The organism is Vulcanithermus mediatlanticus, from assembly GCF_055385885.1.
In genome coordinates this window covers 57,672-165,814 of sequence record NZ_AP042385.1, presented here as the reverse complement: position 1 = coordinate 165,814, position 108,143 = coordinate 57,672, and the positions used below count along the sequence as shown (strand labels likewise).

110 protein-coding genes, 1 tRNA gene and 1 riboswitch (2 of these 112 cut by a window edge) are annotated in these 108,143 nt (G+C 65.7%); of the genes, 50 read left to right on the top strand and 61 right to left on the bottom strand.

Going from position 1 to position 108,143, the window contains the following annotated elements; all coding sequences use genetic code 11:
* Positions 1–801, top strand: the 3' portion of a protein-coding gene (locus ACZ5BT_RS01700; RefSeq protein ID WP_464884911.1) for an ABC transporter permease. The gene continues 363 nt to the left of window position 1, outside the view; the window shows 801 of its 1,164 coding nt (coding positions 364–1,164); its start codon lies off the left edge, out of view; its stop codon occupies positions 799–801.
* A gap of 138 nt (positions 802–939) precedes the next feature.
* Here ACZ5BT_RS01700 and serS read toward each other — a convergent pair whose 3' ends face one another.
* The 3 genes from serS to ACZ5BT_RS01685 are packed head-to-tail and all read right to left on the bottom strand — an operon-like array spanning position 940 to position 3,260.
* On the bottom strand, positions 940–2,214 hold the full coding sequence (gene serS, locus ACZ5BT_RS01695; protein ID WP_464884910.1) for a serine--tRNA ligase: 1,275 nt from the start codon (positions 2,212–2,214) through the stop codon (positions 940–942).
* 9 nt (positions 2,215–2,223) lie between these two features.
* Complete coding sequence (gene gatC / locus ACZ5BT_RS01690; RefSeq protein ID WP_464884909.1) at positions 2,224–2,511, bottom strand: Asp-tRNA(Asn)/Glu-tRNA(Gln) amidotransferase subunit GatC; 288 nt, start codon at positions 2,509–2,511, stop codon at positions 2,224–2,226.
* Between the two features lie 5 nt (positions 2,512–2,516).
* Complete coding sequence (locus ACZ5BT_RS01685) at positions 2,517–3,260, bottom strand: DUF554 domain-containing protein (RefSeq protein WP_464884908.1); 744 nt, start codon at positions 3,258–3,260, stop codon at positions 2,517–2,519.
* A gap of 21 nt (positions 3,261–3,281) precedes the next feature.
* On the opposite strand from ACZ5BT_RS01685, the gene purH reads away from it, so the two are divergent.
* Positions 3,282–4,775: a bifunctional phosphoribosylaminoimidazolecarboxamide formyltransferase/IMP cyclohydrolase gene (gene purH / locus ACZ5BT_RS01680; protein ID WP_464884907.1), complete on the top strand. Its 1,494-nt coding sequence runs from the start codon at positions 3,282–3,284 to the stop codon at positions 4,773–4,775.
* Between the two features lie 10 nt (positions 4,776–4,785).
* Here purH and ACZ5BT_RS01675 read toward each other — a convergent pair whose 3' ends face one another.
* From ACZ5BT_RS01675 to ACZ5BT_RS01665, 3 genes are read right to left on the bottom strand one after another with little or no spacing between them, the layout of a single operon-like run.
* The gene (locus tag ACZ5BT_RS01675; protein ID WP_464884906.1) at positions 4,786–4,947 is read right to left on the bottom strand and encodes a hypothetical protein; all 162 of its coding nucleotides are present in this window, start codon (positions 4,945–4,947) and stop codon (positions 4,786–4,788) included.
* Between the two features lie 6 nt (positions 4,948–4,953).
* Positions 4,954–5,574, bottom strand: a complete 621-nt coding sequence (locus ACZ5BT_RS01670) for a uracil-DNA glycosylase (protein ID WP_464884905.1) — start codon at positions 5,572–5,574, stop codon at positions 4,954–4,956.
* Positions 5,575–5,582: 8 nt separating this feature from the next.
* Positions 5,583–5,951, bottom strand: coding sequence for a hypothetical protein (locus tag ACZ5BT_RS01665; RefSeq protein WP_464884904.1), 369 nt, complete (start codon positions 5,949–5,951; stop codon positions 5,583–5,585).
* A gap of 155 nt (positions 5,952–6,106) precedes the next feature.
* Between ACZ5BT_RS01665 and ACZ5BT_RS01660 the strand changes: the two genes are divergently transcribed.
* The 3 genes from ACZ5BT_RS01660 (at position 6,107) to rnhA (ending at position 9,425) form a co-directional block, all read left to right on the top strand.
* Entirely contained in the window at positions 6,107–7,294 is a 1,188-nt protein-coding gene (locus tag ACZ5BT_RS01660; protein WP_464884903.1) for a hypothetical protein, read from the top strand.
* Between the two features lie 9 nt (positions 7,295–7,303).
* On the top strand, positions 7,304–8,818 hold the full coding sequence (gene guaA / locus ACZ5BT_RS01655) for a glutamine-hydrolyzing GMP synthase (protein WP_464884902.1): 1,515 nt from the start codon (positions 7,304–7,306) through the stop codon (positions 8,816–8,818).
* 163 nt (positions 8,819–8,981) lie between these two features.
* Positions 8,982–9,425 (top strand): ribonuclease HI, encoded by a 444-nt coding sequence (gene rnhA / locus ACZ5BT_RS01650; RefSeq protein WP_464884901.1) that lies wholly within the window; start codon positions 8,982–8,984, stop codon positions 9,423–9,425.
* Between the two features lie 91 nt (positions 9,426–9,516).
* Here rnhA and ACZ5BT_RS01645 read toward each other — a convergent pair whose 3' ends face one another.
* Together ACZ5BT_RS01645 and ACZ5BT_RS01640 are read right to left on the bottom strand one after the other, a co-directional pair.
* A complete protein-coding gene (locus tag ACZ5BT_RS01645) occupies positions 9,517–10,089 on the bottom strand; it encodes a thioredoxin family protein (protein ID WP_464884900.1) in 573 nt (190 codons plus the stop codon).
* Positions 10,090–10,110: 21 nt separating this feature from the next.
* Positions 10,111–10,497, bottom strand: a complete 387-nt coding sequence (locus ACZ5BT_RS01640) for an inorganic diphosphatase (RefSeq protein WP_464884899.1) — start codon at positions 10,495–10,497, stop codon at positions 10,111–10,113.
* Between the two features lie 139 nt (positions 10,498–10,636).
* Between ACZ5BT_RS01640 and ACZ5BT_RS01635 the strand changes: the two genes are divergently transcribed.
* Together ACZ5BT_RS01635 and ACZ5BT_RS01630 are read left to right on the top strand one after the other, a co-directional pair.
* Complete coding sequence (locus ACZ5BT_RS01635; protein WP_464884898.1) at positions 10,637–12,298, top strand: acyl-CoA carboxylase subunit beta; 1,662 nt, start codon at positions 10,637–10,639, stop codon at positions 12,296–12,298.
* 9 nt (positions 12,299–12,307) lie between these two features.
* Positions 12,308–13,189: a hydroxymethylglutaryl-CoA lyase gene (locus ACZ5BT_RS01630; protein WP_464884897.1), complete on the top strand. Its 882-nt coding sequence runs from the start codon at positions 12,308–12,310 to the stop codon at positions 13,187–13,189.
* Here ACZ5BT_RS01630 and ACZ5BT_RS01625 read toward each other — a convergent pair.
* Genes ACZ5BT_RS01625 through ACZ5BT_RS01615 form a run of 3 tightly spaced genes read right to left on the bottom strand, consistent with a single transcriptional unit; the run spans position 13,170 to position 15,212 of the window.
* On the bottom strand, positions 13,170–13,883 hold the full coding sequence (locus ACZ5BT_RS01625) for a 2-phosphosulfolactate phosphatase (RefSeq protein ID WP_464884896.1): 714 nt from the start codon (positions 13,881–13,883) through the stop codon (positions 13,170–13,172). The genes ACZ5BT_RS01630 and ACZ5BT_RS01625 overlap by 20 nt on opposite strands.
* Positions 13,861–14,526: a ribulose-phosphate 3-epimerase gene (rpe, locus tag ACZ5BT_RS01620; protein WP_464884895.1), complete on the bottom strand. Its 666-nt coding sequence runs from the start codon at positions 14,524–14,526 to the stop codon at positions 13,861–13,863. Before rpe ends, ACZ5BT_RS01625 begins: the two co-directional genes overlap by 23 nt.
* Positions 14,523–15,212 carry a Crp/Fnr family transcriptional regulator gene (locus tag ACZ5BT_RS01615; RefSeq protein WP_464884894.1) on the bottom strand — a complete coding sequence of 230 codons (690 nt, stop codon included), beginning with the start codon at positions 15,210–15,212 and terminating at the stop codon, positions 14,523–14,525. The genes rpe and ACZ5BT_RS01615 overlap by 4 nt, the downstream gene beginning before the upstream one ends.
* Positions 15,213–15,250: 38 nt before the next feature.
* Here ACZ5BT_RS01615 and ACZ5BT_RS01610 point away from each other — a divergent pair, with 38 nt between their 5' ends.
* From ACZ5BT_RS01610 to ACZ5BT_RS01580, 7 genes are all read left to right on the top strand, one after another.
* The gene (locus ACZ5BT_RS01610) at positions 15,251–15,916 is read left to right on the top strand and encodes an ABC transporter ATP-binding protein (protein ID WP_464885741.1); all 666 of its coding nucleotides are present in this window, start codon (positions 15,251–15,253) and stop codon (positions 15,914–15,916) included.
* Positions 15,917–15,938: 22 nt separating this feature from the next.
* Positions 15,939–16,667 (top strand): phosphorylase family protein, encoded by a 729-nt coding sequence (locus ACZ5BT_RS01605; RefSeq protein WP_464884893.1) that lies wholly within the window; start codon positions 15,939–15,941, stop codon positions 16,665–16,667.
* Positions 16,657–17,460, top strand: coding sequence for an enoyl-CoA hydratase/isomerase family protein (locus tag ACZ5BT_RS01600; protein WP_464884892.1), 804 nt, complete (start codon positions 16,657–16,659; stop codon positions 17,458–17,460). Before ACZ5BT_RS01605 ends, ACZ5BT_RS01600 begins: the two co-directional genes overlap by 11 nt.
* Positions 17,461–18,339, top strand: a complete 879-nt coding sequence (locus ACZ5BT_RS01595) for a phosphohydrolase (protein WP_464884891.1) — start codon at positions 17,461–17,463, stop codon at positions 18,337–18,339.
* Positions 18,340–18,348: 9 nt separating this feature from the next.
* The gene (locus ACZ5BT_RS01590) at positions 18,349–19,011 is read left to right on the top strand and encodes a TerC family protein (protein ID WP_464884890.1); all 663 of its coding nucleotides are present in this window, start codon (positions 18,349–18,351) and stop codon (positions 19,009–19,011) included.
* A 73-nt stretch (positions 19,012–19,084) separates the two neighbouring features.
* Positions 19,085–19,723 (top strand): phosphoribosyltransferase, encoded by a 639-nt coding sequence (locus tag ACZ5BT_RS01585; RefSeq protein ID WP_464884889.1) that lies wholly within the window; start codon positions 19,085–19,087, stop codon positions 19,721–19,723.
* Entirely contained in the window at positions 19,713–20,078 is a 366-nt protein-coding gene (locus tag ACZ5BT_RS01580; RefSeq protein ID WP_464884888.1) for a cupin domain-containing protein, read from the top strand. Before ACZ5BT_RS01585 ends, ACZ5BT_RS01580 begins: the two co-directional genes overlap by 11 nt.
* Before the next feature lie 67 nt (positions 20,079–20,145).
* On the opposite strand, the gene ACZ5BT_RS01575 is transcribed toward ACZ5BT_RS01580, so the two are convergent.
* From ACZ5BT_RS01575 to ACZ5BT_RS01555, 5 genes are all read right to left on the bottom strand, one after another.
* Entirely contained in the window at positions 20,146–21,102 is a 957-nt protein-coding gene (locus ACZ5BT_RS01575) for an ABC transporter permease (RefSeq protein ID WP_464884887.1), read from the bottom strand.
* Complete coding sequence (locus ACZ5BT_RS01570) at positions 21,089–22,021, bottom strand: ABC transporter ATP-binding protein (RefSeq protein ID WP_464885740.1); 933 nt, start codon at positions 22,019–22,021, stop codon at positions 21,089–21,091. The genes ACZ5BT_RS01575 and ACZ5BT_RS01570 overlap by 14 nt, the downstream gene beginning before the upstream one ends.
* A complete protein-coding gene (locus tag ACZ5BT_RS01565; protein ID WP_464884886.1) occupies positions 22,021–23,175 on the bottom strand; it encodes a COG1470 family protein in 1,155 nt (384 codons plus the stop codon). The genes ACZ5BT_RS01570 and ACZ5BT_RS01565 overlap by 1 nt, the downstream gene beginning before the upstream one ends.
* A 147-nt stretch (positions 23,176–23,322) precedes the next feature.
* The gene (gene ilvD / locus ACZ5BT_RS01560; RefSeq protein ID WP_464884885.1) at positions 23,323–25,002 is read right to left on the bottom strand and encodes a dihydroxy-acid dehydratase; all 1,680 of its coding nucleotides are present in this window, start codon (positions 25,000–25,002) and stop codon (positions 23,323–23,325) included.
* 93 nt (positions 25,003–25,095) lie between these two features.
* Entirely contained in the window at positions 25,096–25,842 is a 747-nt protein-coding gene (locus ACZ5BT_RS01555) for an SDR family NAD(P)-dependent oxidoreductase (protein ID WP_464884884.1), read from the bottom strand.
* Between the two features lie 31 nt (positions 25,843–25,873).
* Between ACZ5BT_RS01555 and ACZ5BT_RS01550 the strand changes: the two genes are divergently transcribed.
* Positions 25,874–26,356 carry a hypothetical protein gene (locus ACZ5BT_RS01550; RefSeq protein WP_464884883.1) on the top strand — a complete coding sequence of 161 codons (483 nt, stop codon included), beginning with the start codon at positions 25,874–25,876 and terminating at the stop codon, positions 26,354–26,356.
* Here the strand turns inward: ACZ5BT_RS01550 and leuB are convergent.
* The 4 genes from leuB to leuC form a co-directional block, all read right to left on the bottom strand.
* Positions 26,328–27,365, bottom strand: a complete 1,038-nt coding sequence (gene leuB / locus ACZ5BT_RS01545) for a 3-isopropylmalate dehydrogenase (protein WP_464884882.1) — start codon at positions 27,363–27,365, stop codon at positions 26,328–26,330. The genes ACZ5BT_RS01550 and leuB overlap by 29 nt on opposite strands.
* A 129-nt stretch (positions 27,366–27,494) precedes the next feature.
* The gene (locus ACZ5BT_RS01540) at positions 27,495–27,962 is read right to left on the bottom strand and encodes a cytochrome P460 family protein (RefSeq protein ID WP_464884881.1); all 468 of its coding nucleotides are present in this window, start codon (positions 27,960–27,962) and stop codon (positions 27,495–27,497) included.
* Positions 27,963–28,014: 52 nt separating this feature from the next.
* Positions 28,015–28,623 (bottom strand): 3-isopropylmalate dehydratase small subunit, encoded by a 609-nt coding sequence (leuD, locus tag ACZ5BT_RS01535; protein ID WP_464884880.1) that lies wholly within the window; start codon positions 28,621–28,623, stop codon positions 28,015–28,017.
* Positions 28,616–30,037 carry a 3-isopropylmalate dehydratase large subunit gene (gene leuC, locus ACZ5BT_RS01530; protein ID WP_464884879.1) on the bottom strand — a complete coding sequence of 474 codons (1,422 nt, stop codon included), beginning with the start codon at positions 30,035–30,037 and terminating at the stop codon, positions 28,616–28,618. The genes leuD and leuC overlap by 8 nt, the downstream gene beginning before the upstream one ends.
* A gap of 177 nt (positions 30,038–30,214) precedes the next feature.
* Here leuC and ACZ5BT_RS01525 point away from each other — a divergent pair.
* Positions 30,215–30,291 (top strand) — tRNA-Pro (locus ACZ5BT_RS01525).
* A 274-nt stretch (positions 30,292–30,565) separates the two neighbouring features.
* Here the strand turns inward: ACZ5BT_RS01525 and sat are convergent.
* The 11 genes from sat to ACZ5BT_RS01470 form a co-directional block, all read right to left on the bottom strand.
* Complete coding sequence (sat, locus tag ACZ5BT_RS01520) at positions 30,566–31,732, bottom strand: sulfate adenylyltransferase (protein WP_464884878.1); 1,167 nt, start codon at positions 31,730–31,732, stop codon at positions 30,566–30,568.
* Complete coding sequence (gene cobA, locus ACZ5BT_RS01515) at positions 31,699–32,451, bottom strand: uroporphyrinogen-III C-methyltransferase (protein ID WP_464884877.1); 753 nt, start codon at positions 32,449–32,451, stop codon at positions 31,699–31,701. The genes sat and cobA overlap by 34 nt, the downstream gene beginning before the upstream one ends.
* Positions 32,444–33,208 carry a sulfite exporter TauE/SafE family protein gene (locus ACZ5BT_RS01510; protein WP_464884876.1) on the bottom strand — a complete coding sequence of 255 codons (765 nt, stop codon included), beginning with the start codon at positions 33,206–33,208 and terminating at the stop codon, positions 32,444–32,446. The genes cobA and ACZ5BT_RS01510 overlap by 8 nt, the downstream gene beginning before the upstream one ends.
* Positions 33,209–33,892, bottom strand: a complete 684-nt coding sequence (locus ACZ5BT_RS01505) for a phosphoadenylyl-sulfate reductase (protein ID WP_464884875.1) — start codon at positions 33,890–33,892, stop codon at positions 33,209–33,211. It lies immediately after the preceding gene.
* Positions 33,876–34,538, bottom strand: a complete 663-nt coding sequence (locus tag ACZ5BT_RS01500) for a precorrin-2 dehydrogenase/sirohydrochlorin ferrochelatase family protein (RefSeq protein WP_464884874.1) — start codon at positions 34,536–34,538, stop codon at positions 33,876–33,878. The genes ACZ5BT_RS01505 and ACZ5BT_RS01500 overlap by 17 nt, the downstream gene beginning before the upstream one ends.
* Positions 34,539–34,586: 48 nt before the next feature.
* Positions 34,587–36,329 (bottom strand): nitrite/sulfite reductase, encoded by a 1,743-nt coding sequence (locus tag ACZ5BT_RS01495; RefSeq protein WP_464884873.1) that lies wholly within the window; start codon positions 36,327–36,329, stop codon positions 34,587–34,589.
* A gap of 96 nt (positions 36,330–36,425) precedes the next feature.
* Positions 36,426–37,169: a sulfurtransferase gene (locus ACZ5BT_RS01490; RefSeq protein ID WP_464884872.1), complete on the bottom strand. Its 744-nt coding sequence runs from the start codon at positions 37,167–37,169 to the stop codon at positions 36,426–36,428.
* 94 nt (positions 37,170–37,263) lie between these two features.
* Positions 37,264–37,722 (bottom strand): phosphohydrolase, encoded by a 459-nt coding sequence (locus ACZ5BT_RS01485; protein ID WP_464884871.1) that lies wholly within the window; start codon positions 37,720–37,722, stop codon positions 37,264–37,266.
* A 34-nt stretch (positions 37,723–37,756) separates the two neighbouring features.
* Positions 37,757–38,428, bottom strand: coding sequence for a uracil-DNA glycosylase (locus ACZ5BT_RS01480; protein WP_464884870.1), 672 nt, complete (start codon positions 38,426–38,428; stop codon positions 37,757–37,759).
* Positions 38,421–38,975, bottom strand: a complete 555-nt coding sequence (locus ACZ5BT_RS01475; protein WP_464884869.1) for a carbonic anhydrase — start codon at positions 38,973–38,975, stop codon at positions 38,421–38,423. Before ACZ5BT_RS01475 ends, ACZ5BT_RS01480 begins: the two co-directional genes overlap by 8 nt.
* 18 nt (positions 38,976–38,993) lie before the next feature.
* Positions 38,994–40,559, bottom strand: coding sequence for an acyl-CoA carboxylase subunit beta (locus ACZ5BT_RS01470; RefSeq protein ID WP_464884868.1), 1,566 nt, complete (start codon positions 40,557–40,559; stop codon positions 38,994–38,996).
* Positions 40,560–40,610: 51 nt separating this feature from the next.
* Between ACZ5BT_RS01470 and ACZ5BT_RS01465 the strand changes: the two genes are divergently transcribed.
* Positions 40,611–42,554: a tetratricopeptide repeat protein gene (locus ACZ5BT_RS01465; protein WP_464884867.1), complete on the top strand. Its 1,944-nt coding sequence runs from the start codon at positions 40,611–40,613 to the stop codon at positions 42,552–42,554.
* A gap of 60 nt (positions 42,555–42,614) precedes the next feature.
* On the opposite strand, the gene ACZ5BT_RS01460 is transcribed toward ACZ5BT_RS01465, so the two are convergent.
* Genes ACZ5BT_RS01460 through ACZ5BT_RS01450 form a run of 3 tightly spaced genes read right to left on the bottom strand, consistent with a single transcriptional unit; the run spans position 42,615 to position 45,564 of the window.
* Positions 42,615–43,577 (bottom strand): electron transfer flavoprotein subunit alpha/FixB family protein, encoded by a 963-nt coding sequence (locus tag ACZ5BT_RS01460; RefSeq protein ID WP_464884866.1) that lies wholly within the window; start codon positions 43,575–43,577, stop codon positions 42,615–42,617.
* Between the two features lie 56 nt (positions 43,578–43,633).
* On the bottom strand, positions 43,634–44,395 hold the full coding sequence (locus ACZ5BT_RS01455; RefSeq protein ID WP_464884865.1) for an electron transfer flavoprotein subunit beta/FixA family protein: 762 nt from the start codon (positions 44,393–44,395) through the stop codon (positions 43,634–43,636).
* Positions 44,396–44,409: 14 nt separating this feature from the next.
* Entirely contained in the window at positions 44,410–45,564 is a 1,155-nt protein-coding gene (locus ACZ5BT_RS01450; RefSeq protein ID WP_464884864.1) for an acyl-CoA dehydrogenase family protein, read from the bottom strand.
* 188 nt (positions 45,565–45,752) lie between these two features.
* Positions 45,753–45,873: riboswitch (FMN riboswitch) on the top strand.
* Between the two features lie 32 nt (positions 45,874–45,905).
* Between ACZ5BT_RS01450 and ribD the strand changes: the two genes are divergently transcribed.
* The 4 genes from ribD to ribH all read left to right on the top strand — a co-directional run bounded on the left by ribD (position 45,906) and on the right by ribH (position 49,380).
* A complete protein-coding gene (ribD, locus tag ACZ5BT_RS01445; RefSeq protein WP_464885739.1) occupies positions 45,906–47,030 on the top strand; it encodes a bifunctional diaminohydroxyphosphoribosylaminopyrimidine deaminase/5-amino-6-(5-phosphoribosylamino)uracil reductase RibD in 1,125 nt (374 codons plus the stop codon).
* Entirely contained in the window at positions 47,031–47,618 is a 588-nt protein-coding gene (locus ACZ5BT_RS01440) for a riboflavin synthase (RefSeq protein ID WP_464884863.1), read from the top strand. It abuts the gene before it with no gap.
* Positions 47,615–48,808: a bifunctional 3,4-dihydroxy-2-butanone-4-phosphate synthase/GTP cyclohydrolase II gene (locus ACZ5BT_RS01435; RefSeq protein ID WP_464884862.1), complete on the top strand. Its 1,194-nt coding sequence runs from the start codon at positions 47,615–47,617 to the stop codon at positions 48,806–48,808. Before ACZ5BT_RS01440 ends, ACZ5BT_RS01435 begins: the two co-directional genes overlap by 4 nt.
* A 110-nt stretch (positions 48,809–48,918) precedes the next feature.
* The gene (gene ribH / locus ACZ5BT_RS01430; RefSeq protein WP_464884861.1) at positions 48,919–49,380 is read left to right on the top strand and encodes a 6,7-dimethyl-8-ribityllumazine synthase; all 462 of its coding nucleotides are present in this window, start codon (positions 48,919–48,921) and stop codon (positions 49,378–49,380) included.
* A gap of 96 nt (positions 49,381–49,476) precedes the next feature.
* On the opposite strand, the gene ACZ5BT_RS01425 is transcribed toward ribH, so the two are convergent.
* On the bottom strand, positions 49,477–49,920 hold the full coding sequence (locus ACZ5BT_RS01425; protein ID WP_464884860.1) for a universal stress protein: 444 nt from the start codon (positions 49,918–49,920) through the stop codon (positions 49,477–49,479).
* Between the two features lie 83 nt (positions 49,921–50,003).
* On the opposite strand from ACZ5BT_RS01425, the gene ACZ5BT_RS01420 reads away from it, so the two are divergent.
* From ACZ5BT_RS01420 to ACZ5BT_RS01400, 5 genes are read left to right on the top strand one after another with little or no spacing between them, the layout of a single operon-like run.
* Positions 50,004–51,227 (top strand): M16 family metallopeptidase, encoded by a 1,224-nt coding sequence (locus ACZ5BT_RS01420; protein WP_464885738.1) that lies wholly within the window; start codon positions 50,004–50,006, stop codon positions 51,225–51,227.
* Positions 51,224–52,447, top strand: a complete 1,224-nt coding sequence (locus ACZ5BT_RS01415) for a M16 family metallopeptidase (RefSeq protein WP_464884859.1) — start codon at positions 51,224–51,226, stop codon at positions 52,445–52,447. Before ACZ5BT_RS01420 ends, ACZ5BT_RS01415 begins: the two co-directional genes overlap by 4 nt.
* Positions 52,448–52,458: 11 nt before the next feature.
* On the top strand, positions 52,459–53,400 hold the full coding sequence (locus tag ACZ5BT_RS01410; protein ID WP_464884858.1) for a CAP domain-containing protein: 942 nt from the start codon (positions 52,459–52,461) through the stop codon (positions 53,398–53,400).
* A 19-nt stretch (positions 53,401–53,419) separates the two neighbouring features.
* Positions 53,420–55,036 (top strand): citramalate synthase, encoded by a 1,617-nt coding sequence (gene cimA, locus ACZ5BT_RS01405; protein ID WP_464884857.1) that lies wholly within the window; start codon positions 53,420–53,422, stop codon positions 55,034–55,036.
* Between the two features lie 37 nt (positions 55,037–55,073).
* A complete protein-coding gene (locus ACZ5BT_RS01400) occupies positions 55,074–55,949 on the top strand; it encodes a 3-hydroxyacyl-CoA dehydrogenase family protein (RefSeq protein ID WP_464884856.1) in 876 nt (291 codons plus the stop codon).
* A gap of 105 nt (positions 55,950–56,054) precedes the next feature.
* Here ACZ5BT_RS01400 and namA read toward each other — a convergent pair whose 3' ends face one another.
* On the bottom strand, positions 56,055–57,113 hold the full coding sequence (gene namA, locus ACZ5BT_RS01395) for an NADPH dehydrogenase NamA (RefSeq protein ID WP_464884855.1): 1,059 nt from the start codon (positions 57,111–57,113) through the stop codon (positions 56,055–56,057).
* Positions 57,114–57,188: 75 nt separating this feature from the next.
* On the opposite strand from namA, the gene trmFO reads away from it, so the two are divergent.
* From trmFO to ACZ5BT_RS01330, 13 genes are all read left to right on the top strand, one after another.
* Positions 57,189–58,541, top strand: a complete 1,353-nt coding sequence (trmFO, locus tag ACZ5BT_RS01390; protein ID WP_464884854.1) for a methylenetetrahydrofolate--tRNA-(uracil(54)-C(5))-methyltransferase (FADH(2)-oxidizing) TrmFO — start codon at positions 57,189–57,191, stop codon at positions 58,539–58,541.
* Positions 58,542–58,552: 11 nt separating this feature from the next.
* On the top strand, positions 58,553–59,095 hold the full coding sequence (gene hslV / locus ACZ5BT_RS01385; protein WP_464884853.1) for an ATP-dependent protease subunit HslV: 543 nt from the start codon (positions 58,553–58,555) through the stop codon (positions 59,093–59,095).
* Positions 59,092–60,345: an ATP-dependent protease ATPase subunit HslU gene (locus tag ACZ5BT_RS01380; RefSeq protein ID WP_464884852.1), complete on the top strand. Its 1,254-nt coding sequence runs from the start codon at positions 59,092–59,094 to the stop codon at positions 60,343–60,345. Before hslV ends, ACZ5BT_RS01380 begins: the two co-directional genes overlap by 4 nt.
* 8 nt (positions 60,346–60,353) lie before the next feature.
* Complete coding sequence (locus ACZ5BT_RS01375; protein ID WP_464884851.1) at positions 60,354–61,433, top strand: tetratricopeptide repeat protein; 1,080 nt, start codon at positions 60,354–60,356, stop codon at positions 61,431–61,433.
* A gap of 11 nt (positions 61,434–61,444) precedes the next feature.
* Complete coding sequence (locus ACZ5BT_RS01370; RefSeq protein ID WP_464884850.1) at positions 61,445–62,377, top strand: DNA double-strand break repair nuclease NurA; 933 nt, start codon at positions 61,445–61,447, stop codon at positions 62,375–62,377.
* 81 nt (positions 62,378–62,458) lie between these two features.
* On the top strand, positions 62,459–63,460 hold the full coding sequence (locus tag ACZ5BT_RS01365) for an ABC transporter substrate-binding protein (RefSeq protein WP_464884849.1): 1,002 nt from the start codon (positions 62,459–62,461) through the stop codon (positions 63,458–63,460).
* Positions 63,447–64,193, top strand: a complete 747-nt coding sequence (locus ACZ5BT_RS01360) for an ABC transporter ATP-binding protein (protein WP_464884848.1) — start codon at positions 63,447–63,449, stop codon at positions 64,191–64,193. The genes ACZ5BT_RS01365 and ACZ5BT_RS01360 overlap by 14 nt, the downstream gene beginning before the upstream one ends.
* On the top strand, positions 64,178–64,912 hold the full coding sequence (locus ACZ5BT_RS01355) for an ABC transporter permease (protein ID WP_464884847.1): 735 nt from the start codon (positions 64,178–64,180) through the stop codon (positions 64,910–64,912). Before ACZ5BT_RS01360 ends, ACZ5BT_RS01355 begins: the two co-directional genes overlap by 16 nt.
* A gap of 122 nt (positions 64,913–65,034) precedes the next feature.
* The gene (locus ACZ5BT_RS01350) at positions 65,035–66,033 is read left to right on the top strand and encodes a LacI family DNA-binding transcriptional regulator (protein WP_464884846.1); all 999 of its coding nucleotides are present in this window, start codon (positions 65,035–65,037) and stop codon (positions 66,031–66,033) included.
* 73 nt (positions 66,034–66,106) lie between these two features.
* Positions 66,107–67,333 (top strand): ABC transporter substrate-binding protein, encoded by a 1,227-nt coding sequence (locus ACZ5BT_RS01345; protein WP_464884845.1) that lies wholly within the window; start codon positions 66,107–66,109, stop codon positions 67,331–67,333.
* A gap of 52 nt (positions 67,334–67,385) precedes the next feature.
* A complete protein-coding gene (locus tag ACZ5BT_RS01340) occupies positions 67,386–68,480 on the top strand; it encodes a carbohydrate ABC transporter permease (RefSeq protein WP_464884844.1) in 1,095 nt (364 codons plus the stop codon).
* A 15-nt stretch (positions 68,481–68,495) separates the two neighbouring features.
* Complete coding sequence (locus ACZ5BT_RS01335) at positions 68,496–69,860, top strand: carbohydrate ABC transporter permease (RefSeq protein ID WP_464884843.1); 1,365 nt, start codon at positions 68,496–68,498, stop codon at positions 69,858–69,860.
* 11 nt (positions 69,861–69,871) lie between these two features.
* The gene (locus tag ACZ5BT_RS01330) at positions 69,872–71,779 is read left to right on the top strand and encodes an amylo-alpha-1,6-glucosidase (RefSeq protein ID WP_464884842.1); all 1,908 of its coding nucleotides are present in this window, start codon (positions 69,872–69,874) and stop codon (positions 71,777–71,779) included.
* Between the two features lie 77 nt (positions 71,780–71,856).
* Here the strand turns inward: ACZ5BT_RS01330 and ACZ5BT_RS01325 are convergent, their stop codons facing one another.
* Complete coding sequence (locus ACZ5BT_RS01325; RefSeq protein ID WP_464884841.1) at positions 71,857–72,501, bottom strand: hypothetical protein; 645 nt, start codon at positions 72,499–72,501, stop codon at positions 71,857–71,859.
* Positions 72,502–72,572: 71 nt separating this feature from the next.
* Here ACZ5BT_RS01325 and ACZ5BT_RS01320 point away from each other — a divergent pair, with 71 nt between their 5' ends.
* The 4 genes from ACZ5BT_RS01320 (at position 72,573) to murJ (ending at position 79,707) form a co-directional block, all read left to right on the top strand.
* A complete protein-coding gene (locus ACZ5BT_RS01320) occupies positions 72,573–74,297 on the top strand; it encodes an ATP-binding protein (protein ID WP_464884840.1) in 1,725 nt (574 codons plus the stop codon).
* Positions 74,298–74,315: 18 nt separating this feature from the next.
* The gene (locus ACZ5BT_RS01315) at positions 74,316–75,479 is read left to right on the top strand and encodes a metallophosphoesterase family protein (protein ID WP_464884839.1); all 1,164 of its coding nucleotides are present in this window, start codon (positions 74,316–74,318) and stop codon (positions 75,477–75,479) included.
* Positions 75,460–78,150: an AAA family ATPase gene (locus ACZ5BT_RS01310; protein WP_464884838.1), complete on the top strand. Its 2,691-nt coding sequence runs from the start codon at positions 75,460–75,462 to the stop codon at positions 78,148–78,150. Before ACZ5BT_RS01315 ends, ACZ5BT_RS01310 begins: the two co-directional genes overlap by 20 nt.
* Positions 78,151–78,234: 84 nt before the next feature.
* On the top strand, positions 78,235–79,707 hold the full coding sequence (gene murJ / locus ACZ5BT_RS01305; protein WP_464884837.1) for a murein biosynthesis integral membrane protein MurJ: 1,473 nt from the start codon (positions 78,235–78,237) through the stop codon (positions 79,705–79,707).
* Here murJ and aspS read toward each other — a convergent pair whose 3' ends face one another.
* The 5 genes from aspS to ACZ5BT_RS01280 all read right to left on the bottom strand — a co-directional run bounded on the left by aspS (position 79,708) and on the right by ACZ5BT_RS01280 (position 84,685).
* Positions 79,708–80,979: an aspartate--tRNA(Asn) ligase gene (gene aspS / locus ACZ5BT_RS01300; protein WP_464884836.1), complete on the bottom strand. Its 1,272-nt coding sequence runs from the start codon at positions 80,977–80,979 to the stop codon at positions 79,708–79,710.
* A gap of 192 nt (positions 80,980–81,171) precedes the next feature.
* Positions 81,172–81,462, bottom strand: a complete 291-nt coding sequence (locus tag ACZ5BT_RS01295) for a hypothetical protein (protein WP_464884835.1) — start codon at positions 81,460–81,462, stop codon at positions 81,172–81,174.
* The gene (locus ACZ5BT_RS01290) at positions 81,459–82,715 is read right to left on the bottom strand and encodes a phospholipase D-like domain-containing protein (RefSeq protein ID WP_464884834.1); all 1,257 of its coding nucleotides are present in this window, start codon (positions 82,713–82,715) and stop codon (positions 81,459–81,461) included. Before ACZ5BT_RS01290 ends, ACZ5BT_RS01295 begins: the two co-directional genes overlap by 4 nt.
* A gap of 3 nt (positions 82,716–82,718) precedes the next feature.
* The gene (gene thiI / locus ACZ5BT_RS01285; RefSeq protein ID WP_464884833.1) at positions 82,719–83,924 is read right to left on the bottom strand and encodes a tRNA uracil 4-sulfurtransferase ThiI; all 1,206 of its coding nucleotides are present in this window, start codon (positions 83,922–83,924) and stop codon (positions 82,719–82,721) included.
* Positions 83,921–84,685, bottom strand: coding sequence for a TatD family hydrolase (locus ACZ5BT_RS01280; RefSeq protein ID WP_464884832.1), 765 nt, complete (start codon positions 84,683–84,685; stop codon positions 83,921–83,923). The genes thiI and ACZ5BT_RS01280 overlap by 4 nt, the downstream gene beginning before the upstream one ends.
* Positions 84,686–84,802: 117 nt before the next feature.
* Between ACZ5BT_RS01280 and ACZ5BT_RS01275 the strand changes: the two genes are divergently transcribed.
* Positions 84,803–86,569, top strand: a complete 1,767-nt coding sequence (locus ACZ5BT_RS01275; protein ID WP_464884831.1) for a 2-oxoacid:acceptor oxidoreductase subunit alpha — start codon at positions 84,803–84,805, stop codon at positions 86,567–86,569.
* Positions 86,570–86,571: 2 nt separating this feature from the next.
* Positions 86,572–87,435 (top strand): 2-oxoacid:ferredoxin oxidoreductase subunit beta, encoded by an 864-nt coding sequence (locus tag ACZ5BT_RS01270; protein ID WP_464884830.1) that lies wholly within the window; start codon positions 86,572–86,574, stop codon positions 87,433–87,435.
* 142 nt (positions 87,436–87,577) lie between these two features.
* On the opposite strand, the gene ACZ5BT_RS01265 is transcribed toward ACZ5BT_RS01270, so the two are convergent.
* The 11 genes from ACZ5BT_RS01265 to sdaAB form a co-directional block, all read right to left on the bottom strand.
* Positions 87,578–88,126 (bottom strand): NUDIX domain-containing protein, encoded by a 549-nt coding sequence (locus tag ACZ5BT_RS01265; RefSeq protein ID WP_464884829.1) that lies wholly within the window; start codon positions 88,124–88,126, stop codon positions 87,578–87,580.
* 82 nt (positions 88,127–88,208) lie between these two features.
* On the bottom strand, positions 88,209–89,489 hold the full coding sequence (gene icd, locus ACZ5BT_RS01260; RefSeq protein WP_464884828.1) for an NADP-dependent isocitrate dehydrogenase: 1,281 nt from the start codon (positions 89,487–89,489) through the stop codon (positions 88,209–88,211).
* A gap of 43 nt (positions 89,490–89,532) precedes the next feature.
* Positions 89,533–90,093 (bottom strand): CPBP family intramembrane glutamic endopeptidase, encoded by a 561-nt coding sequence (locus tag ACZ5BT_RS01255; protein ID WP_464884827.1) that lies wholly within the window; start codon positions 90,091–90,093, stop codon positions 89,533–89,535.
* Positions 90,075–91,586: a hypothetical protein gene (locus tag ACZ5BT_RS01250; protein ID WP_464884826.1), complete on the bottom strand. Its 1,512-nt coding sequence runs from the start codon at positions 91,584–91,586 to the stop codon at positions 90,075–90,077. The genes ACZ5BT_RS01255 and ACZ5BT_RS01250 overlap by 19 nt, the downstream gene beginning before the upstream one ends.
* A 10-nt stretch (positions 91,587–91,596) precedes the next feature.
* The gene (locus ACZ5BT_RS01245; protein WP_464884825.1) at positions 91,597–92,469 is read right to left on the bottom strand and encodes a hypothetical protein; all 873 of its coding nucleotides are present in this window, start codon (positions 92,467–92,469) and stop codon (positions 91,597–91,599) included.
* Positions 92,466–93,149 (bottom strand): ABC transporter ATP-binding protein, encoded by a 684-nt coding sequence (locus ACZ5BT_RS01240; protein ID WP_464884824.1) that lies wholly within the window; start codon positions 93,147–93,149, stop codon positions 92,466–92,468. Before ACZ5BT_RS01240 ends, ACZ5BT_RS01245 begins: the two co-directional genes overlap by 4 nt.
* A gap of 11 nt (positions 93,150–93,160) precedes the next feature.
* The gene (locus ACZ5BT_RS01235; RefSeq protein WP_464884823.1) at positions 93,161–94,387 is read right to left on the bottom strand and encodes an ABC transporter permease; all 1,227 of its coding nucleotides are present in this window, start codon (positions 94,385–94,387) and stop codon (positions 93,161–93,163) included.
* On the bottom strand, positions 94,387–95,115 hold the full coding sequence (locus ACZ5BT_RS01230; RefSeq protein WP_464884822.1) for an outer membrane lipoprotein-sorting protein: 729 nt from the start codon (positions 95,113–95,115) through the stop codon (positions 94,387–94,389). Before ACZ5BT_RS01230 ends, ACZ5BT_RS01235 begins: the two co-directional genes overlap by 1 nt.
* Positions 95,116–95,119: 4 nt before the next feature.
* Entirely contained in the window at positions 95,120–96,343 is a 1,224-nt protein-coding gene (locus ACZ5BT_RS01225; protein WP_464884821.1) for an ABC transporter permease, read from the bottom strand.
* On the bottom strand, positions 96,325–96,783 hold the full coding sequence (locus ACZ5BT_RS01220; protein WP_464884820.1) for a GbsR/MarR family transcriptional regulator: 459 nt from the start codon (positions 96,781–96,783) through the stop codon (positions 96,325–96,327). Before ACZ5BT_RS01220 ends, ACZ5BT_RS01225 begins: the two co-directional genes overlap by 19 nt.
* 56 nt (positions 96,784–96,839) lie before the next feature.
* On the bottom strand, positions 96,840–97,496 hold the full coding sequence (sdaAB, locus tag ACZ5BT_RS01215) for an L-serine ammonia-lyase, iron-sulfur-dependent subunit beta (protein ID WP_464884819.1): 657 nt from the start codon (positions 97,494–97,496) through the stop codon (positions 96,840–96,842).
* Between the two features lie 51 nt (positions 97,497–97,547).
* Here sdaAB and ACZ5BT_RS01210 point away from each other — a divergent pair, with 51 nt between their 5' ends.
* The 3 genes from ACZ5BT_RS01210 to ACZ5BT_RS01200 are packed head-to-tail and all read left to right on the top strand — an operon-like array spanning position 97,548 to position 100,897.
* Entirely contained in the window at positions 97,548–99,431 is a 1,884-nt protein-coding gene (locus ACZ5BT_RS01210; protein ID WP_464884818.1) for a hypothetical protein, read from the top strand.
* A complete protein-coding gene (locus ACZ5BT_RS01205; RefSeq protein WP_464884817.1) occupies positions 99,428–100,288 on the top strand; it encodes a dihydrodipicolinate synthase family protein in 861 nt (286 codons plus the stop codon). Before ACZ5BT_RS01210 ends, ACZ5BT_RS01205 begins: the two co-directional genes overlap by 4 nt.
* Before the next feature lie 12 nt (positions 100,289–100,300).
* Positions 100,301–100,897 (top strand): class I SAM-dependent methyltransferase, encoded by a 597-nt coding sequence (locus ACZ5BT_RS01200; protein WP_464884816.1) that lies wholly within the window; start codon positions 100,301–100,303, stop codon positions 100,895–100,897.
* On the opposite strand, the gene cdd is transcribed toward ACZ5BT_RS01200, so the two are convergent.
* The 8 genes from cdd to ACZ5BT_RS01160 are packed head-to-tail and all read right to left on the bottom strand — an operon-like array spanning position 100,857 to position 107,011.
* On the bottom strand, positions 100,857–101,240 hold the full coding sequence (gene cdd, locus ACZ5BT_RS01195; protein ID WP_464884815.1) for a cytidine deaminase: 384 nt from the start codon (positions 101,238–101,240) through the stop codon (positions 100,857–100,859). The two genes, ACZ5BT_RS01200 and cdd, sit on opposite strands and share 41 nt — an antisense overlap.
* Complete coding sequence (locus tag ACZ5BT_RS01190) at positions 101,237–102,613, bottom strand: hemolysin family protein (RefSeq protein WP_464884814.1); 1,377 nt, start codon at positions 102,611–102,613, stop codon at positions 101,237–101,239. The genes cdd and ACZ5BT_RS01190 overlap by 4 nt, the downstream gene beginning before the upstream one ends.
* Entirely contained in the window at positions 102,610–103,011 is a 402-nt protein-coding gene (locus ACZ5BT_RS01185) for a diacylglycerol kinase (protein ID WP_464884813.1), read from the bottom strand. The genes ACZ5BT_RS01190 and ACZ5BT_RS01185 overlap by 4 nt, the downstream gene beginning before the upstream one ends.
* Positions 102,966–103,385, bottom strand: coding sequence for an rRNA maturation RNase YbeY (gene ybeY / locus ACZ5BT_RS01180; protein ID WP_464885737.1), 420 nt, complete (start codon positions 103,383–103,385; stop codon positions 102,966–102,968). Before ybeY ends, ACZ5BT_RS01185 begins: the two co-directional genes overlap by 46 nt.
* Positions 103,378–104,373 carry a PhoH family protein gene (locus tag ACZ5BT_RS01175; protein WP_464884812.1) on the bottom strand — a complete coding sequence of 332 codons (996 nt, stop codon included), beginning with the start codon at positions 104,371–104,373 and terminating at the stop codon, positions 103,378–103,380. Before ACZ5BT_RS01175 ends, ybeY begins: the two co-directional genes overlap by 8 nt.
* Positions 104,316–104,759 carry a hypothetical protein gene (locus tag ACZ5BT_RS01170; RefSeq protein ID WP_464884811.1) on the bottom strand — a complete coding sequence of 148 codons (444 nt, stop codon included), beginning with the start codon at positions 104,757–104,759 and terminating at the stop codon, positions 104,316–104,318. Before ACZ5BT_RS01170 ends, ACZ5BT_RS01175 begins: the two co-directional genes overlap by 58 nt.
* Complete coding sequence (floA, locus tag ACZ5BT_RS01165; RefSeq protein WP_464885736.1) at positions 104,756–105,727, bottom strand: flotillin-like protein FloA; 972 nt, start codon at positions 105,725–105,727, stop codon at positions 104,756–104,758. Before floA ends, ACZ5BT_RS01170 begins: the two co-directional genes overlap by 4 nt.
* Positions 105,728–105,736: 9 nt before the next feature.
* The gene (locus ACZ5BT_RS01160) at positions 105,737–107,011 is read right to left on the bottom strand and encodes an NfeD family protein (RefSeq protein WP_464884810.1); all 1,275 of its coding nucleotides are present in this window, start codon (positions 107,009–107,011) and stop codon (positions 105,737–105,739) included.
* Between the two features lie 38 nt (positions 107,012–107,049).
* Between ACZ5BT_RS01160 and ACZ5BT_RS01155 the strand changes: the two genes are divergently transcribed.
* Positions 107,050–107,844, top strand: coding sequence for a shikimate dehydrogenase (locus ACZ5BT_RS01155; protein WP_464884809.1), 795 nt, complete (start codon positions 107,050–107,052; stop codon positions 107,842–107,844).
* A gap of 10 nt (positions 107,845–107,854) precedes the next feature.
* On the top strand, positions 107,855–108,143 hold the beginning of the coding sequence (locus ACZ5BT_RS01150) for a hypothetical protein (RefSeq protein ID WP_464884808.1). The gene runs 395 nt beyond the window's last position; only the first 289 of its 684 coding nucleotides appear in the window; the start codon lies at positions 107,855–107,857; its stop codon lies beyond the right edge, outside the window.

Genomic DNA, 108,143 nt, shown 5'->3' with positions numbered 1-108,143 from the left:
GAGAAAGTGCGTCAGGTCCTCGAGGCCGTCAAACGAGAGGAGGTGGCGGGGACGCTGCGCCGGGCCGGGCTCGACCCCAGCGTTTTGGAACCCTTTTCCATTGCGGTCGAGGACGTCTCGCCGCCGAGCGCCAAGGGAGTCGGCTTTCTGGCCTTCTTGGTGCCGATGTTCCTGCTGATCTTCGTGATGAACGGCTCCCTGCCGGTGGTCCTCGACGTGACGGCTGGGGAGAAGGAAAAGGGGACCCTCGAGGCGCTCCTGGTCACCCCGGTGGGACTGCCCGCGGTGTTGTTCGGCAAGATGTTCGCCGCTTTGGTGGCGGCGGTGATGTCGACGGTGAGTGGGGTGGCGGGGCTGATTCTCGGCGCTCGCGTGGCCGCCGGTCTGGACTCCGAGGGGCTTCAGGCCGCGGGGTTTTCCCTCTCGCTGACCCCGGGCATGTTGCTCGCGCTCTTGGTGACCGGTGTGCTCTTTGCCGCTTTTGCCGTGAGCCTGCAGCTCATGTTCGGCATCTTCGCCCGCAGCTACAAAGAAGCCCAGGGTTACATGTCGGTGTTGTATCTCCTGTTGGTGCTGCCGGCGGCGATGCTCGGTTTCGTGTCCGGGTTCGTTGAGGTGGGGCCGGGGCTTTTGGCCGTCCCGGTGGTGGGGCCCTTCTTTTTCATCGACCAGGTGTTGCGGGCGAAGGCCGATTTTCTGGGTTACCTTGTGACCTGGGGTTCGTCGGCACTCTACGCGATGGTGGCGCTCTTTCTCGCCTACTTGAGCTTTCGCCGGGAAGAGGTGGTTTTCCGGAACTGAGCCCAAAAAAGCGCCCGCCTAAAATGGCGGGCGGAATTGCTTTCGGCAACCCGCCGTGGCGTTTGCCACGGCGGGCTCCGGAAACTGCGAGTGGCTGCCGATCGCCCGCGGGTATGTTCAAAAACGCGCAAAGCGCGATTAACGGGGAACGAGCCGATCTTTCCCCATGTATTCGGCCAAGGCCTCGGGCAGCCTGACCGTGCCGTCCGCTTGCTGGTGAATTTCGAGCAGCGCGGCGATGACCCGGGGAAAGGCCAGGCCGGAGCCGTTCAGGGTGTGGGGGTAAGCGGGTTTTTGACCCTTTTCCCGGTAGCGGAGCCGCATGCGCCGGGCCTGGTAATCCTCGAGGTTCGAGACTGAGCTCACCTCGAGCCACCTGTCCTGACCCGGCGCGTAGACCTCGAGGTCGTACTTCTTGGCCTGGGTAAAGCCCATGTCGCCGGTGCACATGAGGAGGCGGCGATAGGGGAGTTCGAGGGCTTCGAGGAGCGTTTCCGCCTCGGCGGTGAGGCGCTCAAGCCACTCGTACGACGTCTCGGGCTTGGTGATCACCACCATCTCCACCTTGTCAAATTGGTGGAGGCGGTTGAGCCCCCTGACGTCCTTGCCGTAGCTCCCGGCCTCGACGCGAAAGTTCGGGGTGTAAGCGGTGTAACGCTTTGGCAGTTCGTCAGCGCTCAGGATTTCTCCGGCGTGCAGGTTGGTCACCGGAACTTCCGAGGTGGGGATGAGGTAGTACCCGCCGGAAACCTCGTACATCAGACCCTCTTTGTCCGGAAGCTGGCCGGTGCCGAACGCGGCCTCGGGTCGCACGAGCAGGGGCGGCCGGACCTCGGTGAAGCCCCGGGCGACGTGGTGGTCGAGGAAGAAGTTCTCAAGCGCCCGGACGAGCCGCGCGCCGTCGCCGATGAACACCGGGAAGCCGGATCCCGAGATCTTGGCTCCGCGTTCGAAGTCGACGATGCCCAGCGTTTCGGCGATCTCCCAGTGGGGCCGGGGGGCAAAGGTGAAGTCTGGGGGCTGGCCCCAGGTTTTGACCACGACGTTGTCTTCAGGCCCCGTGCCTTCGGGAACCGAGGGGTGGGGTAGGTTCGGGATTTCCGCCAGCAGCGTTTCCACTCGCTCGCGCAGCGACCGGGCCTCGGCCTCGAGGACCTCGATTTTGACCTTGATGGCTTCGGCTTCGGCGATCAGGTCCCGGGCATCTTCCCCCCGCCGCTTGTGTTCCCCGATGGCGCGGGAGTACTTCTTTTGCTCGGCGCGCAGGGCCTCGAGGGTGGCCAGCCGTTCCCGGTAGGCGCGGTCGGTTTCTAAAAGTTCGTCGACCAGGGCCGCGGCCTCTGGCATCTGCTTTTTACGCGCGCCTTCCTTGACGCGTTCGGGGTCGTCTCGGATCAGCTTGAGATCAAGCATGACGCTCCTTTACTCGATGGACCGGGGAACTTTAAAGAACCCGTTGTCGCGTTGGGTGGCAACCGAAAGCGCACTTTCCGTTTCGAGCCCGGCTTCGGGCGCGTCGTCCCGGAGCCGGTTTACGAGCGCGATGGGGCGGACCATTTCCTCTTCGTCGTCCAGATCCAGGGCCCGGAGCGCCTCGAAGTGCTCGAGGATCTGCTCAAGGTCCCGCTGCATGCGCGCCCGTTCGCCATCGTCGAGGTGGATCCGGGCAAGGGCCTCGAGGTGTTGGAGGAGTTCTGGCGTCACCTTCATCGCCTTCAGCTTAACAAGCTGGCCAGGGCCCAGAGCCCGGGGGCGAGGAAGAGGCTGGGGAGGAAAGCGGCCACCCGGATCCGGGTGGCCTCGAGGAGGTTCAATCCGACCCCGATGACCATCAACCCGCCGACGCCGGTCGCCAGCAAGACTCTGGGATCGCTCGCGGGGTCGGGAAGCCAGGCGGCGAGCGCCCCGGCGAGCAGCGACAGTCCGAGTTGGTAGCCGAGAATCACCAGAACGCTTCCCCCGACCCCGAGGCCAAAACTCGCCGCCAGGGCGATCGAGGAGATGCCATCGAGGGCGGCTTTGACGAGCAGGAGCGAGGGGTCGCCCAGCAACCCGTTGTTCATGGCCCCGATCAGCGTCATGGGGCCGACGCAAAAGAGGATGCTGGCGCTCACGAACCCTTCGGTAAAGCTTCCCCCGCCCCGGACCTGGCGCCTGAGCCCTTCACCGAAGCGCTCGAGCCAGGACTCGATCCCCAGGGCTTCTCCAAGACCGCCACCGATGGCCATGGCCAAGAGCGCGAGGATGACCCCGTCGATCTTTCCGGCGCCGCCCTTCGACACGTTCTGGGCCATGAACACACCGATGACGATGGTGGTTAGACCGACGCCCTGCACCACGGTGCGCTGGATCTGGAGCGGGAGACGCCCCCGAAGCAGAACGCCCAGCGTCGTGCCGACCAAAACGGCCAGCGCGTTGATCCAGGTGCCGCTGGTCTTGGCCCAGAACGTGAGTTCCATGAACGCGATTATAATCACCCCGTGCGGGCGCTTATTTCGGTTTCTGACAAGCGGGGGCTGGCGTCTTTTGCCCGCTCCCTCGAGGGCATGGGGTTTGAGCTCGTGGCCAGCGGCAATACCGCCCGGGTGCTGCGGGAGGCGGGGGTGCGCGTTCGGGAGGTTTCGGAGCTGACCGGGTTCCCGGAGATCCTCTCGGGGCGCGTCAAGACCCTGCACCCCCGGGTGCACGCCGGGATCCTGGCTCGCCAAGACCAGCTCGGCGAGCTCCAGGCCATGGACCTCCCGGTTTTTGATTTGGTGGTGGTCAACCTCTATCCTTTCGAGGACGCACTCGCCAGGGATTTGCCCGAGGCCGAGGTCCTTGAGCAGATCGATATTGGGGGGCCGGCCCTCGTTCGGGCCGCGGCCAAGAACTACCCGCGGGTCTTGGTGGTCGTGGATCCCGATGACTATGACGAGGTGGTGGCGCGCTACCGGGATGGCCGGGTCGACCTCGACTTCCGGCGGCGCTTTGCCTGGAAAGCCTTCGCCCACACCGCCGCTTACGACGCGGCGATCGCCGAATGGCTGAACGCCAACGGCCCTTTCCCGGAGAGGAAGATCGTGGTCCTCGACCGGATCCGGCCGCTCCGTTACGGCGAAAACCCGCACCAGGAGGCCGCACTCTACCGGGTTCGTGGTGAAGGCGGGGGGTTGATCGAGGCGGAGGTGCTCCAGGGCAAGGCCATGAGCTACAACAACTACGCCGACGCCGAAGCGGCCTGGCGTTTGGTGCGCGAGTTCGATCAACCAGCCGCGGTCGCACTCAAACACCAGATGCCCTGCGGCGTCGGTGTCGGGGCCGATCTGGCCGAGGCCTACGCCCGGGCGTACGCCGCCGACCCGGTCAGCATTTTCGGGGGCATCGTTGCCTTCAACCGTCCGGTGGATGCCCGGGTGGCCAAAGCCATCGGCGGGCTTTTTTTGGAGGTCATCGTGGCGCCCGGGTACAGCGAGGAGGCCCTGGCCCGTTTCGCCAAGAAAAAGAACCTCAGGCTCATCCAGGTGCCCGAGGCCCAGCGTCTACCCCTCCACTTCCAGCGGATCACCGGCGGCATGCTCCTTCAGACCCCCGACGAGGGGATATGGAACGAGGTCCGGGTGGTCACCAAGCGAGCACCGAGCCCCGAGGAGACCGAAGCGCTTCGGCTCGCGATGGCCGTGGTCAAGCATGCTCGTTCCAACGCCATCGTCGTGGCCAAGGCCGGGCAGACGCTGGGGATTGGTCAGGGGCAGACCAGCCGCATCGAGGCCGCCCGCATCGCGCTCAACCAGGCGGGCGAAGGCGCGCGCGGGGCCGTGCTGGCCTCGGACGCCTTTTTCCCCTTCGACGACGTCGTCCGCCTTGCCGGGCAGTTTGGTATTTCGGCCATCGTACAGCCCGGGGGTTCGAAGCGGGATGCCGATTCCATCGCCGCTGCCGACGAACTGGGCATCGCGATGATCTTCACCGGGGTTCGCCACTTCAAGCACTGAGGTCCCGGGTTCACCGTCGCGTTTTCAAAAACATCAAGACGACCGCGGCCACGAGGGTGGCCGCGGTGAGGTTCGGGAGCAGGGTATAACCGCTGCGATTCGACCAGAGCGCCCAGGCCACGGCCACGTTGGCGGCCAGGAGTAGCGCGATCTTCAAGGAACGAGCGGCCATGGCAACCTAGAAGAGGGGATCCTGGGCCGCGGTTTTGATCGCCCGGTCGGGCTTAGGACCGAGCTGATCGAGGGTGGCTTTGACTTCGCGGATGTCGCGCCAGGTCAGCGCTTTGGGGGATCCGGGGGCGCGGGAAGGGTTTCGGAGCAGGTAGGCGGGGTGGAACATGGGGAAGACCTTGACCCCGTGCCACTCGAACCACTGACCCCGCACCTTGGTGATGGAGACCTTCTGGCCCAAAAAGTACTGGGTCGCCACCGAGCCCAGAGGGATGATGATTTGCGGGCGAACCAACTCCACCTCCCGGCTGAGCCACAGCGACGTGCACAGCTTCGCCTCGTCGGGGAGCGGAGCGCGGTTGTTCGGCGGGCGGCACTTGACGACGTTGGTGATGTACACGCTCTCGCGGGGGATTCCCGCGGCCTCGAGGATCCGGTCCAAAAGCTGCCCGGCCTTGCCAACGAAAGGCCGGCCCAAACGGTCTTCGTCGGCGCCGGGGCCCTCGCCGACGAACATCAGCCGCGCATCAGGGTGGCCTTCGCCAAAGACCACCTGCGTTCGCCCCTCAACCAGACGGCAGCCGGTGCAGAGAAGGGCCTGACGTTTGAGATCTTCGAGCGCGGACATCTCGTGACTCACTCGATGGGCTGGCGGGCTTTACGGGCTTCCCGGCGTATCTTGGGGTCGAGGCCGATCATGAGGAAGAAGTTTTCCAACGCGTTTTCCTTGCCCTTGATCTCCGGATACGCGTCCTCGGCGGTTCCGGTGACGAAGGGGAGCGAGCGGTAGAGCTCGAGGGCGAACGCCACCACCGCATCCGGCCCCTTGCCTTCGGCGACCTCGGCGAGTTGGGCGTAGACTTCCCGCCTCGCCTCGGCGTGTTTGCGAAAAACTTCTGGATTCGGGGTTTCTGGCGCGCGCAGAACGTCTTGTTTGGCAATCCGGCGGTAGTGCTTTAAGCCCCGGATGATCTCTTCGGTTGAGAGAGTGACTTTGTACTCCATACCCGCTCCTTTCCCTCCGCCCAGTCGAAAACACCGCCCCGGTCGGGCGGCATCGTCTCTAGAGGGCAGCAACAACCATCGTTAAAAGATTATACGTAGCGGCAAAATGAGGTGTCAACGAAGTTTTTTCTCAGCATGGCGCGTATAATCGAATCGTGCAACGCCAGGGACCCTATTTGGTGAAGGGTCGGTTGCGTCGCGAGGGCGCTATCGAGGTCCTCGAGGGCCTCGACCCGCTGACGGGCGGGGTCGTCGTCCTTTACCGCCCGTTGCAGACGGACCCTCCCGCCCTCGCCCTCGAGGGCGTTCTCTCTTATCGGGGGCGGGTTGGCGATGCCTGGGTGGTCGAGGTGCCTTTCGGGGCCGCCCCTGCGGTGCGCTACCGGGGAGAGGCCGACCTCGAGCGGCTCACGGCCTGGGCCCGGCGCTTGCTGGCCACACTCTCTGCTTTGGACGAGCAGGGTTTCGCACACGGCCATCTCTCCCTCGGCGACCTTTGGGTACGGGGTGAGATGATCTGGGTGAGTGGCGTTGCCGTTCCTTGGGACGAGAAGATCCCGGATGCGGCAGGGCTGGGCGCGGTTTTAAAGGAACTCGCGGGGGAGGCCTGGGCTGCCTGGCGGCTGGCGCCGATTTTTGAGGCACTGGCCGAGGGCCGTTTGAACTACAGCGGGGCCATGAATGCGCTGGCCGATCCCATGGCCTTCGAGGCCTTCTTAAAGGGCGAGCTCGAACCGCCCGAGCCAAAGCCCGACGATATCCTACCGAAGCCCCAACCGTCGGTTTCGGTTAAGCCCAAAGCGCCCCCTAATAAGGAGGAAACGGAAGCGCCCGAGCCCGCCGGGGTGGGAAAAGCCCAGACCCCGCCCCCGGCACCACCGGTTTCGACGGGCGAGGGCATCGTTCGCGTCCGCAAGAAGGACGGGAGCGCGCCGCCATTGCTCCCCGGCGAAGACCCACCGGAGGCGCTTCGGGTGGACCCTGGCGCCTCGCCTGAGCCTCGCCGGAGCAGCCGGCGGCGGCTTTTGGTCTGGCTGCTCGTTTTGGCCCTGCTCGCAGGCGGTGCGTTTTGGTACCAGTCCCGTCGCCCGGGCTTTTCCGGTCAGGTGGTTCGTTTCGTGGTCGAACCACCCGAGGCCCAAGCCGAGATCTACTTGCAGCTGGCCCCGGAGGGATCGAACCTGGCCCCGGGCTTTCTGGCCGAGGTGCCGGGCAGCGTGCGGTTCGACGAACAGGGGACCTACCGCCTCGAGGTGCGGGCCGAAGGATACAAACCCCAGAATTTTGACCTGGAGGTCCCGGTTTTGGGGGGATCGGTCGTGATTCGTCTCGGCGGCCAGTAAACTCCTGGTATGGCCGTCGTCGTTTTGGATTTTGGTTCCCAGTACACCCGGCTCATCGCCCGCCGCTTGCGCGAGCTCAGGGCTTACTCGGTGATCTTGCCGGGCTCAGCACCCCTGGACGAGATGAAAGCGCAAAGGCCGGAGGCCATCGTGCTCTCGGGTGGCCCCTCTTCGGTCTTCGATCCCGATGCCCCGAGACCTGACCCCGGCGTTTTCTCCCTTGGCGTACCCGTCCTCGGCATCTGCTACGGGATGCAGTACATGGCCCAGCACTTCGGGGGCGAGGTCAAACGCGCCGGTCGCGCTGAATACGGAAAGGCCAGCCTTCTTCGCTTCGAGGGGCCGCTGTTTTCCGGGCTTTCGGGAGAGGTCCAGGTCTGGATGAGCCACGCCGACGCCGTGCTCCGTTTGCCCGAGGGCTGGCGGGTCATCGCCGAGACCGATGAGAACCCGGTGGCCGCAATTCAGGACGGGGAGGGGAAGTTTTTCGGCGTACAGTTCCACCCCGAGGTGAGCCATACCCCCAAAGGCCTGGAGATTTTGGAAAACTTCCTCGCGCTGGCCGGCGTTTCCCGCGAGTGGACGCCGGGCTCGGTCCTCGAGGCCATGCTCACCGAGGTCCGCGAGCGAGTCGGGAAGGACCGCGTTCTGCTCGCGGTTTCAGGTGGGGTTGACTCTTCGACTTTGGCTTTGCTCCTCGCCCGGGCGGGCGTCGACCACCTCGCGGTGTTCGTGGATCACGGGCTGTTGCGCCTGGGTGAGCGCGACGAGGTCGAGCGTGCCCTTCGCCCCCTCGGTGTGCGACTCCGGGTGGTCGATGCCAGGGACCGCTTCCTCTCGGCGCTCAAGGGCGTCCTCGACCCCGAGGAAAAACGCCGCATCATCGGCCATACCTTCATCGAGGTTTTCAAAGCGGTTGCAGGCGAGGAGGGTCCGTTCCGCTTCCTGGCCCAGGGCACGCTCTATCCCGACGTGATCGAGAGCGCTGGTGGCTATGGCGCTGCCAAGATCAAGAGCCACCACAACGTCGGCGGCCTCCCCGAAGAACTCGGCTTCGAGCTGCTTGAGCCCTTCCGCTACCTCTTTAAGGACGAGGTTCGCGAGATTGCCCTGCTCCTTGGCCTCCCCGACACCATCCGTCTTCGTCATCCCTTTCCCGGTCCCGGGCTCGCGATCCGCGTCCTCGGCGAGGTTAGCGAGGAAAAGCTCGAGGTGCTGCGCCGGGCCGACGACCTCTTCGTCTCGCTTTTGAAGGACCATGGCCTCTACGACGAGGTGTGGCAGGCGCTGGCGGTGCTTTTGCCGGTGCGTTCGGTGGGGGTGACCGGTGACGAGCGGCGCTACGGCTACACCCTGGTGCTCCGGGCGGTGACCAGCGTCGACGGCATGACCGCCGACTGGGCCCGCCTGCCCCACGACTTTCTCGACGAGGTCGCCCGCCAGATCCCGCGCCGGGTCCCCCAGATCGGCCGGGTGGTCTACGACCTCACCTCGAAGCCGCCGGGGACGATCGAGTGGGAATGACAAAGTGCCTTAGGGCAAGCTGAGTTTGGTATGGGAAAAAGGCAAAATCCAGCGCGATTTTTGGCAACCATGAACTTGGCTTCTTTCGCGCTTGATTCGGGATGATGGAGATCTCTCCCGCGATGGGCTTTGGCAGCGATAGCGGGCGTCTTAGAATACGGCGGTGCGTTGCAGGGTTGAGGTCTTCACCGATGGCTCCGCCGACGGCCAAGGCCGGGGCGGTTGGGCGGCGCTGCTTCGTTATGGTGATCACGAGAAGCTGATCTCGGGCGCCGAGCCCAATACCACCAACAACCGCATGGAACTCACCGCCGCGGTCGAGGCACTCAGGGCCCTCAAGCGCCCCTGCGAGGTTCACCTCTACACCGACTCCCAGTACCTTAAAAAAGCCTTTACCGATGGCTGGCTGGAGAAGTGGCAAAGGAATGGCTGGAGGAGTGCGGCGAAAACCCCGGTGAAAAATCGAGACCTCTGGGAGGCGCTTTTAAAAGAAGTCCGGCGCCACCGGGTGGTGTGGCACTGGCAAAAGGGCCACGCCGGCCACCGGGAGAATGAGCTCGTCGACCGGGAAGCGAACCGGCGTCGGCGCGGCCTGAAGCGGGTTTAAGCACCTTGCCGGGGCTTGGCTGCGGCCCGGACCACGGAAAAGACCGACGCCGATCGCGTATCGGCAAGCTTCGAAACCGGCGGTGGTTTACCTAGCTGGCGTAATCCGGAGCGCGGCCCGGCTTCCACTTGATCGTGCACCCCACGCTGGGGTATTGGGGATCGGGCGGGGTCTCGCCGGCAAGGAGAGCGTTGAGGGCCCGGATCAAATCTTCGCCGGTGACGGGGGTCGGTTGCTTGGGGCGGGCGGCGTCGAACCGGCCACGGTAGTAGAGCTTGTGGTCCCGGTCAAAAAGGTAGATGTCCGGCGTGGTCACGGCCCGGTAGGCCTTGGCCACCTCCCCCTCGGCGTCGAAGATGTAGGGGAAGCGCATTCCAAGGCGCTCGGCTTGTTCGGCCAGCCGCTCGGGGGCATCGTCGGGGTGGGTCTCGGGGTCGTTGGCGCTGATCGCCACCACCGCCACCCCTTTTTCCAAATAGGCGTTCGCGACCTCGGTGAGCTTTTCCTCGACGTGCTTGACGTAAGGGCAGTGGTTGCACATGAAGATCACCAGCAACGGTTTGCCAGCAAAGTCGCCCTTTCGGACCCGTTGGTGGGTGCGGACGTCCTCGAGGTCAAAATCTGGCGCTGGCGTTCCCAGCGGAACTTCTGCGGTTTTGCGCATGGTTTGCCTCCAAAGGCGAGTTTACCTGATGTGGGCTGAAAGCCAGTTCAGAGCCTCTTCCTTCCCGACCACCTCGGGCTTCCGGGCGGCGGGGAACCAGGCCAGGGTTGCGGTGATCTCGGCTTTGTTGGGCCGGGTACCCGGTGGCGTGAGGATGAGCTTGTGGTCGCCGTCGGCCAGACGGATCATGCCCACGATTTCGGCCTCGAGCCGTTGCCCAGCGGGCCGGGGCAGGCCGAGTAAGACCGCGTCGACCTCCGAGCCATCCGAGGGGTTATGCGTGTTGGGAATGAAGCCGTAGTTGACCGGCGCCGGCGCGTCTTCGCGTTTTTGCACAAACATCTGGCCGTTCCACTCCCAGCGAACGCGCGTACCTTTGGGCCACTCGACGATCATCGTGACTTTCATGGTTATCCCCCGTGATCAGACCGGTTGACGTCCAAGAGGGCCACGGCTTAGGCCCCATGCCCCGGCGGTTCATTCTACGGCGTTACGGTTTTTCTCCGGCAGTCGGTTTTTCGGTAGACTGGAGGCCAAGGGAGCCGAGATGTTGCGCACACGTGTGAACGAGGCAGAACGGGCTTCGCCCACCTTCAATCAGAACAAGAGCGACTGGGTGGCGATGATTACGGCTTTTCGCGAGTCGCTTGAGCGGGTACGCCAGGGTGGCGGGGCCAAGGCCATCTCGCGCCAGCACGAAAAGGGCCGTCTCACCGCCAGGGAGCGCATCGCAATGCTGGTCGATCCCGGCACGCGCTTCGACGAGCTCATGACCCTGGCCGGCTATGGCATGTACGAGGACTGGGGCGGCGCGCCATCTGGGGGCGTGGTTGCTGGCGTGGGCCAGGTGGCGGGAAGGCCCTGGATGATCATTGCCAACGACGCCACCGTGAAGGCCGGCGCCTTCTTCCCGATTACCGCCAAGAAGGTGATCCGGGCCCAAACGATCGCGCTGGAAAACCGGATCCCGGTGATCTATCTGGTCGACTCGGCCGGGGTTTTCCTGCCCCTTCAGGACGAGGTGTTTCCCGACCAGGACGATTTCGGGCGCATTTTTTACCTGAACGCCCGCATGAGCGCCCTGGGCCTACCGCAAATCAGCGCCATCATGGGCAACTGCGTCGCCGGCGGCGCCTACCTGCCGGTCATGACCGACGTGCTCATCATGACCGAGGGGTCGGGTCTCTACCTGGCCGGTCCGGCGCTGGTGAAGGCGGCGATCGGTCAGGCGGTTTCTTCGGACGAGCTGGGCGGGGCCCGCATGCACGCCGAGGTTTCGGGCACGGTCGATTTCTACGAACCCGACGACGCGGCGGCCTTGAGGCGGGTTCGGGAAGTGGCAGCGCACTATGCCGAGGGTGACCTGGCGCCCTGGGCACGCCATCGCACCGAAGCCGAACCCCCCGCTTACGACGCGGAAGACCTCTACGGGCTTGTCAGCCCAGATGGCAGCCGCCCCTACGATGTCCGCGAGGTCATCGCACGCCTGGTGGACGGATCGCGTTTCCTCGAGTACCGCCCGGGTTGGGGGGAGACGATCGTCACCGGATATGCCCGCATCGGCGGCTACCCGGTGGCGATCGTGGCCAACCAGCGACTGATCATCAAAAAGCGCGAACGCATCGAAGTCGGCGGGGTGATCTACCCAGAGGCCGCCGACAAAGCGGCCCGGTTCATCCTCGAGGCCAACCAGATGTTCGTGCCCTTGCTTTTCCTCCAGGATGTGACCGGCTTCATGGTGGGGAAGGACGCCGAGCAGGCGGGGATCATTCGCCGGGGGGCCAAGCTGGTGAACGCGGTCTCCAACTCGGTGGTGCCGAAGATCACGGTGATCCTTGGCGGCTCTTTCGGGGCTGGCAACTACGCCATGGCGGGCAAGGCTTACGCCCCTCGCTTCATCTTCGCCTGGCCGAGCGCGAAATACGCGGTCATGGGCGGAGCACAGGCCGCCAAGACCCTGCTCGATATTCAAGTGCGGGCCCTCAAGGCCAAAGGGCACGAGGTGGATGCCCAGGGACTCGAGGACCTCTACGAGAAGGTGAAGCAAAGCTACGACGCCCAGCTCGACATTCGCTACGCAGCCGCCCGTTTGTGGATCGACGAGGTGATCTTTCCCCACGAGACCCGCGAGTGGCTCATCCGCAGTCTCTCGCTCGCCGCGCTGAACCCGGAACGGCCCGACTTTAAAATTGGCGTCTTTCAGGTCTAGGAGGGGTCGATGACGCTCGGTTTCCAGGGGTTGCCGGTTCGCTACGTTGAGTGCCCCCGCGACGCGTGGCAGGGTTTTTCTCGTTTCATCCCTACCGAGGAAAAGGTCGGTTTCGTGAGCGATCTGATTGAGGCGGGGTTTTCCCACCTCGACCTCACCAGCTTCGTTTCGCCACGCTGGGTGCCCCAGATGAAGGACGCGGCCGAGTTTCTCAAAGCCTTACCGCCGCCCCGGGGCAGGACCTACCTGGCGATCGTTGCCAACGAGAAAGGGTTCCTCCGGGCGCTCTCGGCCGCAAACCTGACCGCGGTGGGCTACCCCTTTTCCATCAGCGAGACCTTCCAGAAAAAGAACACCAACCGCACCATCAAGGCGTCGTGGCCCCTGGTTGAGGAGATGGTTCGTTCGGCGCAGGGGAAGCTCGACCTGGTGGTCTACCTTTCCATGGGGTTTGGCAACCCTTACGGCGATGCCTGGGACGAAGCGATGGTGGTGAGCTTCGTCGGGCGTCTTCGCGAGACCGGGGTACGGGAGATTGCGATCGCCGATACCTATGGGGTCGCGAGTCCAGAACGCATCTACCGCGTGCTCTCTCGGCTGGTCGAGGCCTTTGGCTCCGATGGCCTGGGCGCGCACCTCCACAGCCGGCCGGATCCCGGTGAAGTGAACGCCAAGGTCGATGCCGTCATCGACGCCGGCATCCGCTGGCTGGAAGGGGCGCTCGGCGGCGTCGGCGGGTGTCCTTTTGCCGGGGACGACCTGGTTGGAAACTTACCCACCGAGCTGGTCCTGCCCCATCTCGTGGACCGGGGGTTTGACCCGGGCGTGAGGCTTTCTGCCCTGCCCGATCTGAGCCAGCGGGCGCTGGCCCTCAAAGCGAGGTACGCCTGAAGACGAGGTAAGGGCCTTCCGATCCTGCGAGAAGGGGGACGGTTTGGCTCCGGTTGGTTTTGGCCGCCGCCGCCACATCCTGGCCGAGCCCGATGGCCTCGAGGGCCCGACCGGCCGCGGCAAGCCGGAGCGGATCGGCCGGGATTTCGAAGGCCTGGAAGATGAGACGCGCCGCCCTGGCGCCGTCGTCGGGCTCGCCCGAAAGGCGTGCGAACAGAGCGCCGGCAACGAAGGTGTCGTCGAGGCCGAAACGGCCTTCCTTACCCGACGCGAGCACCGCGATTTCGCTCCGGGCCGCGCTATGGGCCCAGCGGGCGGCGGCATCCAGGTTCCAAAGCGAGGCCAGCGCGAGCCGCCGGGCGGAGCGCGCGGCGAGCGAGGCGGCCCGGGTGCCGTTGGTGGTGCTCATGACCACACGCTTGCCCTTCACGTTGGCCCGGAGGGCCTCGAGGGGGCTGTTGCCGAGGTCGAATCCAGCTGGCTTTGCCCCGCGCGTCTCTCCGGCCACCACGAAGCCGTCCGCTTTGAGGGCCAGGGCCAGGTCGTGGTTGGGGGCGAACCACAGCTCGTTCGCGCCTGCCTCCAGGAAGGCCACCGCGGTGGTGGTGGCCCGGATAACGTCGACCACCAGCACCGTGTCGGCGAACTCGAGCCCCTCGTGGGGGATGGGTTCAAACCGGAGCACCGGCGGCACGGCGCAAAGCCTCCAGGTTTTCTTTGACGCTGGCCCGATCGTTATAGATGCTGGAAGCGGCGACCAGCACGTCGGCGCCGGCCTGGACCGCGGAGGCGGCATTCGCTGGCCCAATCCCCCCGTCGACGACGATCAGGGCCTCGGGGTTTTCGCTGTCGCGGGCCTGGCGGGCGGCCTCGAGCTTTTTGAGCGTCGCCGGAATGAAGCGCTGGCCAGCAAAGCCCGGGTTCACGCTCATGATGAGCACCTGGTCGAGTTCTCCCCAAAGCGGATCAAGGAGGGCCACGGGGGTGCCGGGGTTGATGGCGATGCCGGCCTTGGCGTTTTGGGTGCGAATCTCCTGCAGCAGGCGGTGGGGATGGAGCGTGGCCTCGAGGTGGAAGGTTACCCGGTCGGCCCCGGCTTCGATGAATCGCGATGCGAGTTTCTCCGGCTCGACGATCATCAGGTGGACGTCGAGGGGGAGCTTGGTGCTCCGACGCAGGGCCTCGACCACGACCAGCCCCAGGCTGAGGTTGGGGACGAAACGGCCATCCATGACATCGACGTGGATCCAATCGGCTCCTGCAGCCTCAGCTTCGGCGACCGCCTGGCCCAAATTCGCAAAGTCCGCGGAGAGGATTGAGGGTGCGATGCGAATCATCTCAGGCCGTAGAGTACTTCTTCAAGCAGGAGCGCGTCGCGGATGATCACCTCGCCGTTTTGGGTTTCGATGGCACCCATGTCCCGCAGCGCGTGCAAGACCCGGGTCGCGGTTTCCCGGCTCGTCCCCGCGAGGTTCGCAACCTCGTGGTGGGCCACCGGGATCGCCCAGCCCCGGTCGGTCGTCTGGCCGTGCTGGTGGCGCTGGAGCTTGAGCAGCGCGTAGGCGATGCGGCTTTTCGATTCCTCAAAGGAGAGGATGACCACTTCGTCGTTCATTTCCCGCAACCGGGCGGCGATGATCCGGGCCAGGTTGTGGGCCAGGCGCGGGAAACGGCGGATGAGCTGCAGATAGAGGTCGCGGTAGAGCGCATGGACCACGGTCGGCGCGACCGCCAGCGCGGTGGCGCTCCGCGGCCGGTCCTCGACCAGGCTCATCTCGCCGAAAACGTCACCGGCGTGGACGTAGGCGAGGACCTTGGCTTTGCCACCAAAGCTTTGGCGGAAGATTTTAATTTTCCCGCTTTCGACGATGTAGAGGGCTTCTCCCATCTCCCCGCTCTCGAAGACTAGGCTCCCAGCAGGATAGCGGCGGGGTTGGAGGGCTTGCCGGATGGTTTCCACGGCCTCTGTGTTCATTCCGTCGAAGAGCGGCGACCGCTGCAAGATTGTGGTATCCGCCAGCATTGGCCTCAGTTTATCGGATGGCCCGCGGCCTGGGTAGGATGGGGGGCGTGGTGCTCCGCGCCGAGGATCTCGGCTTCGCCTACCCCGGGGTGCCCCTTTTCGCCGGGGTGGATTTGCAGCTTTTCGCGGGGGAGGCCAAAGTGCTGCTCGGTCCCTCGGGGAGCGGAAAGACCACGCTCATCCATTTGCTGGCCGGCATCGAGCGTCCGCAAAGGGGGCGGATCTTCTGGGGCGAGGTGGAGATCACGGCTTTGCCGGAAGAGAAGCTGGCCAGGCTTCGTCGGGGGTTTTTGGGGCTGGTCTTCCAGCGTCACCACCTGCTTCCCGAGCTCACGGTCGCCGAAAACGTCGCATTACCGGGGCTCATTGCCGGACGGGTGGACTGGGGGCGGGTGAGGACGTTGCTTTTGCGGGTCGGGCTTTCCGGGGCCGCCGATCGGCGCCCATCGCAGCTTTCCGGAGGCGAGCGGCAGCGGGTTGCGGTGGCGCGGGCGCTCTATTCCCGCCCGTCCCTGATCCTGGCCGACGAGCCCACGGGGGCGCTGGATGCAGACAACAGCCGCAAGGTTCTCGCGCTCTTGCTGGAGCTGGCGGCGGAGGAGGGGGCGGCGCTCTTCGTTGCGACCCACGACGCCCACCTGGTCCGCGGCCTCCCGGCGTTCGCCTTGCAGTCGGGGCGGCTGGTCCCGGTTGGGTGGGCGTAACTTTGGGAGTATCCTTGGGGATGTGAGTCCGATCCATTTGCACGCCCAAAAAGGAGACGTCGCGCCGTTCGTTTTGCTCCCCGGAGACCCCTACCGGGCGGCGTATGTGGCTTCGCGTTATCTCGAGGACGTCCGGCAGTACAACGAGCACCGTGGTTTATGGGGGTACACCGGTCGTTACCGTGGCGTGCCGGTGTCGGTTCAGGCGAGCGGGATGGGTACGCCCTCGGCGGCCATCGTGATCGAGGAGCTGGTGGAGCTCGGCGCCCGGGCGGTGGTGCGTATCGGCACCGCCGGTGCGGTGGCCCCCGGGGTGCGGCCGGGCGATCTTATCGTGGCTCAGGGCGCGGTGCCCCACGATGGAACGACCCGACAGTATCTCGGCGGTCGTCCTTATGCCGCGGTCCCGGACTATGCGCTCATGCAGCATCTGGTCGAGACCGCTCGTGCCCTGGGAGAGCGGCCGCACGTGGGTTTAATCGTGACCGAAGACGGCTTTTACGCTTCGGATCCCGAGGTCGCCCGCACCTGGGCCGGCTTTGGCGCACTGGCCTTTGAGATGGAGTCGGCGGCGATGTTTTTGCTGGGGAAGATGCGCGGGATTCGCACCGCCACCGTCCTTGCGGTCTCGAACTCGGTGGGCGATCCCGAGTTGGTTTCCGACGAGGTTCTCAAAGGCGCGATCGACCGGATGTTGAAGGTGGCCCTCGAGGCCGCAGCGAGTTGGAAGGAGGAAGACGATGGACATTGAACTGACTCACGAACACATGGACTTTGAGCACCTGACCTTCGAGGTCGAGGGGGCGCTGGCCTTGGTGACCTTCCGCCGGCCGGAGGCGCTCAACGCCCTTTCCCGCGACGTGCTCTTTGAGCTCGCGGAGATCCCTGAGCTCGTCGCCGAGCAGGAGGGGGTCCAGGCGGTCATCTTTACCGGTGAGGGCAAGGCCTTCGTCGCCGGGGCCGACATTAGCGAAATCGCCACAATCACCGATGTCTTTGCCGGCCGGGAGTTTTCGCTCTTGGGGCAGGACGTTTTCGCCGGCATCGCCTCCATGCCCCAGGTCACGATCGCGGCCATCAACGGCTACGCCCTCGGCGGCGGCTTGGAGCTGGCGCTGGCCTGCGACCTCAGGGTGGCCTCCACCAAGGCCAAGCTCGGTCTGCCCGAGGTGGGCCTCGGCCTCATCCCGGGTTTCGGCGGCACCCAGCGTTTGCCGCGGTTGATCGGCGTGGGTCGGGCTCTGGACCTCATTCTCACCGGCCGACACGTGCCGGCTGAAGAAGCGCTGGCTCTGGGGCTCGTCAATCGCGTGGATGAGGACGCCCTCGGTGCGGCCAAGGCCTTGGCCAAGGAAATCACCAAAAACGGCCCCATCGCCCTGAGCCTGGCCAAGGAGGCCGTGTTCCGGGGCATCGACGTGCCGTTGCCCGAGGCCCTCGAGATCGAGGCGGACCTCTTTGGCCTGGTCACGCAGACCGGCGATTTCAAGGAGGGAACCAAGGCGTTTCTTGAAAAGCGCAAGCCCAACTTCAAGGGGGAATGAGTGGCCAGCGATCGTGTGATCCATGTCGCAAGTCCGAAAGCCAGGTTGCAGCAGGAGGCCGACCACGCCATTCGGCGTGCCCTCGCCGCCTACCCCCGGGCCCTCAAGGCTTACGAACTGCTCTATGCCGATCCCGAAGCCCGGGCGGGCTGGGACATGGCCAACTACATCACCATGCACAAGCTCGGCTACAACGATCACGGCCGGGTTCACGCCATCCTGACCGGTGCGGCGGCGGTGGCCATCCTCCGTCTCCTGGCCGAGGCCGGGGTCAAGACCGATACCGAAAAGAGCGGCGCCGGTGATCTGGAGGACGCCTTTTTGGTCACCGTGGTGGGGACGATGCTCCACGACCTCGGCAACCAGATCCACCGCCACCACCACGAGGCCTTCGGGGTTACCCTGGCCCTTCCCATCCTGGAGCGGGTGCTGGGGCAGGTTTATCAGGACCTCGACAAGCGGGTGAAGCTCAAGGCGTTGATCCTGCACTCCATCTACAGCCATGACCTCGATCCGGAGCCGCTGACCATCGAGGCTGGCGTCACCGCCGTCGCCGATGGGACCGACATCACCAAGGGGAGAGGGCGCAAGGCCTTTCAGCTCGGATCGATCGACATCCACTCGATTTCGGCGCTGGCGGTGGACGAGGTCATGATTCTCCGGGGTAAGGAGGTGCCGATCGAGGTTCGGGTGCTGATGAACAATTCGGCCGGCATCTTCCAGGTGGAGGAAACCCTGACGCGCAAAGTGCTCCACAGCCCGATTCGCGACTACGTCACCATCGTGGCCACCACCCACCCCGACGAGGACCACGACCAGCGGATCATCCACCGGGTACGGCTCCACGAGAGTGAGCCCCGTTTCGTCCTTGAACGCTAGCCATCGCCGATGGAAACGTTTTGGTTGAACCTGCTGAGCATCGTCCTGATCGACCTGGTGCTTTCGGGTGACAATGCGGTGGTCATTGGTATGGCCGTTCGCGGGTTGCCGAACCCTCGCCGGCGGCAGGCGATTTTGGTGGGCACGCTGGGGGCTGTTGGCCTCCGGGTGACCTTCACGATTTTGGCCGCGATCCTGCTTACCGTCCCTTACCTGCGGGCCATCGGCGGGGCGGTGCTCTTTTGGATCGCGGCCAAGCTGCTTCGCCCTGAGGAAGGGGGTTCGGTTGACCGCAGCGCGAACGGGTTTTGGCAGGCGGTAGCGCTCATTATCCTGGCCGACATCACGCTCTCGCTCGACAACGTTCTGGCCGTTGCTGCCGCGAGCGAGGGGCACCTGGGGCTTTTAGCCTTCGGACTCGCGCTCTCAATCCCCATTCTGATGCTGGGGGCGGGTCTGGTGGCGGGCGTCCTCGATCGGTGGCCATGGCTCAACGTCCTCGGCGCCTTGGTGATCGTGTGGGCCGGAGCGCGCCTTTTGGTCCACGATCCGAAACTCGAGGCCCTTTGGCCGATGGCCGAGTGGCAGGCGATGGCTTTGGGCGTTTTGCTGACGCTGCTCCTCGTTCGGGCGCAGGGGAGGCCCTGGGGCGTGAGCAAGCCTCGCGGCTGAGCCCAGGCCAGGCGGCCGGGGGTGGTGCAGACCGACCGGTTCAGGCGGGTGGCTGTTCTACAATGGAATCGACATGCGATTTCAGGATCGCGCGCACGCGGCCAGTTTGCTGGCCCAAGCGCTCCGGCCGCTGGGGCTCGTGGCGCCGGTGGTCCTCGGTATCCCACGCGGCGGCGTGGTCATCGCCGATGTTCTGGCCAGGCAGCTCGGGGGAACCATGGATGTTGTCCTGGCCCGCAAGCTCAGCGCGCCCGGCAACGAGGAGTTCGCGCTCGGCGCGGTGGCCGAGACGGGGGAAGTGATTCTCCAGCCCTACGCCTACCGTTATGCCGATGACGCTTACCTCCGCGATGCGGTGCTCAAGCAACTCGCGGAGATCGAGGCCCGGAAGGCGCGCTACCGGGCCGTTCGCCCCAAAGTTCCCTTGGCCCGCCGGCAGGTGGTCTTGACCGACGACGGGGTGGCCACCGGGAGTACCATGGAGGCCGCGCTAGCGGCGGTGAAGGGCGAGGAGCCGGCCCGGGTGGTGGTGGCGGTTCCGGTCGGGGCCAGGGAGAGTCTCGATCGGCTCAGCGCTATGGCCGAGGTCGTGGTTCTGAGCACCCCGGAGAGATTTGGGGCGGTTGGGACCTACTATGCGTCCTTTCCTCAGGTGAGCGATGTTGAGGTGGTGGCTTTGTTAAAGGAATGGGGGGAAATGCGTGAAGGCTAGGGTTTCGAGCGCCGATAAGGTCCGGCGGGTTCCGGTCGATCGAGCGGAAGGGGCTTACGTCCAGATCTTGGTGGGGCCGGATGTCGCGCCCCGGTTCCTCATGCGCCGTTTTACGCTCTTGCCGGGGGGCAGGATTCCAAAGCACCTGCACCCCGAGATCGAACACGAGCAGTACGTGCTCCAGGGGACGATCCGCATTGGGCTCGGCGAGAAAGTGATCGATGTCGGGCCCGGCGATGTGGTCTTCATCCCTCCGGGAACGCCGCACTGGTACGAGAACATCGGCGACGAACCGGCGATGTTCCTTTGCATGGTCCCGGCTACCCAGGACTACCGGACCGAGTGGCTGGACTGAGCGTTTAGGGGAAAACCCGAAGTGGCCGGCCGAGGCCCCCACCTCTGGGGGCCTCGGCCGATGGGACCTATGCCCGGATCTCTTGACGCTGGAAGATGACGTAGGCCAGGACGAACAGGATGACGCTGGCGGCGATCAGCCCTGAGAACTGGGGCCAGATGAGGAGGAGCGATTGGGAAAGGGGCAGCGGGGTGCCGAGGACCATACCCTGGAGCTGGAGCGGGAGGACGGGCCCGAGGGCCCGGACCTCGGGACGTAGAATCGCCAGCGTCGCCTCGGCGTAAAGCGTGGTCGGGCTGATTCGAGAGAGCGCGAGTTCGACCTGGGCCTGGCGCAGCACCTCGTCGGGGAAACCGTAGCGGACCGGGCTCAAAGCCGGGGCCAGAAGGCCGGCGATCATGCCCCAGAACACGGTGAAGAAGAGCCAGACCGCGATGGTGGCCAGGGCGCTGGTGGCGGGGTTTTTAAAGAGGGTGGAAAAGAGGATCGAAAGGGCGAGCCAGACCCCGCCGTAGGCCACCGCGGCCACGAGGTAGATGAGACTCCTGGCCACCTCCTCGCCCGAAGGGGCGAGCCCGGTGAGGAGAATTCCGAGGCCGGTGACGAAGAGCCAGGTCGCGGTGAGCACCATGGCCAGGGTGGTGAGCCCGGCCAAAAACTTGCCGAAGAGCAGGGCGTCGCGGTAGATCGGTTGCGAGAGGATCCGGCCCAGGGTCCGGCGCTGGAATTCACCGTTGACCGCGTCGAACCCGAGGGCGATAGCCAGCAGCGGGACCAAAAACCCCAGGAAGGCCACGAACGAGGGAAGGGGATCCTTGGCGGTGGTAAAGAGGCGGAGGAACAAAAAGGGGTCCTCGCCCACGGTGTTCTTGATGTTTTGGATGGCGGCGTAGGCGGTTCCCAGGGCGGTGAGCACGACCAGGGCTTCCAAAAAGCGCATCCTGGAGCCCGAGAGCAGATCGGCGAGTTCCTTAAAGAACACGACCCGCATGCCGGTGAATGCTGAACCCTCACGCCGCGTCATCGCTCACCTCCCCGTAGTAGGCGCGGTAAACCTCGTCGAGGGTGGTCTCTTCCAGGCCGACCTCGAGCAGATCCGCGCCCGCCTCGACGATGGCGCGGACGAGCTCGGGGCGGAGATCGCGTTCGGCCTCGACGGTGACCACCTCTCCACTCTGGTGCACGCGGCTGACGCCAGGCAGCTTTTGCAGCCGCTCGCTGGGGATGTTTCCGATGACTCTCAGCCGTATCCGGTAGGCCCCGCCCAGGACGCGCTGGGCCAGCGCCTGGACCGATCCCACCAGCGCCATCTCGCCCTTCTTGAACAGACCGACCCGGTCACAGATTGCCTGCACTTGGTGGAGCAGGTGAGAGGAGAGGATCACCGTCATGCCCTGGCTTTTGAGCTGGCGGATCATGCTCAAAAACTCGTGCGCCGCCTGGGGGTCAAGGCCGAGCGTCGGCTCGTCGAGGATGACGAGTTCGGGTTCCTTCAGCAAGACATCCGCCAGCCCCAGCCGCTGCTTCATGCCCCTGGAGTAGGTGCGAACCGGGCGGTCGGCGGCGTCGGCGAGCCCCATGGTCGCGAGCAGCTCTTCGATCTTGGCCTCCCTTTGCCGGTGGGGCAGGCCATTGAGCGCCGCCGTGTAGCGGAGGTTTTCCCGTCCGGTGAGGTCCTCGTAAAAACCGACCGTATCCGGGAGGTAGCCCACCCGGCGCTTGATCGCCAGCGGCTCGCGAACCGGGTCACGGCCGAGGACGCTGACCCTTCCCTCGCTCGGCTCGGTGAGTCCGAGCAGCATGAGGATGGTGGTCGTCTTGCCCGAGCCGTTGGGGCCCAGGATGCCGAAGACCTCGCCTTCCTCGACCACCAGGTTGAGGTCACGCACCGCCACCACCGAGCCGTAGCGCTTGGTGAGGTGTTCGGTGTGGATCGCCGTCATCATCGCCTGCCGAAACGCGCCACCGCGAAGGCCAACGCGCCCAGGGCCACTGCAATGAGGACGATACCGACGACGCCCCACAAGGTTGAGGTGAGCACCGTGATGCGGAAGTCTTCCGATTTGCTGGTGCCGTTTTGGGGATTGGCCGTGAGGGTGACCATGTAGTCCCCGGCGATGGCCTTCTGGCTGGGCTTGATCTGAACGGTGACCTGGGTTTGGCCGCCGGCGGGGATTTCATCGATCTTCTTGGGGTCGAACTTGACTTCCCAGCCCGAGGGTTCGAACGAGGAGAGCTTGACGTTTTTGGCCGGTGCGCTGCCCCGGTTCTTGATCACCAGCTTGAGGGGCGAAAAGCGGCCGGCGTAGGCCTTTCCGGAGAGGCGCCCATCCGGGGTCGAGAGTGAGAGTTCGGGACGGCCGGTGATCACGACCTTGAGCGACAGCGAGGCCGAGGCTTCTCCCGCTCGGGCAAGGACCTGGATGGGGTAGGTTCCGGCCGCGACCTGGGGCGGCGGGCTGATCTCAATGTCGAGGTCCTTGGAGGCCCCGGCCTTCAGGGGCAGGGTAGTGACCTCCTGGGTGGAGAAAGCGGGTTTGAAGCGCACCTCAAATCCCTGCGGCGCGTCGGCACTGAGGCCGACCAGGAGGTCCTGGTCCGATTCGTTTTTCAGCGTGGCCCGGAAACGGAATGTGGAGGTCGGCGTCCCTTTGAGCACCGGCAGCTCCACCTCGAGGCTCACCTTCGGCGGGAGGACCTCACCGAGGGTGAAGGTGAGGGGAAGGGTGGCTTTTGCGGTGCTGCCTGTGGCGACCAGGGTCATGGTGTAGGCCTTCGCGGCCGCGTTCTTGGGGATCTCGACCCGGAGGCTCAAATCGACCGAGCCGTCGGGTTCGAGGTAGGCCGCTTTGACCGGTCTCCCGTCGCCGAGCAGGGCGACCGTCCAGCCCTCCGGCACCCCCTCGACGCCGAGGCGGACGTACTGGGGCTCGAGGTTATAGCTCTTGAGCTGGAGGCTCAGGTTGACGGTTTCCCCAGCCCGAACCGTGGTGGACGGAAACGGCGTCGAGATGACGAGACCGGTGTAGTCACTCCCCTGGCCCTGGGCCAAAGCGAAGCTCAGCACTGCGACCAACGCAAAGAGCACCCTTCGCATTGCTTTCACCTCCGGCTAAAGAAATTAATCCTGTCTTATATTTAAAAAATGAACTTTCCGGGCGCAATGAAGGCGCTGCGTTAGAGCACGGGCCCCGCAACGGTCTTTCGTCGGCGGGGCCTAAAAATGCACCGCTTGGGGCGAGGTTTAGATCTCGGGCGTGGCGAGAACGGCGCCTTTGGCGGCGTTGGTGACCAGGGCCCGGTAGCGCTTGAGCCAGCTCCCCTCGACGGGGCGGAGTCGCGGCTCAAACCCGGCGCGGCGGCGGGCAAGCTCGGATTCGCTGACCAGGAGGTCGATCCGGCCTTCGATCAGGTCGATGTCGATCTGGTCGCCGTTTTGGACCAGCGCGATGGGTCCGCCTTCGGCGGCTTCGGGGCTCACGTGGCCGATGGCCGCGCCCCTGGTGCCTCCGGAGAACCGACCGTCGGTGACGAGCGCCACCTTGTCGCCAAGGCCCATGCCCACCAGGGCCGAGGTCGGCGCCAGCATCTCGCGCATGCCGGGTCCGCCCTTCGGGCCTTCGTAGCGGATGACGACCACGTCGCCGGGAACGATCGCCCCCTGGTTGATCGCCTGCTGCGCCTCTTCTTCGGAGTCGAAGACCTTGGCCGGCCCTCGGTGGCGCATCATGGCCGGTTCGACACCCGCCGTTTTCACCACCGCCCCTTCGGGGGCGAGCGATCCAAAGAGGATCCGCAGTCCGCCCCGGGCGCTGTAGGGGTTTTCCAGTCGCCGGATAACCCTTTCGTCCCGAATCTCGTGGTCCCCCAGGAGCTCGCCCAGGGGGCGACCGAGGACCGTGCTCGCCTCGAGGTGCAAATACCCGCCTTTCGCGAGTTCCCCGAGGATGGCGTAAATGCCGCCAGCGCGGTCCAGGTCTTCCATGTGATAGCTCGAGCTGGGCGCGATCTTGGCCAGGGTGGGGGTTTCGCGCCCGATCTCGTCCAGCTTTTGCAGCGGGAACTCCAGGCCCGCTTCCTGCGCCACGGCCAGGGTGTGGAGTACGGTGTTGGTGCTGCCACCCATGGCCACGTCGAGCCTGAAGGCGTTCTCGAACGCGCGGAGATCGAGGATGTCACGGGGTTTGAGGTTTTCGCGCGCGAGTTCGACCACGCGGTAGGCGGCCCGTTTTTTGAGTTCCTCGCGCCGGGGGTCTTCGGCCAGGATGGTGCCGTTGCCCGGAAGGGCGAGTCCCAGGGCCTCGAGGAGGCAGTTCATGCTGTTGGCGGTGAAAAGACCGGCGCAGCTCCCGCAACTGGGACAGGCGTAGGTTTCGATCTCCTTCAGCTCTTCCTCGCTCACCTCCCCCTTTTCGTAGGCGCCGAGCGCTTCGAAGACGCTGATCAGGTCCACCACCCGGCCGTCGGGCAAGACCCCCGCTCGCATGGGCCCACCGGAGATGAAGATCGAGGGGATGTTCACCCTTACCGCCGCCATCAACATCCCGGGGACGATCTTGTCGCAGTTGGGGATGAAGATGGCGGCGTCGAAGGCATGGGCGGTGAGCATGGTCTCGACGCTGTCGGCGATCAATTCCCGGGAGGGGAGGCTCCAGCGCATTCCCTCGTGGCCCATGGCGATGCCGTCGTCCACGCCGATGGTGTTGAACTCAAAGGGGACGCCCCCGGCCTCGCGAATGTAGGCCTTGATGCTCTGCACGAACTCTCTCAGATGGGCGTGGCCCGGGACGATGTCCACGTATGAGTTCACGACTGCGATGAATGGTTTTTCGAAATCCGATTCCCGCTCGATGACGCCGGTGGCGCGCAATAAAGAACGGTGGGGGGCCCGGCTTGCCCCTTTCTTAATGCGGTCGCTACGCATAAAACCATTTTAAGTGCCCCGTCGCGGCTTTTGCCACGACGGGACCCGAATCGTGATCTGGCCGTGAGGACCTGGGAAACTCGCGGCCTCCGCTCAACCGTCCCGCCAGCTGGCCACCTTCCCCTGGAATCGGGCCGGATCGGCCTCGAGGATACGCACCAGACGCGCCGCCGCCTCTTCAGGGGTGAGCAGGACGCCCTGGTCCTTGTAGCCCCGGAAGATCCGGTGCAGGGTCTCTGCCCCGCCGCCCTGCGCCTCGCGGGCCTCTTGCTGCATGCGGGTCTCGACCACCCCGGGACGGAAGGCGAAGCTGATGATCTCGGGCGCCTCGGCCGCCAGCTGCCGCGCCAGGTGTTCCTCGGCCGCCTTGGCCACCGCGTAGGCCCCGATGCCGGGCACGTTGGACTCGGCGGCGCCGGACCCGAAAAATACCGCCACCCCGGCGCCGATCCGCTGGAGTTCGGGGACAGCGAAACGAATCAGCTGGTAGGCCGCCTTGACGCTGGCTTCGTAGACCTCGTCCCAGTGAGGTTCCGGGAGCTCCCAAAGGAGCGGCCCGGCGTGGAGCACGCCGGCGTTGTGAATGAAGCCGGTGAAATGTCCGAGCTGGGTGGCTGCCTTCACCAGGTCGGCGGCGACGCTGGGGTGGGCGGCGCTGCCCTCGACGTAGGTGGCGGCGGACCCCAGGTCGCGAATTTCGGCCGCAACCTCGGCCAGAGGTCCGGCGTGGCGGGCGTTGAGCACCAGCTTGGCCCCTTTCTCTGCCAGTGCCAGCGCCAGCGCCCGGCCGATTCCCCGGGAGGCGCCGGTGATGATCCAGGTGGTTTTTGCGAGCTTCATACCCCGAGTTTACCTGTAGGCTAAGGCCAAGATGGATTTGCGAGTTCGCTTGGTGCCCCTCGAGGGGATGGAGGCCCGCTTCCTTCACCCCCTGGCGGCCAACGTGCTCGAGGTCATCGGCTGCCCGGTGATGGTCGAGCCGGTTCCTTTGGCCAAAAAGAGCCCGGGGGACTGGGTGACGGCGCTCGGTGCGGCCTTCCCCGACGACCGGTGGGTCGTTGGCGTTGGCCTTTTGTCCCGCGGGCCCCTGATCGACTTCGGCGGGGGCCGGGTGGCGGTGGTGCGGGCGGATCGCCTGATCGACGGTGATGGCCGGCGCTGGCTTTCGCGTTTGATGAAGGCGGTGAACCATGCCATCGGTCGCTTGCTCGGGCTTGGGGCCTGCGGGTCCGATTGCGTGATGGGTCCGGTGGACACGGCAGAGGCCCTCGACGCCCGGCCGCGTTTTTTCTGCGATGGCTGCCGAAAGGCGCTCGAGGCGGGCCTCAGAGCGCCCGGATCACCGCCTGGGTAAACGCGTCGGTCGAAGCCGAGCCGCCGAGATCGGGGGGTGGGTTGTGCTTGAGGGCGTAGGCCACCGCCCGTTCGACGCGTTCGGCGAGGGGCGCGAGGTCCAGGGCGTAGGTGAGGAGCATGGCGGCGGAGAGGATGGCGCCGGCAGGGTTGGCGACCCCCTTGCCGGCGATGTCGGGCGCGGAGCCGTGAATCGGCTCGAACACCGGCGTGCCTTCCCCCACCGAGGCTGACGGCAAAAGACCAAGTGAACCGGGGAGCACCGAGGCCAGGTCCGAGAGGATGTCGCCGAAGATGTTGCCGGTGAGCACCACGTCGAACTGCCCGGGATTCCTCACCAGATGCATGGCCATGGCGTCGACGTACTGGTGGCTGAGGTTGACCTCCGGGTAGTCCGCCGCCATCGCCTCGACGGTGCGCCGCCACAGGGCGCTGACCTCGAGGACATTGGCCTTGTCGACGCTGACCAGCTGCTTGCGGCGTTTTTTCGCCGCCTCGAAGGCCACGCGGGCCACGCGAACGATCTCGGGTTTCGAGTAACGCATCGTGTTCCAGGCCTCGGTCTGGTCCTGACCGCGGGGCTCGCCGAAGTAGATCCCGCCGGTGAGTTCGCGAACGATGAGCAGGTCTACGCCGCGCGCGATCTCGGGGCAGAGTGGCGAGAGGTGCTCAAGGCCCGGGATCACCTTGGCCGGGCGGAGGTTGGCGTAGAGGCCGAGGGTTTGACGCAGCGAAAGCAGCCCCTGTTCCGGCCGTTTTTCCCTCGGGAGACCGTCCCAGCGGGGTCCGCCGATGGCGCCGAGCAAAACCGCATCGGCCTCGAGGACCGCGCGCCGGGTCGGTTGGGGGAATGGTTCACCATGGGCGTCGACGGCCTCGCCGCCAAAGGGCAGGAACTCGAAGCTCAGGTCGAGGCCCTCGGCCTCGTCGAGGGCCTTAAGGACCCGGACCGCGGCTTCGGTGACCTCGGGGCCGATCCCATCGCCGGGCAAGACAGCGATCTGGCTCATGTCCCCCATGCTAAGTGAGCGACCGCGAGTTTTTAAACACACCGATGTCAGCTAAGCGGCCGATCGCGTTTTGCCGGGGCATTGAGGAAACCCGCCGGCAGGTCCGGCGGGTGCTGGAAACGCCCATGCCTACTTGATGCGCGCGCTGTAGACGTAATCCTGCCCCTTGACCCGGGCGTGGCAGGAAGCGCAGCTTTGCAGCTTGCCTTCAGCGGCGACGCTGCCGTCGGGGTTGTACTTGGCCCAGAACCAGTCGCCACCAGCCGGGTCGTACCCCGCGATCTTTTTCATCACCGTGATTGAAGCCAGGGTTTTGTCTTGGGTGTAGTTCTCCTTCACGATGATGGCGCCGTCCGGGTACTGGCCGGCTTTGGCTTGAATCGCGTCATAGGCAATGTTGTTGACGTAAGTGCGCAGGTAGAAGCCGTGAGGCTGGGTGCCTTTATAAAACCCCGGCGGCTTGCCCGGGATGTAGTGCCAGTTCACCTCGTACTGGCTCTGGCTCAGGGATCTCCAGAGGTCTGCGCCCAGGCTCCCCGCGCCAGCCAGCGCCACCACGCCCAAAAATCCCAAGAGGATCCATAAACTCCGCCGCATTTTTCCCTCCCGCCCCCAGCTTGCGTTGGGGGTCGGGGCCGGTGTGTCGTCTTCAATACACGTTTTGGTCGCCGGGTCTGGGACGGGCCTTGTCCATGGCCTCGATGGCTTCTTCGGCTTCGAGCAGGACCTCGAGGGGGTCGTACTTCCCCTCCAAAAAGGCCTCGCGGACCGCCGGCGGGAGCTGGATGGGAAAACCTTCGCCGGCGTAGGCCACGGTCAATTGCACGAGGTCGATCTCGATCACGGTTTCCGGCGTCCGTTCGATGGCTTCCATCAGCCGGGTCACCTGGTCGGATTCGGCCCGGACACAAACCAGGCCGATTTGCGTGGCATTGCCGAAGAAGATCTCGGCGAACGATACCCCGATGATGGCGTCGAACCCGGCGCGTTTGATCGCCTGCGGGGCGTGTTCCCGCGACGAGCCGGAGCCGAACCCCGGCCCCACCACCATGATGCGTGCGCCCTGGAAGCGAGCGTCGTTCAGGGGGTGAGGCTTTGGGTTGCCCTCGGCGTCGAAGCGCTCGTCGTAGAAGAGCCCTTCGCCCAAGCCCTCGAAGGTGATGGTCTTGAGGAAGCGGGCGGGGATGATGCGGTCGGTGTCGATGTCGTGGCCGGGGATGGGCACGCCCCGGCCGGTGATGCGCTGGATTTTAGGCATGCGAACCTCCAATCCCAAAAACTTCCCGGGCGTCGGCGATCTCGCCCGCCACCGCCGCCGCCGCGACCATGACCGGACTGGCGAGGACCGTCCGCCCCTGGGGGCTGCCCTGCCGGCCCTTGTAGTTCCGGTTCGACGAGCTGATGGCGAGCTGGTCGCCCTCGAGGCGATCGGGGTTCATGGCCAGGCACATCGAGCACCCCGCCGATCGCCACTCAAAGCCGGCTTCGATGAACACTTCGGCGATGCCTTCTTCCTCGGCAGCCTTGGCCACCTGCTGGCTGCCGGGGACCACCAGGGCCCGGACGCCCGGCGCCACCTTGTGGCCTTTGAGGTACTTCGCCACCTCCCGCAGATCGGAAAGGCGGGCGTTGGTGCAGCTGCCGATAAAGGCGACATCCACTTTGAGGCCCTTGACGGGCTGTCCCGGTTTGAGCTTCATGTAGCGGAGGGCGTCTTCGATGGCCGCCCGTTCGGGTTCGGGGAAGGCCGAAGGGTCGGGGACCGCGCCGTCGATGGGGGCCGATTGGCCGGGGTGGACCCCCCAGGTGACGGTGGGGGGGATTGCCTCGCCCTGGATCTCGACGACGTCGTCGTAGTGCGCGTCGGGGTCTGAGGCCAGCGATCGCCAACTTTCCACGGCCTCGGCCCAGGCCTCGCCTGTCGGAGCGAAGGGCCGTCCCTTGAGGTATTCGAAGGTGGTCTGGTCCGGGTTCATGTAGCCTATCCGCGCGCCACCTTCGATGGACATATTGGCGATGGTCATCCGCGCTTCCATGTCCATGCGCTCGATGACCTCCCCGCCGTATTCGTAGGCGTACCCGAGACCCCCTTTGACACCCAGGCGGCGGATGATGTGCAGGACCACATCCTTCGCGTAGACCCCGGGCTGGAGCCGGCCGCGAACGTTGATGCGCCGGACCTTGAGCTTGCTGACGGCCACCGTTTGGGTGGCGAGCACGTCCCGGACCTGGGTGGTGCCGATACCGAAGGCGATGGCGCCAAAAGCCCCGTGGGTGCTGGTGTGACTGTCGCCGCAGGCGATGGTGAACCCAGGCTGGGTCAGCCCTTGCTCGGGGCCCACCACGTGGACGATGCCCTGCCGGCCGCTTCCCAGGTCGAAGAAGGTGATGCCGTGCTCGCGAACGTTTTCCCTGAGGGCGGACAGCATGGTTTGCGCCAGGGGATCCCCGAACGGCTCCCGCTGATCCTCGGTGGGGACGATGTGGTCGACGGTGGCGAAGGTGCGGTGCGGGAAGCGAACCTTGAGCCCGCGCTCCTTGAGCATGGCGAAGGCCTGCGGACTCGTGACCTCGTGGATGAGGTGGAGGTCGATGAAGAGTTGGGTTCGCCCGTCCGGGAGTTCCCGGACCGTGTGCGCTTCCCAAACTTTCTCGTAAAGCGTCTTACCCATGGTTTCCTCCAAAAAGAACGCCCCCGTTCGGGGGCACGGCCTCGATACAAAACGCCGCTACCCCCACCGGGTGTGGACTAGGGAGCGCGGCGCCGTCGGCTGCATCTTGCCGCCAAGTATACGGCCGGCACCGTGCGTTGACAAGCGACCTGCCGCAAACTACACTAAAGGGCGCTGCGGGGCGTAGCGCAGCCAGGGAGCGCACCTGAATGGGGTTCAGGTGGTCGGAGGTTCAAATCCTCTCGCCCCGACCAGCAGGGAAAGGCGAACTCCCCGCCTCGCATGCGAGGCGGGGAAGCGCTTTTTTGTGCGTTGAAGGGAGAAAACCCCGAACTCGATCCTACGGAGTGGGCCTCGATGTCCGATTTCCAATGAAGGCAACCGGCCCTTAGGAAGGTTGACGTCCCCTTTGGCAAGGGGGTTGGGGCCCAGGTGAGCCAATGCGGATGGAATGAGCCTGAGGCAAGCTATGGGTCTTGGGTCCGTGTTTTTCACCCCAGGTTCGGCCCCTTAGGACCTTTCGGTTCATTACGCGGATCGCGGCGCTTTCCCCTCGCGCCGGTCGAACTCGGCGAGGAGCACCTTGGCCACTTGCGGTCGGATCATCTCCGGTGGCGGCAGTCGCCCCTGGCGAAGAAGGGCTCGGATCCGGCTCATGCTGACACTGACCCGGGCCCCTTCCTGGTGGGGGCAAGTCCGGTCGGAGGCCATGCCCTCGCAGTCGGGGCAGAAGAACACCTGCGGTGCCTTGAGGATCTGGATCTTTGGGGGTTGGTCGAGCTGGTCGAAGATGCGCTGGGCGGCGAAGGGGTCGTAGTACGCTCCGACGCCGGCGTGGTCCCGGCCCACGATGAAGTGGGTCGCCCCGAAGTTCTGGCGCACGATGGCATGGAAAACGGCCTCGCGCGGTCCCGCGTAGCGCATGGCGGTGGCGAACCCGGCGAGGAAGACGCGCTTTCTGGGATAGAAGCCCTCGATGAGGGTCCGGTAGGCCTCGAGGATGGCCCGGTTCGAGAAGTCGTCGGCCTTCTTCGGTCCCAGGATGGGGTGGATGAAGAGCCCGTCGGCGATTTCCAGGGCCAGCCGCTGGAGGTATTCGTGGGCCCGGTGGGGGGCGTTTCGGGTCTGGAAGGCCACCACCGTCTCCCAACCCCGCCGCTTGAAGCAGGCCCGGGTTTCCGCAGGGGTGAGGATTTGGTGGCGGTAGGGGTGTTCGACCGGCCTCACGAGCCAGATCTCGCCGGCCACCGCCCAGCGCCCTTTCTCGTAGAAGCGGGCCACCCCGGGGTGGGCCGGATCGTCGGTGCCCCAAACCGTCCGGGCCAGTCGCGTGAGATCCAGGGCGAACACCTCGCCCACCTCGAGGATCCCGAAGACCTCGCCGCGGGGACCGCGGATGGTGGCCGGTTCGCCGACGGCCACCCGAGGCAGGTGGCGTTGCTGCAGGAGGATGGGAAGGCTCCACGCGGGTCCCTGGGGCAGTCGCATCCAAGCGGCGACCGCCTCGAGGGTTTCCCGGTCCATGAAGCCCTTTAAGGGGGAAAACGCTCCGGTGGCCAGGTTTTCCAGATCGAGCAGCGTGTCCTCATCGACGGTGAGGGCGGCGAGCTCGTCGGCTTTCGAGAGCCAGCTTTCCCGCTCGGCGGGGGAGAGAACGCGGTCTACGAGCTCGCGGCCGTGAGGTTCGATCGGCACTGGGGCTTCACCTCCTCGCGCAGGCGGACGACCTCGCCGATGACCCAGACCGCCGGCGGCCTGGCCTCAACCTCGCCCTGCGCCACCGCTTTGAGCGGCGCTGCGACGACGCGTTCTTCGGACGTGCAGCCCTTTTCGATGAATACGGTTGGCGTCGCCGGGTCCTTTCCTGACTCGATGAGGGCCCGGGCGATGGCTTGCCGGTTCTGGACCCCCATCAGGATGACCAGGGTGTCGGTGTGAGCGTAGGCGCGCCAGTCGACGCTGCCGCTTTGGCTGCACTGGCCGGTGACCACCGCGAAGCCCCGGGCGAGGCCCCGGTGGGTGAGCGGGATGCCGATGCTCGCGGGAACCCCAAAGCTCGAACTGACCCCCGGGATGACCTCGACCGCCACCCCGTGCCGGGCCAGGAAGATGGCCTCCTCGCTTCCGCGACCGAAAACGAAGGGATCGCCGCCCTTGAGCCGAACCACGGTTTTCCCCTGCCGGGCGTACCCAAGGAGAAGCCGGTGAATCCGCGCCTGGCGTCGTGTTTGTCCGGGCTCTTTGCCGACGTAGTGCCGGATGGCCCGGGGTGGGGCCTCGTTGACGAGGTCAGGGTGCACCAGTCGATCGTAGAGGATGACGTCCGCTTTCCGGATGACCCCCAGGGCCTTGAGGGTGATGAGCTCGGGGTCGCCCGGGCCGGCGCCGACGATGTAGACCTTTCCGCTACCCATGGACACCTCCTCCGAGCCCCCGGAGGAAAAGCCCGAGGCCCAAGAGCGTAAGCCAGGTGAGGAGGCCCAGGCGCATGGGGCGTTCGGGAATGCGCCCCAGGGCTTTCGCGCCTAAGAAAGCGCCGAGCATGCCGCCGAGGGTGAGCTGGAAGAAGAGCCCCGGGTTGAGGCTCCCCATTCCCGCGTAGATGCTCCCGCCGAAAAGGGCGAGGACCAGGCCAAAGGCGAGGTCGGTGCCGACCACTTCGGCCGTGCTCAACCGGCTGAAGGAGAGCAGGGCCAGATTCCCGAGCGCCCCGGCGCCGGCCGAGGAAAAGCCCACCTCCGCGCCGACGAGAAAGGCGATTGGGGTCAGAACGCGGCAGCCCCAGGCCGGGCAGCGGCGCGCCGGCGGGCGTCCGCGAAGGGCGAAGGCGAGGCCGATGGTGGCGGTGGCAAAAACGGTGAGCCCGATGAGGGCGAGCACCGTTCCCTCGGCGCCCCCTCCGCCGAGCGAGCGGAGTAAAACCGCTCCCAGCAGCACTCCCGGAACGCCGCCCAAAAGGAGCCGCCGAAGGGCCCTGGCGTTGACGTGACCTTCCCGCCAGTGAACGAAGGCGGCCGGGAGTTTGACCAGGGCGCTGAAGGCCAGCGCCGTCCCTACCGCCTCGGCGGGGGCGAGGCCAACCAACAGGAGGACTGGGGCGGTGATCACCCCGCCCCCGATGCCGACCAGCCCGATGGCGAAGGCGACAAAAAAGCCGAGGAGAATCGCCATCTATGCCTCCCGGTCGAAGGTGTGGATGCCGCACTCGAGCTTTTTCCCGCCCCAACGCCCCGACCTGGGATCCGATGGATCGATAGGGAGCGAGGTGCAGGGGGCGCAGCCGATCGAGCGGTAGCCCTGGTCGTAGAGCGAGAGGTATGGGATTTCGTTGACCTCGATGTAGGCCCAGACCCCCTTCCAGTTCCAGTCGGCGATGGGATTGACCTTAACGATTGTTTTCCCCGAAGGCAGAACGTGGGCCTCGATCTTTTTGAGGTTTTTCCGGCTCGGCGACTGCTCACGCCGGAGACCGGTCAGCCAGGCATCGTAGCCGGCAAGAGCACGGAGCAGGGGCTCGACTTTGCGGATCCGGCAGCAGCGGTCGGGATCGGTCTGGTAGAGCTTTCCGTACTCGGCTTCTTGCGCCTCGACCGAGAGCCCTGGGGTGAGATTGATGAGGTTGAGCGACCAGGCCTTGGCCATGCGATCGCGATAGGCGTAGGTTTCCGGGAAATGATAGCCGGTATCGAGAAAGAGGACCGGAATGTCCGGTTTGTGTTTTCGGGCCAGGTGAAGGACCACCATGTCCTCGACCTGGAAGCTGCAGGTCAGGCAGGGGTTTTTGGCACTGGCCAGAGCCTCCGCGATGATGGCCTCAGCCGCCATGGTTTCGGCTCGTTCAGCCGTCAGTTTCATGGGCCACCTCCTCTCGTGCTCGCTCGATCATTTCCCGGATGAGGGCCCGGGCACGGGCTTCCTGGTCGGCGCGAAGGTACTCAAGGACCGGGGAATCCACGATCCGGTACCACAGGCGGCGCCGGTCCTCGAACGCTTTGATCCGGTCGGTAACCTCGGGGCGCACCTCGGCCATGAGCTCGGCCAGCGCGCCGTATTCGGGGCCGATGATCCGGGCCAGCTTTTCCTTAAGACGCACCGCCAGCGCCGGCGCTTTTCCCTCGGTGGCGATCGCCAGGGTGAGGGGCCCGCGCTGAAGGCGTGCCGGGAAGCTGAAGTTGGCGTGGCCCGGGTCGTCCAGCGCGTTGAAGAGGACCCCCCGGCGCTGGGCCTCGGCGAAGAGCCGCCGGTTGGCTTCGCGGTCGTCGAGGCAGCTCACGACCAGGAAGAAGCCCTCGAGGTCCCCTTCGCGAGGGTGGCGGGGGATCCAGGCGAGCGCACCGGTTTCGACCTGAGCCGCCACCTCGGGCGGCAGCTCGGGCGCGAGCACCGTGACCCTGGCGCCGGCTCGCAAAAGGGCGGCGACGCGGGCCCAAAATTCCCGCCCCGGCCCGATGACCAGGCAGGGTTGGGCCTTGAGCTTTAAGAAGACGGGGAAGCTTTTCACGGTGTGGTCCTCCGGGGAAGGGTGAGGTCGGTGGCGCTCTGGCGCATCCTAGACCGCGCACTCTCCGGGCCCGCTTTGGACCTCGAACTTCTCTCCTTCGGCACCCAGGTCTTCGTAGAGCTCGGGGGCCGTTTCGTACGGCGGGACCTGGGCCAAGGGGCGAAGGATCGGCTTGAACGAGGCGGGGCCGACCCGCGACACGTAGTCGGCAAACGATTCGTCCTCGCCCCGCTCGCCCAGGTAACGGTCGATGATGATCTGGATCGCCTGGGGAATCCGGCGCGCGGGGATGCTGGCCACGACCTTGCCGAAGCTGGCGCTTTCGCGGCCGGTTCGACCGCCGAGGAGGATGACGTAGTGGGGGACCTCGTGGCCGTTGACCTTTCTCGCCGCGCCATAGAGGCCGATGTCGGCGATGTGGTGGTGACCGCAAGAATTGGGGCAGCCCGAGATCTTGATGCTGATCTCGCCCACCCGGCGGTCGTTGGGGTAGCGTTTTTCGAGCAGGGCCTCGAGGCGATCCGCGAGTGCCCGCGAGTGGGTGATGGCGATGTTGCAGGTGTCGGCGCCCGGGCAGCGGGTGATGTCGGAGAGGGTCTCGGCCCCCGCGTGCGCAAGTCCCGCGGCGTAGAGCTCGGCGTAGACCTTGCTGAGGGCCGCTTCGGGGACCCAGCGCAGCATGAGGTTTTGACCGATGGTGCTGCCCAGGCGGCCGCCGGTGTGGCGGCGGGCGATTCGCGCCAGGGCGCGGAGCTGGGCGGCGGTGATGTCGCCAAGGGGCAGGCGGACGGTCACGCTTACCCAGCCCGATTGTTTTTGCGGCCTGACGTTGGTGCGTTTCCAGGCCTCAAAACCGGGCAGAAGGGAGAGTCCCATCACTCCGCCCGCGACGACGTCTTCCGGGGGCGCTTCCTCCTCGATTTCCCCAAGCTCGGCCCTGCCGGGTTGGGTGGCCAGCACGGTTTCCCGTTCGGCGAGGACCGCCTCGCGGAAGGCCGCTTCGCCCCATTTCCGGATCAAAAACTTCAGCCGGGCCTGGCTGCGGATTTTGCGCTCCCCGTGCCGGTCGAAGACGCGGACGATGGCCTCGAGGGTGGGGAGGAGCAGCTCGGCCGGGGTAAACGGCTCGAGCAGAATGGCGGCCATAGGCGCGGGGCCGAGCCCGCCGCCAACCAGGAGGCGAAAGCCCCGGCGACCCTCTTGGTCCAAAACCGCGAGCGCCCCGACGTCGTGAATCGCGAGCCGGGCGTGATCCTCGCTGCAGCCTTCAAACGCGATCTTGAACTTTCGAGGCAGGTTTTGGGCGATCGGGTTGCGGAGAAAGAAGCGGTAGGTGGCTTTTGCGTACGGCGTGACGTCGAAGGCCTCGGTGGGGGAGATGCCGGCGTAAGGACAGGCGGTGACGTTGCGCACGCTGTTCCCGCATGCTTCACGCGTGGTGAGCTCGACGCTGGCCAGGCGACGGAGGAGTTCGGGGAGGGCGCGCCGCGGCACGTGATGGAGCTGGATCGCCTGCCGGGTGGTGACGTGGGCGATGCCCTTTGGGGTGTAACGCTCGGCGACGTCGGCGATGGCCTCGAGCTGTTCGGCGTTGGCGCGGCCAAAAGGGAGCTTGATGCGCACCATGTGGTGGTCGCTTGAGCCGCGAATGCCGTAGATGCCGTTTTTGAGCCGGAAGCGCTGGAAGTACGCGGGGTCGACCTCGCCCCTTTCCAGCCCGGCGATTAGGACCTCGAGCCGATCGATCTCTGCGCTTTGCGCGGGGTCGATGTGCTGGGTTTCCCTCGACATGCCACCTCCATGACGGGGGCATTCTATACCCTTGAGTTTATATATGTCAAGGGTATAGAGGGGTCATCCCAGCACGCGCTCCCCCCGGCGCCGACGCTACGTTTTGCGGCGACCGCGGCGGGGGGGCGGGTCGAGGTCCACCGGGAGGTCTGCCTCTTGAGACCATTCGTGCATGCTGCCCAGATAGTTCCGGGCCTTGACGCCGAGGCTCTTCAGCATCCAAAAGGCCACGGCGCTCCGGGTGCCAGAGTGGCAGTACACCCCCACTTCCTGCCCCGGTTCGAGCCCGAGCTTTTTGAGAAGCCCGTCGGGCTCGAAAAAGAGTTCCAAAGGCGCGTGCCGGGCCCCGGGGATGCGACCGCCTCGAGGGCAGCAGGGCGGGTGGACTTCCCCTGTGTATTCCGGTTTCGTACGGACATCGAAGAGGGGCTCAAAATGCCGGGCCTGGTCCGCCGTCAGGAGGAGGTTTTCCTGGAAGCGGATCCAGGGCGAGACCGGCTCAGGGGCGTGGGCAAGGGTATCGGTGGCTTCATTCTGCCAGCCGTCGGTCCAGAGGAAGACCTCGTTGCCGGCGAGCGCGAGCAGAAAGGCCGTCCGGGCGAGCTGGCCGGTGAGGCCGTCGTCGTAGCAAACCACCGGGACCTCCGGGGAAAGGCCCAGGGCACCGTTGAGCTCGGCCAGGGCTTGTTGAAAGGCCTGGAGCTCTTCCTGGCTGCGAAGACGGAAACGGGGTTCGGTGAGGTCGAGGCGCACCGCCCCGGGAAGGTGACCGAGCTGGTATTCGGACTCGGTCCGGGTGTCGATGTAACGGGCGTTTTCGAGCTTTTGCCGCAAGAACATGGCTGCATTCTACGCCACGCCCTATCCTGGGGCCCAGGGAAACGCAAACAACCGCCGTTTGGATCGGTCGGTTGAAAAGTTCGGGGGCACGCACTCAAAACCGGTCGTCGATGGCTCGGATCCGCTCGCCCCAGGCACCGCGTCCGAGGATCATCGCCGCGACCTCCGGATCCTCGACCATCTCGGCGCCGTAGACCTCGTGGTGTCGTCGCAGCTGAACGGCCCCCGCCAGTCCCTTCTTCAGGGGACGGGAGGGCAAGTGGGGGAGGATGGGGTCGAAAAGGCCGAGGATGATGCGTTCGAAAGCGATGTAGGGCCGGAGCGTCTTGCCGACATCGTGAAGGAGTGCCGCGCGGATGGCTTTTTGCGGGGCGTGGGGAAAGCGAGCGAGCAACGCCCGAGCCACGGCGACGCCGTGTTCCCGGTCGCGGGGGTCCATGGTCATGAAGAGGCGGGCCTCCGATTCGGTGAGGAAGCGCCTGGCCCAAGCGTCGTCAGGTCGGGCGAGGTTCAGGATTGCCCGGATGCCCCTGGAAATGCGCTTGAATCGCATCGTTCTACCCGGGGTCAGTTTGCCACATTTCTCTTCAGAAAAGGCCGGCAAGCCGTTTGGCCTTGGCCAGGACCTCGTCGAACATGGACTGGGTGAGCCGGCCGGTTTGGGTGTTTTGCCGGGAGACGTGGTAGCTGTCGAGCAGCACGCCACCGCCCGGAAGTCGGTGGCAGGCGCCGTGGGCGAAGGGCCGGTCCTTTTTCTTGAGACCGAACCGGTCGAGAAGGGCATCGTGGGCAATCCGCCCGAGGGCCAGGTACACCCGGAGGTTTGGGAGGTGCGCGAGTTCGCGAGCGGTCCAGTCCGCACAGTTTTGGATTTCTTCCCGGGTGGGCTTGTTTTTCGGCGGGACGCAGCGCACAGCGGCGGTGATGTAGACCCCTTTCAGCCGAAGACCATCCTCCCGGTGGGTGCTGGTTGGTTGGTTCGCCAAACCGGCGCGAAAGAGCGCGGCGTAGAGAAAGTCGCCCGAGGCGTCTCCGGTGAAGACCCGCCCGGTTCGGTTGGCGCCGTGGGCTCCGGGGGCCAGGCCGAAGATGAGGAGCCTGGCCCCCGGGTCGCCGAACCCCGGCACCGGCTTGGCCCAGTAGGTCCAGTCCCGGTACGCCCGGCGTTTTTTCCGGCCCACCTCTTCCCGCCAGGCGACGAGTCTCGGGCAGCGCTCGCAGGCGGTGATGGCCTGGTGAAGGGCGGTGAGTTCATCCATGGGACTCCAGGAAGGTCACCTCCCCGCTGGCGAGATCGTAAATGGCTCCCTGGACCAGGAGCGCACCCGTTTCGACCTTGCTCCGGATCAAGGGCGAATCCTGAAGGATGGTTTGAATCGTGTTCTCGACATGTATTTCCAGCGCTCGCGCCGGGTCGTCGATCTGGGGCGGCAGACCGCGCCGGATCACCCGGGCGAGCCCGGCGAGGTTTTTCGGAGCCCCGCCTGCGCCTTCGAGAGCAGCCCCCACCGCGCCGCACTGGGTGTGCCCCATGACCACCAGCAGGGGGACCTCGAGGGCCCACACCGCGTATTCCAGGCTGCCGAGGGCGGCTTGGTCAGCAACCTGGCCCGCGCTGCGCACCACGAAGAGGGAGCCGAGCGGCTGGTCAAAGAGAATTTCCGGACTCACCCGGGCGTCCGAGCAGGTGAGGACGGCGGCGATCGGGGTGTGCGCCTTTGGCAGGCGGAGGTCGCGGTCCTCGAGGCGCGCTCGGAAGCGGCCGTGGCCTTGGGAGAGGGTTTGTCTGACCTCTTTGGCATCCATGCGCGGTCTCCCCGGGCCTTAGAGCGGAATATTACCGTGTTTTTTCCACGGCCGCGCCTCCTGTTTTTCCCAAAGCACCTCCAGGTGGCGCACCAGGTGGGCCCGGGTGACCTCCGGGCTGATCACGTCGTCGATATAGCCGCGAGCGGCGGCGACGTAGGGATTGTCGAAGGCCTGGCGGTATTCCTCGACCTTCTTGCGCCGGGTCTCTTCGGGGTTGGCCGAGGTCTGGATTTCCCGGCGGTAAATGATGTTGGCCGCACCTTCGGCGCCCATCACGGCCACGGCGGCGGTGGGCCAGGCGAGCACGATGTCGGCGCCCATGTCCTTGGAGTTCATGGCCAGGTAGGCACCGCCGTAGGCCTTGCGCACGATTAAGGTGATTTTGGGGACGGTGGCTTCGGCGTAGGCGTAGAGCATCTTGGCCCCGTGGCGAATGATCCCCCCGTGTTCCTGAGCTACGCCGGGAAGAAAGCCGGTGACGTCCACCAGGGTCAGGATCGGCACATTGAAGGCGTCGAGGGTTCGGATGAAGCGGGCGGCTTTGTCGGCAGCGTGAATGTCGAGGGCTCCGGCCATGAAGCGGGGGTTATTGGCCACGATACCCACCGGCATGCCACCGAGCCGGGCGAAGCCGACGATGATGTTTTTGGCCCAGTGGGGGTGGATCTCCAGGAAGTGTCCGTCGTCCACCAGGGTGCGGATGACCTGGTGCATGTTGTAGGGACGGCGCGGATCCGGTGAGACGAGGTCGAGCAGCTCCGGGGTCTTGCGATCGGGCGGGTCGCCGTTCGGTTTGAGGGGCGGGCGCTCGCGGTTGTTTTGGGGCAGGAACGAGAGGAGGTCCTTGATCAGGTCGAGGACCGCGCGGTCACCCTCGGCCTCGAGGTGGGCCACGCCCGAGACCCCGGCGTGGACGTCGGCCCCGCCGAGTTCTTCGAAGGTGACCTCTTCCCGGGTGACCGATTTGATGACCTCCGGGCCGGTGATGAACATATAAGAGGTTCCCCGGCTCATCAGGACGAAGTCGGTGATCGCCGGGCTGTAAACGGCGCCCCCGGCGCAGGGTCCGAGGATGGCGCTGATCTGCGGGACCACCCCCGAGTAGATGGCGTTGCGGTAAAAGACCTCGCCGTACCCGGAAAGGCTGTCGACGCCCTCCTGGATACGGGCGCCGGCGGAGTCATTGAGCCCGATGATGGGGACCCCGGCCTTCACCGCCAGATCCATGAGCTGGGCGATCTTCCTCCCGTGCATCTTGCCCAGGGACCCCCCGAGGACGGTGAAGTCCTGGCTGAAGACGAACACCTTCCGGCCGTTGATCTGGCCGTAGCCGGTGACCACGCCCTCGCCGGGGGCGTCGATGCCACGCATCAGCTCGGTTTCGAGGTGCTCGACGAACGCGCCGAGTTCGACGAACGTTCCGGGGTCGAGCAGGTACTCAATCCGCTCCCGGGCGGTGAGCTTGCCCTGGTCGTGCTGCTTTTTGACCCGCTTGTCGCCACCGCCTTGGAGGATTTTCTTCCGTCGCTCTTCCATCTCGGCGATCAGCTCTTCGAGGAGTGCACGGCTGATGTCGGCCATGACCCTATGGTACGGGAAAAGCCGCGCTAGCCTGGATGGTGGGAGGTCAACGTGCGATCGGTGCTGGTGTTCGCGCTGCTCGGACTTTGGGCGATCGCTTTTGCGGCGTCGGTCGAAACCAAGGACGGCGCCCGCTTCCAGGGGACCGTCGTCGCGATTTCCGAACGGGAGGTGGTGATACGCACGGCCGAAGGTGAACGCGTCGTGCCCCCCGAGGAGGTGGTCACGCTGGAGCTCGACCGGCCGTGGGCTTTGGGGTTTGCCAACGGCGAAAAGAAGACCGGGCGCCTTGCCGTCCGTTCGGGCACCTGGTCTTTGGACGGTGAGCCGTTCAACTTCTACTCGGTCTTTGCCTTTGCCCCTGTGCAGGAAACGGCTCCCGCCGCCAGCGAAGAGGCGCCTCGTCCCCCGGCGAAGGCGGCCACCGGCGCCCGGGCCCTGGGACCCCGAGCCCCACTTCGGCTGCCGCAGGGGCAGGTTGAGTTTGCCGGCCAGCGCCTTGACGGCGAGGTGCTTCTCGTAACCCCGTCGTACCTTTTGTTGCATTTGCCCAAGGGAGAGCTGGTCAAAATTCCTCTGGCTCGGATCGAGGCCTTTTCCAGCGACATTCCCTGGACCGCGGTGGACCTCGAGGGCCGGGGCCTGACCGGCGCCTTGCAGGCCGAAGGGGGCCGCTGGACGATCGGCGATCTGCCCCTTGACCTCGATCGAACCGCGGCCTTCGTGCCGCGCCTCGATCTGGCTGGGAAGGGAGAGGAACAGGCCGCGGCCTCAACGCATACCGATCGGGGCTCGGCCTCTGGAGATAAGTCGCCGGAAAAAAAGCAAAAAGCCAGCTCAGACGGGCGCAAAGACACCTGCCCCGACCCCGGGGTGTTGCAGGCCCCGTCTCGGGTCAACGTGGCCGGCTGGGCGCCCGAGGTCGCGATCAAGACCGCGGGGGACTTCGCGCAAAGCGGTGACTGGGTCGAGGCGATTCGCATCTACAGCCAGATCGTTGCCGACGCTCCCGACCAAACGTCGGCCTGGATGCGGCTGGGCTCGGCGTACCGGAAGCTCGCGCTCCGCTGCCAGGCCCAGGGCCGGGACGAACGCAGCCAGGCCTACTTTGACCGCGCCGAAAAGGCGTATGCCGAGGCCCAAAGGCGGGCCACCAGCCCCAAAGAGCAAAAGATCGCCGCCTACTGGCGGTCACGGCTCGAAGATGAGCGGCGCTGGGGTCCGGTGGCGGTGGAGGCCTTCGAAAAAGGCTACGACGCTTTTCAAAAGAATGACTTCGAGGCCGCGGCGGCGGCATTCGAAAAAGCGAGCCAGGCCAGCCCCGGTTGGCCCGACGCCGCGTACTGGCGAGGGCGGGCCCTTTTGCAGATGGGAAAGCGCGAAGCGGCGATCCGGGCGCTGAACGAAGCCCTGGCGGCCAATCCCAACTTCAACGCCGCCCGGGATCTCCTTTTAAAGCTCGGGATCGTGGCCGAAGGCACGCCCTTGCAAAGCTTGCTGGCAGAGGCATACCGTCGGGAAACGGAGGGGGACCTCGAGGGCGCGCGTCGGATCTACACCGCGGCTGCCGAGCGCTTTCCGGATGCCTTCCCGGTCGTCTACCGCCTGGGGCTGCTCGATCGGAAGCTCGGGCTTTGGGAGGAAGCAAAAGTCATGCTATCCAAGGCCCTGGAGCTCGCCGATGAGGACGACGCGCGCACCGTTCGCTACTGGCTGGGACGATTAGACCGGGACGCCCGCTACGGTATTCAGGCGGTGGATTTCTTTGAAAAGGGCTATGCCGCGTATGCCCGCGGCGACTACGAGGAAGCGGCGGCGCGTTTTGCCAAGGCCGCCGAGCTGGCACCGGAGTGGGCCGACGCCTACTACTGGCAGGCGCGCTCAAAGCTCAAGCTTGGCCAGAGAGCCGAGGCGTTGGCGCTGCTGCAAAAGACGCTGGCGATCGATCCGGGGCACGAGGGGGCAAAAACGCTTTTCCGAAAGCTCGGCCGGTGATGGGGCACGCCCCCGCGGAACCGCGGGGGCGTGCTTTGGCCTTTTCGCCTTTGGCGGCGGTTAGGATTTGAGGTTTTTGACCGCCTCGATCATCGCCGGCAGCACCTGGTGAACGTCGCCGATAATGCCGTAGTCGGTTTCCTTGAAGATCGGTGCGTCCGGGTCCTTGTTGACCGCGACCACCACCTTGCTCTTGTTCATTCCCGCCTGGTGCTGAACCGCGCCGGAGACGCCCAAGGCGAAGTAGACGGTGGGTTGCACGGTCTTCCCGGTCTGGCCCACCTGCTCGGCGTAAGGCCGCCAGCCGGCGTCGACCACGGCCCGCGTCGCGCCCACGGCTCCGCCGAGGAGGTCGGCCAGGGTTTCGACCATGGCGAAGGCCTCCGGCGAACCCATACCCCGCCCGCCGGTGACCACGATGTTGGCCTCGGTGAGCGAGACGCGCTTTTTCTCCTCCTGAATCTGCTCCAGGACCTGGACCTTGCTTTCCAGGTCGCCCAGGGTGACCGGGAGGGCCTGGACCCGCCCCTCGCCCGCTGGCTCGGCGACCGGGGCGGCGTTGGGTTTGGTGGTGACCACCACCGGGTAGGCCGCGGCCTGGGTTTCGAGGACCCGGTTCAGAAAGCTGTATTTCTTGGCCACCACCCGCTCGGTCTCGGGGGCGACTTCCAGCACGTCCTCAAGGAGGGCGGCATCCAGCCGGGCCGCAAGCCTCGGCGTCCAGCTGCGCCCGGTGCGGGAGGCGGGGGCCACGACCGCCTTGGCGCCGCTCTCCTTGGCCGCGGCGAATGCGGCCGCGGTCCATTTTTCCGCCGTGTACTGGGCGAATTCGGGCCCGTCGACCACATAGAGCGTATCGACGAAACGCTTGGCTTCGCTGGCCACGGCATCCAGGCCCTGGCCAATGATTAACCCCGCGACCTGGGTTCCGAGCGCCGCCGCCAGTTCCCTGGCGCGGCTGACCGCCTCCAGGCCACCCTTTTTCAGCTTGCTGCCGTCGTGATCCAGGACAACGAGAACCATCTGCGCCTCCTTCCTCTCTCGCGGCCTTCGCGGGTGCGGAGGCCGCGCGGGGTGATCTAGATGACCTTGGCCTCCTCGTGGAGGAGCTTGATCAACTCGCGAGCCGCTTCTTCCGGAGCCTTGGTGCCCTCGAGGATCTTCTGTTTGCGCTCGATTTTGACGATCTCCTGAGCGAGGATTTCGACCTTGCTGCCGGAAACGCCGAGCTCGCTCGCTGGGATCTCCTTGATCTCCTTTTTCTTGGCCTTCATGATCCCGGGCAGCGTGGGGTAACGGGGCTCGTTGAGACCCTGCTGGGTGGTGAACACCGCCGGCAGGGCGACCTTGACCACCTCGGCCCCTTCGTCGAGGTCGTGCCGTGCCTTGGCCTCACCTTCGCCCTCGAGGGTAAAGCTCGTGGTCCAGGTCACGCTGGGCCAGCCAAGGGCTTCGGCGAGGGCCGCCCCCAGGGCCTGGCTGTCCCAGTCCGCCTGCTGACCGCCGGTAAAGACCACGGTCGGGGCTTCTTCCTCGAGGACCTTGGCCAGGGCCCGGGCCTCGGTGATCGGGTCCACGTACCCCTCGTGTTTGACGAGCACGGCCCGGTCCGCGCCCATGGCCAGGGCGGTACGGATGGTTTCCTTGGTGCGTTCGGGCCCAAAGGCCACAACCACCGCCTCCCCACCGTGCTTTTCCTTGAGCTGAATGATTTCCTCGACCGCGTATTCGTCCATCTGGTCGAGGATCATGGTGGCCCCGGAGAGGTCCACCTTGCCGCCGTCTTCCCTGAGCTTGGCCTCACCGTCTGGAACCTGCCTGATGACCGCTACGAACTTCATGATGCCTCCTTTCCCTAGGGGATGTTCTTTTTGATGTGCCGGGCGATGATGACCCGCTGGATCTCGTTGGTGCCTTCGTAGATCTGGTTGAGCTTGACGTCCCGGAGGAGCTTCTCCACCGGGAAGTCGTTGACGTAGCCGTAGCCGCCGTGGATCTGGATGGCCTCGTTGGCCGCGTCGAAGGCGATTTCCGAGGCGTAGGCCTTGGCGATGGCGCTGGCGTAGATGTGCCTGGGGTCGCCACGGTCGGCGAGCCAGGCCGCGTAGTAGGTGTACATGCGGGCGGTCTCGAGCCCGATCATCATGTCGGCGAGCTTGAACTGGATGGCCTGCAGGTCGATAATCGGCCGCCCGAAGGCCTCGCGTTCTTTAGCGTACTTGGCCGACTCCTCCAGGGCCCGGCGGGCGACGCCGACGCTGCCCGCCGCCACCGGGATGCGGGTCTTGTCCAGGGTGAGCATGGCGATCTTGAAGCCCTCGCCTTCTTCGCCCAGCCGGTTTGCTACCGGAACCTTAACGTCCTCGAGGACCACCTCGTGGGTGGGGGCGGCGCGCTGGCCCATCTTGCCGTGGATCTTGTTGAAGGCAACCCCGTCCCGGTCGCGTTCGACCACCAGGGCGACGACGCCCTTGTGGCGAAGCCCGGGGTCGAAGGTGGCAAAGACCACCATCCACTCCGCCTCGGCGGCGTTACTGATCCACATCTTGGTGCCGTTCAGGATGTAGTGGTCGCCCACCCGTTCAGCGCGCGTTTTCAGCGCCGCGGCGTCCGATCCGTTCCCCGGCTCGGAAAGGGCGAAGGCGGCCAGCGCCGGCTTTTCGGTCAGGGGGCGCAAGAAGCGCGCCTTTTGCTCTTCCGAGCCCGCGATCAGCACCGGGGTGATCCCGAGTTCGCTGGCCATGGGAATGGTGAAAAACCCCATGTCGGCCCAGGCCAGCTCTTCGCCGATGATCACCTCTTCGACCATCCCCAGTCCGAGGCCTCCGTGGGCTTCGGGAATGGTGACGTTTAAAAGGCCGATCTCGAAGAGCTTTTCGACCAGGGGCCAGGGCGTTTTTTCCGTCTCGTCGTATTCGCGAGCCAGGGGGAGCACCTGCTCCCGGGCGAACCGGCGGGCGAGCTTTTGGATCTCGATCTGTTCATCAGTGAGCGTGAAGTCTAGCGGCATATCCACCTCCCGGGCCGGGCCCGCATCCTTTGACTCAGTATAAGAATTTTCGCGAGCCCTGCAAGCACGACCTATCGTAACGTCTTCCAGCCTGGCCGTGGAAAAAGCGCAATGTGGGAAGCGTGGTGCCCCCTTTGGGGGTGAAATGCGTTAATCTGTGGACTGGGTGCGATAGGCACCGAAAACGTGCCCTCCTTCGGGGCAGGGTGGAATTCCCGACCGGCGGTGAAAGCCCGCGAAGCCCGAAAAGGGCCCGACCCGGTGAAATTCCGGGGCCGACGGTGAAAGTCCGGATGGGAGAAGGAGGTGAATGGAGCTTTAAGCTCCGCCTTGTGCATGGACTGAGCGAGACGGACCATCGTTTCCTACAACTGGCCTTCCAGCTGGCTGAACGTGCCCGGGGGCACACGCACCCGAACCCCCTGGTGGGCGCGGTGGTGGTCAGGGAGGGGCGCGTGGTGGGGGAGGGGTATCACCCCAGGGCCGGGGCCCCGCACGCCGAGATCTTTGCGCTGCGCCAGGCGGGGAGATTGGCGGAGGGGGCCACGGTCTACGTGACGCTCGAGCCCTGCGATCACAGCGGGCGGACGCCCCCCTGTTCGCTCGCCTTGTTGCAAGCCCGGGTGGCTCGGGTGGTCGTCGCCGGGCGCGATCCAAACCCCAAGGCGCGGGGTGGCCTGGAGCGGCTGCGGGCGGCCGGGATCGAGGTGGTGGTGGCGGGCTTAGCCGACGAGCTCCGGGCCCAAAACCGTGCCTTTTTTACCGCGGTCGAAAAGGGTCGACCCTTCGTCCGCTTCAAGGCTGGGGCCACGCTGGACGGCCGGGTCGCCGACCCCAAGGGCAAGAGCCAGTGGATCACCGGCCCCTCATCCCGCCGCGTGGCCCACGCCTTTCGCCAGGAGGCGGCGGCGGTGGTGGTCGGCGTGGGTACGGTTTTGGCCGACGATCCCCGGCTCACGGTGCGCGATCCCGACTTCCGTCCGTTTCCCTGGATGCGCGAGCCGCCGGCGCTGAAGGACCCCGTTCCCGTGGTGTTCGACGCTTCGGCGCGCACCCCCCCCACGGCGCGGCTGCTTGAGCGCGGCCGGGCGGTGATCTTCGTGGGCGAGGGCGCGGATCGTTCTCGAATCGAAGCGCTCCGGGCCGCCGGCGCCGAGGTGGTGACCCTCCCCCGAACCCAGGATGGCCTTGAGGTTTCGCAAGGCCTGCGGTGGCTCTTTGATGCCGGGCTCACCTCGGTGCTCCTCGAGGGCGGCCCGAGGCTCGCCGGCGCCTTTTTCCGCCGTCGGCTGGTCGACCGGGTCTCGCTCTTCCTCGCGCCCCGGCTTTTGGGCGAGGGGCGGGGGGTGATCGAGGGGTTTGCCCCCGGGCTTGGGGGCTCGGTCGGGCTTTCCATCGAGCGGCAGGAGGTTTTGGGCGACGACCTCTGGATCGAGGCCTTGCCCGTGTGGAAGGAGGTTGGATAGGTGTTTACCGGGATCATCGAGGAGGTTGGCACGATTCGCGAGGTTCGCGAGCGGGCGGGGAATCTGCGGGTGGTGATCGAGGCCGAGAAGGTCCTCGAGGACACGCGCATCGGTGACTCGATCGCGGTGAGCGGCCCCTGCCTCACCGTGGTGGAGAAAAGGCCCGGGGCCTTTGTGGTCGACGTGGCCAAGGAGACCGTGGCCCGCACCGCCCCCCGTTGGCGGGTCGGGGTGCCGGTGAACCTTGAGCGCGCCCTGAGGGTTGGCGACCGGCTCGGGGGTCACTTCGTGAGCGGTCACGTCGATGGTGTGGGCCGGGTGGTGCGCTTCGAGCGCCGGCCGGGGGCGAACGACCTCTTTGTCGAGGTGCCGAACGAGCTCAAAAAGTACGTCGCCGAGAAGGGTTCGATTTCGATCGACGGGGTGTCCCTCACCGTGGCCAGCGTGCGTGACCGGATTTTTTCGGTGACCCTCATCCCCCATACCCTCGAGGTCACCACCCTCGGCGCCTTGCGGGTGGGGGATGCGGTGAACCTCGAGGTCGACCTGATCGCGCGCTACCTGGCGCGGCTGGTGGAGGCGCGATGATCGCCGGGATTCCTGAAATTCTCGAAGAGCTCCGTCACGGACGGCCGGTGATCGTGGTGGACGACGAGGACCGGGAGAACGAGGGGGATCTCATTTTCCCCGCCCAGTTCGCAAGCCCCGACCTCGTCAACTTCGCGGTCAAGGAAGCCCGGGGGTTGCTGTGCGTGGCGCTGACCTCCGAGCGGGCCGACGCCCTCGACCTCCGGCCCATGGTCGAAAAGAACACCGATCCCCAGGGGACCGCGTTCACGGTGAGCGTCGACGCCCGGGGTGTGACCACCGGGATCAGCGCCTTTGAACGGGCAGAGACCATCCGCCTGCTCGCCGATCCCGAGGCCCGAGCGGACGATTTCCGCAGGCCGGGTCATGTCTTTCCGCTCATTGCCCGAAAGGGTGGCGTCTTGCGCCGGGCCGGTCACACCGAGGCGACGGTCGACCTGATGCGGCTGGCCGGCCTGTTTCCCGCCGGAGCCTTGATCGAGATCATGAAGGACGACGGTTCGATGGCCCGCCTTTCGGACCTCGAGGCCTTTGCCGAAGCACACGGACTCAAGATCGCCACCATCGCCGACCTCATCCGCTACCGGCTCTCGCTCGGCGATGGCTTCGTGACCCGGGAAGCCGAGGCCAAACTCCCCACCGATTACGGCGAGTTTACGATCATCGGTTACCGTGACCAGGTCACCGGAGAAGAGCACGCGGCCCTGGTCATGGGTGAGCTGGGGGGGGATGAACCGGTGCTGGTCCGTATGCACTCGGAGTGCCTCACCGGCGACGCCCTGCATTCTCTGCGCTGCGACTGCGGTTTTCAGCGCGATCTGGCCATGAGGAAGATCGCCGAGGCCGGTCGGGGCGTGCTCGTCTACCTGCGGCAGGAAGGGCGGGGGATCGGTCTGGTGAATAAAATCAAGGCCTACCACCTCCAGGATGCCGGACTGGATACGGTCGAGGCGAACTTGGCGCTCGGCTTTCCTCCCGACCTCCGCGACTATGGCGTCGGGGCTCAGATTCTCTATGATCTGGGGGTGCGAAAGGTTCGCTTGCTCACCAACAATCCGCGTAAGATCCGGGCCCTTTCGGGCTACGGTATCGAGATCGTCGAGCGGGTGCCCCTGCGTGCGGGCGACAACGCGCATAACGCCCGTTACCTGAAGGCCAAGAAAGAGAAGCTCGGGCACTGGATGGACTAAGCGCCCCACCGTGGCGAAAGCCACGGCGGGGCCCCGTGAAAAAGGTGAGTGAGTGCCAAGCTGCATCCGTATGCTAAAAAGCTCGTGGGTGCTTACTGAGGGAGGTTCGAATGCGGGTGATCGAAGGTTCGCTGAACGCCAAAGGGATCAAGCTCGGTTTTGTGGTGAGTCGCTTTAACGATCTGGTGACCCGGTCGCTGCTCGAGGGGGCCCTCGATGCCTACCGCCGGCTCGGGGGCGCTGAGGATGACGTGACCGTGCTTTGGGTACCCGGGGCGTTGGAGCTGCCGGTGGCCGCCCGGCGGCTGGCGGAGACGGGCAGCGTGGACGCGATCATCGCCCTTGGGGCCGTCATCCGGGGCGCGACGTATCACTTCGAGGTGGTGGCGGGGCAGTCGGCCGCGGGACTGATGAAGGTCCAGCTCGACACCGGGGTGCCGGTGCTCAACGCGGTGCTCACCACCGACACCCTCGAGCAGGCCCAGGAGCGTGCCGGGAGCAAGGCCGGCAACAAGGGGGCCGACGCGGTGATGGCTGCGGTTGAGCTGGTAAGGGCGCTGGCGGCGCTTTGAGCGTGCCATCGCGGGTTTTTCAACGTGCCGGGGTGGGATTGGCGGTCGTTGCAATTGGCCGGGGTCCCCGCGATGGCAAACGCCACGGCGCGGTTCTTAGGCCTTCTCCTTGCAGCGCACCACCAGCACCGGCGTTTCGGTCCGGCGCAAGACCCCCTCGGTGACCGAACCCAGGAGGATGCGGTCGAGGCCGGTTCGTCCGTGGGTGCCCATCACGATCAGGTCGTAGGCCTTGGCGGCCTCGACGATGGCCCGCACCGGATTGCCATCCTCGACCAGTTTGGTTGAGACCGTGACCCCCTTGTCCTGGGCCATTCGCTCGGCCTCCTTAAGCGCTTCCTCGGCGCTCTTTTTTAAATCCTCGATCAGGTCAAAGGCGTAGGGGACGGCCTCGGGGGTGACCCAGAGCGCCCCCATGGGGTTTTCCAGGGCATAGAGGAAACAGACCTCGGCCGCAAGCCGCTGCGCCAGATCGAGGCCGGTTTTTATGGCCTCCATGCTACAGGGGCTGCCGTCGATCGGCATGAGGATGCGTTTCATTTCGACCTCCTTGCACCCATTCTACGCGATTGCGATCGGCCGGTGCGCGAATGGGTCGGGGGCCGCGTATACTCGCCGGTGTGATGGAGATTCGGCAGACACGCCTCGCCAACGGTTTGACCCTGGTGGTAGAGGAACACCCGGGAAAGCCCGGCGTGGCCTTCGGATTTTTGATTCCCGCCGGCGCCACCACCGATCCCGAGGGGTTGGAGGGCGCGGCGGCCGTCCTCGAGCGGTGGCTGTGGAAGGGGGCGGGCACCCACGATGCCAAGGGGTTCGCGCACGCCCTGGATACGCTGGGGATCCGCCGCGGGAGTTCGGCCGGCCTTGAGTACACCACCTTCTCCGCCGCCATGCTCGGGGAGAACTTTGCCCCCGCGCTCAGGCTCTTCGCCGACCTCCTGGTTCGGCCCTGGCTCGATGATGCGAGCTTTGCCTCCTCGGTCAAAAGCGTGGAAGAAGAGCTCGCGGGACTCGAAGACAATCCTCCGAGAAAGCTGTTCACCCGGCTGCGGGCGGAGGTCTTTTCGAGCCCTCACCGCCGGAATGTCGAGGGCAGCTTTGAGAGCCTGGCCCGCTTGACCCCCGAGGCGGTACGGGCGTCGTTCGCGCGTCGGTACGGCCCAAAAGGGGCGATTCTTGCGGTCACCGGTGGCGTCACCTTTGATGAAGTGCTCGATCGGGTGACCGAGACCTTGGGCGATTGGCGCGGGGGGCCGTCGGCTCTGCCGACCCCCTCGCTCACCCGGCCGCACGCGCGGCACTGGCCGGAACAGACCGCCCAGGTGCAAATCGGCCTTTATTACCGTGACGTTCCCCCGGGCCACCCCGATTTCTACGTCGCCCGGCTCGCGGCCCAGGTGCTCTCGGGAGGTATGGGCAGCCGCCTCTTCACCGAGATTCGAGAGAAGCGGGGTCTCGTGTACTCGGTCCACGCCAGCCCGGGTTCGGTGAAGGGCTGGGGGTACCTGGCCGCCTACGCGGGGACCACGCCCGAGCGGGCTCAGGCGACGCTTGGGCTTTTAAAGGAAGAGATCGCCCGGCTCGCCGCGGGCGTGAGCGGGGAGGAGCTTGACCGGGCCAAGATCGGCGTGAAGAGCGCACTCGTCATGCAGGGGGAGTCGGCCAGGGCCCGCGTCGGCGCGCTGGTGCGGGACGTGTTCCTCTTCGGCCGCCCGAGGACGCTCTCCGAGATGCAACGCGAGGTCGAGGCGGTGGATCTGGAGCGAATGAACGCCTTTTTGGCCCGCCATCCCTACGATGAACCCTGGGAAGGCGTGCTCGGACCTTTGGAGGTGGCGTCGTGAGTGTTGAGTTTCAACTGGCGCGTTTGCAAAACGGGCTGACCGTGATCGCCGAGATCGACCCCGACGCCGCGAGCGCCGCCATGGGCTACTTCGTCAAAACCGGTGCCCGCGACGAGCCCGAGTCTCTCGCCGGGGTGAGCCATTTCCTCGAGCACATGGTCTTCAAAGGGGACGAGACGCTGACGGGCCTGGAGGTCAATTTGGCCTTTGACCGCCTGGGGGCGCAGTACAACGCCTACACCTCCGAGGAAAACACGGTGTTTTACGGTGCGGTGCTCCCTGAGCTCATTCCCGAGCTTTTGCGGCTGTTGACCCGCTTGATGCGCCCGGCGATTCGCCAGGAAGACTTCGAGACCGAGAAGAAGGTGATCCTCGAGGAGATCGCTCTCTATGCCGACCGGCCGGAGTCGGTGGCCTTTGAGCGGGCGCGGGCCCGCTATTTCCGGGGGCATCCTTTGGGCAAGAGCGTCCTCGGAACCACCGAGAGCATCACCCGGCTCACCCGCGATCAGATGGTGGACTACCACCGCCGCCGCTACCTGCCGGGGAACATGGTGCTCGCCTTTGCCGGGCGGATCGACTGGCACGAGGTTTTGGATCTGGCGGCGGCGCTGACCGAGGACTGGCCGAGCGGTGAGGCGCCGCGAGCCTACCCGCCCCACGCCCCGAGTCGCGAGGCGGTGCGCGAGACCTACGAGCGAGCGCGGCAGACGTACTTCGTCGTGATGGCCCCGGGGTATGCGGCCCGTGATCCGCGCCGCTACCCCGCCTCGATCCTCGCCCACCTGCTCGGGGACGCCAGTTCGAGCCGGCTTTACTGGGCGCTCTTTGATACCGGGTTGGTGGAGTCCTTCGGGGCGGGGCACGAGGAGAACGACGGCCTCGGGAGCTTTTACGTCTACGCCAGCGCCCGGCCGGAAAACGAAGCCAGCGTGGCCGAGGCGCTCGAGGCGGTGCTGGCCGAACTGCGGCGGGATACACCGGGGGAGGATGAGATCGAGCGGGCCAAGACCAAGATGGCGACCTCGGTGGTCTTTGCCGGGGAGACACCGATGAGCCGGCTGTTTCACCTCGGGCTCAGCTACGTCTACACCGAGACCTACGAACCTCTTTCGGATGTTCTTTCCAAGGTGAAGGCCGTGGACCGGCGCGCGGTGCTCGAGGTCCTCGAGGATGACCCCTTTGCCTCGGCGCTCTTTTACCGGCTCGGACCTGGATGAAGGGTGGGGCGATGCGGCGCTGGCTGCCCCTGGTTCTCGCCCTCCTGGCGGTTCGCGTTCTCGCCGTTTCGCCGCTCGAAGAGGCTGTCCTTAAGGAGGCCAACCGGGCCCGGCTCGCCCGGGGCCTCCAGGCGCTGGCCTTTGACGAGAAGCTCTACCGGGCGGCGCGCGCCCACGCCGAGGACATGATCGCCCGGGGCTATTTCGGACACCAGGGCCCGGGGGGACCGACCCCCGAGGCGCGCTTTTGGCGTGCCGGTGTCTTCGCGGTCAAGGTCGCGGAGAACCTCTACGAGCTCGATGGCAAACGCCCGGGTGACTTCGCCGCCCGGGCGGTCGAGGCCTGGCTTCAGAGCCCGCCCCACCGAAAAAACCTTTTGCAGGGGCAGTTCACCCACACGGCGGTGGCGGTGGTGACCCGAGGCGAGCGCACGGTGGCGGTACAGGAGTTCGCCTACCAGCCCTTTGCCCTAGAGCTCCACCGTTTTTGGGAGGAGGGCTGGGTGGTCTCGTTTACGCTCGCCGGGACGACCTCGGTTCCGGTGGCCCTGATCGTCAACGGTTTCCTCCATGAGACCCTGGCCCCAGGGTCGGTCGATCGGCGCTATGTCCTCCCCCTTTCGGCGGAGGTTCGTCTCGGCCTTCCCACCGACCGGGGGTACCTTTCCCTGGTTTGCGAGCAGGGGGTTTGTCGCTGGGGCGATCGGGTCCGGCTGCGCTACGCCCGGCGGCGGGTCCGGGTGCGGGGGGTGAGGTTTCTGTTCAGCCTTCCTGCCGGTCGCTACCTCGTGGCCTACGGCGAGCCGCCGAAGACGCTGGAGGTGGTTGAGGGCCGGGGCTCGCTCTTTGCCCCCGCCGCCTGGCGCTATTTGTGGCTGGGGCAGGGGGGCGTTGGCGTCTACCGGATTCCCCTTTTCGAACCCCCGAGCCCGGAAGAAGGCAGCGCGCCTTGAATGGGGTTAAGGTGGAACCATGAAACCCGTGACCCTTTTGGACACGACCTTGCGCGACGGGATGCTCGCGGAGGGGGTTTCCTTCACCGTCGAGGACAAGCTCGAGGTGCTCGAGCTGCTCGACCAACTGGAGATCGACTATCTCGAGGCCGGCTGGCCTTACCAGTTCCCCGAAGACCTGGAGGTCTTCGAGCGGGCACGCGAGATGGGTCTTCGCGGCAAGCTGACCGTGTTTGGATCGACCCGCAGGCCGGAAACCCCGCCCTCGCGCGATCCCAACGTGAAGGTGATGCTCCGGGCCGAAACCCCGACCGTGCACGTTTACGGCAAGGCCTGGGAGCTCCACGTGGAGAAGGTGATCCGGACCTCACTCGAGGAAAACCTGCGCATGGTCCGGGATACCGTGGCCTACTTCAAGGATCAAGGCAAGGAGGTCATCTTCACCGCCGAGCACTTCTTCGACGCCTGCCGTCGGGGTTGCGACTACCCCATGGCGGTGGTCGGGGCCGCGCTCGAGGCCGGCGCCGACATCATTGACCTCGGAGATTCCAACGGGGTGACGCTGCCGCGGGAAATCGAGGCCTACACCCGGCAGGTCGTGGACGTGGCGGGGGAGGTTCCGGTTGGCTTTCACGGCCACAACGACGGCGGGCTCGCGGTGGCGGCGGCCATCGCTGCCATCGAGGCCGGCGCCCGGCACGTTCAGGGTTCGATGGGCGGTTACGGGGCCCGCTGCGGCATCACCGACCTCGCCACCCTTTTGCCCATTCTCAAGCTGCGAATGGGCATTGACGCCGTTTCCGATGAAGCGCTCCGCCACTTGACGCCGGTGGTGAGGGCGATCGTCAACAAGGTCGGCGTGGGCGAGCTCGACTACCACCCCTTCGTGGGCTACAAGGTGTTTGCTCACCGTACCCACGCACACATTTCAGCTGTGCTCTCCGACCCCGAGTCCTACGAACCGATCCCCCCGGAGGCGGTGGGGAACGAACGGCGGTTGCTCTTCCCCGGGATTGCCCGGGCCAGTTACCTCGAGGCCCTGGCCCGCCGCTTTGGCGTAGACCTCACAGAGGATACCGCCGCCAACCAGCGGATCCGGGAGGAGCTCTTGCGCCTTGAGCGGGAAGGGTACACCTACGAGGATGCTGCTGCCAGTTACGAGCTCATCCTGGGCAAGCTCACCGGCCGCTTCCGGCCCTGGATCGCCGTCGAGCGCCTGCGCCTTTTCGAGGTGATCCGCGGCAAGGTGCAGCCGGTGGTGGAAGCGAGCCTTCGCGTGCAGCTCGGCAATCGGACCGAGTACGTCGCCGCCGAAGGCGCGGGGCCCATCACCACCCTCTTCACCGTGCTCAAGGAGGCGCTGAGCGACGCGAGGAGCGGCCTTGGCGAACTGGGGGCCTATGTCGGAGGTCTGGGCTTGAAGTCGGTGCGGGTGAAGACCTTCTACCACCGGACCAGGGCCGAGCTCAAGGCCCGGGTCACCATCACCTTCGACGACGGTCGGCGGAGCTTCACCACCATCGGCATCTCCGCCGATATGATCCAGGCTGCCTGGCGGGCGCTTTTGGATGGGGTGGAGTACGCGCTCTACACCGAGGCCGAGCGCCGGGGTTTGGTGCTCGAGGGGCTCGACTGAGGCCCGACAACGGTAAATTGAAGGGCGGAGGTACGCGATGGAAGTGAGGAAGATCGGCGTCGTCGGTGCGGGGCAGATGGGTTCGGGCATCGCTCAGGTCGCGGCCCAGGCCGGTTTTAGCGTGGTTTTGCGCGACGTTGAACAGCGGTTCCTCGAGCGGGGAATGAACGCCATTCGGCGCTCGTTGGCCAAGTTCGTCGAAAAGGGAAAGCTGTCCCAGGAAGCGCACGATGCCACGCTCGCCCGCATCCAGACCACGCTTTCGCTTGAGGACTTCGCCGATTGCGACTTGGTGGTGGAGGCCATCATCGAGAACGAGGCGGCCAAGGTCGAGCTTTTTGAGCGTCTCGACGCCATCGTGAAACCCGAGGGTATCCTGGCCTCCAACACCTCCTCGATCCCCATCACCAAACTGGCTTCGGCCACGAGCCGTCCCGAGCGTTTCATCGGCATGCACTTCATGAACCCGGTCCCCCTCATGGTTTTGGTCGAGGTGATTCGGGGGCACCGGACCTCCGACGAGACCGCCGGGGTGGTGGTCGAGGTGGCCCGGCGAATGGGGAAGACGCCGGTTGAAGTGAACGACTACCCCGGTTTCGTTTCCAACCGGGTGCTCATCCCCATGCTCAACGAGGCAATCCAGGCGGTGTTCGAGGGGGTGGCGACGCCCGAGGCGGTGGACGCGGTAATGAAGCTCGGCATGAACCACCCGATGGGACCGCTGGAGCTGGCCGACTTTATCGGCCTCGACACCGTACTCGCCATCATGGAGGTCCTCTACGAGGGCTTCAATGACTCGAAGTACCGTCCCTCGCCGCTTTTGAAGAAGATGGTCCAGGCGGGGATGCTCGGGAAAAAGAGCGGCCAGGGCTTTTACCGGTACGACGAGCGCGGCAAGAAGATCTCAAGCTAAGGAACCCGCCGCGGCAAACGCCAACCACCGCCATTCTCGCGCCGTCACCCTCGAAAAAAGGCGATCGGGAAGGGAAGGCCCCAGCGCACTCGCTGGGGCCTTTGCCTACCCTCGAGGATAAGCGCGCAGGTAGGGGCGGGGGATTTCGGGGGGCTCCCCAAGGCTTAGGGCGGCTTCGATCGGCCAGTAGGGGTGGCGAAGCAGGGTCCGCCCGAGGAAGATGAGGTCGGCTTGCCCGCTTTGCAGGATGGTCTCCGCCTGTTCGGGTTGGGTGATGAGCCCCACCGCCCCGGTGGCGATTTGAGCCTCGGCCCGGATTCGGGCGGCGAAGGGTACCTGGTACCCCGGGGCCACCGGCGGCCTGACGTTCGGCAGCGTCCCCCCGGACGAGACGTCGATCAGGTCGACCCCGATCGTCTTGAGGGCTCGGGCGAAGGCGATCGAGTCCGGGAGGTCCCAGCCGCCCTCGGCCCAGTCGGTGGCCGAGATCCGGACCCACAGCGGTTTCGAATCGGGCCAGACGGCGCGGACGGCCCGGGCCACCTCGAGAGGAAAGCGCATGCGGTTTTCCAAGCGCCCGCCGTAGGCGTCGGTGCGCTGGTTTGAGAGCGGAGAGAGGAACTGGTGCATGAGGTAGCCGTGGGCCATGTGCAGCTCGATGACCTCAAACCCCGCGGCGAGCGCCCGTTCCGCCGCCGCCACCCAGGCCTTTCGGGTGGCCTCGAGATCCTCATCCGACATGGCGCTCGGTGCCGGGAAGTTCTGCGAAAAGGGCAGGGCGCTGGGAGCGATGCGGGTCCAGCCGTCGATCGGGCGCCCTTCCCGGTTGACCCCCGCCTTTCGCCCCGCGTGGGCGAGCTGAACCGCCGGCACGGCGCCGAGTTCTTTCAGAGTGCGGGTGAGCGTGGCGAGGGCGGGAATCTGGTCGTCCGACCAAAGCCCTAAGTCATGGGGGCTGATGCGTCCGGGTGGCGTGATCGCGGTGGCCTCGAGCATCACCACCCCCACCCCGCCCACGGCCCGGGTGGCGTAGTGGATCTGGTGCCAGGGGGTCACCTTGCCGTCGTCCTTCGCCCGGTACATGCACATCGGTGACATCACGATGCGGTTTTTCACTTCGAGGTCGCGCTGTTTCCAGGGTGAAAAGAGCATGGTGCGTGCCATAGTTCTAAACTACCCCCTGGCCCCAAAAGGGGTGGCCTTACCTTCCAGCAGCCCGCGCCCGGTTACACTCGCCCTGTGAACGACGGCACGCTCCATATCATCGGTGGCGGACTCGCCGGCAGCGAGGCGGCCTTGGCCGCCGCCCGGCTCGGGGCGCGGGTGCGCCTTTACGAGATGCGCCCCAGCAAGATGACCCCCGCTCACCAGACCGACCGCTTGGCAGAGCTCGTCTGCTCGAATTCGCTCGGTGGGGAGAGCGAGACCAACGCCAAGGGGCTTTTGCAGGCGGAGATGCGTCGCGCGGGGAGCGTGGTGATGGAAGCCGCGGACCGTGCCCGGGTGCCTGCCGGAGGGGCCCTGGCCGTGGATCGGGAGATCTTCGCCGGCTACATCACCGAACGGGTGTCGGGGGATGCCCGCATCGAGGTGATCCGTCAGGAAGTGACGCGGCTGCCGGAAGACGGTGCGGTGGTGCTGGCCACCGGGCCGCTGACCTCGGACGGGCTGGCCGAGCATCTGCGGGGTTTGCTCGGCGACAACTTCCTCGCCTTCTACGACGCCGCGGCACCGGTGGTGCTCTTTGAAAGCATCAACATGGATGTCTGCTACTTCGCGGGTCGTTACGATCAAGATCCCGACTACATCAACTGCCCGATGAGCGAGGAGGAATACCGTCGCTTTTACGAGGCTTTGGCCTGCGCCCGCCGGCACACGCCGCACGACTGGGAAAAGCTCGAGTTCTTCGAGGGCTGCATGCCGATTGAGGAACTCGCCAGGCGGGGTTATCAAACGCCGGTTTTCGGCCCGCTCAAGCCGGTGGGCCTGGCCGATCCGCGCAGCGGAAAGACCCCCTTCGCCGTGGTCCAGCTCCGCCGTGAGGACCGGGCCGGGCGGATGTGGAGCCTGGTGGGTTTTCAAACCGGCCTCAAGTGGGGGGACCAAAAGACGGTGGTGCGGCTGATTCCGGGGCTTGAGCATGCAGAGATCGTGCGCTACGGGGTGATGCACCGGAACACGTACCTGAACGCGCCGCGCCTCATCGATGAATCTCTGGCGCTCAAGTCGCTGCCGCGTGTCTTCGTCGCTGGGGTGCTGGCCGGGGTGGAAGGCTACCTCGAGTCCGCCGCCACGGGATGGCTGGCCGGGCTGAACGCAGCCCGGTGGATCCATGGCCAGGCGCCGGTGGTGCCGCCAGAGGCGAGCATGCTCGGGGGTCTGGTGCGATTTTTAGCCCGTGCCAATCCGGAGAACTTCCAGCCGATGAACGCGAACTGGGGGCTGGTGCCGGCGGTACGGACCCGGGGGTCGAAGAAAGAGCGGCGCCTCGAGATGTACCGGCGGGGGATTCAGGCCTTCGAGGGCTGGCTGCGCGCGTTGCTGCCGGGCGTCGAGGCCGCCTCTCACCCCGACTTAACCCGCCCCGGTTAGCCTCAATGCTGATGAGTGCACTCCATGGCACCACGATCCTGGCGGTCCGCAAGGACGGTGTGACCGCGCTGGCCGGCGACGGCCAGGTGACCTTGGGCAACACGGTCATGAAGCGCGGCGCCGTCAAGGTGCGCCGCCTCGAGGGCGACGTCCTGGCCGGGTTTGCCGGCAGCGTCGGCGACGCCTTTACCCTTTTGGAGAAGTTCGAAGAGCAACTCCGCGCGGCTCGGGGCAGCCTGCTCAGGGCCGCGGTGGAAACGGTCAAGCTGTGGCGGACCGATCGCATCCTGCGCCAGCTGGAAGCGATGATGATCGTGGCTGATCGCGAACAGATGCTGCTCCTTTCGGGCTCGGGTGAGGTGATCGCGCCCGACGAGCCCGTTTTGGGCGTGGGGAGTGGTTCGGCATACGCGCTCTCTGCGGCCAAGGCCCTGCTCAGACACAGCGATCTCTCCGCGCCCGAGATCGTTCGCGCCGCCCTCGGCATCGCTGCCGAGGTCGATATTTACTCTGGGGGCGAGATCACCGTATTGACTTTGGGGGAGACATCATGACCGAACTCACGCCGGCCCAGATCGTCGCCGAGCTCGACAAATTCGTGATTGGCCAGAGCGAGGCCAAGCGCGCGGTGGCGGTAGCGCTAAGGAACCGTTACCGGCGCAAGAAGCTCCCCCCGGAATTGGCCCGGGAAGTGATTCCGAAAAACATCCTGATGATGGGCCCGACCGGGGTGGGGAAGACCGAAATCGCCAGACGCCTTGCCCGTCTGGCGCGGGCGCCTTTTTTGAAGATCGAAGCCACCAAGTTTACCGAGGTCGGTTACGTCGGCCGCGACGTGGACTCGATCGTTCGGGATCTGGCCGAAGTGGCCTACCAGCTGGTGATGCAGGAAAAGACCGCCGAGGTGGCCGAGGAGGCGCTCCGCCGCGCCAACGAGCAGCTGGCGAGCTTGCTCGGGGCCCCGCTCTATGAGGTCGAGGCCGGCCGTCACGATCAGCGCCTGGTCGAGATCGAGGTGGCTGAGGAGCCCCAGCTCCCGTTCATGGGCATGCTGGGTGGCGAGCAGATGCAAGGGCTTTCCGATATGCTCTCGGGGTTGCTCCCGAAGCGCCGCGCTCGCCGGCGTATGCGGGTGCGCGAGGCGCGCGAGGTGCTCAAGGCTCAGGAAGCCGAGCTGATGGTGGATAAGGAAGAGGTGAGCCAGGAGGCGGTGCGCCGGGCCCAGGAGGACGGCATCGTCTTCATCGACGAGATCGACAAGATCGCTTCCAACGACGGGGTGCGGGGCCCCGATGTATCCGGCGAGGGCGTCCAGCGCGACCTCTTGCCCATCGTTGAGGGGACCGTCGTGAATACCCGTTTGGGGCCGATCTCGACCGAGCACGTGCTCTTCATCGGGGCCGGCGCCTTCCACGTGGCCAAGCCCTCGGACCTCATCCCCGAGTTGCAGGGGCGATTTCCCATCCGCGTCGAGCTCACGCCGCTTTCTGCCGAGGATTTTGAGAAGATCCTGACCCAGACCGAGTCTTCGCTGATCCGCCAGTACACCGCGCTTTTGGCTGCGGACGGCACCGAGGTTGAGTTTACGCCCGAGGCCATCCGGGCGGTGGCCCGTTACGCACACCGGGCGAACCAGGAACTCGAGGACATCGGGGCCCGCCGGTTGCACACGGTGCTCGAGCGCGTCCTGGAAGAGATCAGCTTCCAGACCGAGCTCGGCAAGGTCGTGGTCACCGAGGCCTATGTCCGGGAACGGCTCGATTCGGTGATGGCCCGCGAAGACCTTTCCAGGTACATTCTTTAGGAGGAGAGATGCGCCGTTGGTTTTACCCCTTCCTAACCGTGGCCCTGATGGCCACCGCCATGGCCCAGGGGACGAAAGAGAATGCCCAGCTCACCCCCGAGGCCTGGATGCTCCTCGGCAACGAGTACTATGCCGAGGGTGCCTACGACGCCGCACTGATTGCCTTTAAGCAAGCGGTGGAAAAGGAGCCCCAGAGCTCGCGGGCGCTCTATGGCCTGGGGCGGGTGCAGCTCAAGCTGGGGCTGGTCAACCCCGCCATCGAGAACCTCAAGCGCGCGATCGCCCTCGACGCCAAATTCACGCCGGCCTACGTGGCGCTGGCCGAAGCCTACGCGCGGCTCTACGTCGAGGCCGACGACCGAGACGCGGCCAAGGTCCACCTGGCCCGGGCGCTTTCGGTGCTTAAAGACGCCGAGCGGGTCTCTCCCAACGACCCCTCGGTCTACACCCAGGAGGGCCTCGTCTACCGGCTGATGGATCGGGGCGATAGAGCGGTCGAGGCGTTTCAGAAGGCGCTGAGCCTGCGGCCGGATGACCCGCTCTTGCTCTATAACCTGGCCATGGCCCACCTGAATATGGGCAAGCTCGACGCCGCCATCACCGCGCTTGAGCGGGCGGTGAAGGCTTCGCCGAAAGACGCCTACCTCAGGGCCCGATACGGGGCTTTGCTCGCGGTGCGGGGCGATCTCAAAAAGGCCGAGTCAGTCCTGGCCGATGCGGTCGCGCTCGATGCGAAGAACGCCCTGGCCTGGGATTACCTGGGCCAGGTTCGGCTGAAGCAGGGGGACCTCGAGGGCGCCATCGAGGCCCTGGAAAAAACGGTCGACCTGCGCCCGCTTTCCTACCCCGAAGCCTACTACTACCTGGGACAGGCCTATTTGCAAAAGAATGACCCGGAAAAAGCGCGCTACTACCTGACCAAGGCGGTGGTGCTGGCACCGGAGAGCGCCGACTATCACTACTGGCTCGGGGTCGCGAATGAACGTTACGGTGACCTCGAGGGCGCCCGGGCGCAGTATGCCGAGGCCCTCAAGGTCAACCCTCAGCTCACCAAGGCCCGGGAGGCGCTGGATCGGGTGAAGAAGTAGGGGGCGCCGGTGTGCGGTTGAAGCTGGAGGCCTGGGACCCCGATCAAAGCGGGGCTTGGGGGGAGGAGGCCCGCCCGGCGCTGGCGGGTCGCCCGGTTGAAACCCCCTGGGCCCCGGTGTCCGACGCGCTTACGCACCCGGGCCCCTGGGTGTTCGTCGATGGGGTGGAGCGGGCAGAGGCGTTCGTACGGGTCGAGGGGCGTTCCCTCGGCCTTTTGTTTTCCTACGCCGTGGGGGCGGTGCTCAGGGATGCGGGGGGCGTGACTTTCGCCGAACCGCTGAGCGTCCGGCGGGTGTTTTTGGCCCCGGAGGGTGAGGATCTGATCCTCGGCCCCCGACTCGCCTACACCTTCCACCGCACGCCCGAGCTCGATCACGAAGGGCTTTTGCAAAGAGCGAGGGCCCTTCGGCGCCGCGATGAGTGGGCGCTCGGTGAGACCTGGGCGAGGCGCGTTCCCGAGGCGCTGGTGATTCACGACGGCCCGCTTTTTTACCAGCCGGAGTCGGGGGGAAAGGTGACCAAAAGCCGCATCGGTTATGTCAAAAGCCACTACCAGAGTTATCTCGCCCCCGAGCACCAGCCGATCCTCGCCGCTTTAAAGGCCGGCGAGCGAACCCCGGTCTTCGCGGTCCCGCCTGAAGCCCGCCGGACGCCCAGGGCGTTTTTCAGCTGGTACATCCGGCTCCCGCTCCACCCTTCCACGCCGTACAGCGCTGCGAGCGGCCTAGTCCGGGTCGAGACCGACGCCGAGGGGTCCGAGGAGGCCGTCCTGCTGGCGCGGTATGCCCTCGATGCCCTGGTTCGCCTGGCCTCGGAGCCCTACCGGGATCCGCGGGCACCGTCGAACCTGGTTCCGGTGGGCGGGCTCGAGCGCGAGTTGCGCCGCCGCATGGGTAGCCGTGAGCTCATTCGCCGGGCGGTGAGCCGCTGGATTGCCGGCTGACCGCGCCGCCGGAATCGATTCGTGACCCTATACCCTTGACAATATAAGGCTCATGGGCATATATGGAGGCGAGGAGGGGTTATGGATTGCTGCGGGCTCGACCGGAGACGATTCATCGGAGGGGTTTTGGGACTGGCGGCTGGGGGCTTGGCCTTTGCCAAAGGCAGGCGAATCCGCTTGGCCTTTTGCTCGCAGACGCTATGCATTCTGCCCTACGTGGTGGCCCAGAAGCGGGGCTATTTCGCCGAGCAGGGGTTAAACGTCGAGCTGATCTACGCGCGCGGGGGCGGGGCGGCCCTCCAGGCGCTGGTGGGGCGGGCGGTGGATTATGCCGCCACCAGCCTCGATGCCCAGCTGCAGGCCTATAAAAACGGCGCCCCGATCCGGCGCTTTGCCGCCAGCGGGCGGCTCCCCCTCTTCGCGCTCGCGGTGGCGCCGAAGGCGAGCGCGAAGATCCGGACCCTAGAAGACCTCGAGGGCAAGACCGTCGGCATCTCGGCGCTGGGGAATGCCGACCACGCGCTCTTGCTCTACCTCCTGGCCAAGGCGGGGGTGGATGCCTCGCGGATCCGCTTTGCCACCATGGGTCCGAACCTCTTCGAGGCGCTTCGCGTCGGCCATCTGGAGGCGGGCATGGTGCAGGAACCGGCGCTGACCTTGTTGCTGGCCCAGGGGGGACGCGTCCTGGTCAACTTCATGGATCTGGAACAGACGCGGCGCTACCTCGGCGGGAGCTATGCCTTTTTAGGGGTGGTGGTGCGAAAGGACGAGGTGGAGGAGCGGCTGGATGAGATGCGGCGGCTTTCGAAGGCGCTCGAGGCCGCGCTCGAGTTCATCCACGCCGCCCCCGGGCGCTTGATCGTCGACGCCCTGCCCTCGGCGCTGATCGCCGGTGGGAACCGCAAGCAGCTCGATGCGATCGTCGAGCGCTATCGCAAGAGCATCTACCCGCGCACCACCCGCCTCGATCTTGAGGCCGCGGCGCGGGTGGTCGAGGCGCAAAAGCTCGCCGGATTGCTCCCAGCAGGCTTTCAGTGGAGAGAACTCTTCTTGCCCGAGGTGCTCGAAGGTGCTAAAAGTTGAGGATCTGCGCGTAGAGATCGGTGGTCACCTGGTCTTGGATGGGGTGGACCTGGAGGTCGGTGCCGGGGAGTTCGTCAGTTTGGTCGGTCCGTCCGGCAGCGGTAAGAGTACCATCTTGCGCTCGGTGGTCGGGCTTCAACCCGTTGCCTCCGGGAAGATCACGCTTTCGATTCAAAGCGACGCCGTTGGCTACCTTTTCCAGGAGGACGCCCTTTTGCCGTGGCGGAGCGCGCGCCAAAACGTCGCCCTCGGCCTTTTGATGCGGGGCTGGGAGCGGAAAAAGGCCCTCGAGGAGGCCGAGGCCTGGCTGGCCCGGCTGGGGCTGGAGGGCCTTGGTGACCGCTTCCCCCACCAGCTCTCTGGAGGTCAGCGCAAGCGGGTGGCCCTGGCCCAGGTGCTGGCGCTCCGCCCCCGCCTTTTGCTCATGGACGAGCCCTTCGCCGCTCTCGACGCCATCGTGCGCATGGAAGTGACCATGGATCTGCTCTCCTGGGTTGAAAAATCGGGGATCGCGGTCTTGCTGGTCACCCACGACCTGGAGGAGGCGTTGGCCCTGGCCGACCGGGTGGCGCTGCTCAGCCGGGGCCCAGGGGCCAGGATCAAAAAGCACTACCCGGTGCCATTTGCAAGGCCGCGCGATCCGGTGGGGATCAAGGCCGACCCCCGTTTCGGACGCATGGTGAAACAGCTCTGGGAGGACCTCGAGGAGATGGTCCGGTGCGCCGCGCTTTGAGCTTGCTGGGGCTACTTTCGCTGTGGGAAGTGGGGGGGCTCCTCGGCTGGATCAACCCCTTTTACGCCCCGCCGCCGCACCAGATCGTGGCGGTCCTGATTGGCCTTTTCGTCCGGGGTGAGATCTGGCCCCACCTCGAGGCCACCTTCGCCGCCGCCCTGCTCGGCCTTTTCCTGGGGCTCCTCATCGGCGGCGGCCTTGGGCTTTTCGCCGCCCTGGTCCCCTTGGCCGCAGACCTCTTCGAACCGATCATGATGCTCTTTAACGCCGTGCCCCGGGTGATCCTGGCGCCGCTCATGGTGATCTGGTTCGGGATCGGCCTCGGTTCGAAGGTGGCGCTCTCGCTGGTTCTGGTCACCGTGCTCGTCTTCTTCGCGGTCTACTCTGGCGTCAAGGATGTGGATCCGCGGTTGGTCGAACGGGTTCGCACCCTGGGCGGCGGGCGGCGCTGGTTGCTCACCGAGGTCTACCTCCCCTCGGTCATGGCCTGGGTGCTCTCCTCGCTGAAGGTGGCGGTGGGCTTTGCGTTCACCGGGGCGGTGGTCGGCGAGTTCGTCGCGGCGAGCCGGGGGCTCGGCTACCTACTCTCCTTTGCTCAGAGCACTTATAATGCCTCGCTCACCCTGGCCTTGATCGTCCTCATCATGGCTTTCGTGCTTGTATTGTTCTATTTGTTCGGACGCATTGAGGCCAAGCTCCTGGTCTGGAAGGTCAGATAAGCCCGCAAGTCTCGCGCAAACGCCTTTGCATCCCCGGCCGTAAACGTTTTCATTGACGGCCGGGACTTAGCTGCTATAATAGGCGCGGTCCGAGGATGTAAACGTTTACAAGGAGGTCGTGGGTGCGGTCGGACAAGCGCGGGCAGGTAACCATTCACGAGGTGGCCAAGCTGGCCGGGGTTTCCATCGGCACCGTGAGCCGGGTCTTGAACGGTCGGAAGGGGGTGCGCCCCGAAACCCGGGCCCGGGTGCTCGAGGCGGTCCGGCAGCTCGGGTACGCGCCCAACCCCGTGGCTCGCGAGCTCTCGGGCGGGGCGGCCAGCACCATCGGCGTGCTCCAGGTCCCGGGCATGCCCCGCTTTACGCCGTACTTCACCCTGCTCTACGAACACCTCACCGAAGCTCTGTGGCGGGAGGGATTCCTCGTCCGCGAGGTCGCGACCGATCCGGCAGGACTGCCGCTCGAGCCCGCCCGGGGCTACGTTCTGCTCGGCGCCCACGATCACGACCCTCGCCTTGAGCGCCTTTTCCGCGAAGGGACGCCTTTCGTTTTGGTTGGCGTCTATCCCGGCGCCTTTTGGGTGGCCCCGGATGACGAGGAAGGCGGGTATCTCGCCACCCGGCACCTGCTTGAGCTCGGGCACCGGCGTATCCTTCATCTCACCGGCCACCTTCACCACCAGGCGGGGCGCGAGCGGCTTTCGGGCTACAAGCGTGCGCTCATGGAGTACGGGGTCCCCTTCCGAAAAGAGCTGGTGCTCGATGGTGACTTTTCCTCGCTCAGCGCTTATCGCGTGCTGCGCCGCGCCTGGGAAGGGGGATTGCGTTTTAGCGCCGTGTTCGCGGCGAGCGACGAGATGGCGATCGGTGCCCAGGCGGCGCTTTCCGACCTCGGGCTTTCGGTGCCCGCTTCGGTCTCCCTCGTCGGTTACGACGACCTGCCCGGGCTCGGGACCGGGCTGACCACGGTGCGGCAGGATATCGCCGCCATCGCCCGCACCGTCGGCACCCTGTTGCAGGAGGCCCTGAGTGGGCACACCCCGCACGGGGTGCGGGTCCCGGTGCAGCTGGTGGTCAGGGGGACCACGGCGAAGGGAGGTGGGGACTGGGGGGAAGAGTGAGGTAAGGGCTGCTCGGTTTGAGCAGCGAGGCCAAGGGTTTTTGCGTAGTGATCCTCTTTCGAGGAGGTTTTCCATGAAGCGGTTGTTGGTGATCCTCACCGCCCTTTTGGGGCTGGCTTTGGCCCAGACCACGGTTCGTATCTCGGGCTGGGGCGGCACAGACATCGCCGTTGTGAACGGGCTGCTTAAAGAAGTCGTGCAGCCCATGATGGACAAAGAGGGCATCAAGGTCGTCTATGAACCGATCGAAGGCGACTACACCCAGTGGCTTTTGAACGCCCTCTCAGCGGGAACCGCGCCGGACCTCTTCTACGTTGATGTGTTCTGGTCCGAAGGCGTCTTCGCTTCGGGTAAGGTCGCGCCCCTGGACGACTACTTCACCAAGGAAGAGATCCAGGCCTTTATCCCCAGTCTGGTCGATGCCTTCCGTTATAAAGGCAAGCTCTACGGCATCGCCAAGGACTTCAACACCCTGGCCATCGAGTACAACAAGGACCTCTTCGACGAAGCCGGCGTGCCCTACCCCGACCAGCAGGATACCTGGACGACCTTCGAGGCCAAGCTCAAGCAGGTGGCGGAAAAGCTCGGGGACGTGGACGGGACCTGCCTGGTGCCGGATTTCGCCCGTTTCGGTGCCTTTGCCTTCGCCACCGGCTGGAAACCCTTTGACGAGAACGGCCGGACGGTCCTCGATGCGCGTTTCCGCAGGGCGTTCGAGTGGTACACCGGGCTCAAAAAGCGCGGCGTGGGCGTGTTGGCCCAGGACATGGGTCAGGGCTGGACCGGTGGCTGCTTCGCTACCGAAAACGTCGCCACCGCCATGGAAGGCGCCTGGATCGGTGGCTTCCTGCGTGACCAGGCGCCGAACCTGCCCTACGGCACCACCTTCATGCCCAAGGATCCTGTGAGCGGTCAGCGCGGCAACTACATCTTCACCGTTTCCTGGAGCCTGTACTCGGGCTCGAAGGTCAAGGACGCGGCGGTGAAGGTGCTCAAGGCGCTGACGAGCCCCGAGGCCCAGCAGTGGGTCCTCGAGCGGGGGCTTGCCATTCCGAGCCGGAAGGCCCTGGCCAACAACCCCTACTTCCAGCGCTACGGCAAAGAACCCGAGCTGAACCGGGTGGTCTTCCAGGGCTCGCTCAAAGGGCACGTTTTGCCGTTTAAGTTCCAGCAGTATGGCGGCGAGTGGAAGCAGATTCTCGATGATGCGCTTTCCTCGGTGCTTCTTGGCGAGAAGTCGGTGGATCAGGCGCTCGCCGACGCCCAGGAAAAGCTCGATGCGCTGACCGGCAAGCGCTGAGTGGGAATTGCCCCGGCAATATGGCCGGGGCAATTCCACCATGGAGAGTGCGATGCGAAGAGCGAGGTTCGTCGAAGCGGTCTACGCCCTGACCTTTTTGCTCCCCTACCTCCTCACCCTGCTCGTGTTTTTCGTTTTTGCCTTTTTGCGGACCTTTTATTTCAGCTTCACCGACTACGATCTCTTCCATTCCCCCAAATGGGTGGGGCTCGCGAACTACCTGGCGCTTTTCCGGGAGCCGCTGTTCGTCCAGGCGTTTAAAAACACCCTGGCCTATGCGCTGATCGTCACCCTGGCCCAAACCGTGCTGGCCCTCGGCCTCGCCGCCGTGCTGAACCAGAAACTGGTCGGGATCACTTTTTTCCGCACCGTTTACTACATCCCAAGCATCCTCTCGAGCGCGGCCGTAACCTTGATCTTCCTCTGGCTCTACCAGCGCAAAGGGTTCGTCAATTTCGCCAGCGGCTGGATCCTGACCTACGCGCCGATCCTCGCCACCGCCGCGGGCCTGTTTTTGCTCCTGCAGGCGTTGCAGGTGATCTGGGAGCGGCGACGGGGCTTGCCGGTGCACTTTTTTGACCCCGCGCTGGCCACCGTGTCCCTGTTGCTCGCCGGCGTGGGGACGGCGTTTCTTTGGTGGTTCGGGGTGGTGGAACCGCGGAGCGACGTGGCCGTGAACCTGGTGTGGCTCAACACCCGCCGCACCTGGCTTGGGATTCCGATCCCACTCTGGGCAATCATTTTGCAAAACGTCTACACCACGGTGCCGACCTTCATGCTGCTCTATCTGGCCGGGCTTCAAGATGTTCCCAAAAATCTCTACGAGGCAGCGGCGATCGACGGGGCGACGCCCTGGCAGCAGTTTCGCTACGTGACCGTGCCTTTGCTGCGCCCCTTGACCTTCCTGGTCATCACCCTGGGGCTGATCGGAACGTTGCAGCTGTTTGACCAGGTGGCGCTTTTCGGTTCGGCCGCACCGCTTGAGTCCAAGATTACCCTCGCCTATTACGTCTACAACAACGTCTTCCCCTCGGCGGCGACCCCGCGCGTCGGGGATGCCTCGGCCGCGGCCATCGTGCTGGCGCTGCTCACCCTGGTGGTGGTCCTCTTGCAACGGCGCTTTGGGGTGTCGGAACGGGGGTTTTGAATGGATCGCTTTTACATGCGACGGCGTTGGGCCAGAGCGGGATGGATTTACGGCACCCTGCTCTTTTTCGGCCTGATCTTCATCGGTCCCTTTTACGTGTCCTTTCTGGCGAGCTTGAAGGATAACCCCCTCGAGTGGCCCTTCCGCTTCCGTTTTGCCCAGGTGAGTCCGGTCAACTGGCGCGCGGCCTGGAAGCTCGGCCTTGCCGGAGCCGGCGATCCCTGGCTCGGCGGTTTTGCCCCCGGGGCAAAAGTGGTCCTCGAGGTCACCTATTTCGTCCCCCAGGGGGCGAGCGCTGAGCCGCCGGAGGTGCGTATTCCGCGTCGCCGGGCCGGGGCGGGGCTGGGCGCGGTCGTCGACGAACCCTTTGCCGCCGATTACGCCAAGGTGGCGGCGCCGCGTGTGGTTGCCCGGGTTCCGGGGACGCTGGCGGAAAAGCCGGGCACCTTTTACCGCTACCGGATCCGGATCGAATACCCGGGGTCGGGGCCGCGCATCGACCGCTTGCCCGTGGACCTTGAACTCTCACGGAGCGCCTTCCGGGCCGGGGTGCGCTTCGTTTCCGCGACCCTGGCCCCGAACCGCATCGAGCGCCGGGGGCGGGTCGCGAGCTGGGACAACGTGACCCCCGGGCTGGTCGGCTACGTGATGAAAAACTACGTGCGGGTCTTCAAGGAGTCAAAAAGCCTCTCGACCGGTCAGAGCCTCTTTTGGCGTTGGACGGTCAACTCGTTTTTCGTTGCCTTGGTTAAGGTGATCACGAACCTCCTCTTCGCTGCCATGGCCGGGTACGCCCTGGCCAGGATGCGATTTCCGGGCAAGCACCTGCTCTTTCTTCTCATGCTCTTTACCATGATGGTCCCGGGTCAGGTGCTCTTCATCTCCAACTATCTGGTTCTGCGGGATGGGATTTTCGGCTTGTCGCGGCTTTTCGGCGCCCCCACGTTGCTCAACAGTCTTTGGGGGCTGATCCTATCGGGCGTCGTGGGCTCGAGCGCGGTGTTTATCATGAAGCAGTTTTTTGAATCGATTCCCAAGGAAATCGAGGAGGCAGCGCTGATTGATGGCGCGAGTCCCGCCCAGACCTTCTTCCGCGTCGTGCTGCCCATGGCGACCCCGGCGTTGGGAGCGCTCACGATTTTGGTGTTCCAAGGCACCTGGAACGAGTTCTTCTGGCCCCTGGTGGTCTTGACCAGTCCGCAAGACATCTACACCTTGCCCATCGGCCTGCTTTCTTTCCGGAACGCCTACGGCCAGGTCGGCGACTGGGGGCTCATCCTGGCCGGGGCTTTCCTCTCCATGGTGCCGATCATCGTCCTTTTCGTCGTTTTCCAGCGTTACTTCATCGAGGGTGTCTCGTTTAGCGGTTTGAAGGGTTAGCGAGGCGAGCGATGGCTGGACAATGGTCATTCGGTGCGCGTGGGCTTAAAGAAGACGATACCTACCTCGTTCTCGACGCCCAGGGCCGGGTGGATGGCGGGGAGACCGGCGCTTTCCGGCACGATACGCGCTTTCTATCCCGGTACGTGTGGCACCTCGAGGACTTCACCCCTTTGCTCATCCACGAGCCGAGGCCTGACACGCGCGTCGAGCACTGGGCGCGCCTTATTGGGCCCGATCAGGCCGTCGGGCTGAGCCGGGTGCTGAAGGTCAACCGAGGGCTGATCGTCGATCGGCTGGTCTTCGAAAATACGGGTCAGAACCCTGCCGACATCGATCTCCGCCTCACGCTGGCGGCAGACTTCGCCGATCTCTTCGAGGTTCGCGGCTGGATGCGCCATCCGCGAAAGGTGGAACGGGTTGGTGGGGCAGACCGGGTTGGGTTTCGCTACCTGGCCGGAGATGGTCTGGCGTTTGCCACCTGGGTTGAGCTCTCACCGCCCCCGGTGGACGGGCGCTGGCGTTTCCGGCTTTTCCCCAGGGAAAAGGTCCAGATCAGCGCGGTGATCCGGCTTTTGAGCCCCCTCGAGGACCCGGCGGCATCGCCGTTGCCCGGGTACGACGAGTGGCGGGCGAAGTTCCCGATCGTTCTGGATGACCCTCGAGCTCAGGCGGTCCTCGAGCGGGCGGTGGATGACCTCAGGGCCCTTCTGATCGCGACCCCTTTTGGGCCGTATCCCGCGGCCGGCATCCCCTGGTTCGTCGCGCCCTTTGGACGCGACGGCCTGCTGAGCGCCTACATGCTCCTACCCTTTGCCCCGGAGGTGACCGAAGCGGTGTTGCGCTTCCTCGCCGCGCATCAGGGCCGCGCCAGCGTTCCCGAGCGCGACGAGGCCCCGGGCAAGATTCCCCACGAACTCCGCCAGGGCGAGCTGACCCGCCTCGGCGAGGTTCCCTTCGGACCTTATTACGGGACTGTGGACGCGACCCCCCTCTTTTTAATCCTGCTCCACGCCCACATGCTCTGGACGGGCTCGCTCGAGCTGGTCGAGGAACTCCGCGGGTCCTGGGAGGCGGCGCTTTCCTGGATGCTCGATGCCGGGGACGCCGACGGCGATGGGCTGCTCGAATTCTCGGCCCAGGGGCAGCGGGGGCTCTCGGTGCAGTCGTGGAAGGATTCTTCCGATTCGATGACCCACGCCAGCGGCGAGCTCGCAGAGCCCCCCCTCGCGGTGAGCGAGGTGCAGGGCTATGCTTACCGGGCCTATAAGGCGGCGGCCGAGTTTTACCAGGCCCTGGGCGAACCCCAAAGTGCGGCCCGCTGGGCGGCCCGGGCCGGGACGCTTCGGGAAGCGTTCCACCGTCGCTTCTGGCTGGACGACCTGGCCACCTACGCCCTTGCCCTCGATCGCGACAAGCGGCCCCTCAGGGTTTTAAGCTCAGATCCTGGACAGCTGCTTTGGAGCGGGATCGTTCCCGAATGGGCGGCGTCAAAGCTGGTCAGGACCCTCTTTTCCGAAGCCCTCTGGAGCGGTTGGGGCTTGCGGACCCTGGGGGCGGGCGAGCAGCGTTACAATCCGCTTTCCTACCACAACGGCTCGGTCTGGCCTCACGATACCGCGCTCTTTAGCGGCGGGCTCGCCGCATATGGATTTCAGGGCGAGGCCATTAAGGTCGCCCGGGCGCTCTTTGATCTCGCGCTCAGCCAGGCCGATCGCCGCTTGCCAGAACTCGTGGGCGGCTATCCCCGGCGGCCCGGTGAGCCCCCGGTGCCCTATCCTTCGGCCTGCCGCCCCCAGGCCTGGGACGCTGCGGCGGTGATTTACCTCTTGCGCGTGGCCTGGGGCTGGCGACCGGGCATGCCCCCGAGCCCGCCGGAGGGCTTTTTCTCCGGCAAGCTCAAGCGGGGTCGGTTTTAGGCGGATCGTCGTCGAATGGCGAGGTCGGGGAGGGTTGCTCCCCGACCTCGCGGTGAAAAATCTGTGGTCTTCAGGCGTTAGTCGTCGTTTTCGCCGTGTTCGCGCTTGCCGTGGTCGTCACCGCCCCGACGCTCGGACATCGAGCCCCGGTGGTCGTCGTCCTGCCGGCGGCTTTCACGCACGCTCTCGTCGTGACCCCGGCGGTCGTCGCCGCGACGCATCGAGCCGGAGCGGTCCATGTCGTCCTTTTTGTGCTCACTGTCCTCGCGCATCGAGGCCTCGTCCTGACCGCGGTGCTCGGAGCCTTCCAGGCGACCCGAGTCCTCGCCAAAGCCCGAGCGCATGCCGGGGGACTGGAGCATGGCCTTGGCGAACGCTTCGGCTTCGACGGTGCCGTTTTGGGTTTGGATCAGGGGGTGGTTGTCGTTGCCGAGGACGACCGGCAGTTCGAGGACGACGTTGCCGCTTGGGTCATAGACGATGACCTTGGTGGCGAGGGCCAGGAGGTCGCTCCTGGGCTCGAGGCCGAGGGTGCTGGTCCAGACGGCGTTGCCATCCGCGTCGACGAAGGTGACGGTGGCGCCCTGATCGAGGGCCTGCTGGACGCTGGGCGGGAGCTTTGGGCCTTGGCTTTGGGTCATGTGGCTGCTGGCGAGGACGGTGCCTGCTGCGGAGAGGGCCAGGGCCAAACCGATTGCGGTGAGGAGTTTCGTTCCCTTCATAGCGACGTCATCTTCCCCGGGGAAGGTAAAGGGGAGGTTAACGGGGGTGGTCGTTTAGGATGGATTTGGTGATGAAGCCGATCGGAGTGGTGCTCGGTCGCCGGGAGGCGACGCCCCTTGAGTTTTGGGTTGGCGTGGAAGACGGTGCTTTGCTCAGGCTCGACGACCTGGTCTATGCCGAGAGCGAGCATGCTGGGCAGCGGGTGCGGTATTTCGGCATGGTCGATCAGGTCGTCAAGCTCCACGAGGGGAGCCAGTTTGATTCCGACGCCTTTTTGGTGCGAGACAATCTCCTCCCCGTGAACACCGCCTACGTGGCTCACGTGAGCGTGACCCGGCTCGACCCCGAGGACTACCTGCCGCCGAGTCCTGGGTCGCCGGTCTTTTTGGCCCGGGGCGAGCGCCTTTTTCGGGCGCTCTACTACGACGATATGCAGGAGCGGTTACCGGTGGGGCTGTTACGAAACGGTGAGCCCGCCTATATCAACCTGGAGTTTCTGGACGGTCGGCGGGGTGGTCACGTCAACATCTCGGGCATCTCGGGGGTGGCCGCCAAAACCAGTTACGCCCTCTTTTTGCTCCACAGCCTCTACCGCTCGGGGGTGCTCGCTGAGGCGGGCCAGGCCCGGACCCTGATCTTCAATGTCAAGGGACAGGATCTCTTCTACCTCGACAAGCCGAACCTGAAATTTTCCGATGACGATCGGGATCACTACCGCGCCCTCGGTCTGCCTGCCGAGCCTTTCCAGAGCGTGGCGTTTTTGGCCCCGCCCGCACACGGGCCCGGGGAAGGGGAGATCGTTCCCGAGGTCGTGGACCGTTTTGACGCGGTGACGCCCTATCACTGGGATATCGTTCAGTTCGCGCGTGGTGGATTCCTGCCCTTCCTCTTCACCGACCGGGGCGCGATGACCAATCTGGGTTTTTTGATCGACCAGGTGAGCGCCAAGCTGGCCCAGCTCGCCAAAGGACAGTCCGGCCCCGGCCTCGTCGTTGACGACTGGGACGATGCGGAGGCCCTCGAGGCCCGGCCCAGCACCTTTGACGCGTTGGGTCGACCGCTGATCGCCACCTTTCCCCACCTCGTTCGCTACATCGAGTACAAGCTCCTCGAGGCCAACGAAGGCAACGGCGACCCGGCCTGGGTCGGTCGTCAAGTGCGGGGGACCCTCGAGGCCTTCATCCGTCGGTTGCGTGCCGCGGCCAAGGCGGTCGAGCGGCTGGTGCGCGGCGATCGCCCCGGCAACCCGCCGAACCCGCTCGCCGGCGATCACTTAATCCACGTGGTCGATATCCACCGGTTGGCGCCGCAGGCCCAGATGTTCGTTGTGGGCTCGCTCTTGCGGGAAGTCTTCCAGGCCAAAGAAGAAAACCGCTTTCGAGGGAAGGTCTTCGTGGTCCTGGACGAGCTCAACAAGTATGCACCCCGGGAAGGGGAGAGCCCGATCAAGGACATCCTCCTCGACATCGCCGAACGGGGGCGTTCGCTGGGCGTGATCCTCATCGGGGCTCAGCAAACGGCCAGCGAAGTCGAGCGGCGGGTGGTGGCCAACGCCGCCATCCGTGTGGTCGGGCGTCTGGACGCGGCCGAAGCCGAGCGTCCGGAGTACCGCTTCCTCCCGGGCGCCATTCGGGACCGGGCCATGATCCTGCCCCAAGGCACCATGATCCTCCACCAGCCCCAGGTCCCGGTTCCGCTCCTCGTGACCTTCCCCTATCCCGCCTGGGCGACCAAAAAGAGCGAGGTCAAAGAGGACGTCTCGGCCGGTCGGCTCCGCGACGAGTTGGGGTTTTGACCGGGGGCGTGGTGGCCGATGAGGATTTTGCACACCGCAGACTGGCACCTGGGGAAAGTGCTCATGGGGCGCGACCGAACGCCGGAGATCGCCGCTGCCCTGGATGCGCTGATCGGCCTGGTCAGGTCTGAGCGAATTGAACTCGTGGTCGCGGCCGGGGACCTCTTCGATCACCCGCGGCCCCCGACCGAGGCCGAGGCGGTCTTCTTCTCTTTTCTCCTGCGTCTCAAAGAGCTTGGGGTTCCCTTTCTCGCGGTGGCGGGGAATCACGACTCCAGAGCTCGCTTCGACGCCCTGGGGCCCATCCTCTCCCTCACCGGTGCCGACGTGGCCGGGGCGTTACGGTTGGCCGAGGAGGGTGGGGTGCGGCGGATGCCCTGGGGGCGGGTGGCGATGCTCCCCTTCGTGTCGGAACGGCGGTTGGTGCGGAGCCAGCACCTGGTCGAGCTCGATGCCGGTCAGCGCATGGGCCGGTATGCCGAGCTCGTGGACCGGGTCATGGCCAACCTGGCCTCGGGTTTCGTTCCGGGGGGATTGAATCTGATGATCGCCCACCTCACCATCGAAGGCGCCCATTTGAAGCTGGGTGGGGGGGAGTTCAAGTTCTACGTGGGCAACGCCTATGCGGTGAAACCCGATGCCCTGCCCCTCACCGCTTCCTACGTGGCGCTGGGGCACATTCACCGTCAGCAGCCGGTGAGCGAGGCCCCCCGCGCCTGGTATTCGGGTTCGCTGGTTCAGCTCGACTTCGGCGAAGGTGAGGACGCACCGCGGGGGGCGCTGGTGGTGGAGCTCGAGCCCGGCGGTGTGACTCGCGTGCACCCGGTTGTGGCGCGTTGGGGGAAGCCTTTGAAGACCTTCCGTTTTCCCCTCGAGGCGCTCGAGCGGCGAATGGGTGAGGTCGAGACCTTTCCCGGCTACGCCAAGCTGGTGATCGAGGGCCGGGGGGATCCGGCGCTCAGGGAGCGCATTCTCAAGGAAAACCCTCACGTCCTCGAGGTGCACTTCCAGACCCAGGCCGAGGCCGTCGAAGGCGAAGCGCCGGCTTCGGTCCAGGGGCCGGCCTGGGATCAGGCGTATGTTGACTACCACCGTCAGCTCTACGGGGAAGAACCCGACGATGCCCTTCAGGCCGCGTTTTTAGAGATCTACGAGGAGGCGCATGCGTCCGATCAGGCTTGAGCTTTTGGGCTTTGGCCCTTATCGGGAGAGAGCCGAGATCAGCTTCGAGGAGGTCGAGCTCTTTGCCATCACCGGTCCCACGGGCTCGGGGAAGACCACCATCCTCGACGCCATCGCGTTCGCCCTGTACAACAAGACCCCCCGGATCGCCCGGGGCTACGGCGATCTGCGCCACCCCGCGGCCCTGGAAACCCGGGTGGTGCTGGAGTTTTCGGTCGGCAACGAGGCCTATCGCGTCACCCGCGTGCTCGGCAAGCGTAACGAGCACCGGCTCGAGCGGCTCGATGGCGACTGGCGCGTGCTGCCCGAGAGTGAGCGGGTCAAGGAGATGAACGCCGCCATCGAGCGGATCGTGGGGCTGCCCTATGAAGCCTTTACCCGCGCCGTGCTCTTGCCCCAGGGCGAATTCGACCGTTTCCTGAAGGGCGAGCCCAAAGAACGGCGGGCGCTCCTGGCCTCGCTCTTCGGTCTGGAAACGCTGGCCGCCATGCGCGAATTGGCCTCGAGCCGGCGGCAGGCGATTTTGGAAGAACGTTCGCGTATCGAAGGGGAGATCGCGGCGCTGGGCTCGGGCGAAGATCTGGGAGCGCTTGAAGACGAGCTGGCAAAGCTGGAGGCGGCAGACCACAACGAACGGAAGCGACTTTCCCGGCTCCGGCGCGAGCTTGAAGACGCCGAGCGCCGGCACGAGCGCTTTGGCCAGCTTGAGGCCGCGCGCCGAGAGCTGAGCGCGTTGCAGGCGCGCTCGGAGGAGATCGAGCGCTTGCGGCAACGCCTGGTTCAGGCTCGGGTGGCGGCCCGGCTGCTGCCGGAGTTGGATCGGCTTCAGGCCGATGCCCTTGAGCTCGAGCGCAGGCGTAAGGAGCACGAGCGGTTGAAGGCCCGACTCGAGCAGCTCGAGCGCGAGCGGGCAAAGCTCGGTGAGCTCGCGAGTCAGGCCCGGCTGGCCGAGATTCAAAACGAGCTGGCCGAGGCCAAGCGTTTGCAGGAGCTCGCCCGCTGGCGGGCGAAGCTGGGTGCGCCAGCGGCGGCGGTGCCGGCCCGTCCGTTTGACCCGGTGCGGGTCGGCGAGATCCTCGAGGTCCTCAAGGCCTACGAGGATCTGGAACGCGAGGCGCAGGACCTGCGGAAGATGCGGGCGGAGCACCGGGGCCAGCTCCACGAGGTCGAGCGTCTGGAGCGCACGGTGCAGGACCTCAAAAAAAAGCAGCAGGCGCTCAAAGCCGAGGGGCAGGCGGCCCGGGCCCGCTACGAGACGCTGAAAAAGCGACTCGAGGACGCCCGGACCCACGCCGGGCTCAAGGCCTATCACCGCCTTTTAAAGGCCGGGGCTCCGTGCCCTCTTTGCGGGCAGGTGGTGACGGAGCTTCCCCGAGCGCCCGGGAGCGACGTCGACCTCTCAGAGCTTGAGCGGGATACGCAGCAAGCGCAAGAAAGGCTCGATGCGTTGAGGGAGGCCTATCAAGCGCTCCGGGCCAAGCTCGGGGAAGCTGAGGGCCGTCTGGGGGCGCTGAAGGAGGCGGTGGCCCGGGGGGAAGCGGCGCTGAGCGAAGCGCAGGCGGCGCTCGAAGCCAAGCGCAGCGAGCTTTTGCGTAGGGGGGACCGGGACACGCTCAAAATCGAGCTCGAGGGGCAAAAACAGGGTCTTTTGAAGGCCCTTGGAGAGGAGGACCCGGCCGAGCGGCAGAGGCGGCTCGAAAACGAACGCCGTGCGATCGAGCGTGCCCTGGGCCAGCAAAAGACGCTCGACGAGACGTTGGCCGCCGTCTTGCAAGAGCTGCATGGCCTGGAGGGCATCATCGCCGAGGCGGAAAAGGTCTACGCCCGCGACCAGGCGCGCCTGGCGGGGCTGTTGAAGGACTCGGGGTTTGATTCGGCCGACGCCCTTAGGCGGGTGGCGATGAGCGAGCAGGCGATCGCGGCCCTCGAGGCGGAGCTCGATCGCTGGCAGCAAGCCCTGACGCGGGCCGAGGTCCAGCTCCAAGCGCTAGAGCGCGAGCTCGCCGGCGAAACGCCACCGGATCCAGCGCGACTCGCCGAGCTGCGGGCGGAGGTCGAGGCCCTCGAGGCCGCAAGCGGCAAGCGGCAGCGTCAGCTCGGAGCGCTCAGGGAAAAACTCGACCGGGCGCGGGTCCTGGCCCGGCGTCGGAAGGATCTGACCAAGCGTCTGGCGGACCTCGGGCGGCAGCTCTCCATATGGCAGCGTTTGAGCGAGGACCTCCGCTCCGATCGTTTTCCCGACTACCTCATCGAGCACTACCAGCGCGGCCTGGTGGCGCGGGCCTCCGAGCTGCTGGCCACCCTTTACCAGGGCCGCTACCGGCTCATCTCGGCCGACGGCGACTACCTGGTCGAGGACACCTGGACCGCTGCCCGCCGCCCGGTGCGCACGCTTTCCGGGGGCGAGTCGTTTTTGGCTTCGCTCTCGCTGGCTCTCGCGCTTTCCGAACATCTGAGCCGGGGACGTCTTGAGGCCCTCTTCCTCGACGAAGGATTTGGCACCCTCGATCAGGAGACGTTGGAGGTGGTGACGACAGTGCTTGAGGACCTCCCCACCCGCGGTCGGCTGGTGGGGATCGTGACCCACGTCGAGGAACTGGCCGAGCGCATGCCGGCCCGTCTGGTGGTCGAAAAATCGCCTTCCGGCAGCCGGGTGCGCTGGTCCGACTGAGCGCTTTTCCTCCCCAAAGCCCCGCGCCCGGCCGGAGGGCGGTTTTCGCTTGCACCGCTGTTCCCCGGCCTTTAGGCTTGCCTTGTGGCCCGCTCCATACGCGCCAACACCGTCTTGATGATGGCGGGAACGCTTCTTTCCCGGGCCTTTGGCCTCGTCCGCCAGGCCGCTTTTAATAACCTCTACCCCGATGCGACCAAGGACGCCTTTAACGTCGCCTTCCGGGTCCCGAACCTCTTCCGAGAAATCCTGGCCGAAGGCGCAGTGACCAACGCCCTGATCCCGGTGGTAAAGGGCCAAAGCGGTGCTGACCGAAAAGTCTTCGAGCGGCGATTCCTCGCTTTTTTGCTCGCCGCCAACCTCGCGATCCTGGGGTTGATTGAGCTTTTCGCCCCGCTTTTTGCCGAGCTCCTCGTGGCCCGAGGTTCGCAGATCGACCTCGACGTGGTGACCACCTTGATCCGTTGGGTGGCCCCCTTTTTGCTGGCCATGAGCGTCTCCGCGCTTTTCTCGGCGCTGTTGCAGGCTGAAGAGCGCTTTTTCGCCCCCGCCTTCGCCCCCATCGCCTTCAACCTGGGGGCGATCGGTTTGATGCTGCTCCTTCCCAAGGCGGGCCCGTCGATCGCCATCGCTTACGTCGTCGGCGGGTTCTTGCAGGCGTTGGTGCAGCTTGGTGCCTTGCGCAAAATCGGGTTCGAGCTCCGCTTGACGCCCGAGGTGCTCCGGGCCTTCGGGCTCATGGTGCCGTTCCTCTTCACCACCTCCACCCGTCAAGTGGTCAACGTGGTGCTCACCGCCCTGCTCACCGCTTACCCCACGGCGGCGGTGACCGGGTTTTACAACGCCGAGATGGTCTACTTGATGGTCCTCGGACTCTTCGCCGTGAGTCCGGCGATGGCCGCCTACCCCCGTCTTGCCGAGCACGCTGCCAGCGGGTCCGAGGCGCGCTTTTCCCGGCTGCTGGGTGAGCTCTTGCAACGGATGGGCACGCTGCTCGCGCTGACCTCGGCGCTGCTGTTTGCCCTCGCCCCCTGGGTGGTGGCGGTGCTCTTTGCCTGGACCCCGGCCTTTAGCGAGGCGAACTTCCGTTTTTCGCTCGAGGCCATGCGGGCGCTGGCGCTGGCGGTCTTCCCCTGGGGCCTCTATACCCTCTTCTTGCGCGCCTATTACGCCCGGGAACAGATCTGGGCGGCGGTGCGGGTCAGCGTGGTGCTCTTCCTCCTCAACGCGCTCGGCTACTACCTCCTCGCGCCCCGGGGCATGTTCGCGCTGAACTTGGCCACCGTTGCCGTCGGCTGGCTGGGCTTTTTTCTCCTCGGGCTGGGGCTCGTTCGGAGGCGCTCGCTCGAGACCCGCGGCCTCGGGCTGGGCGTTGCCCGGCTGGCCGCGGCCGCGGTCGCGGCCGCCTGGACGGCCGGATGGTTCGCCCGGCAGGCCGGGCCCCCGACCGGGGCCATTCCCAGCGTGCTGCCCCTTTTGGCCGGGGGCCTGGGCGGCCTTTTGGCCTTCCTCCTCGTCGCCCGGCTGAGCGGCCTTCCCATCAAAGGGTGGCGGTGATCAGGGCGTGAGCCGGTGGCGATCGCGGGGGAAGGCCCTGGCGTAACGGACGTTGGGCAGATCGAGCAGTTTTTGGGTGAGGCGCTCGGCGCCGATCGCGAAGCCACCGTGGGGCGGCATCCCGTAACGAAAGACCTCGATGTAGTCCCGGAAGGCGTCCACGTTCATCCCCTTTTTCCGGAGCTGCTCGACGAGCAACTCCGGCTTGTGGATTCGCTGCCCGCCCGAGGTGATCTCGAGGCCACGGAAGAGGAGGTCGTAGCCCCGGGTGAGACCCCCCGATTTGGGCATGGTGTAAAAGGGCCGGACCTCTTCGGGGTAGTCGACGATAAAGATGAAGTCGGTGCCGTACTTCTTCGAGAAGTATTCCCCCAGCGCCCGCTCCGCGGCATCGTTCAGATCCGCGCCCATCCCGATTCCGAGCTCCTCTTTTACGATTCGCCGGGCCTCGGCGTAGGTCACCCGGGGGAATTCGTCTGGCACCTGGGGCCAGGTGGCGCCCAGGCGTTCGATCTCATCGCCCGCGTGTTCGAGGGCCTCCTCGAGCATGGCCCGGATGAGTGATTCCTCGAGGGCCATGACCGTTTCCTCGCTTTCGATGGGGCCCATCTCCACGTCGAGCGAGAGGTATTCGTTGAGGTGGCGGCTGGTCGCGTGTTCCTCGGCCCGCCACACCGGCGCCACCTCGTAGACGCGTTCGAAGACACCGACCATGATCTGCTTGTAGAGCTGGGGGCTTTGGGCCAGGTAGGCGGGCTCGCCGAAGTAGTCGAGTTCGAAGAGGTTGGAACCGCCCTCGGCGCCGGCCTTGACGATCTTGGGGGTGAAGATTTCGGTGAACCCCTGATCGTCGAGGAACTTCCGGAATCCGCGGACGAGCGCGGCCTGGATCTTGAGGGGGGCGCGGGCCTTCTCCCCCCGCAGGGTGACGTAACGGTAGGTGAGCAGGGTTTCGGGGTTGGCCCGCCAGGTTTCCTTGGGAATCTCCACCGGCGGGGATTTCTCGGAAGGGGCGATGACCTCGAGGCCCTCGGCGTGGACCTCGAAACCGCCGGGTGCCTTCTCGCTTTTCACCACCTTGCCCCGGGCCCGCACCACCGATTCCTGCAAGGGCAGCTTGCCGCCGCCGGGAAGCACCACCTGCACCACGCCGCTCCGGTCCCGTACCAGCGCAAAGCGCACGCCCCCCAGGTCGCGCCGCCAGTGGAGCCAGCCCAACACCTCGACTTCCTGACCTTCGTGTTTCGGTAACTCTCTCACCAGTACCCGCATCGCTCCTCCTTGGCTGGGGCTTGGGGTAATGAAAAACCCCGGTCCACGGGTGGACCGGGGGAAGGGTGCTTCCCCCGTTACCTGTCGTTATTCAGTCCCCAACGCATCCTGATGCAAGCTTATGGGCTTTTCGGTGCTCGGGTCAAGCGCTTTGGGGGAAGATGCTGGCGCAAATCGCGGGGGAAGTTTGCTTCATCCGTCCTTTTCCCAGGCGGCGATCAGGGCCGATGGGTCCTGGACCTCCCGGGCGATGAATATTTCTACAACTTCCCGCCGGCATAGGCGCTGTCCGCTCACCCCGGCCAGGCGCTCGCTGGCGACGGTTTCTGCCTCCAGGCGTCGCTTTTCCAAACGGGCTTCGCCGGCCTGGTTCAGGAAGACGCGGTAGCTCACCCCGCCGGCGTGCCGTTCGCCCACCACCCAGTTCGCCTCGAACCGGGTTTCGTAGCCCAGGGCCTGGAGCAGGCGGTAAAGCTCGTTCACCGGATCACCTCGATCTGGGCCGGGCTGCGAACGATGATCTCGGGGCGACCCCGGTATTCGGTGACCCGTCCCGTGACCCGGACCGTTTGGCCGGTGTACGCCGCCGGCTTTAGTGGTGGGACGTCCCTTTTGAAGATCACCAGCACGAAACTGCCCTGGCGGTCGAACTTAAGCCGGTAGACGCTTCGCGTGCTCTCCAGGTCCAGGACCGTTCCCTCGATGGTGACCAGTTGACCCAGGTAGCGCCGCGCCTGCCACCAGGGGATGGCTTCAGTCGGGGCCGGGGCTTCGCGCGCTGCCGCGGCCCAGTCGGACTCCATGGTGGCGAGGAGTTTTTGCAAAGCGGGGCCTGGTCCGAAGATCGCCCCCAGTTCCCGGTTCGCACGCAGGCCCGAGGGGGTGAAGTTCTGCGACCCCACGAAGGCGGTGCGGCGATCGATCACCATGGCCTTGGCGTGGACCTTGAGGCCTTGGAGGTAGCGGACTTCGGCCCCTTCCTGCCTCAGCCGCTCCGCAAGCTGACCGAAGTAGGCATCGTCCCGGCCGCTCCCGATCAAACGCACTCGCACGCCTCTACGGAGCGCGGCCACCAGCTCATGAAAGAGATCGGTATCGGTGAACCCGTTTTGCTCGATGAAGATTTCGCTCTTGGCGCTGCGAACCAGGGCGCTGAGCTTTTCCCAGGCGTTGCCTTCGCGGATGGGGTTGGCCATACCGAGCACCCGGTCGGGGCTCCAGACCAAAGCTGCCGTTTCCAGCGCCAGCGGGCGTCCTTGCCAGTCGGCTTCGAACACCCGTTCCGCCTCCTCGACCCAGTCGCTGCGGTCAGTGAGCAAACTGTACTCCCGGTTTTGCGTAAAGCTGGACCTGGCCAGGTTGCCGGTGGAGATCCAAAGCCTTTGCCCGTCGATGATGATGGCCTTCTGGTGGAAATTGACGAAACGGAGCGGTGAGGCAAAGCGGACCTCGATCCCGGCGCGTTTGAGAGCATCGATGACCTTTTCGTCCGGCGGCCAGCCCGGCGAGGGGTCGAGCAGGACCCGTACGCGGACGCCTTTCCGGTGCGCGTCTGCAGCGAGTTGAACGAGGTCCATGCGTCCTCGAGTCCAGAGGTAGACCGCGATGTCGATGCGTGTCTGGGCGTTACGAAAGAGGTCTTTCAGGTAGCCAACCCCGTCGTCGGGGGCGACGAAGAGGAGATTTTGCCCCAGCGCCAGGGCCCAAAGGAGGATGAGCGCGAAAAGTCGTCTCATGGCTCACTCCGGTGGTTTTGGATCGGGAACGGCGGGGCCGAGGACGGGGTTTGGAATTCGGATGAGCTGGGCCCGCTCGAGGGCATCCTCAACCAGCGCCGGGATGTCGAGGCCGGCCTCGGCTCGGGCGAGCGCCTCCGGCGTGGCCCGGGTGGCCGGGCGTCGGGGCTCGAGGAAGGAACAGCAGTCCTGCTGGGGTAGGATCGAGATCTCGTAGGTGCCGATACGCCGCGCTTCCTCGATGACCTCGTCCTTATCCAGCCCCACCAGCGGTCTCAGAACCAGCGTCGAGACCGCCTGGCTCACCGCGTGCATGTTCTCCAGGGTCTGACTCGCCACCTGCCCCAGGGCATCGCCGCTGACCAGCGCCCCTGCCCCTTCGCGCCGGGCGACTTCTTCGGCGATGCGGTACATGAATCGCCGGTAGAGCAGGGTACGGTAGCGTTCCGGGGCCTTGGCGAAGACTTCGGCTTGCACCAGGGCCAGGGGAACGAGATAGAGCTTCGCGCCCCCCTGCCAGGCGGCGAGGACCTCCACTTCCCGTTTGGCCTTGACGGCGGAGGCGAAATCGGTGTGGGGGTGGGAGTGAAAATGGACGAAGATCGCCTTGGCGCCGCGTTTCATCACCCGCCAGGCCGCCACCGGGGAGTCGATCCCGCCAGAGATCAGGGCCACCACCTTGCCGCTCGCCCCCACCGGGAGGCCGCCGGGTCCGGGGAAGCGGGTCGCGCTGGTGTAGACCCAGGCGTCGTCCTGGGTGAGCTCGAGGTGCACGGTGACGTCGGGCTGGGTGAGGTCGACCCCGAGGCCCGTGAGGCGTTTCACCCTTGCCCCGACTTCGCGTTCGGCCTCGATCGAGGTGAAGGGCAATCGCTTGTCGGAGCGCTTGGCGCGGACCCGGAAGGTCTTGGCCCCAGGGGGGAGGTGCTCGAGGGCCCGCTCGGCGATGGCGTCAAAGTCAATGGGAGCCAGCGTGGCGAAGGCGATGTAGGCGATGCCGAACACTTTTTGGAGTCGCGCCCGAACGCGGTCCCGGTCGCTCGAGGCAAGCCCGGTGACGACGATCCGGCCGGGGCGCCGGGAGACCTTGGCCTTAAGGTCGGCCAGGGCCTCGTGGATCCGGGAGGTCAGGATCTGTTCGAAATGGGCGCGGTTTCGGCCTTTGAGGCCGATCTCGTGGTAGTGGACGATGGCGATCAAGTCTCTCATGCTTTCCACCGGAAGAGACGTTGCGCGTTTTCGTCGAGGATGCTTTCCATTTCGTGGAAGGGGAGACCCTTTTGCTCTGCCAGCTCGGCGACCGTGTACACCGTGTAGGCGGGCTGGTTATCGCGCCCGCGCTTGGGCTCCGGGGTCAGGAACGGGGCATCGGTCTCGACCAGCAGCCGTTCGAGGGGGAGCTCGGCGGCGAGTTCGCGGAGCCTTTTCTTCTTTCGGTGGGTCAGGTTCCCGGCAAAGCTCACGTAGCCCCCGAGCTCGAGGGCGGTTTGCAAAAGCCCTTCGTGGCCTGCGAAGGCGTGGAGCACGAAGCGGGCGGGCCTGTTCGAGCGGAGCCAGTCGGATAGGAGGCGTTCGGCCTCGTCCGAGCCATCCTTGCTGCGAACGTGGAAGATGAGGGGCAGGTCGAGCGTTCGCGCCAGCTGCCACTGGAAGTCGAGCGAGCGCATTTGGGCCTTGAGGCTCGCCTTTTCCCAGTAGAGGTCGATGCCGGTTTCGCCGATTGCCCGCACCTTGGGGTGTCGGGCGAGCTCGGTGAGCGCGGCTTCGACCTCTGGGCTCAGGGTTTCGGCTTCCGTGGGGTGGAGGCCGACGCTGGCAAAGATGCGCGCGTGCGCGCTGGCAAAGTCCAGCGACTGCTGGGAACGGGCGACGTTGGTGCCAACGGTGAGGATGGCGCGAAAGTCGGCGGCGCGGGCGATGGCCGCCTCGGGGGATTTCATAAAGTCGAGGTGGGTGTGGGTGTCGGTCATGCAGGTCTATGTTAACGAATTGCGAAACTTGCCGGACTTTCAAGGCGCCAAGAGTGCTACAATACCCCCTGGCCTTGTAAGGGATTCTTGCAAGGCAACGCATCGGAGGCGATGGGCATGCAGGAAGTCGTTTTGGCGATCGCCGGTTCTGGCGGCGACGGCGTGATCACAGCAGGGGATTTCATTACCCGTTCTGCGGCCCGCAAGGGCTTGAACGCGTTCATGCTCAAGTCCTACGGGCCTCAGATTCGGGGCGGTGAATCTTCGGCGCGGATCCGGGTCTCCTCTCGGCCGATCTACAGCCAGGGGGACTACGTCGACGTCCTGGCGGTGTTCTCCTGGAAAGATTTCAAGCGCTTCGTGGACGAGATCGAGGTTCGCGAGGGCGCGGTGGTGCTCTACGACGATTCCGACACCACGCCCCTCGAGGCGGTCCCGATCCCCGCGGAGAAGAAGGCCAACTTCATTGCCGTGCCTTTCAAGCGCCTGGCGCAGGAAGAGCTCAAGGTGCCGTTGGCCAAGAACATGGTGTTGCTCGGGGTTTTGGGGCAGTTGCTGAACCTGCCGCTGGATGCGCTCAAGGATTCCGTACGGCAGAAGTTCGGCAAGAAGCGTCCCGAGGCCGCCGAGATCAACATCCGCGCCATCGACCTGGGCGCGGCCTGGGTCGAGGAGAACCTCCCCGATGGGATCCCCTTCCGCCTGGACGTGAAGGAGGGCGAGGCGAAGCTGGTCATGACCGGGAACGACGCCTTCGCCTTTGGCGCGCTCCACGCAGGTGTCCGGGTGTACGCTGGCTATCCGATTACCCCGGCCAGCCCGATCCTGGAGTTTTTGGCCCGCGAGCTGCCGCGCTTTGGCGGAGCGGTCATCCAGACCGAGGACGAGCTGGCGGCGGTGACCATGGCCATCGGCGCGTCCTGGGCGGGTGCGCGCTCGCTCACGGCTTCCTCAGGCCCCGGCATTTCCCTGAAGCAGGAGGCGATTGGCCTGGCGGCGATGGCCGAGATCCCCCTGGTGGTGGTCAACGTCCAGCGCATCGGCCCTTCCACCGGGATTCCCTCGAAGACCGAGCAGGCTGACCTTTTCCAGGCCATCGGCGGGAGCCACGGCGATGCGCCGCGGGTCGTGCTCGCCCCCACCGATGTTGAGGACCACTTCCAGGTGGCGGTCGAGGCCTTCTACCTGGCCGAGAAGTACCAGATTCCGGTGATCGTCCTTTCTGATCAGTTCCTCGGCGAGCGCAGCGAGACCGTCGAGGCTTCGGTGTTGTTCTCCCGCGAGCGCGAGATCGCGCGCAAGCTGCCCGGCGAGGCGGAGCTCGGCGAGAAGTACGCCCGCTACAAGCTCACCGAGGACGGCGTGAGCCCCATGGCCGTGCCCGGGATGGCCGGCGGCCAGCACTACATCTCCGGTCTTGAGCACACCGAAAAGGGCTGGCCCAGCTCTTCCGGGACCATGCACCAGGTCATGAGCGAAAAGCGGGCCAAAAAGCTCGAGCGCATCGCCGACGAGGCGGGTTTTGTCCGGGTTTATGGCGACGAGGACGCCGAGTTCGCCGTCATCGCTTGGGGTTCGACCAAGGGGGCGGTGCGCGAGGCTCTCGAGGTGGCCCGCGCCAAGGGCATGAAGGTTAAGGCCATCGTGCCCCAGCTCCTCTACCCCTTGCCGACCAAGGCCCTGGATGCCGCGTTGAAGGGCGTCCGCCGGGCGGTGGTGGTCGAGCTGTCCTTCGGGGCCCAGTTCTACCGTTACCTCCGGGCCTTCTGCGACGGGCTCCCCAAGGAGACCTACTCCGTCGCCCGGGCCGGGGGCAACCCCATCCAGGTGGCCGAGGTTTTACAGGCGATCGAGGCGCACTACCGCCAGGAGGTGGAGGCCTAACCATGGAGAAGGTCAAGCTCACCGCGAAAGACTACAAGACCCAGATCCCCAACGTGTGGTGTCCGGGGTGCGGGGACTTTGGCGTTCTGGCCGCGATCCAGCAGGCGGTGGCCGACTTGCAGATCCCCCCGCACATGATGGCGGTGGTGAGCGGGATCGGCTGTTCCAGCCGCATCTCGGGTTACATCAACGCCTACGGCTTTAACGCCATTCACGGGCGCGTTTTGCCCATTGCCACCGGGGCCAAGCTGGCAAACCCCGAGCTCACCGTCCTCGCGACCGGCGGCGACGGCGACGGGTACTCGATCGGCATGGCCCACTTCGCCCACGCCATCCGGCGCAATCCCGACCTCACCTACATCGTGATGGATAACCGCATCTACGGGTTGACCAAGGGCCAGGTCTCGCCAACGACCCCTCAGGGAGACGTCACCAAGACCACGCCCGGCGGTAACCCCGAGCGGCCGCTCAACCCCTTGGCCCTGGCCCTGGAGCTCGGGGCCACCTTCGTCGCCCAGGGCTTTTCGGGGAACGTCAAGCACCTCAAGGAACTCATCAAAAAGGGCATCCAGCACAAGGGCTTCGCTCTCATCAACGTCCTCAGCCCTTGCGTGACCTTCCGCGGCCGCCAGGAGTTCGATTTCGTGCGCCAGCACGGCGTGTACCTCGAAACCCTCGAGCACGACGTGACCGACTGGAATCAGGCGCACGCCGTGACCCAGTGGTCGGAGAAGGTGCCCCTCGGGGTGATTTACCAGGTTGAGGGGCGCCAGACGTTGGACGACGAGGTCGCAGAGATCACGGCCCGGGCGCGGGCGGTCAAGGTCTACGAAAGCCCCAAGGATCTCATCGAAAACTTCCGCTAAGGTATCGGGCTTTTTGGCGGAGCGGGGGCCCAAAGGGCCCCCGCTTTAAAAACCCACTTCCCGGCCGGCGGCTTTAAGCGGGTGACCACGCGCTTTTTCGCATGACGATGGTCGTTTTTTCGTTTTTGCCGCGGCGGGGGACTCAGAGGAGATGGAGCGACTCTAAGACCGGGCGGGCGTAAAAGAGGGTGAGTGCGGTCGCTGCGTCCTCGATTTGCCCAGTCTCGAGCTTTTTGTAGGCTTCGGCCAGCGACAGCTCAACGGGTTTTAAAAGTTCGGCCGCCTCGAGGCGGGGCTCGTCGACCTGGACGGCCTCGAGGGCCAGAAACGGCCGGAAGACCACGGCGTTAAAACTCGGCTGGGGGTGAAAGGGGGGCAGGGCGATGAGACGGCCCACTTCGGCGCCGACTTCTTCGCGCAGCTCGCGCCGGGCCGCTTCTTCCGGCGCTTCGCCGTCGTCGACCTTGCCCGCCGGGACCTCGAGCAGGAACTTGCCGGTCGGGTGGCGGTACTGGTGGACGAAGAAGGCGGTTTTGCGTTCGGTGACGGGGAGGACGAAGACGGCTTCGACCGGCCCCGGCCGGTAGATGTAGGTGATCTCGGCCCCGCCGTGGGTGAGGAGTCTCTCCCGGACGATATGGACCGGGCTTTTGACCAGGTCTTCGATGGAAAGACGCTTCCAGGGCTTCATCCGCCTCTAGCATAAAGACAAAACCCCGCGAACGCGAAAAGGCCCCGGCGCCGGGCCGGGGCCGGGGGCAAAGGGCAGCGCCTCAGCCCATGTGCTCGATCAGGGCCTGGCCGAATTCGCTGGTCTTGAGGAGTTGGGCTGGTTTCCCCTCGGCCACCATCAGGCGGTGGAAGTCGTAGGTGACCAGACCGGCCTTGATGGTCCGTTCCATGGCCTGGATGATCAGGTCCGCCGCTTCGTTCCATCCCATGTACCGGAGCATCATCTCACCCGAGAGGATGACCGAGCTGGGGTTGACCTTATCCTGGCCGGCGTACTTGGGCGCGGTGCCGTGGGTGGCCTCGAAGACCGCGTGGCCGGTGGTGTAGTTGATGTTGGCCCCGGGGGCGATGCCGATCCCGCCCACCTGGGCCGCCAGCGCATCGCTGATGTAGTCGCCGTTCAGGTTGAGGGTGGCGATGACGTCGTATTCCGCCGGACGGGTGAGGATTTGCTGCAGGAAGTTGTCGGCGATGACGTCCTTAACAATGATCTCTTCGCCGGTCTCTGGGTTTTTGAGCACCTGCCAGGGGCCACCATCAAGGGGCTCGGCGCCGAACTTCTCCTTGGCCACCTCGTAGCCCCAGTTGCGGAAAGCGCCCTCGGTGTACTTCATGATGTTGCCTTTGTGCACCAGGGTGACGCTCTTGCGGCGGTTTTGGATGGCAAAGCGGATCGCTGCCTCCACCAGGCGTTTGGTGCCTTCCTCGCTCACCGGTTTGAGACCGATGCCGCTGGTGTTCGGGAAGCGAATCTTGCGGTATGCCTCGGGCATGTTGGCCTCGAGGAAGGGCAGGAGCGTCTTCACTTCTTCCGAGCCCGCCGGCCACTCGATGCCGGCGTAGATGTCCTCGGTGTTTTCCCGGAACACGACCATATCCACGAGCTCCGGGCGTCGCACCGGGCTCGGGACGCCATCGAAGTAGCGAACCGGCCGCACGCAGGCGTAGAGGTCGAGTTTCTGGCGGATGGCGACGTTGATCGAGCGGATGCCGCCACCGATCGGGGTGGTGAGGGGGCCTTTGATCGCCACCAGGTATTCGCGAATGGCCTCGATGGTCTCGTCGGGGAGCCAGACCGCTTCGCCGTAGACGCGGTTGGCCTTTTCCCCGGCGTAGACCTCCATCCATGCGATTTTCCGGGCTCCGCCGTAGGCCTTTTCCACCGCCGCGTCGAAGACCGGTTGGGCCGCGCGCCAGATGTCGGGGCCGGTTCCGTCGCCTTCGATGAAGGCGATGATCGGGTGGTCGGGAACCACCAGGTGACCGTTTTCGATGCGGATCTTCTCTCCCCAGTCGGGCACTAGAATGTTCTTCAACGCCATGGACACCTCCGTATTTAAGGATACCCCTGGGGGCATGAGGGCGTTAGCCCTGGAGCACTTCCTCAAACCCCTTGGCGTTGTAAACGAAGTGCGCCAGGATGCCCGGAACCAGCGATCCCGTGAGCAGGTAGCTGGCCCCGAAGATGAGCCCCGCGAAGCCGACGAAGAGGGGGTAGGCCCAGGCTTTGCGGTTCGGGGTGGGGTGGAAGAGGGCGAAGACGAGGGCCACGATCGGAACCGCCGCCAGTGCGGGCAGCCACAGGAGCAACAGGCTTTGGAGGAACCCCCGGAAAAAGACCTCTTCCCCCAGCGCGCTGGCCGCGGCCAGGAGCAGGCCGGTCCAGGGGCCATAACCGGCGTTGCGGAGAGTTTGGCCGAGTTCGTGCATGAGGGTTTCGGCGGCGGCGAAGGATTCTCGGAACAGGCGCTTCAGGAGTTCTTCCGTGCCCTCCAGCGCCAGGTAGGTCAGGGCCATGGCGAGGGCGTCGCGCAGGGCGTCGGGCCGGTCGATGAAAGCGGCGCCTGCTGCCCGCATGCCGAGAAGGCCGCTGGCCAGGAGCACGGCCTCGATGAGAAGCAGGAAGTTCAGGATGCCGAAGGACAAACCGGTTCTCCCGCGTCTTGTGCCCGCTCGACCTGAACCAAAAGCTGCACCCGCCGGCTCTTGCCCGGCGGCAGCGCGAGCTCAAAACCGAAGCGGATCTCGTCCGCCCCCGACCAGAGGTAGAAATCGCGGTTGGATTCCAGACGCAGACCGAGGCCTGGTTGAACCGGGAGGGCGGTGCCCTGGGTGCGGGTCAGGGGAAGGGCGTCCGACGCCACCGCCAGGTCGCTGACCAGCAGGCCCTCGAGGGGTTTTTGATCGAGGTTGGTGACGCGCCACTCGATGGCCAGGGCTTCTTCCTTGGGGTGGATTCTCAGCGTTTTTTTGAGCTCGACGCGAACGCCCCCGAGCACCCCGGCGGCGCTCAGGTGAACCCGGTCGCGGTATTTGCTGGCCTCGAAGGGGAGGTCGTCGAGCAATGCCCGTTCGGCCTCGCCGATCCGCTCGGGGTCCCGGGTAAAGCGCGTGTGGAGCGATCGCCCTTTGAGAAGCGGGAGGTCGAGCGCTCGGACGTCGAGCGCGAAGAGGATCCCGCCCGTCGCCGGACGCAGATAGACGTTTAAGGTATGACTTTCGATCATAACCTCGCTCAGTCCGTCTTCATCCGCGTCTTCAAGGTGGATTTCGAGCCAGGCGTATTTTCTCGGATCGCAGAGGTTTTCGGCTTTGAGGAGCTCTTTCCAGGCCCAGCGCTGGCCCCGCGCCGCCCCTTCGCGATAGGCCGGGCCCCACTGCCCCCGGTAAAGGTGGCGGTAGGCGCTTTCCGGAGGGCGTTTGGCTTCGTCGAGCTTTTCCGAAACCCAGAGCATCTTGGCGAAAAGGTCGGCCGCGGCGGGGTCGTGGCGGGGCAGGTTGCGGGGGTCGGGGCAGGGTTCGGGGCTGGCCTCGAGGTAGACGGGCGGGATGGGAACCGTCTGCGGCCCGGGCAGCTCGAAGGGGCCGGCCTTGGCCTGGCCCAAGGCCTTGAAAAACTCGGCTGACTTCTCGTGCCCGGGGATGCAGACCACCGGAGCGGCCTGGCCCAAAGGCGCCCAAGGCACCAGCAAGACCCCGGAGAAGACCGGCTCCGGGCGGGCGAACGCCGCTTTGGGCAGGAGGGCGAAGCGGTAGCCCTCGGCGGCGAGGACCTGAGAGAGCTCGCGCTTCCAGGCGCCGTCGTCGAGGTAGGCCCCCCGTACTTCGGCGCCGAAGAGGTCTTCCAGCCGCTCGGCCATGTCGGAGAGCTGCCAGGCGGCGTCGCGCTCGGGCAGGAGGGGTAAATAGGGGCTGTAGAGGCCGCCGCCCAGGAGCTCGAGTCGGCCGCTGGCGACGAGATTGGCCCCGGCTTCGAGCAGGCGGGCATCCTCGCTCATGTGGTCGAGCAGGAAACCGTTGAAGTAGGCCAGGCCAAAGCCGCCCCTGGCCTCCAGATGGTCGAAAAGGGCCGATACCCGGGTTAAGGTCGCCGCGGCTTCCCAGGGAGCGGGGGAGAAGACGAAGGCGTACGCGGGCATCGGCACAAGGCTACCACGGCAGGTCAAAGAACTCTTCCAGGCGGAGGGCGAGCCCCAGGCTGCTCAACGGGCCGGGCAGGATTTTGGCGAAGAGGTTCACGCTCGCGGTTCCGCCCCCGTCCTCGAGGTTCATGCGCAGGCCGGTGGAGAGGGCGCCGGGGGTGTATACCAGGCTCACCCCGCCCCGGTTCTCCTCGAGGGCCAGCGCCAGGAGGGGCCTGCCGGTATAGGCGGCCTCGAGGGTCAAAAGCGCTTCCCCCAGGTAGCGGCTGAGGCCCACCAGGCCTCTGGCCTCGGTCGGGTTTGCCAAGAGAAACGCTTCGCCGTAGACGACGTTTTCGCCCAGGGTCGCCGAGGAAGCAAGCCTCAGCAGCGGGCGCGCTCCCAGCACCAGCGAGCCCCACCAGGTCGCCTTGGCCTGGTAGCGGGTCGTGATGAGCAGCGCTGGCCCGGTCCCGGTCCAAAGGGCGCTCGCGTCCAGGGTGCCGGCGTCGCCGATCGGGAAGCGCACGCCAAGACCGGCCACCCCCGCCGGTTGCTCGGGGTCGGGGCTTTGCTTGAGGGCATAGGGGGTGATCAGCCGGCCGATGCTCAGCGGACGCGGCGACCACCCCAGGTCCGCACGCCAGCCTTGGCCGCGATAACCGAGGGTCAGGGTGGTGATGGTGTAGGTGAACCCGCCCTGGGTGAGGTCCCGGCTCGCGCTGAGGTCGGCGGAGAAGTTCCACGGTCCCGCCACGCGCTGGTCGAGGTATTCGGCACCGACCGCGGCCTGCCCCTGGAGAGCGAGGCCCGCTTCGAGACCGCTTTGGAAGAAGACCTTGAGCGAGGCCTGGGCGTAGGCGCCGCTCACGAGGAAGAGGACGAGAACCCAGCGCCTCACCGTCGCTCCTCTCCGGCGATCCGTCCGTCCTCGAGGTGGACGATTCTCCGGACGTGCTCCAAAAGGCGGGGGTCGTGGGTCGAGAAAACGAAGGTCATCCCCTCGTGCTCGTTCAGCCGCTTCATGAGTTCGATCAGGGCCAGGCCAGACTCGGTATCGAGGTTGGCGGTCGGTTCGTCGGCCAGGACGATGGCCGGTTTCGCCGCCAGCGCCCGGGCCACGGCCACCCGTTGTTGCTGACCACCGGAGAGCTGGTTTGGGCGTTTGGATTCGAGCCCCGCAAGGCCCAGCGTGTTCAGGGCCTCCCTGGCCCGCCGCTCGCGCTCGGCCTTGGGCACCCCGCGCAGCTCGAGGACGAAGGCGGCGTTCTCCAGGGCCGTGAGCACCGGAATCAGGTTGTAAGACTGGAAGACGAACCCGACCTTGGCCAGACGCATCCGTGCCCTTTGCACCGGGCTTAAGCGGTCCACTCGCTGGCCCTCGAGCCACACCTCGCCCTGGGTGGGGAGGTCGAGGCCCCCCAGGAGGTGGAGGAGCGTGGTTTTCCCTGAGCCCGACGGCCCGGCGATCGCGGTAAATTCTCCTTTTTCGATTTCGAGGCCGACGCCGCGGAGGGCTTTGGTTTCGACCCCGTTGCCCCGGTAGATCTTGACGAGTCCTTTGGTTTCGATGAGCGCCACGTTTCCCCTCCTTAGGTGGCGGTGTAACGCATGGCCTCGGCCGGCTCGAGTTTGGCGGCCAGCCACGCCGGCCAGAGCGCGGCCAGGATCGAGCTCACCAGCGCGAAGACGACGGTGGTGAACACCTCGCTGGCGTGGAGCTCGGCGTAGAGGACGGTGGGCAGCCCGAACTGGGCGTAGTCGGCCGCGAGCCGGCCGGGAAGCGAAAAGCCGCCCGAGAGCCACCAGGTCGCGAGCAGCCCCAGAACCAAACCGGCGCCGGTGCCCACGGCGGCGAGGAGGAAGCTCTCGGTGAGCACCAGGCGCATCGTCCGGTAGCGATCGACCCCGAGGGCGATCATCAACCCGAACTCGCGAATGCGTTCGACGAGCGACAGGTAGATGGTGTTGAGGAGCATGAGCCCGGAGAGCCCGAAGAAGATGGCGACGTAGAGGTTGAGGAACCGCTTCGAAAGTTCGATCATCGTCGCCAGGGCCGGATAGAGCTCCTTCCAGGTGCGTACCTCGTAGGCGGCGCCGAGCCCTTGCTGGAGGATTTCTTTGGCTCGTTCGATCGCCGCCTGATCGCTCAGTCGGCGGATCTCGGGAAGCGAGACTTCGATCCGGCTGATGCCCCCGGGGGCGACGAGCTCTTGCAGGGCCAAAAGCGGCATGGCCACGAAGGCCCGTTCGTAGCGGGTTTCGGGAAGGCTCACCAGACCGCTCACCCGGAAGACCCCGCTGCCCATCCCCTCGCCGGAGGGGCTGTAGATGTAGAGGGTCTGGCCGGTGCCGACGGCGAGGCGCCGGGCCAGGGCTGCCCCGGCCACGGCCTCATCGAGGGCGGAGAAGCCCCGGCCTTTGGCCAGGTACTTCTCGATCTGCTCCCGATAGGCCCGTCCGCCCTTTTCAAGGCCCAGGACGAACCCGCCCAGCGAGCGCTTTTCGCCGGCGATGAGCGCTGGAAATTCGAGCACCGGGTCAACCTCGGCCTGCGGGAGGAGCGCCCGAACCTTTTTGACCAGCGACTCGCCATCCCAGATCAGGCGGTCCTCCGGCGATTGCCGTGTCTCGTAGCCCGCGACCCGCACCACCAGGTGGCCGGTTTTGGCGGTCAGCGACGAGAAAAAGCCGTTGATCGCAGCCCCGGCGAAGGCGTAGATCATCAGGCTCAGAAAGGTCGCCAGGGCGATGGCGCCCGCGGTGAAGGCGCTTCGGGCCCGGGCGCGCCAGATGTTCCGCCAGGCCAGGGCCAACATCAGGGACAGCCCTCCTCGAGGGCATTCAGCGTGAAGCAGCGGTCGGGGACCGGGCCGATCTGGTATTCCAAAACCCGGAACTGGGTGCGGCGTTCGGGTTTGAGCAGATCCTTCACTTCCCCTTGGGTGACGAGAAAGCGCCCGTTCCCGATGGGATCGGCCTGGAGAAAGAGGATCTGCTTGATGGCCTTATTGCGCTGATCGTAGTAGGTCAGCACCTTCGGGACGTTGGTCGAGGCGTCGATCGAGAGCAGGAGGAAGCCGTAGGGGACCGGTGCCCTCGGTTTCGGGACCAGGCGCAGGGTGATGGTTTTGGGGGTTTTTGAATCGATGCTGACCTCGTAGTCACGTTCGAAATCCCGCCCGGCGAAGTCCTGGTAGCTGAGGTCGGAGCCGAGGAAGGCTCCGCTCTTGCCCGAGGGTGGGAGGCTCAGGGTCCGGCGAAATCGGGGGTCGTAAATCCAGATCTGATCGCCCCTGACCAAGAAGGCCTGGCCCCGGTACCGGGCCGGTTCGAGCACCCGCAGGAGCGACCGGTCGCCGCCGTCGCCGAGCGTTTGCAAGACGTAGCGGCGGGTACGCCCCGGCCGGTCGATGGTGATCTCGAACGTGGCCGACATCGCCGGTCCGCGCAGGCTGTCGATCGAGGCCTTGAGCAGGGCCAAAGGATCGGGCTGAGCCAGGGCGAGGCCCAGGGTCAGGACGATGGCAGGCAGTTTTCCGAACATGGTCTCACTCCCATCGCAAAGCCTTGGCGAGATCGAGCTTGAGCGCCCGGCGGGCGGGGAAGAGGAGGGCAAAGAAGGCCGCGGTGGCGACGGTCGAGAGGGCGCTCAGGGCGTAGCTCGCCCGGATCGGGGTGTAGAGTTCCCGGGTCAGCCCGGCTTCGGGGAATACCTCGCCGGAAAGGGCCATCAGGGGCCCGAGGACGTTGTTGGTATGGGTGTAATAGAGCAGCGCGTAGCCGAGGGCCACCCCGAGGGCCCACCCCACTGTCGTGGCCATGGCGGCCTCGAGGGTCACCAGGGCCGCGAGCCGGGGTGGAGTAAAGCCCATGGCGACGGTGACCCCGAACTCACGGGTGCGCTCGAGCACGCTCACGTAGATGGTGCTCGTCACCGCGATGGCGCTGAGGGCGGCGAGGAGCCAGTTGAGGATCGCGCCGCTGGCCTTTCCCGCCTCGACGTCGGTCTTGATGGGCCCGATGATCGACCAGGCGTCTTTGGCCTCCAGGCCGGCGGGGAGGAGGGGCCGGATCTCGCGCGCCCGCATGGCCTCACGGCCAAAGGGCGCGTCGACCGCCAGGTGGGTGGCGGTGGGCAGCCCCGTGAGCTCGCGGGCGTCGTCGATGTGGATGTAGACGCCGTAGGCGTCGACGCTGGAGACCCCGGCGTTGACGATGCCGACCACCCGAAAGCCCAACGCCTTTGGACCGGCGATGTGGGCGGCGCTGATGACCAGCCGCTCGCCCAGGCGGAGGCCGAGCCGCTCGGCCACCTTGTAGCCCACGACCACCTCGCCGGGGGCCTTGAGCCAGCGGCCGGCCTCGACCTTCTCCGGAACTTTGCTGATCTTCGTTTCCGCCTCCGGATCGACCCCGGTCAGTTCCGCGCCCTCGCTTTTATAGGGGGATTCGATCAGGGCGGAAAACTCAAGCCGCGGGGCGACCGCGGTGCCCAGGGTTTTGGAGATGTTCTCGGCCAGGGCGAGGTCGCCAAGCCCGTTTTCTGGCTGGGGGTCGTCGAACCACGCGGTGCGGGCCACCGTCACCGGGGCCATGACGTAGCGGGCGTGGGCGTAGAGGACGCTCTCTTGATAGCCGTCCATGAGCGCTCCGTAGAAGATGGTGGCCACGGCCACGTAGGCGACGACCAATGCGATGAGGAAGGTTCGCAGCCGGTGACGGAAAACGTTCCGGTACGCGAGGCGCAAAAGGGTCACCGTTCTCGCCTCCATTTCTCGATCATGGCTTCGATCTCCCTGGCGAAGAAGCGGTAGGCGCGGACCATGCTGGCAAGGCGTGCTTTGCGGCTGGGGGTGGTGGCGAGGTCGGCCATCCCCGCTTCGGCCAGCGCCAGGGCGCCTTGGAAAAAGGCCAGGTCACGCTGGGCCGACTGCTCCCAGGGGTCGTCGGCAACGCGACAGTACACCCGGCGTTCGCCGGGCCGGCTTTCCCGCTCGAGCACGCCGTAGTGGGCCAAAAGGCGGGTGGCGTTGCTCACCGAGGCCTTGGAAAGCCCGAGGGCCTCGGCGATCGCTTCCAGGCTTTGGGTTTCGGGCTCCGCGATTAAGAGGTAGCCAAAGACCTGACCCACGCTCGGGGCGAGCCCCGCGGATTCAAAGAGCTGGCCCATCCTGAGGACGAAGCGACGTTCGCTTTCGCTGAGCCCCGACACGCCTTCAATTTACCATGTTTTGGATGTTTAAGAAGAACTAAACGTAGTGCGTGTGCTCAGAGTTTGGGAATCTGCTTTGCCCACAGGATGTACGAGAGGTGGTTGAGGTAGGCGAGCGCGGGTTGCGAGAGCTCGCGGTCGATCTCGATCGACATCATGGCCTCGCCGCCCCGCCGCTCGCGGCTCGAGGTGAGGTAGGCGATGTTGACCTCGTCGTCGGCGATGACCCGCGCCACCCGGGCGATTACCCCCGGGGTGTCGACGTGTTTGACCAGCAGCGTGGGTGCGGCCCCGGTGATGCGGACTTCGAAGGCATCGAGCTTCCAGATCTTCACCAGCCCGCCCCCCAGGCTTGAGCCCACGGTGGTGACGCGTTCGTCGTCGTTCTCGTAGATCATGCGGACGGTGTTGGGGTGGACGTCGCCGAGCTCGACTTCCTTGAAGGTGTAGGCCAGGCCCTCGGCTTTGGCCAGGCGTTCGGATTCCTTGATCCGGGGATCGTCGGGTTTAAGGCCCAGCGCCCCCCCGAGCAGCGCGAGGTGGGTTCCGTGGCCCTTTCCGGTTTTGGCGAACGACCCGAAGAGGCCGAACTCAACCCTGGTCGGCGGTTTTTTGAGGAGCTTCCTGGTTAACCACGCCAGCCGGGCCGCACCCGCGGTATGGCTTGAGGAGGGCCCGATCATGACCGGGCCAATCATGTCGAGAAGACCCATATCTCCATGATGCCACGCAGCTTCACCCGGGAGAGGTGTAAGAATAGGCCTATGCGAAGTATCGTCATCGGCCTTTTCCTGCTGGGACTCGCCTGGGCCCAGACCCTGGAGGTGCCCTCGAGGGTCCCGGTGGGACAGCAGGCGATCGTCACCGGTCAGAATCTGCCCCCCGGGGTGTACGCCCTTGACGTCGAAGGGCCGGATGGGGTGCGAACCTACACCGTGGACGCCAGCAGCGGCCGCTTCCAGCTCGAGGTTTCCCTTCCGGCCGCGGGCGAGTACCGCGTGATGCTCTACGGGTTTACCCCGCCGCTCTCCGCGGCGTTTCAGGCGGTCTACCCGCCGCCCGCCCTCAGCGACACCGGCTTGGTGATGGGGGCGTCGGTGCTGCCCTTGCCCCAGGCTTCGACCTGGCTCGGACCGGTGGTCGAGGGCGACCGCGTTTACGTCGCCAAGGACCTGCTGGTTTTGGAGGTCGATTTGAAGTCGGGCCGGGTGCTCGCCCGCCACTATCCGCCAAACCGGGTGGTCCGCCTCGATGCCGGGCCGGTCCTGGTTTTGAAGGACGGCCGCCGGGTTGGCCTCAAAGCGCTGGAAAGCCTGCCCTACGAAGGATCTTGGAGCGAGCTTGAAGGCCTGGCGCGACTGGAGGCGCTGCTCGGTCCCTATTCCGGCCCCCGGCCCTACTGGAGCCTCCTGGCCGAGGGTGGATTTTCCGCCGAGCGCCTCGAGGCGATCGGACGGGACCTTTTGCGACGCGGCCACCGGCCCGAACTCCCCTGGAGCGCAGACTCGCCTTGGGCACGTCTGGCCCAGCAGGCCGTCGATCAGCGGCAGGCGGGGTTAGAGGCCAGCGTGGCCCTGACCCGCTTTCTCTTCGATTACGCACCCCTCTTTCCCGGATCAACCGCCTTCTTCACCGACCAGGCGCGGTGGCTCGCGGCCCAGGGGCAAACCCGGCTCGCGCACCGGATCATGGCCGGTCTGCCCTGGATCGAGCGGTACCGGCCGGTGGTCTTTACCCCTGCGACCGGTCGCTTACTGGCGATCTTTTTCGCGCTCGCCTACCTCGCTTTGTTCCTGAAAAGCCTTGCCTATTACGCGCAAAGGGGGAGCGGTGAACGCCGCTCGCGCTGGCCGGTCGCCAATCTGAACCTGATCGAACGCGTCCTGGCGCTCGTGTTTCTGGTCGGTTTCGCGGCTTCGCTGGTGTTTTTGGGGATTGGGCACCGGGTGGCCTCGGCTTTTGACGGGCCTTTGGGGCGGGCGAGCCTGCACACCTACGCCGCTGAGCGCTTCCTCGAGGCTCTCCCGGTGGGCCCCGAACGGACGGCGCTGCTCGCCTACGCCCGGGATCAGCAAAGTGAAGGCGCCCCGGTGGGGGTGGCCTTCGCCACGGCGCTTTCCGGCGATCTGGCCCGGGCTTTGCGTCTGGATCCGTCCTATGCACCGGCGCTCGAGGCGCTGGGGCTCGGGGGCGACCCCTGGAGCAGCGTGTTCGCCCGGGAAGGCGTTGACCGCGGCTTCCCGCCGAACGCCAAGACCCTGACCCAGCTGCTCTACCGGGTCGAGTTCGCGCGCTTTTGGCAGCGGCCGCTTTCGGCCTGGCGCGAGCTGGGTCTGTTCCAAAACGCCTGGCTGGCCTACGTGGTGATGTTCGTCCTGGGGCTCCTCGCCCTCTATCACGCCATCGGCCTGGTGCTGCCACGGCCGCCAGGCGCGCGCAAAAAGGGTGCCCTCGTGCGCCTGGTCGAGGCGCTGGTCCCCGGCGCGCATGCCTTTGACTACGGGGTTGGATGGCTCCTCTTCGGTGCCGCCTTCGCCCTGCTCGTGGCGATGCTGGGGGGCTGGCCCTACGGCCTGGCCGGTTTGGGGGTGGTCTACCTCGTGCACTGGCTCTGGTGGTTACTGGCTTGGCGAGGGGGGCGTTCATGATCATCCCTCCCGTACCCACCCCCTTCGACCGGCAGGGCCGGCCCGACTGGGCAGCCTTGCAGGCGCTGCTCGAACGCCTTTCCCCCTTTGTGGATGGCTTTTTGATCTTCGGCTCGAACGGTGAGGCCCCGCTCCTCTTCCCCGAGGAGCGGCGAAGGGGGCTCGGCGAGCTCAAGCCGCCAAAACCGTTCCTGGTCGGAGTCGGTGACGAAAGCCTTCCCCAGGCCCGCGCCCACCTTCTGGCTGCCAAAGAGGCCGGGGCCTTGGCCGCGCTGGCGTTCCCGCCGCGCTTTTTCGCCGGGCTTTTGGACCTCGAGGCCCTCGTGCGTTACTACCAGGGGCTGGCTGAGGCGGGGCTTCCCGTTTGGCTCTACCACGTGCCCCAGCTGACCAAGGTTGACCTACCGCTTCCCGCCGTGGCCCGGCTCTCGCAAATTCCGGGCATCGAGGGGATCAAGGACTCAAGCGGCGAGGTCTCCCGCTTCGCCTACTACCAGGCCCGGCGCCTTCCCCTTCGGGTGTATTCGGGGAACGCGACCGTTTTCCTGGCTGGGCTGGTCCACGGTGTCGAGGGGGGCATTTTGGCGGTGGCCAACATCGTGCCCCGTCTCGCGCGGGCATTGCTCGAGGCCTTCCGAGAGGGCGATTTGGCCCGGGCTCAGGCGTTGCAAAACCGTTTGGACGCGCTGGCCCGGCTGCTCGGGCAGGGCGGGCCGGTGTTGCTGAAGCAGGCGATGCGACACCTCGGCCTGCCGGCCGGCTACCCGCGGCCGCCGTACGCCGCGGAGAGCCCGCTTTGGGATCGTTTCGAGCCGCTGCTCGCGGCGCTGGCCGAGGCGGGCTGGACCGTCTCCTAAGGAGGGATGGCTATGGGTTTGCCGTTCCACCGGCTGGGCTGGTTCTTCCACCGCTATTCACCCCGGGCCTATCCCGACTGGGCCGTGGTCAGCCTGAGGGGGATGGTGACCCTGCTGCCTCCGGGGGCCAGCGTGCTCGATCTCGGCGGCGGCACCGGGGTGCTCACGCGCTTTGCCCACGAAGCCCGCCCCGACCTCGCCTACACCGTCGTCGACCCCGCTGCCGGCATGCTTCGCTACGTCCCCGATTTCGCCGGGAAGCGACAGGCCCAGGCGGAGAACCTGCCCTTCGAGCCAGCTTCCTTCGACGCGGTGATGATTGGCGAGGCGCTCCACCATTTCCGCGACGTGGATCGGGCTTTGGATGAGGTGATGCGGGTGTTGCGGGTCGGGGGGTGGCTTTGGATCTACGAGTTCGACCCCACGGTGTTCTGCGGCCGACTGCTTCGCTTTTTCGAGCGTTTGCTCGGGGAACCCGGCCATTTTTTCGAGCCCGACCGGCTCGTGCAGCGCCTTGGTGAACGGAGCATCGTGGGCGACGTCCTGGAGGAGGGCTGCCGCTACGTTTTCAGAGGCGAAAGGCGTGAGGTAAGAGTTCCTCGAGGCTAAAGCTCAGCGTCTCGCCACGTTCGTTGGTGCAGATGACCCGGGTGTCGGCGTCGCCGAACTCGGCCAGGATTTGCCGGCAGGCGCCGCAGGGGGTTGCGGGCGGGGAGGCCAGGGAGTGGACGACGATCGTTTTGATTTTGCGTTCGCCTGCGGTCACCATGGCGCCCACGGCGATCTGTTCCGCGCAGCGGGATAAGGGGTAGGCGGCATTTTCCACGTTTGCGCCAACGAAGGTTTTGCCGCTTTCGGTCTCGATCGCCGCGCCCACCGGGAACTTGGAGTAGGGGGCGTAGGCGTGGGCGTTCGCTTTTTGCGCGAGGATTTTTAGCTCGCTCAGGCTCATGTATCCTCCTCTGGTTGGGGTTCGTCGTCGGCTGTGAGCGGCTCGGCGCGCACCAGGTTGACCTTACGCTCGTCGGCCTCGTCGATCCAAAAACGCCACCCGTCAAAGGCGAGCGCCTCGCCGACCTTGGGGATGTAGCCGAACTGTTCGTAGAGGAAGCCGGAGAGGGTTTCGTATTCGCCGTCGGGAAACTTGATGTTGAGCACTTCACCCAGGTCGTCGAGGGCGATCTGGGCGTCGATCACGAAGCTCCCGTCGGCCAGGGGCCGGATCTGCTCTTCGGCCTCGTCGGTCTCGTCGTAGATCTCGCCGACGATCTCCTCGATGATGTCCTCGAGGGTCACAAGGCCCGCCGTCCCCCCGAACTCATCGACCACGATCGCCATGTGGGTCTTGCGCCGGCGCATCTCCAGGAGAAGGTTCCACACGGTCATGCTTTCCGGGACGAAGTAGGGGTCGTGGGCGATGCTCTCCACCCGGACCGATTCCAGCCGCCCGTCGTCGACGTAGTCCAAGAGGTCTTTGACGATGGCCACCCCGACCACGTCGTCGATGTTGCTCTTGTAGACCGGGTAACGGCTGAAGCGGTGCTCGCGGACCAGTTCGAGGAAGGCCCGCAGCGGGGCGTCGCTGTTCACCGCGACGATGTCGACCCGGGGGACCATGATCTCCTTGACCTGGGTCTCGGCCAGGTCGAGCACGCCCTGGATCATGTCTTCCTCGGCCTGCTCGATGGCCCCCGACTTCTCGGCACCAGCCAGGATGAGCTTGAGCTCCTCTTCCGTGACCAGCGGTTCGTTGCGGGTCTCGAGGTGGAGGAGGCGGAGAATGGCGCTGCTGGCCCAGGTAAAGAACCGCCCCACCGGGTAGAGGGGAATCGAGAGCCAGTACACGGGGCGCACGATCCAGCGAGCGAGCCAGCCGGCGTTGTGCACCGCCAGCGATTTGGGGGTGATTTCGCCGAAGAACAGCACCAAAAAGGTCATGACCCCGGTGGCGATGCCCACCCCGGCGGAGCCGAAAGCTTTGGTGCTGATTTCGGTGACCAGGGCGGTGGCCGCGATGTTGACCAGGTTGTTGCCCACCAGGATGGTGGTGAGAAAGCGGGTGATGTCGCGCTCGAGGAGGGCGTAGGGACTCCCCGGCCCTTCCTTTTGCGCCAGTTCCCGGATCTTCCAGGGCCAGAGCGTGGTGATGGCTGTCTCGGAAGCCGAGAAGAAGGCCGAGAGGAGGAAGAGTACGGCCAGGATCAGGATCTCGGAGGGGGCTACCGAAAACGACGGGTGGGAACTGGCCAGGGCGATGCTCGGGAAAAAGGCGAGGATAACCGGGATCAAGCGACGACTTGGAGGGTGGTCCTGCTCCACTTTCACCTTGTGATCAACCTCCACAGCGGCGGGGCGAAGAGCCATACACCGATCACCAGCGCGAAAGCTGAGGCGACGAGGACGGCCGCCGCCGCAACGTCCTTGGCCACTTTCGCCAGCCGGTGCGGCTGGGGTTGGATGAGATCGATCGTGGCCTCGAGGGCGGTGTTGACGAGTTCGAGCGTGAGTACGACCATGGCCAAAATCAAAACCGAAAGGATGGGGACGTCGAGCCACAGGGCGAGCCCAACCGCCACCACCCCGAGCACGGCCTCGATGCGGAAGTTGGGCTGGGCGTGCCAGGCATAGCGGAGGCCTTCGAAAGCGAAGGCGAATGACGCCAGGAAGCGCCTGAAGTTCAAAGGGCGACGATTGTTTCCTGCGCCCGACGGAAGCCTTGCCATTCTTCCTCCGTGGTGTGGTCGTGACCGAGCAGGTGCCAAAGCGAGTGCGCTGCCAGGATGAGCACCTCGGTGGTGAGCGAGTGTCCCGCCCCCTCGGCCTGACTGGCGGCGGTGTCGAGGCTGATGACGATGTCGCCCAGGTGTATGGGCATGAAGGGGTCGCCAGGCTCGAAGGTGGGGAAGGAGAGCACGTCGGTGGGGGCGTCCTCGCCCCAGTGCTTGCGTTTGAGCGCCTGAATACGGGCGTCGTCGGTGAGGATAACCGTAACCGCGCGTTCACCCACCCCGAGCCGGTCCATGAGGCGCTGCAGTTTTTCCGCCAGGGTTGGGACTAGGGCATCGTCCACCGCGACCTCGGTGACGACGTCAACCACCGCGCGTTTCCCCCTTTTCATACGCCCGGATGATGCGCGCCACCAGCGGATGCCGGACCACGTCAGCCTCGGTGAAGTAGACGAAGCCGATGCCATCGATTCCCTTGAGGATACGCTCGGCCTCGACCAGGCCACTTCGGGCCGCTTTGGGAAGGTCGATCTGGGTGACGTCGCCGGTGATCACCACCTTCGAGTTGAAGCCCATGCGGGTCAGGAACATCTTCATCTGCTCCGGGGTGGTGTTTTGTGCCTCGTCCAGGATGATAAAAGCGTCGTTGAGCGTTCGACCCCGCATGAAGGCCAGAGGTGCAACTTCAATGATACCCGAAGCCAGGTACTGCTCGAAACGCTCGGGGTCGATCATGTCGAAGAGCGCGTCGTAGAGGGGGCGGAGGTAGGGGTCGACCTTGGCCTGGATGTCACCGGGGAGAAAACCGAGGCGTTCGCCGGCCTCGACCGCTGGCCGGGTAAGGATGATGCGCTTCACGCGCTTGGCTTTGAGCGCGGCCACCGCCATGGCGACCCCGAGGTAGGTCTTGCCGGTGCCGGCCGGACCGATGCCGAAGGTAATGTCGTTTTCGGCGATGGTTTCGACGTAGCGCCGTTGGCCGGGGGTCTTGGGGCGCAGGCGCTTCGGCAGGTCGAAGGCCCTGGGGCGCGGTTCGGTCTCGACGATCAGGCTCTTCCCTTCAAGCGCCAACCGCACCGCCTGGTCCACGGTGGCCTCATCCAGCGTTGCTCCCTGCCGCACCAGGACCAACAGATCGTGGATCGCGCGCTCGGCGGCGGTCACCGAAGCCAGATCGCCCTGGATTTTGATCGTGGTCCCCCGGGCGATGATCCTGGCCCCGAGCTGCTTCCGAAGCACTTTGAGCCAGCGATCGGCGCGGCCGAGGAGGCTGAGGGCCTCCTCGGGGCCTTGGAGTTTGACTACCGCTTCGGTTTCCACGGACGGAGCGCCCTCGGTGGTGAGAGAATTTCGTGCCATAAAATCCCCTCAAGGATACCACCGTGATCAACCCTGATGCGGAGGCCGCGCTTTTTGCGCGCGCTCACCTGGGGCGGGGCTTCGAGCTCGACTTTGTGGGTCATGGTCGCCATCGGGGCCGCGAGCTTGGTCTCGGGGGCGGCGCGCTGCCGGTTGCTTTCCGTGGCCGTCGGGGGCACCATTTTGGTTCGGGGAGCGGGCCGCTGCCCCTTGCTTTCCGGCTGGAGGGGTGTGGGGCGGGAAGGCGGCTTGGCCTGGCGTTTTGGCGGAGGCTTGACTTCTGTCAGGACAACCTCGGGCTGTTGGGGTTTGATGAGGCCCCGGACGATCGGCGCGACCACGAAGATCAGCAAGAAGATCAACCCGAGGAGGTCATCAAGGCTCACGAGTCGCCCGCCTCCTCATCTTTCGCCGCCCGGCTGATCGAATCCCGCATCTCGGTGTCGGCCTCGATGTTCTTCATCTGGTAGTAGTCCATCACGCCCATGCGGCCTTCTTTGAGCGCCTGGGCCATGGCGTGCGGGATTTCGGCCTGGGCTTCGACCAGCTTGGCCCGCATCTCCTCGACCTTGGCCCGCATCTCCTGCTCGGCGGCCACCGCCATCGCGCGCCGCTTTTCCGCCTGGGCCTGGGCGATCTTCTTGTCGGCCTCGGCCTGGTCGATCTGGAGCTGGGCCCCGATGTTCTTGCCCACGTCCACGTCGGCGATGTCGACGGAGAGGATTTCAAAGGCGGTGCCGGCGTCGAGCCCCTTGGACAGGACTGTTTTACTGATCATGTCTGGGTTCTCCAACACTTCCTTGTGGGATTTGGCGGAACCGATGGTGGTGACGATGCCCTCGCCCACACGAGCGATAATCGTCTCCTCGCCGGCGCCGCCGACCAGGCGGTCGATGTTGGCCCGGACGGTGATGCGCGCCATGGCGATGAGCTGGATGCCGTCTTTGGCCACGGCGGCGATGCGCGGGGTTTCGATGACCTTGGGGTTCACCGAGACCTGGACCGCCTCCAACACGTGCCGCCCCGCGAGGTCGATGGCCGCCGCACGGTCAAAGGTGAGCTCGATTCCAGCTTTCTGGGCTGCGATCAGGGCGTCGACCACCCGGTCGACGTTGCCGCCGGCCAGGTAGTGGGCCTCGAGCTTTTCCAGGGGGATGTCGATTCCGGCCTTGGTGGCTTTAATCAGGGGAAAGATGATGCGCGAGGGGGTTACCCGCCGCAGGCGCATGGCGATCAGGGTGATGAGCGGCACCCGGACCCCCGCGGCCCAGGCCGAGACCCAGAGTCCGACCGGCACCAGGGTAAAGAAAATGAAGAGCAAGATGAGAATTGCTCCAGCTGTGATGAGGACCATGTAGTTCACCTAAACCTCCTCCTTCCGAACGACGACGCGCCCGCCTTCGACGCGCACAATTCGTATCGTGCTTCCCTTCTCAACGTAATCCCCCTCGGTGACCACGTCAATTTTTCGTTCTCCAAACATGGCCGTCCCCGCGGGACGAAGGGGGGTGAGGGCTTTTCCGATCGCGCCCTCGAGGCTTTTGAGCTGATTCGTTGGTTGGGCCTTGGAGGCGATGGTCGAATCCAGCACCAACACCCTGCCGGCGCGGGTCCGGGGCAGGTAGCGGAAGGCCAGGACCAGCCCCGCGCCCACGATGAGCACCGCCAGGGCACCGACATAGAGCGACTGGTCGCCGAAGGTGAAGTAGATCGAGGCGAAGATCGCGACCGTCCCCCCGATGCCGGCGACCCCGAAGCCAGGGAGGATGAAGATCTCGGCCAGGAGCAGAAGCACGCCCCCGAAAAAGAGCAGGATTTCGAGCGCGCCGCTCATCCCCGCCAAATAGCCCCCGAGGAAGTAGGCGGCGAGCGCCAGCACCCCCACCAGACCCGGGATGCCAAAGCCCGGGGTGATGGCCTCGATGATGAGCCCGAGGACCCCCACCGCCAGCAAGATTGCGGCCACGGTGCTCGAGGTCAGAAATCGGGCCGCCACGACGCGCGTGCCCGGATTGATGCGTTCGGTCTTGGCGTCAAAGCCGGCTTTTTGCAGCGCCGCGGCCAGCGTGCCCACTTCGAAGTCGGCGACGCCAAGCTCGACCGCTTTGGCGGCAGAGAGGGTGAGCGGTTCCCCCTTGGCCTTGAGGCCGGGGATTTCGATCTCGGGATCGACCATGGCCTCAGCGATCTTGGTCGGCCGGTTCCTGGCTTCGGCCACGGCCCGGAATTTCCCCCTGAGGGCGCTGATGACCTTGCGATCGGCGGCGCTGTACTGCACGCCCGGGATGTAGTTCACCGGGAGCGCGGCGCCGATCTCGCTCCCCGGAAGCATGGCGATCTGCTCGGCGCTGAGCGAGATCAGCGCGCCGGCGGAGAAGGCGTTTTTGACCACCGCCAGCGTGGGCAGGGTGCTTCCCAGGATGGCGTCGGAGATCTTGATCGCGGCGTCCACCCGCCCACCGGGGGTGTCGACGTAGAGCACGACGCCACTCGCACCTTCCTTTTCCGCTTTTAAAAGCGCATTTTGAACGAACGTGGCCAGCGCCGGGTCGATCTCGCCCTCGATGGGGATGACGTAGCTCACCGAGAACGCGAGGCCAAAAAGGAGCGCAAAAAACCCTGTGAGAGCGTGTTTCACCAGGGTTTAGCATACCAAAAGTCGTATGCTCATGGGTGATGCGGTACCTGCTCGGCCTACTCGGCCACCCCCTCGGTCACTCGCTCTCACCGGTCATGCACCGCGCGGCGCTTCGGGCGCTGGGTCTTGAGGGCGATTACCGACGCCTCGACACCCCTCCTGAGCAGCTCGCGGCGCGGGTGGAGGAGGTCCGTACGCACTACCGCGGGGTGAACGTGACCGTGCCCCATAAAGAGGCCATCCTGCCCTGGCTCGACGAGCTCGACCCCGGGGCGGCGGCGATCGGGGCGGTGAATACCGTGGTCAATGACGGCGGCCGCCTCGTGGGCCACAACACCGACGCCCCCGGCTTCCTTCGGGCCCTGGCCGAGGCCGGGGTTCGGGGCGAGGTCGCCCTCCTCTTGGGGGCGGGCGGCGCGGCGCGGGCCATCGCTTTTGCGCTGAAGGAGGCCGGCTGGGAGGTCTGGATTCACAACCGAACCCGGGCCCGGGCGCTGGCACTCGCCGAGGCCTTTGGCCTCAGGGTGGTGGACGTGGCTCGGGCGCGGGAAGCGGATCTGGTGGTCAACGCCACCAGCGTGGGCCTCCACGACCCCGATGCCTCGCCAATTGACCCGAGCTATTTGCCGCTCAAGGGCGCGGTGGTGGACATCGTCTACGGCGCGCGCAAAACCCGGTTGCTGCGGGCGGCGGAGGCGAGGGGCCTCAAGGCGTTCGACGGGCTCGGCATGTTGCTGTGGCAGGGGTTGTTGGCCTTTGAGCTTTGGACCGGTCGCCAGGCGCCGGTTGAAGCCGTGCGCCGGGCTTTGCACGAGGCGGTGCCTCGGGGGTAGGAAGGAAGGGATGAAAGGACGTAAGACGCGCTGCCAGGTCGATCTCGGGCGGGATGCCCTGCGGGGAACCTTGATGGGGCTTGGGCTTTTGGCTCTGGTCTCGGGCTGGGGGTTTGCCCTGGTGGGGCTTTGGCTCGGATTTTCGGTCACCGCCGCCGGCGCGCTCGTCTTCCTCATTGGCCGGCGGATTCCTGCGCGCTGGTGCTTCGACGGCGAGCGCCTCGTCCTGGGCGGGCGCAGCGTTCGGCTCTCCGAGGTGGAGGCCCTTGAGGTCCAGCCGGTGAGCCGCCACTTTTGCC

What these genes read in the sequence shown, in the direction of transcription:
- serS (WP_464884910.1), bottom strand. Translation starts at nt 2,214, where the DNA reads ATGCTTGATCTCAAGCTGATCCGAGACGACCCCGAACGCGTCAAGGAA.
- gatC (WP_464884909.1), bottom strand. Translation starts at nt 2,511, where the DNA reads ATGAAGGTGACGCCAGAACTCCTCCAACACCTCGAGGCCCTTGCCCGG.
- ACZ5BT_RS01685 (WP_464884908.1), bottom strand. Translation starts at nt 3,260, where the DNA reads ATGGAACTCACGTTCTGGGCCAAGACCAGCGGCACCTGGATCAACGCG.
- ACZ5BT_RS01675 (WP_464884906.1), bottom strand. Translation starts at nt 4,947, where the DNA reads ATGGCCGCTCGTTCCTTGAAGATCGCGCTACTCCTGGCCGCCAACGTG.
- ACZ5BT_RS01670 (WP_464884905.1), bottom strand. Translation starts at nt 5,574, where the DNA reads ATGTCCGCGCTCGAAGATCTCAAACGTCAGGCCCTTCTCTGCACCGGC.
- ACZ5BT_RS01665 (WP_464884904.1), bottom strand. Translation starts at nt 5,951, where the DNA reads ATGGAGTACAAAGTCACTCTCTCAACCGAAGAGATCATCCGGGGCTTA.
- guaA (WP_464884902.1), top strand. Translation starts at nt 7,304, where the DNA reads ATGGCCGTCGTCGTTTTGGATTTTGGTTCCCAGTACACCCGGCTCATC.
- ACZ5BT_RS01645 (WP_464884900.1), bottom strand. Translation starts at nt 10,089, where the DNA reads ATGCGCAAAACCGCAGAAGTTCCGCTGGGAACGCCAGCGCCAGATTTT.
- ACZ5BT_RS01640 (WP_464884899.1), bottom strand. Translation starts at nt 10,497, where the DNA reads ATGAAAGTCACGATGATCGTCGAGTGGCCCAAAGGTACGCGCGTTCGC.
- ACZ5BT_RS01635 (WP_464884898.1), top strand. Translation starts at nt 10,637, where the DNA reads ATGTTGCGCACACGTGTGAACGAGGCAGAACGGGCTTCGCCCACCTTC.
- ACZ5BT_RS01630 (WP_464884897.1), top strand. Translation starts at nt 12,308, where the DNA reads ATGACGCTCGGTTTCCAGGGGTTGCCGGTTCGCTACGTTGAGTGCCCC.
- rpe (WP_464884895.1), bottom strand. Translation starts at nt 14,526, where the DNA reads ATGATTCGCATCGCACCCTCAATCCTCTCCGCGGACTTTGCGAATTTG.
- ACZ5BT_RS01615 (WP_464884894.1), bottom strand. Translation starts at nt 15,212, where the DNA reads ATGCTGGCGGATACCACAATCTTGCAGCGGTCGCCGCTCTTCGACGGA.
- ACZ5BT_RS01610 (WP_464885741.1), top strand. Translation starts at nt 15,251, where the DNA reads ATGGGGGGCGTGGTGCTCCGCGCCGAGGATCTCGGCTTCGCCTACCCC.
- ACZ5BT_RS01600 (WP_464884892.1), top strand. Translation starts at nt 16,657, where the DNA reads ATGGACATTGAACTGACTCACGAACACATGGACTTTGAGCACCTGACC.
- ACZ5BT_RS01590 (WP_464884890.1), top strand. Translation starts at nt 18,349, where the DNA reads ATGGAAACGTTTTGGTTGAACCTGCTGAGCATCGTCCTGATCGACCTG.
- ACZ5BT_RS01585 (WP_464884889.1), top strand. Translation starts at nt 19,085, where the DNA reads ATGCGATTTCAGGATCGCGCGCACGCGGCCAGTTTGCTGGCCCAAGCG.
- ACZ5BT_RS01575 (WP_464884887.1), bottom strand. Translation starts at nt 21,102, where the DNA reads ATGACGCGGCGTGAGGGTTCAGCATTCACCGGCATGCGGGTCGTGTTC.
- ACZ5BT_RS01570 (WP_464885740.1), bottom strand. Translation starts at nt 22,021, where the DNA reads ATGACGGCGATCCACACCGAACACCTCACCAAGCGCTACGGCTCGGTG.
- ACZ5BT_RS01565 (WP_464884886.1), bottom strand. Translation starts at nt 23,175, where the DNA reads ATGCGAAGGGTGCTCTTTGCGTTGGTCGCAGTGCTGAGCTTCGCTTTG.
- ilvD (WP_464884885.1), bottom strand. Translation starts at nt 25,002, where the DNA reads ATGCGTAGCGACCGCATTAAGAAAGGGGCAAGCCGGGCCCCCCACCGT.
- ACZ5BT_RS01555 (WP_464884884.1), bottom strand. Translation starts at nt 25,842, where the DNA reads ATGAAGCTCGCAAAAACCACCTGGATCATCACCGGCGCCTCCCGGGGA.
- ACZ5BT_RS01550 (WP_464884883.1), top strand. Translation starts at nt 25,874, where the DNA reads ATGGATTTGCGAGTTCGCTTGGTGCCCCTCGAGGGGATGGAGGCCCGC.
- leuB (WP_464884882.1), bottom strand. Translation starts at nt 27,365, where the DNA reads ATGAGCCAGATCGCTGTCTTGCCCGGCGATGGGATCGGCCCCGAGGTC.
- ACZ5BT_RS01540 (WP_464884881.1), bottom strand. Translation starts at nt 27,962, where the DNA reads ATGCGGCGGAGTTTATGGATCCTCTTGGGATTTTTGGGCGTGGTGGCG.
- leuD (WP_464884880.1), bottom strand. Translation starts at nt 28,623, where the DNA reads ATGCCTAAAATCCAGCGCATCACCGGCCGGGGCGTGCCCATCCCCGGC.
- leuC (WP_464884879.1), bottom strand. Translation starts at nt 30,037, where the DNA reads ATGGGTAAGACGCTTTACGAGAAAGTTTGGGAAGCGCACACGGTCCGG.
- cobA (WP_464884877.1), bottom strand. Translation starts at nt 32,451, where the DNA reads ATGGGTAGCGGAAAGGTCTACATCGTCGGCGCCGGCCCGGGCGACCCC.
- ACZ5BT_RS01510 (WP_464884876.1), bottom strand. Translation starts at nt 33,208, where the DNA reads ATGGCGATTCTCCTCGGCTTTTTTGTCGCCTTCGCCATCGGGCTGGTC.
- ACZ5BT_RS01505 (WP_464884875.1), bottom strand. Translation starts at nt 33,892, where the DNA reads ATGAAACTGACGGCTGAACGAGCCGAAACCATGGCGGCTGAGGCCATC.
- ACZ5BT_RS01495 (WP_464884873.1), bottom strand. Translation starts at nt 36,329, where the DNA reads ATGTCGAGGGAAACCCAGCACATCGACCCCGCGCAAAGCGCAGAGATC.
- ACZ5BT_RS01490 (WP_464884872.1), bottom strand. Translation starts at nt 37,169, where the DNA reads ATGTTCTTGCGGCAAAAGCTCGAAAACGCCCGTTACATCGACACCCGG.
- ACZ5BT_RS01485 (WP_464884871.1), bottom strand. Translation starts at nt 37,722, where the DNA reads ATGCGATTCAAGCGCATTTCCAGGGGCATCCGGGCAATCCTGAACCTC.
- ACZ5BT_RS01480 (WP_464884870.1), bottom strand. Translation starts at nt 38,428, where the DNA reads ATGGATGAACTCACCGCCCTTCACCAGGCCATCACCGCCTGCGAGCGC.
- ACZ5BT_RS01475 (WP_464884869.1), bottom strand. Translation starts at nt 38,975, where the DNA reads ATGGATGCCAAAGAGGTCAGACAAACCCTCTCCCAAGGCCACGGCCGC.
- ACZ5BT_RS01470 (WP_464884868.1), bottom strand. Translation starts at nt 40,559, where the DNA reads ATGGCCGACATCAGCCGTGCACTCCTCGAAGAGCTGATCGCCGAGATG.
- ACZ5BT_RS01460 (WP_464884866.1), bottom strand. Translation starts at nt 43,577, where the DNA reads ATGGTTCTCGTTGTCCTGGATCACGACGGCAGCAAGCTGAAAAAGGGT.
- ACZ5BT_RS01455 (WP_464884865.1), bottom strand. Translation starts at nt 44,395, where the DNA reads ATGAAGTTCGTAGCGGTCATCAGGCAGGTTCCAGACGGTGAGGCCAAG.
- ACZ5BT_RS01450 (WP_464884864.1), bottom strand. Translation starts at nt 45,564, where the DNA reads ATGCCGCTAGACTTCACGCTCACTGATGAACAGATCGAGATCCAAAAG.
- ACZ5BT_RS01435 (WP_464884862.1), top strand. Translation starts at nt 47,615, where the DNA reads ATGATCGCCGGGATTCCTGAAATTCTCGAAGAGCTCCGTCACGGACGG.
- ribH (WP_464884861.1), top strand. Translation starts at nt 48,919, where the DNA reads ATGCGGGTGATCGAAGGTTCGCTGAACGCCAAAGGGATCAAGCTCGGT.
- ACZ5BT_RS01425 (WP_464884860.1), bottom strand. Translation starts at nt 49,920, where the DNA reads ATGAAACGCATCCTCATGCCGATCGACGGCAGCCCCTGTAGCATGGAG.
- ACZ5BT_RS01420 (WP_464885738.1), top strand. Translation starts at nt 50,004, where the DNA reads ATGGAGATTCGGCAGACACGCCTCGCCAACGGTTTGACCCTGGTGGTA.
- ACZ5BT_RS01410 (WP_464884858.1), top strand. Translation starts at nt 52,459, where the DNA reads ATGCGGCGCTGGCTGCCCCTGGTTCTCGCCCTCCTGGCGGTTCGCGTT.
- cimA (WP_464884857.1), top strand. Translation starts at nt 53,420, where the DNA reads ATGAAACCCGTGACCCTTTTGGACACGACCTTGCGCGACGGGATGCTC.
- ACZ5BT_RS01400 (WP_464884856.1), top strand. Translation starts at nt 55,074, where the DNA reads ATGGAAGTGAGGAAGATCGGCGTCGTCGGTGCGGGGCAGATGGGTTCG.
- namA (WP_464884855.1), bottom strand. Translation starts at nt 57,113, where the DNA reads ATGGCACGCACCATGCTCTTTTCACCCTGGAAACAGCGCGACCTCGAA.
- hslV (WP_464884853.1), top strand. Translation starts at nt 58,553, where the DNA reads ATGAGTGCACTCCATGGCACCACGATCCTGGCGGTCCGCAAGGACGGT.
- ACZ5BT_RS01380 (WP_464884852.1), top strand. Translation starts at nt 59,092, where the DNA reads ATGACCGAACTCACGCCGGCCCAGATCGTCGCCGAGCTCGACAAATTC.
- ACZ5BT_RS01375 (WP_464884851.1), top strand. Translation starts at nt 60,354, where the DNA reads ATGCGCCGTTGGTTTTACCCCTTCCTAACCGTGGCCCTGATGGCCACC.
- ACZ5BT_RS01365 (WP_464884849.1), top strand. Translation starts at nt 62,459, where the DNA reads ATGGATTGCTGCGGGCTCGACCGGAGACGATTCATCGGAGGGGTTTTG.
- ACZ5BT_RS01345 (WP_464884845.1), top strand. Translation starts at nt 66,107, where the DNA reads ATGAAGCGGTTGTTGGTGATCCTCACCGCCCTTTTGGGGCTGGCTTTG.
- ACZ5BT_RS01340 (WP_464884844.1), top strand. Translation starts at nt 67,386, where the DNA reads ATGCGAAGAGCGAGGTTCGTCGAAGCGGTCTACGCCCTGACCTTTTTG.
- ACZ5BT_RS01335 (WP_464884843.1), top strand. Translation starts at nt 68,496, where the DNA reads ATGCGACGGCGTTGGGCCAGAGCGGGATGGATTTACGGCACCCTGCTC.
- ACZ5BT_RS01330 (WP_464884842.1), top strand. Translation starts at nt 69,872, where the DNA reads ATGGCTGGACAATGGTCATTCGGTGCGCGTGGGCTTAAAGAAGACGAT.
- ACZ5BT_RS01325 (WP_464884841.1), bottom strand. Translation starts at nt 72,501, where the DNA reads ATGAAGGGAACGAAACTCCTCACCGCAATCGGTTTGGCCCTGGCCCTC.
- ACZ5BT_RS01320 (WP_464884840.1), top strand. Translation starts at nt 72,573, where the DNA reads ATGAAGCCGATCGGAGTGGTGCTCGGTCGCCGGGAGGCGACGCCCCTT.
- ACZ5BT_RS01315 (WP_464884839.1), top strand. Translation starts at nt 74,316, where the DNA reads ATGAGGATTTTGCACACCGCAGACTGGCACCTGGGGAAAGTGCTCATG.
- ACZ5BT_RS01310 (WP_464884838.1), top strand. Translation starts at nt 75,460, where the DNA reads ATGCGTCCGATCAGGCTTGAGCTTTTGGGCTTTGGCCCTTATCGGGAG.
- aspS (WP_464884836.1), bottom strand. Translation starts at nt 80,979, where the DNA reads ATGCGGGTACTGGTGAGAGAGTTACCGAAACACGAAGGTCAGGAAGTC.
- ACZ5BT_RS01290 (WP_464884834.1), bottom strand. Translation starts at nt 82,715, where the DNA reads ATGAGACGACTTTTCGCGCTCATCCTCCTTTGGGCCCTGGCGCTGGGG.
- thiI (WP_464884833.1), bottom strand. Translation starts at nt 83,924, where the DNA reads ATGAGAGACTTGATCGCCATCGTCCACTACCACGAGATCGGCCTCAAA.
- ACZ5BT_RS01280 (WP_464884832.1), bottom strand. Translation starts at nt 84,685, where the DNA reads ATGACCGACACCCACACCCACCTCGACTTTATGAAATCCCCCGAGGCG.
- ACZ5BT_RS01275 (WP_464884831.1), top strand. Translation starts at nt 84,803, where the DNA reads ATGCAGGAAGTCGTTTTGGCGATCGCCGGTTCTGGCGGCGACGGCGTG.
- ACZ5BT_RS01270 (WP_464884830.1), top strand. Translation starts at nt 86,572, where the DNA reads ATGGAGAAGGTCAAGCTCACCGCGAAAGACTACAAGACCCAGATCCCC.
- ACZ5BT_RS01265 (WP_464884829.1), bottom strand. Translation starts at nt 88,126, where the DNA reads ATGAAGCCCTGGAAGCGTCTTTCCATCGAAGACCTGGTCAAAAGCCCG.
- icd (WP_464884828.1), bottom strand. Translation starts at nt 89,489, where the DNA reads ATGGCGTTGAAGAACATTCTAGTGCCCGACTGGGGAGAGAAGATCCGC.
- ACZ5BT_RS01250 (WP_464884826.1), bottom strand. Translation starts at nt 91,586, where the DNA reads ATGCCCGCGTACGCCTTCGTCTTCTCCCCCGCTCCCTGGGAAGCCGCG.
- ACZ5BT_RS01235 (WP_464884823.1), bottom strand. Translation starts at nt 94,387, where the DNA reads ATGTTGGCCCTGGCCTGGCGGAACATCTGGCGCGCCCGGGCCCGAAGC.
- ACZ5BT_RS01230 (WP_464884822.1), bottom strand. Translation starts at nt 95,115, where the DNA reads ATGTTCGGAAAACTGCCTGCCATCGTCCTGACCCTGGGCCTCGCCCTG.
- ACZ5BT_RS01225 (WP_464884821.1), bottom strand. Translation starts at nt 96,343, where the DNA reads ATGGAGGCGAGAACGGTGACCCTTTTGCGCCTCGCGTACCGGAACGTT.
- sdaAB (WP_464884819.1), bottom strand. Translation starts at nt 97,496, where the DNA reads ATGGGTCTTCTCGACATGATTGGCCCGGTCATGATCGGGCCCTCCTCA.
- ACZ5BT_RS01210 (WP_464884818.1), top strand. Translation starts at nt 97,548, where the DNA reads ATGCGAAGTATCGTCATCGGCCTTTTCCTGCTGGGACTCGCCTGGGCC.
- ACZ5BT_RS01205 (WP_464884817.1), top strand. Translation starts at nt 99,428, where the DNA reads ATGATCATCCCTCCCGTACCCACCCCCTTCGACCGGCAGGGCCGGCCC.
- ACZ5BT_RS01200 (WP_464884816.1), top strand. Translation starts at nt 100,301, where the DNA reads ATGGGTTTGCCGTTCCACCGGCTGGGCTGGTTCTTCCACCGCTATTCA.
- cdd (WP_464884815.1), bottom strand. Translation starts at nt 101,240, where the DNA reads ATGAGCCTGAGCGAGCTAAAAATCCTCGCGCAAAAAGCGAACGCCCAC.
- ACZ5BT_RS01185 (WP_464884813.1), bottom strand. Translation starts at nt 103,011, where the DNA reads ATGGCAAGGCTTCCGTCGGGCGCAGGAAACAATCGTCGCCCTTTGAAC.
- ACZ5BT_RS01175 (WP_464884812.1), bottom strand. Translation starts at nt 104,373, where the DNA reads ATGGCACGAAATTCTCTCACCACCGAGGGCGCTCCGTCCGTGGAAACC.
- floA (WP_464885736.1), bottom strand. Translation starts at nt 105,727, where the DNA reads ATGGTCCTCATCACAGCTGGAGCAATTCTCATCTTGCTCTTCATTTTC.
- ACZ5BT_RS01155 (WP_464884809.1), top strand. Translation starts at nt 107,050, where the DNA reads ATGCGGTACCTGCTCGGCCTACTCGGCCACCCCCTCGGTCACTCGCTC.